Genomic DNA, 111,849 nt, shown 5'->3' with positions numbered 1-111,849 from the left:
TCCAGGCTCAGGTCCATGCCCTGAAGCCGCGCCCGGATCGGCAGATAGGCAAAGGGGATGCAAAAGGCCGAATGCGCGATGATCAGATAGGCCAACCCGGTATAGCCGGTGGCGACCTTGATCATCGCGAAAAAGATCAACAGCGCCACGGCGGTCACGATCTCGGGCACCATCAGCGGCTGGTTGATCAGGGCAAACACCGCGGTCTGCCCCCGGAACCGTCGCGTGCGGGTGGTGGCCAGCGCGGCCAGCACGGCAACCGTGGTCGAAATGCCCGAGGCCCAGAGCGCGACAACCAGCGAGCGCAGCGTCGCCTCCTGCACCTGCTCGTTCTCCCAGGCCGAGGCGTACCAGCGCCACGAGAACCCCTCCCAGATGGCGATCGAGGTGCCGGCGTTGAAGGAATAGACCACCAGCAGGATGATCGGCATGTAGAGCATGGCGAAACAGGCAAAGGCGATGGTGGTGAACCCGGTCTGCTTGCGGATGTCAAAGACGCGCTCAGCCATGGTGGGCCTCGTCATTGCCGGCGGCGCGCACATAGGCCAGCAGCGCCACCATCACGATCGCCAGCAGCGTGATCGATAGAGCAGCCCCCAGCGGCCAGTTGCGGCCTTGCCCGAATTGCAGCTCGATCAGGTTGCCGATCATCAACTGGTTGCCCCCGCCCATGACGCGCGGCGTCACATAGGCGCCCAGCGAAGGCACAAAGACGAGGATCGACCCCGCGATCACCCCCGGCTTGACCAGCGGCAGGATCACCCGGCGCAACACCTGGAGCCGGGTTGCGTATAGATCATAGCCCGCCTCGACCAGCCGGAAATCGAACCGCTCCATCGAGGCGTAAATGGGCAGGACCATCAGCGGCAGATAGACATAGACCATGCCCAGAAGGATCGAGAATTCGGTGAACAGCATCTGGATCGGCGCGTCGATGATGCCGAGCGCGATCAGAACGGTGTTCACCGTGCCTTCGTTGCGGATCAGCTCGAGGATGGCAAAGGTGCGGATCAGCAGGTTGGTCCAGAACGGAATGATGATCAGCAGCATCCACAGGTCGCGCTGCTTTTTCGGTCGCGTGGCGATGAAATAGGCGGTGGGAAAGCCGAAGGCGAGACAGGCCAGCGTGGTCAGCGCCGACAGTTTCACCGACCGCCAGAAGATGCTCAGATGCGCATCCGACCAGCCCAGCGTGTCATCGAAAATGTCGCGCTGCATGAAGACGTTGAACCAGGCATCGAACGAGAGCTGCCATTCGACGCCGCCATAATCCCCCGGACTGAGAAAGGAATAGACCAGCGTGATCAGCAAGGGTCCGCTGGCGGCAAGGAGCAGGATGGCCAAAGCCGGCATCAAAAGCAGCCATCGGTTGCGGGCCGCGCGGCGTGCCGTGATATCCGGTATCTCCGCCATCGCTCAGTCCCTCAGCACCTGGGCAACCTCGGCGGGAAAGCACACCCCCACCGTGTCGCCGGTCGCAAATCCCAGCGTGGTGTCTGGGCTGTTCTGCTGGCGCAGCACAAAGGTTGTGCCGTCTTCGAGGGTCACGTGGAAATGGGTGTCGGTGCCGAAATAGACCGCGTCGCAAAGCACCCCGGAAAGCAACCCCTCGGCGGGCGGCCCCAGCCGGGCGTGTTCGGGGCGCACCGCGATGGTGACACGCCCCGTGACCCCGCCAGCGGCACGGGCGGCGATGGTGCGCCCCGAGCCCAGCCGAAGCGTCGCCGCACCGTCCCTGTTCTCGACCACATCCGCCGAAAGGAAATTGGTATCACCGATGAAATCGGCGACAAACCGGTCGGCGGGATGGTCGTAGATCTCGCGCGGACTGCCGATCTGGCGGATGGCGCCATCGGACATCACCGCGATCCGGTCTGACATGGTCAGAGCCTCTTCCTGGTCATGGGTGACAAAGATGAAGGTGATGCCGGTCTCGGTCTGAAGCCGCTTGAGCTCCAGCTGCATGTTCTTGCGCAGCTTGAAATCCAGCGCGCTCAGCGGCTCGTCCAGAAGCAGCACGCGGGGTTTGGGCGCCAACGCCCGGGCCAGCGCCACGCGCTGCTGCTGACCGCCCGAGATCTGGCCGGTCTGCCGATCCGCAAGATGCGACATCTGCACCAGTTCCATCATCTCGCCCACGGTCTGTCTGATCTCGGCCTTTGGCCTGCCCAGCATTTCCAGTCCAAAACCGATATTCTCGGCCACCGTCATGTGCGGAAACAGCGCATAGCTCTGGAACACGGTGTTGATCTGGCGCTTGTAGGGCGGCAGGTCCAGTAGGCTCTGCCCGAACATCTCAAGCGTGCCCGAGGTCGGATGCTCGAAGCCCGCGATCAGCCTCAGGATGGTGGTCTTGCCGCAGCCCGAGGGGCCAAGCAGCGTAAAGAACTCGTTGTCGGCTATGTCGATCTCGACACCGCCCAGGGCCTCGACCGGAGGACTTCCCGGATACACCTTGCGCAAGGCACGTGCGCTGATCGCGTTGGTCAAATGCGCCCCCCATCTGGTCGCGGCATCCTGACGGATACGTCTTTCACTTGATGATTGCCCCAAACAGACCCAGGGGATATACCCCTCTTGGGGTATTTTTCGGCTGATATTGCCCCCAATGTAGGTATTTTTACCGTGATGAACCTGACCGAACGGGATATTCTGCGCTTGCGCCGGGCGATGGCCACCGTGGGCACGCCCGCCTTCTTTCCTGCCTATCGCCGATTGTTCCGGGCGCGGATGCCTTTTGCGACCTTCCTTATGTTCCGCTTCGATCCCGGCAAGGCGCCGTTGATGCTGGACGCCTGGCTGATGGCCAAGAAACTGCCCAGTTCTGCGCTGACCGAATATGTCGACAACACCTATGCCTTTGACCCGTTCTTTCAGTTTCGCGACCTGCCCCGCGGCGGCGGATTCTACCGGCTGGCGGAGATCGCGCCGGACCGCTTTTTCTCCAGCGAGTATTATCTGGAGTATTACCGCAAGACCGGGCTGTGCGACGAGGTGGGCCTGCTTGCTCCGCTGCCGTCGGGGACCCGGCTGCACCTGTCGATCAGCCGGTTCGACAAGATGGGCCCCTATCGCCGGCGCGAGATTCAATGTCTGAAGCATCACGCGCCGGTCCTGCTGGAACTGCTGACCCAACATGTCACCCTGCTCGACCCACGCCGCTCTGAAAACACGCCGGTGGAAACACCGTCGCTGGCCGAACTGATACGCTCGCATGCACGGGAAAAGCTGGCGATCGGCCTTACGAAACGCGAGGCGCAGATCGCCGCCCTGGTCATGCAGGGCCATTCCAACGGCTCGGCGGCGCTGACCCTGGAGATCGCCCGCGAGACCAGCAAGGTCCATCGTCGCAACCTCTATCGCAAACTGGCGATTTCCTCGCAAAGCGAGCTTTTCGGCCTGCTCAGGCATCTGTTGTGACGACATTGATGCCCAGCCGGACAGGCCGAAACCGGACGGGCCACGGGGCCCGACCGGCTTTGCAAGCGCATTCACCGTCATTACGATGACCAACGGTTTAGCCACCAGGGTGTTTTCATCTTGCGCCCGGCACCTCGCCTCGTGCTGCGGGGACTTGGAATCGCACCAGTGTCGCAAGACTTCGGAGCGGGGATGTCACGTTGGAAACAGCAAAACCCGCATTTCCCGCCACGAACGGCAAGATCGCCGCTTCTCAACGACGCGGTATGTCGAAGCCGGGCAGCGCCAGTTCGAACCCCTCGAACCGGAAACCGGGTGAGACGGTGCAACTGACCAGCGTGTATTCGCCAGTGCTGCGCGCCGCCTGCCACCAGCCGGGCGGCACGATCAGTTGCGGGGCACCTGCTCTCAGGTCGGGCGTCAACAGGTGATCGGTGGCGGGGCCGGTATCGGTCGCACTCATCGACAGGACCAGCGGCGCGCCCGCGTGCCAGAGCCAGATCTCGGTCGCGTCGACCCGATGCCAATGGCTGCGCTCACCCGATTTCAACAGGAAATAGATGCAGGTGCCGCTGGCGCGGCCGGGAGTGTCGGCGATCCAGGTCTGCCGGTACCAGCCGCCCTCGGGGTGGGGTTCCAGTTCGAGGCGACGGATGATCTCTTCGGCGCTCATATGATCGGGCATCGGCTACCTCGCTTGGGGCTGGTCTTTCGCTCGCTCCAGCATATCTTGGGCGCATGACAATCACGATCCCCTTCGACAACAGTTATGCCCGCCTCCCGGCCGGGTTCTTTTCCGCGCAGGTGCCCGACCCGGTGCGCGCACCACGCCTGGTCGCCTTCAACGCCGATCTGGCCCGCCTTCTCGGCATTGCCCCCGGCGAGGTCGAGGAGATGGCGCAGGTCTTTGCCGGCAACGCCGTTCCGCAAGGCGCCGAGCCGCTGGCCCAGCTGTATTCCGGGCACCAGTTCGGCAATTACAACCCGCAACTGGGCGACGGGCGCGCGATCCTGTTGGGCGAGGTACTGGGCAGCGACGGCATCCGCCGCGACATCCAGCTTAAAGGTGCGGGGCGCACGCCTTATTCGCGTGGCGGTGACGGGCGGGCCTGGCTGGGCCCGGTGCTGCGCGAATATGTGGTGAGCGAGGCGATGGCGGCCCTCGGCATCCCGACCACCCGCGCATTGGCGGCGGTCGAAACCGGCGAGACAGTGCGCCGCGAGCAGCCCTTGCCCGGTGCGGTGCTGACCCGCGTGGCGCAAAGCCACTTGCGGGTGGGCACGTTCCAGGTTTTTGCCGCACGCGGCGAGATCGGACATCTGAAACGGCTGACCGATTATGCCATCGCCCGCCATTATCCGGATGCCGATGGGCCAATGGGCCTGCTGACCGCCGTCCGCGATGCCCAGGCGCGACTGATCGCGCGCTGGATGGGGGTGGGGTTCATCCATGGGGTGATGAATACCGACAACAGTTCGATCGCGGGCGAGACCATCGACTATGGCCCCTGCGCGTTCATGGACACATACCATCCTGATACCGTCTATTCCTCGATCGACCGCTATGGGCGCTATGCCTATTCCAACCAGCCCGATATCGCGGTCTGGAACCTGGCACAGCTGGCCACCGCGCTGATCCAGCAGGTCGAGGACAAGGAGGCCGCCGTCGAAGAGGCCACCGGGATCGTGCATGCAATGCCCGCCCTGCTGGAACGCGAATGGCTTGGCGTATTTGCCGCCAAGATAGGCATCGATCAGCCCGACGAGGCCGACAAGACGCTGGTGACGGACCTGCTCACCCGCATGACCCGCGAACGAGCCGATTTCACCAACACGTTCCGCGCCCTGGGCGGCCCAAGGGCGCGTGATCAGTTCACCGACCCGACCGCCTATGACAGCTGGGCCACGGGATGGCAGCAGCGCGTTAGGCAAGAGGCGGCGTCCCTGTCTGTGATGCGGGCCGCCAATCCCGCCTTCATCCCGCGCAATCACCGGGTCGAGCAAATGATCGCGGCGGCGGCAAACGGCGACTATGCCCCGTTCAACAGGCTCCATACCGTGCTTTCCCGTCCTTACGAGGATCAACCGGATCACATCGACCTGACCCGCCCACCAGCGGAAAACGAGGTCGTACAGGCCACGTTCTGCGGCACCTGACCCTTCATTTCGCCCAAAATACTCCGGGGGGCCTGCAAAATTCGACGAATTTTGTAGGTGGGGGCAGCGCCCCCGCTCCGGCGCCCCATTCAGCGCCGGTTGATCAAGACAATCCCGGCCGCGACCAGAGCAAGCGCAAGCCAGACCAGGGCGCCCACCCGCTCGTCCAACAGCAGCAAGCCAAAGATCACCGCCAGCACCGGTGACAGGAAGCTGAACGAGGCCACGCCATTGGCCTGGTAAACGGCCAGCAGCCGGAACCAGATCACGAATCCGAGCCCCACCACGCCAACCGCCTGAAACAGCAGCCCGGCCCAATGCAGAAGCTCGGGCGCGCGCAGGCTCTCCCCAGTCAGCGGCGCAAGCAACAGCAGCAGCGGCGCCGAGATCACCAGTTGGCTTATCAGCTGCATTTCCGCCGGGACGCGGGCCATCGGTGTCAGCCGCACTCCCAGCGCGATCCCGGCCCAGCACATGGCAGCAAATACAGCAAGCGCATCGCCCAAGAGGCTCACATGCGCGGCATCGCGCTCGAGCAGCGCCAGCACCACCCCGCCCATGGCCAGCACCAATCCCAGAACCCGCGCTCCGGACAGCCGTTCGCCCGGCAAAAGAAAGTGACCGCCCAGCGCCAGCCAGACCGGCATCGAATAGAACAGGATCGACACCCGCGAGACCGACGTTAGATCGAGCGCGGCAAACAGCGCCATGAACTCGATGGTAAAAAGCAAGCCTGTGATCAGTGCGCCCATCAAGGCCGCGCGCGGGAAAGCCATCGGTTTGCGTCGGGCAAGCATCCATACCAGCACAAAGACCAATGCGACAGCCGAGCGCAGCCCGGCCTGGAGAACCGGCCCAAACCCGCCACCGGTCACCTTGATCACCACCTGGTTGAAGGCCAACAGCGCGGCAATTCCGACAAGGGCCACGGCTCCGGCCGCGTCGACGGGGCGTTTCTGTTCCATGCAGGCACAGAACGGCGGGGTCCTGCACATGTCAAGCAAATCCCGCGATCCGGCCCTTGCACCGCGCCGCGCGCTGCCGCATGACGGAGGACAGGAGCCATGACGCAACCGATGACGATAGCCCCGACGCTGCGCCTTGCCAGCTACAACATTCAGAAATGCGTGGGCCTGGACCTGCGCCGCCAGCCGCGCCGTATCCTTCAGGTACTGGGGGCGCTCGGCGCCGATATCGCCGTGCTGCAAGAGGCCGACAAACGCCTGCCGCCGCGTCCCGCCGCCCTGCCGCATTTCGTGCTGGAGGAGGCCGGCTGGAACGTGGTGGACCTAGGCGGCGCCGGATCGCTGGGCTGGCACGGCAATGCGGTGATCTGGAAGGGCGCCGGCATCACCCAGCTTGCGAGCGCCCATCACGACCTGCCGGGATTCGAGCCGCGCGGCGCAGTTCGGGTCGAGTTCGACACCCCAATCGGATCTCTGCGGGTGCTGGGCCTGCATCTTGGCCTGCTCGCGGCCTCGCGCCGGGACCAGATCGTGCATCTGGCCCACGATCTGGAGCGGTTGCCGCCGATGCCCACGGTCTGGGCCGGCGATTTCAACGAATGGTCGCGCCAGCCGGTGCTGGATCATCTGGCGCCGATGCTGCGCTTCGTTCCGGCCCGGCCCAGCTTTCCTGCGCCGCGCCCAGTGGGCGCTTTGGATCGGATCGCACACAGCCCGGAGCTGAGCGCCGTTGCGCATGGCGTCTTTGCCGAGCGTCCCGCCCCCATCGCCTCGGATCATCTGCCGGTCTGGGCCGATTTCACGCGTCCGGACTGACAGCTCTCAAACGGCACATAGGCTTCTTTCGGGTCGGAAATACTCCTAGGGGCGAAAAAATTCGACGAATTTTTTCAACGGGTCAGCGTCCCCGTCATGCATCGTCGGGCAGGCTGACCATGCCGCCGCCCACCAGCGCACTCACGCCGGTGGTGCCGGGGCACGATGTTGACAGGCCCCGCGCCACCCGTACAGCCAGATAGGCGAAGGCCTGCGCCTCCAGCATGTCACCATCAAGCCCGACACTCTCGACCGGCTCAACGGCGCAATCCAGCGAGACCCGCAGCATCTCCATCAGCACCGGGTTGTGCCGCCCGCCGCCGGTGACCAGCACTCGCGCGGGAGGGCGCGGGCAATGCTCCATCCCCTGCGCCACCGCCGCCGCACACATGGCAGTAAGCGTCGCCACCGCGTCGCTGTCGCTGAGTTCCGACACCAACCCGATCATCTCGGCAAAATCGTTCCGGTCCAGAGACTTTGGCGGCATTCTTGCGAAATAGGGCTCGGCCAGGAACAGCTCCAGCGCGCCGGTCTCCACCGTGCCTACCCGCGCCACCGCGCCGCCCTCGTCCATCGGCAGCCCCAGCCGCACCTGCATCAGATCGTTGACCGGGGCATTGGCCGGCCCGGTGTCAAAGGCCAACAGAGCGCCGGGCACCTCGGGCCGCTCAAATGACGGGTCCACATAGGTCAGGTTGCCCACCCCGCCGAGATTGAGAAAACACAAGGGCTCGCTGGCGCCGATCCACTTGGCACAGGCAAAGTGAAAGAACGGCGCCAATGGCGCGCCTTCGCCGCCCAGTTGCACATCGTCGCTGCGGAAATCCCAGACCACCGGCCGCCCCAGGGCGGCGGCCAAAACCGCGCCATCGCCGACCTGCAAGGTGCCGCGCCCGCGCGGCTCATGCGCCAGGGTCTGTCCGTGAAACCCCACCAGATCGACGCCCTCGAACCCGGCCAGCGCCTCGGCATGGGCCCGCGTCACCAGATCGCCCGCCGCCTCCACCTCGGGCCCGGCCCAACGCCCCAGCCCGGCGCGCAGCACGCTGCGTTCCTCGGGCGAATAGGCGCGGTAGCCCACCGGCCCGAACCCAAAAATCGCCAGACCGTCGGTCTCGACCACCGCCGCATCGACCCCGTCCAGCGACGTGCCAGACATTGCCCCCAGCGCCGTCACCGGCCCCTCTCGCCCGATGGCCCTCTTCATGGCCTTTTCCTTTGTTCAACTGCCGCCTATAAGTGCCCCGCAATCCAACCCCGAGGCAAGACATGACCTACCATCCCAAATCGGATTTCATCGCAGTGATGATGGAGCGCGGCTTTCTCGCCGACTGTACCGATTACCAGGGCCTTGACGAGGCGCTGATCAAGGGATGCCAGCCCGGCTATATCGGCTTTGACGCCACCGCCAAATCGCTGCACGTGGGCAGCCTCATCCAGATCATGATGCTGCGCTGGCTGCAAAAGACCGGGCACAAGCCGATCACCCTGATGGGCGGCGGCACCACCAAGGTGGGCGATCCCTCGTTCCGCGCCGACGAACGCCCGCTGCTGACGCCCGCCCAGATCGACGAGAACATCGCCGGGATCCGCAAGGTCTTTGCCGCCTATATCGACTATGACAGCGGTGCCGAGAACGCGGCGCTGATGCTCAACAACGACGAATGGCTGGCCGATCTGAACTATCTCGATTTCCTGCGCGACATCGGGCGGCATTTCTCGGTCAACCGGATGCTGTCGTTTGAGTCCGTGAAATCCCGCCTCGACCGCGAACAGTCGCTCAGCTTCCTCGAATTCAACTACATGATCCTGCAAGCCTATGATTTCATGGAACTGAACCGCCGCTATGGCTGCATCCTGCAAATGGGCGGCTCGGACCAATGGGGCAACATCGTCAACGGCATCGACCTGACCCGCCGGGTGATCGACCACGAGGTCTATGGCCTCACCTCGCCGCTCCTGACCACGTCTGACGGCAAGAAGATGGGCAAGAGCCAGGACGGCGCCGTCTGGCTGAACCCCGACATGCGGTCGCCTTACGAATTCTGGCAGTTCTGGCGCAACACCACCGATGCCGATGTAGGCCGCTTCCTGAAACTCTACACCGAGCTTCCGATAGGCGAATGCGACCGTCTGGGCGCGCTGTCGGGCTCCGAGATCAACGCCGCCAAGGTGATCCTCGCCAACGAGGTCACCGCCCTTTGTCACGGGGCCGAGGCGGCCGCCGCGGCCGAGGCCACCGCGCGCGAGGTGTTCGAAAAGGGCGGTATAGGCGACGACCTGCCCACCCTCACCCTTGGCGCCGCCGACCTGCCCGCATCCATCGTGCAACTGATCGTGAAATCGGGCCTCGCCAAATCCGGCAAGGAGGCCAAGCGCCTCATCGCCGAGGACGGCGCGCGCCTGAACGACGCCCCGCTGACCGATGCCGGGATGATGATCGAGGCGGGTGATCTCGCCCAACCGATCAAGCTCAGCGCGGGCAAGAAGCGCCACGCGCTTGTACAACTGGCGTAGATCAACCGCCCCTTCATTTCGCCTTAAATACTCCGGGGGTGAGGCCCGCCAGGGCCGAGGGGGCAGCGCCCCCTTGCCCCCAAAGGGCTCAGAACAGGGCCATACCCCCCAACAGCAGCACGCCAGACAGGATGGCCGCCAGCAGGGCGGCGGCGGCCCGTGTCGGTCTCGGGGCGGCGATCCCCTGGCCAAATACCCGTTTCATAATCGCATTAACCCGGTCTTAGGTTTCGAACCGGTTAATGACGCCATGTTCGATACCATCGCCCTCGCTTCGCCCCCCCTGCAACAAAGCGCCGAATTCGCCGCCACGCTGACACTTTGCGGACAGCGGGCGGCGCGACTGGACGACGGAACACTGGTGCTGACACGGCGCATTGGCGGGATACCCATCGCCCTGCTCAGCCGCGCCCACCTCGCACCACAGGCTCTACCCGGTCTGATCGCCCGCGCTGGGCTGCGCCGCAGTCTGATCCTGATGAACCCGGACGCATCCTGCCCGGGCCTCGAACGGCTGGGGGCGGTGCCATTGATCACCCCGGCCCATGTGGCCGAACTGGATCTCACCGGTAACCTGATGGCGGGGCTGCACCAGAAATGGCGCAACCGCCTGCGTCACGCGCGCAGCCAGGACCTGCACGTGACCCAGGGTCCACTGCCGCTGGACCCCGCCCATTGGCTGCTCACCGCCGAGGCCGCGCAACAGCGCGCGCGCGGCTATCGCAACTGGCCCACCGCCCTGACGCTGGCCTATGCCCGCATCAATCCCGGCGCGACGCAGCTGTTCACCGCCCGCCAGCGCGGCACCCCCGTCGCGGGCCTGCTGATCCTGCGTCACGGCACGGCGGCCAGCTATCACATCGGCCACAGCACACCGGCCGGTCGCGCCGCCAGCGCCCAGACGCTGCTGATGTGGCAAGCGATGACTTGGCTCGCGGCCCAAGGCGCGACCCGATTTGACCTCGGCCCGGTGGAGACCGAACAGATCCCCGGCCTGACCCGGTTCAAGCTGGGCACCGGCGCCCGCACCCGCCCCCTCGGCGGTACCTGGGCCTGGTGGCCGCCTATGGGCAAAACGTTGCGTCCGCTGGCCTGGCTCGACCGCAGGCGCATGCAACAAAGCTGGACAGACGCACCCGCACCGGATTATTGAACATATGTTCATATCAGGGAGAGGCCCATGCAACTCGACACAACCGCAGCCGTGATCACTGGCGGCGCCTCCGGTCTGGGCGAGGCAACCGCCCGCTATTTCGCCGAGAACGGCGCGCAGGTGACTATCCTCGACCGCGATGCTGAACGCGGTGAAAAGGTCGCCGCCGAGATCGGCGGGCATTTTGCCCAGACCGACGTGACCAGCGAAGACTCGGTCGCCGCCGCCATCGCCCACGCCATGGAGAAGATGGGCAAGATCACCGCAGCGGTGAACTGCGCCGGTATCGCCTATGGCATCAAGACGGTGGGCAAGGAAGGCGCGCATCCCCTGGACGCCTTCCAGCGCACCATCGACATCAACCTGGTCGGCAGCTTCAACGTCGCGCGCCTGGCCGCCGTTGAGATGGCAAAGAACGAACCAGAACCGGATGGCGCGCGCGGCGTGATCATCAACACCGCCTCGGTCGCGGCCTTTGACGGGCAAAAGGGCCAGGTGGCCTATTCCGCCTCAAAGGGTGGCGTTGTGGGCATGACCCTGCCGATGGCGCGCGATCTGGCCTCGACCGGGATCCGGGTGATGACCATCGCACCCGGCATCTTCCTGACGCCGATGCTGATGGGCCTGCCTGAAGAGGTGCGCGCCGGTCTGGCCGCCGATGTGCCCAACCCCGCCCGCCTGGGAGACCCGCGCGAATACGGCCGTCTGGCCGGGTTCATCGTCGAGATGGGCTATCTCAATGGCGAGGTGATCCGCCTCGACGGCGCGCTGCGGATGCGCTGAGCCTTTGGCCCGTGGCTGGGGTTACCCGGCCTCGGCCTTTTCTTCCAGCGCCAGCCATTCCTCTTCGGCGGCAGAGAGTTTCTCTTGCCGCTGCACCAGCGCTTCGGTCGCTTTCTGGAACTTGACCGGTTCACGGGTATAAAGCTCGGGATCGGCCATCAGCTCTTGCAATTTGGCGATCTCGGCCTCAAGCCGGGCGATCTCGGCCGGCAGCGCCTCAAGCCGGTGCTTTTCCGAGAATGTCAGGCCCGATTTCGGCTTCACCTCTTGCTTTGTCTTTGGCGCAGAAGGTCTTGATTTTACGTCTTCCTTCGGCGCATCCTCACCCCGCTGGGCGCGATAGTCCGACCAGCCTCCGGCATAGACCACGGCGCGGCCATCCCCCTCCATCGCAACGGTGGTGGTGGCGACGCGGTCGAGGAAATCGCGGTCGTGGCTGACCAGCAGCACGGTGCCGTCGTAATCGTCCAGAATCTCCTGCAGCAGGTCGAGCGTTTCCACATCCAGATCGTTGGTCGGTTCGTCCAGCACCAGCACGTTCGACGGCCTCGCCATCAAACGCGCCAGCAACAGCCGCGCCTTCTCGCCACCCGAGAGCGATTTCACCGCCGCCCGCGCCTGGCGTTCGTCAAACAGGAAATCCTTGAGATAGGCGACCACATGTTTGGGTTGGCCGCGCACCATGACCTGATCGGCCTTGCCCGAAACGCGCATCTCGGGGTCGCTGGTCAGGCTGTCCCAGAGGCTCATCTCGGGGTCGAGCTGGGCGCGGGTCTGGTCAAATACCGCGATCTCCAGATTGGTGCCCAGCCGAACGGTGCCGCTGTCCGGTTCGACCTGGCCCAGCAGCATCTTGAGCACGGTGGTCTTGCCCACCCCATTGGGACCGACAAAGGCGACCCGGTCGCCGCGCAGCACGGTCAGGTCCAGCCCGCGCAGGATGGGCTTGCCATCGAACGCCTTGGTCAACCCCTGCGCCTCGATCACCTTGCGGCCCGATTTCGGACCCGCATCCAGCGACATCGCTGCCGTGCCCTGACGCTTGATCTGCGAGGCGCGTTCAGCGCGCAGCGCCTGCAGCGCACGCACCCGGCCCTGATTGCGCTTGCGCCGGGCACTGATGCCTTCGACCGCCCAGCGGCTTTCGGACTTGATCAGCCGGTTCAGCTTGTGCCGGGCGGTGTCTTCGTCCTCCCAGACCTTGTCGCGCCAAGCCTCGAAATCCTCGAACCCACGTTCTTGACGGCGCACCATTCCCCTGTCGATCCAAAGGGTTGCGCGCGTCAATGCACGCAAAAAGGCGCGGTCGTGCGAGATCAGCACAAAGGCGGCGCGGGTGGCGGACAGCTCGCGTTCGAGCCAGCCGATTGCCTCGATATCCAGATGGTTGGTCGGCTCGTCCAGCAGCATCAGTTCGGGCGCCTCGGCCATCAGTTTGGCAAGCGCGGCGCGGCGCCGCTCGCCGCCCGAAGCGGTCTCGACCGCGCGGGCGGGGTCGAACTTCAGCCCCTCACCGGCACGCTCGACCTTGTAGAGCTCGCCCGGCTCCAGCCCGCTCGAGGCGTAGTCGCCCAACGTGGCAAACCCGGTCATGGTCGGGTCCTGCTCCATGTAACCGACCGACTTGCCAGGCGGGATCACGATCTCGCCCGCGTCGGGTTCGACCAGCCCGGCCATCACCTTCATCAGGGTGGATTTGCCCGATCCGTTGCGCCCAACCAGCGCCACGCGGTCACCCGGCTGAACCACCAGGTCGAGATCGGAAAATACCGGCTCGCCGCCGAAGGTCAGCGAGATGCCGGTCATCTGCAACAGAGGAATACGTGTCATGCGCGCCAGCTAAACCGCGCCCCGCATGGCGTCAACGCCCCTTGTGCGCACCCTAGCCCGCCACCGCCCGCAACAGCCGCTTGCGCGCGGGCGGGATGGCGCCGATCTCGAGCCCGGTAAACACGTGCAGCGTGTTCATCTGCCGGTCCACCACCGCGTGGTCGCTGACCCAGCCCCCCATCAGCAGATAGGTCCTGAGCAGCGGCGGCATCCGCAGCATCGCCTTTTTGGCGTCGGGCTTGCGCCGCAGGCGGGCGGCGAATCGGAACACATCGGGCGCCTTGACCCGGGGCAGCCAGCGCTTGGGCGCCAGATGGCGGTGTTTCAGCATTGCAAAGGCGTCGAGATAGTCGGCCGTCTCGGTGCCCGCAAAAGAGGAACAGCCAAACAGCATCTGCACCCCGGTCCGGTCGACAAATGTGGTCATCGCCCCCCAGGCCACCCGCAGGATATCGGCGTCGTGATGGTCGGGATGGATGCAGAAACGGCCCATCTCGACCATGCGCCCCTCGAAACTCTGCAACCCCGTCAGTTCGTAGAATTGCGCCGAATAGCTGCGCCCGATCTCGGCGCCGCCCTCCATCGTCAACATGCGAAAACAGCACACCAGGGCGCCACCCTGTCGCATGTCCTCGACCAGAATGTGGTCGCAGACGCTGTCGAAACGGTCCCGGTCGGGTGTCGCGGTGCGAAAGGCGCGTGTCCGCAGCGCCTGAGCCGCGGCGATATCCGCAGGCCCCAGCGCCAGACGCGCGCGATAGCGGCCCTTGCTCAACAGTACGGCATCCGGCATCACGCGGCCCTCCACTGAACAGGTCAAACCTAGTGGGCCGATCCCTAGCACACAAGATGTGACGCCGGGGTGACAGATACTGCCGATCAGTTGATCACGTTGGCGGGGTTGAAATTGCCCAGGTTGCCCAGCAGCTGGCGGATAAAGGTCTTGTCCTCGACGCTGGAGCTGGTCACCCGCCGTTCCAGCGGGATCACCCGCCCGTCTTCCAGCCCGTAACGCTCGATATTTCGGACCACGCCGCGCTGGTCAAAGCTGATCGCCACCAGTTCGCGCGAGACGACCTGCGGCGCGCGGGCACCATAATGGCGCATGCGGGTCGCGACATAGTAATAGCCGCTTTCATTCAGCAGGCCCGAGGAGCTGGGGGTGCCGACGGCCTCCACCACGCTGTCGCGGGTATCGACTCCGACCTGGATCGCCGCCAGCTCCTCGGCGGTGGGGACATAGCCGTGATTGCGGTAGATGGCGGTACAGGCGGTCAGCGCACCGACGGTGAGGCCGATAGCCACGATGCGGAACACCGGTTTCAGCAACCCTGCGGTCTTTGACATTCCTGCCCCCTTGCCTTGGCCTCGCGCGCCTTTTATCCCGATTACAGAAACCTTTGCTCCGGTTCAACAGACGAAAGCGCACCAATGTCCGACGAAACCGTGTTGCGGGTCGCAGATCTGCCACAAAACAGCGTTACCGCCTTCGACCTGCGTCCCGGCCCTGCCCGACTGGCCGAGATTGCGCAGGAGCTGGGCCTGGACGGCCTGCGCAAGCTGCGATTCAACGGCACGATCAGGGCCGAGGGCAAGCGGGACTGGCGGCTTGAGGCCGAGCTGGGCGCTACCGTGATCCAGCCCTGCGTGGTCACGTTGGACCCGGTCACCACCCGGATAGATACGCGGCTGACCCGGCTGTTTCTTGCCGATTGGACCGAGCCGGACGAGGAAGAGGCCGAGATGGCCACCGAGGATGACGAGGCCGAACCGCTGCGCGCGACGATCGACCTGAACGCCGTTATGAGCGAAGCGCTGGCGCTGAACCTGCCCGCCTATCCCCGCAAGGAAGGCGTCGATCTGGGCCAGGCGGTGTTCACCGAGCCGGGCAAACAGGCCATGACGGACGAGGAAACGCGACCCTTTGCCGGGCTGGCGGCACTGCGCGAAACCCTCAAAAAAGACTCATGACAAGGGCGGTGAAACCTGCCATAGGGAGCGGTCAGAAAAACCCCTTGAACGTGGCGAGAATCGCAGTATTTTCGCGCGCTCAATCGGATTTAGGGTTGGACAATGCGGGGGCTGCGGCCTAAACGCTCGTCACGCCTTCTGGGAAACGAAGAATGAAACCGGCCTGCGGCGCTGTCTGCGGCCCTCAGTTAAGACAAAGGTTGAGACAATGGCTGTCCAACAGAACAAAGTATCCAAATCGCGTCGCAACATGCGCCGTGCGCATGACGCCCTGGTTGCTGCCAACCCGAACGAATGCGGCAATTGCGGCGAGCTGAAGCGCCCGCACCATGTCTGCGCCGCCTGTGGCCATTACGACGACCGCGAAGTCGTTGCTCAGGCCGACGAGATCGAGCTGGACGAAGACGCGGCCTAAGCCCGATCTGGAGCAGGCCACGGCATGACGGCTCAGCCCGATCAGACCGGCAATGCGTCCGGACAGATCATCATCTCGGTTGACGCCATGGGCGGGGACGCGGGTCCCTCGGTCGTGGTGGCAGGCATTGCGAAATCGGCAAAGAAGAACCCCGATGTGGGGTTCATTCTGCACGGCCCTGAAGACAGGCTGAAAAAGCTGGTCGCCAAGCGGCGCGTTCTGGACGGACGCGTCGTTTTTCGTGATTGCGTCGATGTGGTCACGATGGAGGACAAGCCCAGCCAAGTCGTGCGCAACGGCAAGAACACCTCGATGTGGTCGACGCTGGAATCGGTGCGCAACGGCGAGGCCGCCGGCGCCGTCAGCTGCGGCAATACCGGCGCGCTTATGGCGCTGAGCATGCTGCGGCTGCGGCGCCTGCCCGGCGTGACCCGCCCGGCCATCGCGATTCTGTTCCCCTCTGGCAATCCGCAGGGGTTCAACGTACTGCTCGATGCCGGCGCTGATATCCGCGCCGATGCCCGCGACCTGTTGCAATATGCGCTGATGGGCGCGTCCTATGCGCGAAACGGCATGAACCTGCCCCGCCCCCGTGTCGGGTTGCTCAATGTCGGTACCGAAGAGCACAAGGGCAAGGCCGAACTGAAAGAAGCGCAGGCGCTGATCGCGGACTACGCGGATCGCGCAAACTTCGAATTCGTAGGCTTTGTCGAAGGCAGCGACATTCCCGGCAAGCGCTGTGACGTGATCGTCACAGACGGATTCACCGGCAATGTGGCGATCAAGACCGGCGAAGGCACTGCGCGGATGATCGGCTCGCTGTTGCGCGAGGCCTTCAAATACTCGCCGCTGTCGCGGCTGGCCTCGCTGCTCGCGGTGACCTCGCTCCAGCGGCTCAGCAAGCGGATCGACCCGCGCCGCGTGAATGGCGGCGTTTTCCTGGGGCTGAACGGTACCGTGATCAAGTCTCATGGCAGCGCCGATGCCACCGGCATCTCGGCGGCAGTCAAGCTTGCGTTTACTCTCGCGCAATCAGGTTTTGCTGAGCGGCTGGCTGCCCGGGTTGCATCCGCCGCCGCCCTTACCCAAGATGAACCAGCCCCAGCCGGGGCCCAGGCAGAAGAACAAGAAAGCAGGTAAAATCGATGGCAGGCCGCGCAGTTGTCAGAGGTGTCGGGCACTATCTTCCCGAACAGATCGTTCCCAACGCGGCATTCGAGAAAACCCTGGATACGACCGACGAATGGATTCGGACCCGGTCGGGGATTGAACGGCGCCATTTCGCCGCCAAGGACGAGACGACCTCGGACCTTGCCACCCGTGCCGCAGAGGCCGCGCTGGCCGATGCAGGGATGACCGCCGACCAGCTGGACGCCATCGTCCTGGCAACCTCTACCGCCGACCTCACTTTTCCGTCGGCGGCCACGATGGTTCAGGCGCGGCTGGGCATGACCAATGGTTATGCCTTTGACGTACAAGCGGTTTGTGCGGGATTCGTCTATGCGCTGAGCAACGCCAACGCACTGATCGTGTCGGGTCAGGCCAAGCGGGTACTGGTGATCGGGGCCGAAACCTTCAGCCGGATCATGGATTGGACCGACCGTTCGACCTGCGTGCTGTTCGGCGATGGCGCCGGGGCGCTGGTGCTGGAATATGAAGAGGCCGCAGGCACGCCGCAGGACAGGGGGATCCTGTCGGTCGATCTGAATTCCGACGGTCGCTACAAGGACCTGCTTTATGTCGACGGCGGCGTGTCGACCCAGACCACCGGCCATCTGCGCATGCAGGGCAATCAGGTTTTTCGCCATGCTGTCGAGAAGCTGGCCCAGACCGCCGAGACCGCTCTGGGCAAGGCCGGACTGAGCAGTGCCGATGTGGACTGGATCGTGCCGCATCAGGCCAATATCCGTATCATCCAGGGCACCGCCAAGAAGATGGGCCTGCCGATGGACAAGGTGGTGGTGACCGTGCAGGACCATGGCAACACCTCGGCCGCCTCGATTCCGCTGGCGCTGTCGGTGGGCAAGGCGCGCGGTCAGATCAAGACAGGCGATCTGGTCGTGACCGAAGCAATCGGCGGCGGCCTGGCCTGGGGTGCGGTGGTTCTGCGCTGGTAGCGGCCTATCCTGCGCTTTGCAATTCATTGATATTGACAGGGAATTTCCTGACCCCCTATGCTTTGTCAGCAACAGGGGGTCGGCATGAGTGACAAAACTCTTACACGGATGGATTTGAGCGAGGCGGTTTTCCGCGAAGTGGGCCTGTCGCGCAATGAAAGCGCACAGCTGGTGGAAAGCATGCTGAACCACATGTCCGACGCGCTGGTGCGCGGCGAACAGGTGAAAATCTCGTCCTTCGGCACCTTCAGCGTGCGGGACAAATCAGCCCGCGTTGGACGCAATCCCAAAACCGGTGAAGAAGTTCCGATCCAGCCGCGCCGGGTCCTGACCTTTCGCCCTTCGCACCTGATGAAGGAGCGGGTTGCCGCCGGAAACCGTAAGTAAATCAAAGGGTCCGTTTTCATGAGCAAATCGCCCGACGCCTTTCGCACCATCTCGGAAGTCGCGGAATGGCTGGGGGTGCAGGCCCATGTGCTGCGGTTCTGGGAGAGCAAGTTCAGCCAGGTCAAACCGGTCAAGCGTGCCGGCGGGCGCCGTTATTACCGGCCCGCGGACATGCAGTTGCTGGGTGGCATCAAAAAGCTGCTGCATGACGATGGCATGACCATCAAGGGCGTGCAGAAACTGTTGCGTGAACAGGGCGTCGCCCATGTTTCGGGCCAGTCGCAGGATCTGGAGGATTCGGCCTCTCCCGGCCCGCAAAGTGGCGGCAACGTGGTCCGGTTCAATGCTCAGCCCTCTGACAGGGACAGCGCCATACAGTTCGACATGGACCTTGGTGAACCTGTCCCGACCGAGGTTCTGCAAAAGATCGTCGCCGATTCGTCCCCCGCCCCGTCTGAGGACGACGAAGAGGACAAGACCCCCGGAGATGTAGAGATTCTGTCTGCGCCTGAACCGGCTGTGGAACCTGTTCAGAACGAGCCCCCGGAGGATGCGGTCGACGACACCCCCCCACAAGAGGCCGACGCACCGCCCCGTCCGCTTGACATCGAGGTGGCCGATATCCCCGCCGACGATGACATCGAGGCAGAGCCGGGCCTGCTGACGGCACTGGCTGAAATCCACGACCTGCCCGCTTCCGCGCAGGCCGGCATCCTCCCTCTCGCTACCAAGTTGCAGACCTGGCTGGACCGGCAGGCGGGATAAGAAAAAAGGGTATGTTTTCCTCTTGCCCCTGCCGGGAAAACCGGTATGAACACCACATCGTCGGGCTATGGCGCAGCCTGGTAGCGCGTCCGTCTGGGGGACGGAAGGTCGCAGGTTCGAGTCCTGCTAGCCCGACCAAATCACACCGACGTAACGAAAAAATGGCAGACCAGGGCCTCTGGACCGCGGAGGGAACGGGATGACCGGCGTGTGCCCGAACCAGCAGATCGAGGCAATGATCGCAGGCGGAGAGATCCGTGCCGAACCTCCGATTCTGCCTGAACAGATCCAACCCGCCAGCCTGGATTTGCGCCTGGGCGCCGTGGCGTATCGCGTCCGGGCCTCGTTTCTGGCGGGGGCCGGACACAGCGTTGCCGACCGTCTGGCCGAGTTCGAGATGCACCGGATCGACCTGAGCCATGGCGCGGTTCTTGAAAAGGGCTGCGTCTATCTGGTGCCGCTGATGGAATCGCTGGCCCTGCCCACTGAAATCAACGCCGTCGCCAATGCCAAAAGCTCGACCGGGCGGCTGGACCTGTTGACCCGGACCATCACCGATGGTGGTACCGAGTTCGATCGCATTCCGTCAGGTTACATCGGCCCGCTTTATGCCGAGATCTGCCCGCGCTCGTTTTCCGTGTTGGTGCGGCCCGGCATGCGGCTGAACCAGATCCGGTTCCGGCGCGGACAGGCGGTGCTGGACGACACCGCCCTGCGTGCGCTGCATGCCGAAACCCCGCTGGTCGATGGCCCCGCGGTCATCCAGGACGGTTTGGGCTTCTCGGTCGATCTGCGCCTGCCGGGCAGCGACCTTGTAGGCTACCGCGCCAAACCGCATACCGGCGTCATCGACCTGGATCGGATCGGCGCCTATGACCCGGCGGAATACTGGGAGGAGGTGCGCAGCCGCGATGGACGTATCATCCTCGATCCCGGTGCGTTCTACATCCTCGTAAGCCGCGAGGCGGTGCATATCCCGCCGCTTTATGCCGCCGAAATGGCCCCCTATCTGGCGATGGTGGGAGAGTTCCGGGTGCATTACGCGGGCTTCTTCGACCCTGGCTTCGGCCATGCGCAGGCCGGCGGCGCCGGTTCGCGCGGGGTGCTCGAGGTGCGCTGCCACGAGGCGCCTTTCGTGCTGGAACACGGGCAGATCGTCGGACGGCTGGTCTATGAAAAGATGGCTGAACAGCCCACGCAGCTATACGGCGCGGGCATCGCGTCGAATTATCAGGGCCAGGGGCTGAAGCTGTCGAAACACTTCAAGACCCCTGCATAACCCCCGGTCACTACAGTTCTTGTTCGTTTCGTGCCGCGCGGCGCGCCTGGCGCATTTCGCGGATGCGTTCGCGCTCGGGATCGGGTTCCGGTCGGTGTTGCGGTGGCGGAGCCTTGCGCGATTTGCGCCCCAGATTCGACACCGCGTCAAAGCCCGCATTGACGCCGCCATTCACCGCCCGGCGCACCACCGTGCGGACGATCATGTCGATCAGCTGGTTCACGTTCATGAGATTTTCCTCTTTGCTGCCCGGGCAGAGACATAGCATCAAATTTGGGAAATTTCAGGGCCTCGGCATCAATCTTCTTCAAAAAGCTCGGATTGGCCTTCGTTCTCCTCGCCCTCTTCGCGGGCTTCGGCAATCGGCAAGGCGCCCGGCGGTGGCCTGTTTTCCAGCAGCCCGGCGGCGCGCAATTCCTTGAGGCCCGGCAGGTCACGCGCGCTTTCCAGCCCGAAATGGTCCAGGAAATGCGGCGTCACCACAAAGGTGACCGGGCGGCCCGGTGTCATCCGGCGGCGGCCCAGACGGATCCACTCCATTTCCAGCAACTGGTCGATGGTGCCCCGGCTGACCGAGACGCCCCGGATCTCTTCGATCTCCGCTCGGGTCACCGGTTGGTGATAGGCGATGATCGCCAGCGTCTCGATCGCCGCGCGCGACAGCTTGCGAGTCTCGACCGTTTCCTTCTGCATAAGGAAGCCCAGGTCGGGCGCGGTGCGAATGGCCCAGCCCTCACCCACCTGCACCACCCGCACGCCGCGCCCCTCGTAGCGTTTGCGCAGCATCTCAAGCGCCCGGGCCGGGTCGCTGCCATGGGGCATGCGCGCGCCCAGGTCGCCCACGCCCACCGGGTCGGGGCTGGCAAACAGCACCGCCTCGACCATGCGTTCCTGTTCCGCCAGCGGCGGCGCCTCGAACAGGCTTTCGGTGCTTTCCTCGGGCGCGTCGCTCATGTCTCGGTATCTTTCTTGCGCAGGTGGATCGGGGCGAACAGCTCGCTTTGCCGGATTTCCAGATGGCCCTCCTTGACCAGCTGCAACGAGGCGGCAAAAGTCGCCGCCGTGGCCGAGCGGCGGCGCACCGGATCCTTGCCCCAACCTTCGGGCAGATAGCTGGCCATATCGGTCCAGCTGCCGGCGAACCCGATCAGCCCGCGCATCCGTTCCAGCGCCTGCTCCATCGTATAGACCTTGTCACGATCCATCACGAAGGGGCGGAATTCGTCGCGGGTGCGGATGCGGGCATAGGCCTGCATCAGGTCCAGCAGCGAGGCGGAATAGGTCACGGTGCGGATGCGGGCGATATCCTCGCCCTTGCCACGGCGGAAAAAGTCGCGCCCCAACTGGTCGCGCCCCATCAGCCGCGCGGCGGCATCGCGCATCGCCTGCAAACGCTCAAGCTGAAAGGCCAGATGCGCGGCCAGTTCCTCGCCCGAGGGGCCATCCTCGTCCGGGTCGGGGGGCAACAGCAGGCGCGATTTCAGAAAGGCCAGCCAGGCCGCCATCACCAGGTAATCGGCGGCCAGTTCGATACGCAGCGCCTTGGCGCGTTCGACAAAGGCCAGATATTGCCGCGCCAGTTCCAGCACCGAGATCTTGCGCAGATCCACCTTTTGCGTGCGCGACAGGGTCAAGAGCAGGTCAAGCGGCCCCTCGAACCCATCCACATCGACGATCAGCGCCTCGGCGGCCAGCCGGTCGGCAACCGAGGTCGGTTCATCGCTGAAAAGGTTATCCGTCATACACCTGCCCGCCCATGAGGCGAGATAGTTCCGCCTCGGTGGCGGGGATGTCAAGTTCCCCCGGCGGCTGACGCAGAGCAAGCGCCCGTTCTGCTCGCGCCTGGGCCTCGACACTCATCCGGCCAGCGGCCCCTGCGGCGGCCGCGCGCTCGGCCAGGGTCTGGTTGCAGACCAGAGCCACGTCGCAGCCAGCGGCCAGCGCCTGAACAGTCTTGTCGGCGATCGTGCCTGCCAGCGCCTTCATCGAGATATCGTCGGTCATGATCAGGCCCTGAAACCCGATCCGTTCGCGGATCAACGCCATCATCACCGGCGAGATGGTGGCGGGGCGCGGGTCGATCCGGTCATAGACCAGATGCGCCGTCATCCCCATCGGCATATCGTTCAACGCGCGAAACGGGGCAAAGTCGGTGCTATCCAGCGCCTCGGCCCCAAGCGCCACATGCGGCAAGTCATGGTGGCTGTCCAGCGTGGCGCGGCCATGGCCGGGCATATGTTTGACCACCGGCAGCACGCCGCCGTCCAGATGCCCCTGCGCCACGGCGCGGCCCAGCCGGGCCACGGTTTCCGGGTCAGAGCCGTAACAGCGGTTGCGCAGGAACGGATGGGTGTCGTCGCGCGCCAGATCGAGCATCGGGGCGCAATTGCTGTCGATCCCCACCGCGCGCAGCTCATGCGCAATCAGCCGGGCGCGCAGATACATCGCGCGCTCGGCCCCTGCGCCAGCCCGCGCCACATGATCGAGCGGGTGGAGCCAGTTGCGTGCCAGCGGCGGGCGCAGGCGCTGCACCCGGCCGCCTTCCTGATCGACGGTGATCACGCAGTCTCGGCCCACCGCATCGCGCATGTCCGCGCAAAGAGCGCGGACCTGATCGGCGCTGTCGACATTGCGGGCAAACAGGATGAAGCCAAACGGATCGGCCTCGCGAAACAGGGCCTTTTCATCGGCAGTCAGCCGCAGCCCCTCGGCATCAAGAATGGTGGCGCCAAAGTTCACCGGGTGGTGACCGGGATGCAATCGGCGCGCTCGGCCACCAGAACCGAGCAGAAATGCCGGGCCTCGGCAAGATCGTCAAACCCGGCGGCGCGCAAGCGATAGAAAGTGCGCCCACCGCTGGAGGCCTCCTGGATCACCCGCTGCTTGCCGTCGAGATATTCACCAAAGCGGCCATTCAGCCGGTCCCATTCCGCCCGTGCGATCTCGGGGCTGTCATAGGCGCCCAGCTGGGCCAGGCGTGTGCCCACCGGCAGGCTGGCCGGGTCCAGATCCACCGCGGTGGCGGCGCCAACAGCGGCGGTCACTGCCGCGTTCATGGCCGCGCGCGCCTCGGTCTCGGCCGGAACCGAACGCTGCGGCCGGGTCTGGGGACGCAGCGACCGGGCCACGCCGGGTTCGTCCACCAGCGCAAGCTGCGGGTTCTCGGCCAGCAGGTCGGCGGGGTCGATGGCGGGCAAGGGTTCGGGCTGTTCGATCGAGGCGGTACGGCTGGTGCCCTCATCCAGCAGGGCGCTCTCGCGCGCTTCCAGTGGCGCGGTACCCTCGGTCAGCTCCGCCACCAGCCTGTCGATATCGCCATTGCGAAAGGCCTCGACCGCTTCGGGATCGGCGGCATCGACCTCAAGCGATGCCTGGGTCGGACGCAACTCGTCCATCGGCAGGTCCTCTTCGCTCAACGACACAGGGCGCGGCGCCAGAACCAGACGGTCGGCGGGCGGCGCGGCGCTGCCCGCTGCGGCCACGGTGTTAACGGCAAGGCCCTGATGATCGGCGGGAGTGCCGCCGGGCTTTTCTGGCTGGATGCGCATCGGGCCTTCGACCGCACGCACGACCGGGACACCGCTGACATCGCGCATCACCAGCTTGTAACCCCAGATACCGATGCCCACGACGAGCGCCAGCGAGCCAACCGCCCCGGCAACGCTGATCGCGCGGGCCAAACCGGGTCTTGCGGGGGCGAGGCCATAGTCCTCGCGCACGTCCTCGGCAAGGGCCTCTTCCTCGACGTCCAGCCCCATGCCGGGCATCTGATAGCTATACTGCACCTGGTTCGGGTTCACGTGACCCGCGTAATCGAAACTCGCCATATCCGCCTCACTGCCCTATCGCGCAATTCGTTGATCACGCGAAGGTATTTCTTGAAACTGCCTCGGCCGACGGTTTGGGCGGTGTTGTTTCGAGTTACCGCATCTCCTCCGCCGGAGTGACGCCAAGAATAGCAAGACCGGCTGAAATCACAACCGCCACCGAACGGGCCAGAGCGATTTTTGCCTGGCTTGTGCCTTCATCACCATCCTGAATAAATCTGAGCTCGACCAGATCGTTGCCGCGGTTCCAGAGCGCGTGAAAATCTCCTGCAAGTTCATAGAGATAGAAGGCGATCCGGTGCGGTTCGTTGGTGCGGGCCGCGATCTCGACCAGGCGTGGCCATTCTGCCAGCTTCCGCATGACGGCCAGTTCCGCCTCGTGACCCAAAAGGCCCAGATCGGCCGCTCGCAGTGCTGCATCCGAGGTGTCGATCCCCGCCTCGGCAGCCCGCCGCAACACCGACGAGACCCGCGCATGGGCGTATTGCACGTAGAACACCGGGTTTTCGCGGCTCTGCTCCAGCACCTTGTCGAAATCGAAATCCAGCGGCGCGTCGTTCTTGCGGGTCAGCATGACAAAGCGGGTCACATCCGGGCCCACCTGATCGACCACATCGCGCAAGGTGACGAAGTTGCCCGCCCGTTTCGACATCTTGAAGGGCTCGCCATTCTTCCACAGCTTGACCAGCTGGCACAGCTTGATGTCGAGCGGCACGCGCCCGTCCGACAGCGCCGAAACGGCGGCCTTCATCCGTTTGACATAGCCGCCATGATCGGCGCCAAACACATCAATAAGCGCGTCGAAGCCTCTGGAAACCTTATCATAATGATAGGCGATATCGGGGGCGAAATAGGTCCATGCACCGTCCGATTTCATGATCGGGCGGTCGACGTCATCCCCATGTTCGGTGGATTTGAACAGGGTCTGTTCGCGCGGCTCCCAATCCTCGGGCAGCTTGCCCTTGGGCGGCTCCAGCGTGCCGCGATAGATCAGCCCCTTGGCGCGCAGACTGTCGATCGCCGCCTCGATCCGGCCCGTGCCATAGAGTGACTTCTCTGAATAGAACACGTCCATCTTGACCCCGAGCTGGGCCAGATCGGCCCGGATCAGATCCATCATCGCATCGGTGGCAAAGTTGCGGATTTCCTCAAGCCAGACCTCTTCGGGTTGATCCACATAGGCGTCGCCCACCTTGTCCTTGAGCGCCTGGCCCACCTCGACCAGGTATTCGCCGGGATAGGTGCCATCGGCGAATTCCACCGCCTGGCCATGCGCCTCGAGATAACGCAGATAGACCGAGCGGGCGAGCACGTCGACCTGGGCGCCGCCATCGTTGATGTAATATTCGCGCGTCACCTGATAGCCAGCGTAATCCAGCAGGCTTGCCAGCGCATCGCCGAACACCGCGCCCCTTGTGTGGCCTACATGCAGCGGGCCGGTGGGGTTGGCACTGACATATTCCACGTTGACCTTCTTGCCCTGCCCCATGTCCGAGCGGCCATAGGCGGTGCCGTCCAACAGCACGGTACCCACGACCCGCTGCCAGACGGGCGCGGCCAGGGTCAGGTTGAGAAAGCCGGGGCCCGCCACCTCGGCCTTGGCCACGCGGTCATCGGCGACCAGCCGGGTGGCCAGCGCTTCGGCGATGTCGCGGGGTTTCTGGCCGGCGGGCTTGGCCAGCACCATGGCGGCATTGGTGGCCATGTCGCCATGGGCGGCATCGCGCGGCGGTTCGACCGCCACATTGGCGAAATCGAGGCCCTGGGGCAGCGCGCCCCCGGCCTGCATCTGTTCCAGCGCCTCCAGAACGAGGCCGCGCATCTCGGTAAAGAGGTTCATCTCGGCATCCTTTTGCTTGACTGGCGGTTTACCACGCAAACCGCCAAGGTCAATGCAGCCCCGCGTGCGCCCGTCAGTGCCGGATCGGGTCGCTTCCGGTCAGCCGCGCGTGGTCCTGCAAGGCAAAGCGGTCGGTCATGCCCGAGACATAGTCGGACACGATCCGCGCCAGCGCGGTCTCGTCCGGGGCGGCGTCGATCTCGCCATGCCAGTGTTTCGGCATCTGCCGGGGATCGCCCAGATAGATCGGAAAAAGCTCCTCGACCACTCGCGCCACCTGTTCGCGCACCACCATGACCGAGGGCGCGCGATACATGCGGGTGAACAAAAAGGCCCTGATCTGGCGCAGATCGGACCAGAGCGCATCCGAAAACCGGATCACCGGGCGGCCCAGATGGCGAATATCCCCAACGCTTTCGGCCCCCGATCCGGCCAGCGCCGCACGCGACGTGTCGATCACATCGGCCACCATCACGCCAAACACCCGTCTCAGCGCCTCGTGCCGCCGGCGATAGGCATCGGTATCGGGATAGGTGCGGTCGACCTCGGCGTAACAGTCGCCGACGATGGGAAGTTCGGCAATCTCGTCATCGCTGAACAGCCCGGCGCGCAACCCGTCATGCAGGTCGTGGTTGTTATAGGCGATATCGTCGGACAGGGCGGCGACCTGCGCCTCGGCGCTGGCATGGGTGGTCAGTTCCAGATCAAAGGTGGCATTGCATTCGGCCAGCGCCCAGGGCAGTTCGCCCGTGACCGGGCCGTTATGCTTGGCAATCGCCTCAAGCGTTTCCCAGGTCAGGTTCAGCCCGTCAAAGGCGGCGTAGTGCCGTTCCAGCCGGGTGACGATGCGAATGGCCTGTGCGTTGTGGTCGAAACCGCCATAGGGCGCCATCAGCGCATGCAGCGCATCCTCGCCGGTATGGCCAAAGGGCGTGTGGCCCAGATCATGGGCCAGCGCCACCGCCTCGGTCAGTTCCGGGTTCAACTCCAGCGCGCCCGCGATGGTGCGCGCCACCTGCGCCACCTCGATCGAATGGGTCAGCCGGGTGCGATAGCTGTCACCCTCATGCTCGACAAAGACCTGGGTCTTGTGCTTCAGCCTGCGAAAGGCGCTGGCATGGATGATCCGGTCGCGGTCACGCTGGAAACAGGAGCGAAAGCCGCTTTCCTCTTCGGCCACCAGCCGCCCGCGCGCGCGGCCCGGATCCGAGGCAAACCCCGCTCTTTTCAATGGTCTCGTCCTTGTCGCCTGTCCCTGCCCACTCTATATTGCAGGCTGCACCGGAAAGAAACCGTGGAGACCGCGATGCGCCTGCCCCCCAAAGTCACCGACCGCGCCTTTGCCCGGCTGGCCGAAATCGGCGCCGCGGATCAGGGCCAGGCGCTGCGCGTCGCGGTCGAAGGCGGCGGCTGTTCCGGCTTTCAATACGAGATCGCTTTGGACGAACCCAAGGATGACGATCTGGTGCTCGAGGGCCAGGGTCAGCGGGTGGTGGTCGACGCGGTATCGCTGCCGTTTCTGGAAAACGCCGTCATAGACTTTTCCGAAGAGCTGATCGGCGCCCGTTTCGTGATCGACAATCCCAATGCCACCGCCTCTTGCGGCTGCGGCACCTCGTTCTCGATCTGAGGCCTCAGGGATCGGTTCGCAGGCTCAGTTCGCGTTCACGCGTTGGGGCCATTTGATCCCACAGTAGGTAGAGACCCGAGACCATCACGATGGCAGCGCCCAGCCAGGTCATCGGCGCGGGCCATTCGCCGAAGGCCAGCGCGCCCAGCGCCACCATCCAGACGAATTGCAGGTTCAAAAGTGGCGTGACTACATAGGCCGCCAGAAGTCGCAGCGCGATCACCAGCAGCCAGCGCGCAAGAAACAGCAGCGCCGCATAGGCGCCGACCCAGGCGAGATCCAGCATCGGCATCGGCACCCAGACAAAAGGCAGCGCCGCCGTCATGCTAAGGCCCAGTGCCAGGTTCGGATAAAATACCTGCGCCAGTGCGTTGCTTTCATGGCGGCCGATATAGCGCGACAGGATCAGCGAGAAGGTGCCCGTCACCACCCCGCCCAGCGCCCAGAGATGCCCCGCCCCGATGGCACCGATGCCCCCCGGCATCAGGCAGAGCACGCCCACAAAGCCCGCCACCAGCGCCGCCCAGGCCGCCGGACGGGCATGTTCGTCCAGCATCAGCCCCGACATCAGCGCCGCCACGATCGGCATCAGGCCGATAAAGACAAAGACATCTGCAAAAGGCAGCAGCCGGAAGGTATGAAAGAAGCAGAGCGAGGCCACCACCGTTGCCAACGCCCGCAACATCATGGCGTGGGGGCAGACGGTTCTGAGCGCCCGCGTCCGGTTACCCCGCGCCGCCGCGAGGCTGATCGCCGCAACGATGAGCCCCGAGATCGCGTAAAGCTGTGGCGCCGCATACCCCTGGGCGATGAGCTTGGTGATGGCATCCGCCGACGAGATCACCGCCGTATAGGCCAGAACCAGCCCCCCACCTGTCAGCGCCGCCCTCATCCCGCCACCCGCATCAGGCTGCTGCGGGCAAAACCGGCAAAAAAGGCATCGAACCGCGGGCTGCTGGCCTCGGCCTCGGTCAGGATGTCATGGCCGGTCTCGCTCAACTGCGCCGCGATCTGCGGACGCATCCGGTCCCAGTCGCCACTGCGCGCCGGGCCCATCCGGTAGATACATTCGGAAATCTCGCGCAGCGGTCCGCCCCAATTGGCCGCCCGGTGAAACGAAACCGGGCCTTGCGCCACCGCCCGCGCGGGCGCACCGCGGCCCGCCGCCAGCCAGGCCCAGGCGCAGACCAGATATTCGTGATAATCGTCCTGCATCTCGGCCTGCGCTCCGCTGCGAAGGGTAAATCCCCCCAGTGCGCCCGCCAGCCAGTTTTCCCAGATCGGCGAGGGCTTTGCGCCAGCATAGCGCATCGCGACACAGATTTCTGCCAAAAGATCCGCGTTTTGTTCCAGATAGGCCAATAGACCCGCATATTCGAGGCTGACAAGCGCCTCGGCCGGCAGGTTCGGGGCACGCCGCCCGTATTCGGACAGGTAGAACACGATATGGGTCAGCTCATAGGCGGCCTTCTTGTTGGGCAGTGCAAAAGTCTCGGAACGCGCGATGAAATCATGCAGCCGCGCGGTCAGACCCGCATCGCGCGACGACATCGCGACGCCGCGCCGGGCCAGCAGGCGGCGCGCCTCGGCCCGCTGCAAATCGGACAGTTCCGCCTCGGGCAGGCCCTGCCGCGCCACCCAGTCCGCCAGTTCAGCCCCGGTATCGCCCGGCATCCCCAGATCCTCGAGATCGAGGCAGATCGACAGCAGGAACCGGTAATATTGCGGAAAGAAGCGCAGCCGCTCTGGCAGGTCGGTGTAAAAGGCCAGATGCGGCTCAAGCGCCACCTGGCCCGGTGCCTGGCCGGTGCATTCCAGAATGTTCAGCAGCTCGGCATTTTCCTTGAGCCAGAATACATCGTCTCCAAACCGGCGATGGCTGGCAAAGCCTTCGATCAGCGCCGCGAGCCCCCGAAGGGGCCCGAAGCTTGGGCGCCGGGCGTTCAGCTGGATGACGTTCGACATGAGAGTTCTCCCGTGTTTCGCGGCGTCCAACAAACGCCCGGCCCTTCCCTGTTGCGTACTCAGCTGCCCGACGAGAACATCTGGGTGCCTTCGCCCAGCTTGACCGCAACCGCGCCCACCTTCTCGCAGCTGGTCGAGAACATCTGGGTGCCTTCGCCCGCGCTGGTGTTGGTGCCCGAGGCCTGGCAGCTGGTCGAGAACATCTGAACGCCCTCGCCCGTGGCGGTGTCGGCGCCCGTGGCCTGACAGCTGGTCGAGAACATCTGAACGCCCTCGCCTGTGGCGGTGTCGGCGCCCGTGGCCTGGCAGCTGGTCGAGAACATCTGAACGCCCTCGCCCATCATGGCGCGGGCCGAGGTTGTCGGCGCGGAGCCGGACGAGAACATTTCCGTTACGTCGCCATCCATCATGCTGGCACCGTCTTTGATTTCGCCTTGGATTTGGTTGATCTTGAGCATGGCAGTCATTGGTCTGTCCCCCAGAGTTGGTGTTGATGACCCCCTCACGGTTGCAGGACCGACGGCTCTCGAAAAGATATTTTTCAATCATGCGTTGCAAAATAATGAGTTATCCACATTAAGGAAATTAGGCAAAAATAAGTCATTCAATAAAATTGTAGGCCACGGAAATCATTGAAAAAAATTTATCCACAACCCGAAAATTCAGCGAATTGGGGCAAAAGTTCGGCAACTTCAAAGCGAATCGGCGGGACGAATTCGCCCGAACTTGCCGATCTGCGGGTTCTTGCATCGCTTGCCCCCGCCGCCGGGATCGGGGATAGATCGGGGCAAAGCCAGCACGGGGGACCCGGACATGAAGATCGCCACGTTCAACATCAACGGGATCAAGGCCCGCGCCCAGGCGCTCCCAAACTGGCTGGATAACGCCCAACCCGATGTCGTGCTGCTGCAAGAGATCAAGTCGGTGGACGAGGCTTTCCCCCGCGATCTGTTCGAAGAGCGCGGATATAACGTGGAAACGCATGGCCAGAAAGGCTTCAACGGGGTGGCGATCCTGTCGAAACTTCCGCTCGAGGATGTCTCGCGCGGGCTACCGGGCGACGAGAGCGACGAACAGGCGCGCTGGATCGAGGCCACGGTGGTGGGCAAACAGGCGCTGCGGATCTGCGGGCTCTACCTGCCCAATGGCAACCCGGTCGAACTGACCGAGGATGGCAACGCAGTGCCGGGCGGAAAGTACGACTACAAGCTGCGCTGGATGGAGCGGCTGCGGACCCGCGCAGCAGAGCTGTTGGCGGCAGAGGAACCGGCGCTTATGGCGGGGGATTACAACATCATCCCGCAGGCCGAGGACGCCAAGCGCCCCGAGGCCTGGCGCGAGGACGCGCTGTTTCGGCCCGAAAGTCGCGCCGCCTTTCGCCGGATCCTGAACCTGGGCTTTACCGAGGCGTTCCGAGCACGGGTGCAGGGGCCGGGGCATTATTCGTTCTGGGACTATCAGGCCGGCGCCTGGAACCGCAATGACGGTATTCGCATCGACCATTTCCTGCTGACCCCGCAGGCCGCCGACCTGATGCGCGATTGCGGTATCGACAAGGAGGTACGCGGCGGCGACAAGCCGTCCGATCACGTGCCTGTCTGGGTCGAGCTGGATATCTGAGCCGCCGGGGGGTCCGGGGGCGCTGCCCCCGCCGCGCAAGCGCGACTCCCCCGAGGTATTTTCGAACAGAAGAAAGAGAGGGCCGTTTACGCGCCCTTTGTCACGTCATGGCGGTAGAGCCAGTCGAACTGGCGCACCATGCGGGCGGGCGCCAGCCTGCCGCCCAGCGACAGGGCCAGATGCGCGGGACCGCGCAGCGGGCTGCGCAGGTGGTATTTCCAGGCATTGCCGTTAGCCGCCGCGATCACCCGGCGGGCGCGGGCCTGACGGCGGGCCTGATAGGCGGCCAAACCCAGTTCGATCCCCGGCGCCTTCCCCAGTTCATCGGCCAGCACCCAGGCGTCTTCGAGCGCCATGTTGGCGCCCTGTGCCATGAAAGGCAGCGTCGGGTGGGCCGCGTCGCCGACCAGAGTGACCCGGCCCCGATGCCAGGTTTCCGCCACCGGGTGACGGAACAGCCCCCAGAGGCCCGGCGCGCTCACCTGCGCCAGAAGGGCGGCGGGCAGGCCGGTGAAATCTGCAAACGCGGCGCGCAGGTTGGCGGGGTCGTCGGACTGGCTCCAGCTTTCGGCGGTCCAGTCGTTGCGCTCCTGCACCGCGACCAGATTGACCAGGCTTCCACCCCGCAGCGGGTAGCAGACCAGATGTCGCCCCGGCCCCATATAGACCCGCGCCTCGTCCGGCAGGCCGACCATGTTGGGTACGGTCGCGCGCCACGCAACCTGACCGGTGAAGAAAGGTTTGCCCGCCCCGTTCAGCGCGGCGCGGGCGCGCGAGTGCAGCCCGTCTGCCCCCACCACCAGATCGGCCGTCAGATGGGCCCCATTGCACATATGCAGGACCGGTGGTGACCCGGGATCGACACGGTCCACTTTCTGCAACAGCCTGACATGCACGCCTGCCCGGCGCACCGCCTCGGCCAGAAGGTCGACGAGGTCCGCACGATGTACGAAGGCATAACGCTGGTCGCCCGCATGGCGCACCAGGTCGAGCCGCACCACCTCGCCCGGGCGGCGGTAGTCCGACAACACCACCGCGCGACCCCGGACCGAAATCTCCTCGAAGGCCGGGCCCAGCCCCAGCGCGCCCAAGACCGCGGCGCCATTGGGGCTGACCTGGATCCCGGCGCCCACTTCGGCGATGGCATCGGCCTGTTCCAGCACGGTGACATCGGCGCCGCGCGCCTTGAGCGCCAGCGCGGCGGTCAGCCCGCCGATACCGGCGCCCACCACGATGATCCTGGTTCCGAACATTCCCATGCGCCCCGTTTAACGCAAAAACGCCGGGGCGAAAGGCCCCGGCGTTTCCGCTGATTGTCGCAGGTCGCGACATCAATCGTCGCGATGGACTTTTTCCCGGCGCTCGTGGCGTTCCTGCGCTTCGAGCGTCATGGTCGCGATCGGGCGCGCATCCAGACGCTTGAGCGAGATCGGGTCACCGGTCACCTGGCAATAGCCATATTCACCGTCATCGATGCGACGCAGCGCGGCGTCGATCTTGGCGACCAGCTTGCGCTGACGATCGCGGGTTCTGAGTTCCAGCGCCCTGTCCGTCTCTTCGCTGGCGCGGTCGGCCACGTCGGGAATGTTGCGCGTGCTGTCTTGCAACCCTTCGATCGTGTCGCGGCTGCCCGCCATCAATTCGTGTTTCCAGTTGATCAGCTTGCGGCGGAAATACTCAAGCTGACGATCATTCATGAATGGCTCGTCTTCGGCCGGGCGATAGTCTTCCGGCAGAAAGGATTCCGGCTTCATCTGTGCTCCCTCGGTCTGGCCTACAACGTCCGTTTCGGTAATATGTTCAGACATTCGGCTCCCCCTTCTGCCGCAGCGTTTATCCGACGAGCCAGGGAATGTCACTACACAAAGACAAGTGACGGCGGCCAAAAATCCGCCCTGACCGGCAATTCATCGCACCCGCTGAAAACTAGGCGCAAACCCTTGTTTTTTTATGAATTCGGGCCGGCACCACAGAGCCCGGGTGGAAACTGACGTTACGACATATGCAGAGGAAAGGCTCAATTTGTAAGCCTTGCGGAGGGAAACAGCCTGTTTCCGGTCTCGGGCGCGACGCGGCGGCGCGCCTTGCCAAAGCGAAACGCGCGCTTTACCTGAAGGCCAAGCACGACAGGATGAGGGCCGCCATGACCGCACGTTTCCAGGGAACCGCCGAATATGTGGCGACCGACGATCTGACGATTGCCGTAAACGCCGCCGTGACGCTGGAGCGCCCGCTGCTGGTCAAGGGCGAGCCCGGCACCGGCAAGACCGAGTTGGCCAAACAGGTCGCGGGCGCGCTGGGGTTGCGGATGATCGAGTGGAACGTAAAGTCCACCACTCGTGCACAGCAGGGCCTCTATGAATATGACGCGGTCAGCCGTCTGCGCGACAGCCAACTGGGCGAGGAGCGCGTGCATGATGTGAGCAACTACATCAAGAAGGGCAAGCTGTGGCAGGCCTTTGACGCGGACGAGAAAGTGGTTCTGTTGATCGACGAGATCGACAAGGCCGATATCGAGTTCCCCAACGACCTGTTGCAGGAGCTCGACAAGATGGAGTTCCATGTCTACGAGACTGGCCAGACCATCCGCGCCCGGCAGCGCCCCATCGTCATCATCACCTCGAACAACGAAAAGGAACTGCCCGACGCGTTTCTGCGGCGCTGTTTCTTTCACTATATCCGCTTCCCGGACGAGGCCACCATGCGCCGCATCGTCGAGGTACATCATCCCGGCATCAAGGAAACGCTGCTGACCGCCGCACTGACCCAGTTCTACGAGATTCGCGAGACACAGGGGTTGAAGAAGAAACCCTCGACGTCCGAGGTGATCGACTGGCTGAAACTGCTGCTGGCCGAGGATCTGACCGCCGAGGATCTGCGCCGCGACGGGGCCAATGCGCTGCCGAAACTGCATGGTGCGCTGCTCAAGAACGAACAGGACGTGCACCTGTTCGAACGGCTGGCCTTCATGGCGCGGGGCAAACGCTGATTCACGCGAAATTGGTGACAGATCGAGGGCGGTTCGTTTCGAGCCGCCCTTTTTGTTTCCAAAAAAGTGGTAAACGGGGCCTTAATCGCCCTTCGCGCGCTTGCCCCCAAAGGGTTGCGGATGCCACCATGTCCTTGTCAGAGCGGTAACCTTACGCCCCGACAAAGATTGACAGGTTTGGTAACGTTGAGCAGCAGTAACACGATGACAGTCAAAAGCGCCTTTTCCCGTGCCGTCTCCCGCCCGCTGTTCCGGGCGCTTGCCGTGGTTTCGGGCCTCGGCCTTGCCGCCTGTGATACTGTCCCGCTCGAGGATACGCCGACCCGCGCGCAGACGCCAGGCCTGACGCTGGAGCCGATGAAAAGCTTTGGCACCACACGGGTACAGCCGCCGCAACGGTCGAACGGCAATATCGCGGCCGATTTCCTCGCCCTGCATTTCCAGCTGGAAAGCGGGCGCGACCTACCGGTGTTTACCCGGTTCGAGACCCCGATCACCGTGCGCGTGACCGGTTCGCCGCCCGTCAGCCTGCAATCGGATCTGACCCGGCTGCTGGGGCGCCTGCGCGGCGAGGCCGGGATCGACATCCGTCAGGTCAGCGACGCCAGCGCCAATATCACCATCGAAGCTGTCAGCCGCGAGGAGATTGGCCGCGCCCTGCCCCATGCAGCCTGTTTCGTGGTTCCCAACGTATCTAGCCTGGCCGAGTTCCGCCGCGACCGCCGCAAGGACAAGACCAATTGGGCCAACCTGCGCAAGCGCGAGCGGCTGGGCATCTTCGTACCCTATGACAGCAGCCCGCAAGAGCTGCGCGACTGCCTGCACGAGGAATTGGCACAGGCGATCGGGCCGCTCAACGATCTCTACCGCCTGCCGGATTCGGTGTTCAACGACGACAATATCCACACCATCCTGACCGGGTTCGACATGCTTGTGCTGCGCGCCACCTATGCGCCGGAACTGCGCAGCGGGATGAGCCAGGCCCAGGTCGCCGCGGTGCTGCCCGACCTGCTGGGCCGGCTCAACCCGCGCGGCGTCACCGTGGCGGCGCAGCCGGTGGTCACCACCCCGCGCGCCTGGATCGACCAGGTGCAGGCCGCGCTTGGCCCGGGCGTGGCCTTTCAGACCCGTCTGGATGCGGCCAACCGCGCCGCACAGATGGCTCAGTCCTGGGGCTGGACCGACCACCGCCGCGCCTTTGGCCATTACATGCTGGGGCGGATGCTGCAAACCGCTGATCCTGACCTCGCGCAGCGGCATTTCACGACCGCCATGCAGGTGCTGCAATCGACACCGGGCACCCGGCTGCACCAGGCCTATGTGACGACCCAGACCGCCGCCTTTGCCATCTCGCGCGGCGATGGTGCCGGGGCGCTGGCCCAGTTGCGCCCGATGCGCGACGTGGCCGCCCAGGCCGAGAATGCAGCGCTGCTGGCCACCCTGATGATGCTCGAGGCCGAGGCGCTGACCCTGTTGGGCAAAACCGACGCGGCCCGCGACCTGCGGCTGGACAGCGTCGGCTGGGCGCGGTACGGGTTCGGCTCTGACTGGGCGGTTCGGGCCAAGATGCAGGAGATCGCGGCGCTGAACCCCCGCAACGCACTGGGCGGGTAAGAAACGCATGATTGTCATCGCAGCGGCGCTGTTTGGCGCCCTGCTTGGCGGGCTGACCGCCAAGCGACGTAACGGCACAACCGCGGATATCGCGCAATATGCTGCGGGCTACGCGATTGCCTTCGCGCTCCTTGGGATGATAGCAACATTGGTGATCCACCGTCTGATGGTCTGAGCCGATGTTCCTGCCCTTTTTCGAGAATTTGCGCAAAGCCGGGGTGCCGGTGTCGCTGCGCGAATACCTGACCTTTCTCGAAGGCATGAAAAAGGGGCTGGCCACTTACGATGTCGAGGCCTTCTATTACCTGGCCCGCGTCTCGATGGTGAAGGACGAGCGCAATATCGACAAGTTCGACCGCGCCTTTGCCGCCAGTTTCAAGGGGCTCGAAGAGATCACCTTTGAGCAGGTGATGGAGGCCGTGGACATCCCCGCCGACTGGCTGGAGAAGATGGCCGAGAAACACCTGTCGCCCGAAGAAAAGGCCGAGATCGAGGCGCTGGGCGGGTTCGACAAGCTGATGGAGACGCTGCGCGAGCGGCTCAAGGAACAACAGGGCCGCCACCAGGGCGGCAACAAGTGGATCGGCACCGCCGGCACCTCGCCCTTTGGCGCCTATGGCTACAACCCCGAAGGGGTGCGCATCGGCCAGAAGGAAAGCCGCCACCAGCGCGCGGTCAAGGTCTGGGACAAGCGCGAGTTCAAGAATCTCGACGACACGGTCGAACTGGGCACCCGCAACATCAAGGTGGCGCTGAAACGGCTGCGCCGCTGGGCGCGCGAGGGCGCGGCGATGGAACTGGACCTGGACGGCACCATCCGCGCCACCGCCGAACACGGCTATCTGGACGTCAAGGAACGGCCCGAACGGCATAACGCGGTCAAGGTGGTGCTGTTCCTTGACGTGGGCGGCTCGATGGACCCTCATGTGAAAGTGGTCGAAGAGCTGTTTTCAGCGGCGCGCGCCGAGTTCAAGCATCTTGAGTATTACTACTTCCACAATTGCCTCTACGAAGGTGTCTGGCGCGACAACCGCCGCCGCTGGGATGCGCAGATTCCCACCCATGAGGTGCTGCGCACCTATGGTCCCGATTACAAATGCATCTTCGTGGGCGATGCTTCGATGAGCCCTTACGAGATCGCCTATCCCGGCGGCGCCAACGAGCATTGGAACCAAGAGGCTGGTCAGGTCTGGCTGGCGCGCGCGCGCGAGCAATGGGCCAGCAACCTCTGGATCAACCCGGTGCCCGAGAAATACTGGGACTATACCCATTCGATCGGCATGATCCGCGAGATATTCGAGGACCGAATGGTGCCGATGACCCTGTCGGGGCTGGAACAGGGCATGCGGGTGCTGACCCGCTGACCGTCAGCTGCGCGGCGGCCAGCAGCGTCATGCATTCAGTACACGACCCCAGCGTTAACCCTGTCCACATCACCGGATAAAAGGGCAGAACTCTGCCCAGGATGGCGCCCTGCCCACCGTGCCGCCCCGTCATCGGCGGCTTGCCGCTTGCCCCGGACCCCGGAACGCCCCATATCTGAACCATGTTGCGCGTCACCCCGATCCTGCTGGCGGTTCTCTACGCCTTTGCCATGTACCATTTCTCGGCCTGGCGGACCCGGCGCGAGCTGGATGCCCGCTCGACCGAGCTGGCCGACCCGGCGCTGAAACGGCTGACCGACCGGCTGGCGGCGGCGCTGGGCGTGGCGCGGGTGCCGGTGCATATCTACGAGATCGACCCGGTCAACGGGCTGGCCGCGCCAGACGGGCGCATCTTCATCACCCGCGGCTTCTATCGAAAATATCAAAGCGGCGAGGTCACCGGCGAAGAGTTGACCTCGGTCATTGCGCATGAGCTGGGGCATGTGGCGCTGGGCCATTCGCGGCGCCGGATGATCGACTTTTCCGGCCAGAACGCCATGCGCACCGCGCTGGCCATGCTGCTGGGCCGTTTCATCCCCTTTTTCGGGGTCTGGATCGCCAATATGCTGACCACCCTGCTTGCCGCGCGACTAAGTCGCGCCGACGAATATGAGGCCGACGCCTATGCCGCCGCCCTGCTGACCAAGGCCGGCATCGGTGTGGCGCCGCAAAAGGCGCTGTTTCACAAGCTTGACGCGCTCACTGCGCAGCGCGCCGGGGTGGCGCCGGCATGGCTGCTCAGCCACCCAAAAACCGCCGAGCGCATCGCCGCACTTGACCGGCTCGAAGCGCGCTGGCAGGCGCATTGATCCTCAGGACCGACCCGCATGCTCTATTCCCTGCTCGACCTTGCCCCGGTGCCCGAGGGCAGCGATATTCCCCAGGCGCTGGCCAACAGCGGCGATCTGGCCGCACATGCCGAGGCGCTGGGATATCATCGCTACTGGCTGGCCGAGCATCACAACATGCCCGGCATCGCCAGCGCCGCGACCGCGGTGCTGATCGGCCATATCGCAAGCCGGACCAAGACAATGCGGATCGGCGCGGGCGGCATCATGCTGCCCAATCATGCGCCCTATATGGTGGCCGAGGCCTTTGGCACGCTGGCGTCGCTCTATGGCGACCGCATCGACCTGGGCCTGGGTCGGGCGCCCGGCACCGATATGGCTACCGCCCGCGCGCTGCGCCGGGGTCTGTCACAACAGGACAGTTTCCCACAGGATGTGATCGACCTGATCGGCTTTCTTGGCCCCGAGGATCCAGAGGCACGGGTGCGCGCCTTTCCCGGCCAGAACACCCATGTGCCGGTCTGGATCCTGGGCTCCAGCCTCTATGGCGCGCAGCTGGCCGCGCAGTTGGGCTTGCCTTACGCCTTTGCCTCGCATTTCGCGCCTCAGGCGCTGGAAGAGGCGCTGGAGGTCTATCGCCGCAGCTTCCGCCCTTCGGTTTATCTGGATCGGCCTCATGCGATGATGGCGATCAATGTCTTTGCCGCCGAAACCGATGCCGAGGGGGTGCGCCTGCGCACCACCATGCAACAGGCCTTTGCCCGGCTCAGGCTGGGGCGGCCCGGCAAACTGCCGACGCCGGTTGACGATATCGCCGCGCATCTGGATCGCGCCACGCTGGCCGGGGTGAATGCCGCGCTCAGCGTCTCGGCGGTGGGCAGCCCCGAGACGGTGCGCGCCGATCTGACCCGCATCATCAACAGATATCAGCCCGACGAGGTGATCCTGACCGGGCAAATCCACGATCACACCGCGCGCAAACGCTCGTTCGAGATCGCAGCCGGGATCCTGCGCTCACTCTGAGCGGTGGTGTTCCAGCGCCTTGCCCAGCCGGGGCAGCCGCGCCTTCTTCATCAGGCTGCGCAGGGTCCATGTCTCGCCCGACAGACGGTTGGCCTCATCCAGCACTTTTGCCGCCATGCGCGCGAAACCCTCTGGATCGTCATTGAAAAATTGCAAAAGGAACGCATCCGGGTCGATCCGCTCCAGCCCTTCCTCGGCCAGGATATTGCGCGGAAAATCGGCGCGGTTGAGGGTCACGATCACATCCGCCGACCCGGCAACGGCGGTGGCCAGCACATGGATATCCGCCGGATCGGGCAGCCACAGGCGTGCCTCGACACCCGGCGCGGGCGGCACTTCGGCTTTCGGCCAGGCGGCGCGGGTCAGGGCGATCTCGGCCCGCGCCTGAGCCTCTCCCGCCGGTCCCAGCTTGACCGCCGCGCGCGCCCATTCCTCAAGCATGCGGGCCGACCAGAGCGGGGTGAAATGCCCCAGCCGCGCCGCGCCCAGCAGCATCTCGCGCATGACCGTGGGATAGATCACGCAAGTGTCGAGCACCGCTTTCACAGCCGAAAGAACACCGCCTTGAGATAGCCACTCTCGGCCAGTTGCGGCAGTTGCGGATGGTCCGGCCCGGCAAAGCCGGTATGGATCAGCTGCGCGCTGCGCCCGGCGCGGCCGATGCCGCGCACGCTGGCCTCGCGGAACCGCGACAGATCGGCAGCATGCGAGCAGGAGCAGAGACCCAGATAGCCGCCCGGCCGCACCAGCGCCGCAGCCAGCCGTGCAACCCGTTCATACGCACGCAGCCCCGCGTCCAGCGCCTGTTTCGAGGGCGCAAAGGCGGGCGGATCACAGATCACCACGTCGAATGTCTCGCCTTCCTCGCCCAGCGCGGTCAGCACGTCAAAGGCGTCGCCCTGCCGCGTCTCGAACCGCCCGGCCAGACCCGAGGCCAGCGCCCCCTGTTCGGCCAGCGCCAGCGCCGGGGCCGAGCCATCGACCGCCAATGCGCTGCCCGCGCCGCCGGCCAGCATCGCCAGCGCAAAGCCGCCCACATGAGAGAACACGTCGAGCACCCGCGCGCCCTGCCCCGCCAGCCGCGCGGCAAAGGCATGGTTGGGGCGCTGGTCGTAGAACAGGCCGGTTTTCTGGCCACCGGTCAGGTCGGCCATATAAGTGGCGCCATTCATCAGCACCGGCACCGGTGCAGTGGGGGCAGCCCCGGCCAGCACCGCGTTTTGATCGTCGAGCCCTTCGAGCGCGCGCGTACGCCCCGAGGCATTTTTCAGAACCGTGCTGACACCAGTCACCTTGATCAGCGCAGCACTCAGCAGTTCCAGATGCGCCTCGGCCCAGGCGGCATTGGGCTGAGTCACGCAGGCGTCACCGAACCGGTCGATGATGACACCGGGGAACCCGTCGGCTTCGGCGTGGACAAGACGGTAAAAGGGGGCGTCAAACAGGCGTGCGCGCAGCGCCAGCGCCCGGGTCAGCCGCGCCTCGAACCATGCGGCGTTCAACTCCGCCTCGGGGTCGCGGTCCAGCATCCGGGCCAGGATGCGCGAGCCGGGATTGACCGCCACCAGCCCCAGCGGCGCGCGGTTGTCATCCTCGAGCACCGCAACCGTGCCCGGCGCGATCTTGCGCGTGCGGCGGTCGGTGACCACCTCGTTGTCGAATACCCAAGGCGCCCCGTGACGGATGGCACGGGCGTTTGCCTTGGGCTTCAGGCGGATGCGGGGACGGTCAAAAACGTCAGAGGGCGCTGTCATGAGCGCCCTCTTAATCCCATTCCGGTTGGCTGGGAAGTGTCAGAGACGATTCATCACCTGGATGATGCCCAACGAGGCGTTCTCGTACCCTTTGGGGTTGGTCAGCTCTTGCTGGATCACCCAGGTCAGATGGTCGGTGATCCGGACCTTTTGGGTCTGACCGCGCGCCTCGGCATTGATCGCCTGCTGGCCGCCAAAGGCCTCGAGATCGGCGCGGACTTCGCGCGGCGGCATCAGCTGCTCGCCGGTGGTCGGGTCCTTGAGGACGATGTCGAAGGTGATCGCATGTACACCGCCGGTGGTATAGCGCGCCTTTTCGGTCAGCGCGTGAAAGCGTTTTACCACGATTTCAAGGTCGGCATTGACCGGGCCATTCAGAGGGCTGACACCGCGCACCATCGCGTCCTGCACGATCTTCTGCACCTGGGCGTGACGGTCACCGATCGGATCCTCGCGCCACACGATGTCGCCGCGCGGCAGATAGCTGTTGCGCTCGGACACCTTGAGCGAGCGCGGCACCAGCACGGTGACCGAGTTGATCGATACCGGCGCCTGCCCTGCTACCAGCCCGGCAACACCCGGCTCCTGCGTGGCAGCGCGAGCGACGCTGTCGGTGTGCGGGATCACCACCTGACCCACCGCCGCGGTAGGTTGGACCCGATACTGGGGCTGCAGCAAGTCATAACCGGCCGGGGTCGTGATCGACGTGTTCGGCAATTGCTCGTAAGGGGCGTTCCGGGTCGGAACGTCGACTGCCGTGCAGGCTGCAACTGACAGGCCCAAACCGGCGAGCAGGATCATCCGCATGGTCTTCATGTCTCTTCTCCTTATTCGGGTCTCGACTCCCACAGCCATGCCCGTTTGAGGAGAATTTGCCCCGCAATTAGGGCAACTTTGCGACAAATTCCGTACGATTCAGAGATTGTTTCCGATCTGGGATCACTCAGTTTCTGGGTCTGCTGCGCCAGCCACCGCGCCGACGGGGCGCCTGTTCGGCGTTCAACCCGTCCTGCATGACGGCGGTCATCGGGTGGTCGGGTGCCTCGGCCCCATAGCGACCATGCAGATCCGCAAGCGCATCGCGCTGGTCGGTTCCCACCGGCAGGCTGAGTGCCCAGTCGAGGAAGATGGTGCGGCACTCGGGGCCCGTGATCCCCTCGATCCTGTAGGCCTCGTAGATCAACCCCTTGGGGTCATGCGGGTCACCCGTCTTCGGCATCCTTTGTTCCTCCCACCGCCGCGCCGATCAGCGCCGCCGCTTCGGCATATGTCGTCTCCAGCGCCGCTTCCAGCGACGCCATATCCTGAAACCCGGTGCTGCGGCAGAGGAAGGCCGCGCCGCCCTCGCCGATCCGCTCCGCGTCGATCATCTCGCCCGACAGCAGCCGCGCCGCCGTCTGTACCGACCAGCATAGGTCATAGGCACGGGTCAGCGACTGCGCATCCGCGACATCCAGCCATCCGGCGGCGACCGCCCCCTGCAATCCCTGCGCCACATCGCGCGCGGCGCTGCCTGACAACAGCGCGCCGGTCTGGGCTACCAGTTCGATATCCAGCATCCGGCCCGGCCCGGTCTTGGCGTCCCACACCCCGGCGGGCTGTTTCGCCGCCGCCAGCCGCGCCCGCATCTCGGCCACTTCGCGCAGCACCTTGTCGCGGTCGGCGGGGCGGCTCAGCAACTCTTGCCGGAACCGCTCGATATCCGCACCCAGTGCCTCCGACCCCGCAACCGGACGGGCACGGGTCAGCGCCAGATGTTCCCACACCCAGGCCTCGTTCAGCTGATATTCGGTAAAGCTGGTCCAGCTGGTCGCCACCGGCCCCTGTGTCCCCGAGGGACGCAGGCGCATATCGACCTCGTAGAGCTTGCCCTGCGACATCGGCGCGGTCAGCGCGGTAATCAGCGCCTGCGTGAGCCGCGCGTAATAGGGCCGGGTCGCCAGCGGGCGCGGCCCGTCCGAGCCTTCGGCGTCTTCGGGGTCATAGATCACGATCAGGTCGAGATCGGATTGCGCGTTGATCCGCCCTGCCCCCAGCGAACCCATGCCCAGCACCGTGGCGCCGCGCCCGGGCGGGGTGCCGTGTTTGCGGGCGAATTGCGCCTCGACCACCGGGAACAGCGCCGAGATCACCGCCTCGGCCAGTTCGGCATATTGCGCGCCGGCACGGGCGCCGTCGATGAGCCCTCGCAGATGATGCACGCCGATGCGGAAATGCCATTCCTTGGTCCAGCGCCGCGCCATGTCGAGCCGGGCCTCGTAATCGTCCTCGGCGGCCAGACGCTCGGCCAAATCGGCCCGCAGCGCCGCCCCGCCCGGCCAGTCGTCGAAGAACGAACCGCCAATCACCGCATCGAAGACCGATGCATTGCGCGACAGAAACGCCGCCAGCGCATGGCTGGTGCCGACGATATCGACCAACAGGTCGATCAGCTGCGGATTGGCCTCGAACAGGGAAAACAGCTGCACCCCTGCGGGCAGCCCGGCCAGAAAGCCATCGAGCGCCAGCAGCGCCTCGTCCGGTTTGGCGGTGCGCGCCAGCCGCGCCAGCAGTTCGGGCTTCAGCCGTTCGAAAATGCGCCGCCCCCGTTGCGAGCGCAGCGCCGGATAGGTAGGCCAGCGCGACAGCACATTGTCGTCGAACACCACCTCTGCCGGCAGGGCGGGCGCCGGGGCGGCGGCGCTATCGGGGGCAAAGAAATCCTCGGTCAGCCGGTGCACCTCGGTCAGGCGCCGGGTCAGGTCGGCGCGCAGTTCCGCGGCATCGATCCCCATCAGGCAGGCCACTCGGGCAATGCCCTCTTCGGTTTGCGGAATGCGGTGGGTCTGGGCATCGTGTACCATCTGGATACGATGTTCGACCTCGCGATGGGCGCGGTAGTGGCGGGTGAGCGCCTCGGCCACCTCGGGCGGCACCCAACCCTTGGCCGCCAATGCCGCCAGCCCCTCGACCGTGCCGCGTAGGCGCAGGTCACGGTCGCGCCCGCCTGCGATCAACTGCCGGGTCTGGGTAAAGAACTCGATCTCGCGGATACCGCCCCGGCCCAGCTTCATGTCATGGCCCGGAATGGTCAGGGCGCCGCCGGTGCCCTTGTTTTCGCGAATGCGCAGGCGCATGTCATGGGCGTCCTGGATGGCAGCGAAATCCAGATGACGCCGCCAGACAAAGGGGCGCAGGGTTTCCAGGAAGCGCGCCCCCGCCGCCAGATCGCCCGCGCAGGGCCGCGCCTTGATATAGGCGGCACGTTCCCAGGTGCGGCCAAGGCTTTCGTAATAATGCTCTGCCGCCTCCATCGCCAGACAGACCGGGGTGACCGCCGGATCGGGGCGCAACCGCAGATCGGTGCGGAACACATAGCCATCGGCGGTCTTGTCGCTGAGCGTGGCGCAGAAATTGCGGGTGGCGCGCACCATGCCCTGACGTGCCTCAAAGAAATCGTCGGGCTCGTAGCGGGTTTCGTCAAACAGCACGATCAGGTCGATGTCCGAGCTGTAGTTCAGTTCATGCGCCCCCATCTTGCCCATGGCCAGAATCACCATCCCGGCAGCGGTCTCCACATCCGCCTCGGTCTGGCCCGGCAGCTTGCCGCGCCGGATCAGGGCGGCGATCTCGGCCTTGGCGGCCAGATCGGCGGCCAGCGCGCCGAAATCGGTGAGCAGCGCGGTCACCTTCTCCAGCGGCCAGGCGCCCGCCAGATCAGCCAGCGCGGTCAGCAGCGCCAGTCGCCGCTTGGCCTGTCGCAAACCGGGTTTGAGCTGATCGGGCGGCAATGCGCGGGCCGCGGTCAGTTCGGCGGCCACCGCCGCATCGGCATCCTCGAGCGCGGGCGCCAGCCAGGCTGCCTCGGCCCGCATCAGCCCCATCAGATAGGGGCTGGTGCCCCCCGCGCCGGCCACCAGTTCGGCCAGATCGCCCCCCAGATCGGGCAGCAGGGCACGCGCCTCTGCTCCCAGGTCGGGGTCATAGGCACGGGGGAGTCGGGTGATGGCAAGGCGTGTGGTCATGCGCCAAATAGCGCAGCCGCCCCTCCCGCCGTCAATGCGTCAAAACTTGACCTTTGCCAGCGGAGCGGGCAGTCCTGCGGCATGAGCAAGAGCCTGAAACGGGTCCGCGCCGCACTTGAGGCCGCGCAGGTGACCACCGAGATCCGCGAGACGGGAAACGCCCGCACCGCCGAGGATGCCGCCGCCGCTGTCGGTTGCGCGCTGAACCAGATCGTCAAGTCGATCATCTTTCAGCAAACGGGCGGCAATGCTCTGGCGCTGTTTCTGACCGCAGGCGGCAACCACGTCGATCCGAACCGTGCCGCTGCCCTGTTCGGCGCTCCCCTGTCACGCGCCGATGCCGATACTGTCCGGAACAAGACGGGTTTCGCCATCGGCGGTGTCGCACCCGTCGGGCATCTGTCGCCGGTGGCCAGTTTCATGGATCCCGCGCTGATGGCCTTTCCGGTGGTCTGGGCCGCCGCAGGCACGCCGCGCCATGTCTTTTCGATTGCCCCGGCAGAGCTTCAGCGCCTGACCGGCGCCGAGGCCTCCATTTTCGTCAGGATGGGTTGATCAGCGCAAGAACCTGGCCGAGCAGCACGGTCCAGCCAAACAGCCCCAGCGCGATACTGGGCAACAGCCACCAGCCCGCCGGCATCCGATTGTCCCGGCACCGTACGTCCTGACCTGTGTTATGTGCCGTCTTTTCCGGCATGGTCGCCCCTGTTTCCCTAACGACAAGAGTATAGGTTCTGAAAATTATAAAAACCTAAATTTTCCGATGACGCAACTCCTGATTGCATATTGCACGAACACTCGCCTAAATCGTGATGTAAATCTTTTTCACATACCCTCTTGCATTGTCTCGCCCACCGCCCCACATCGGCAATGTGAAAGGCATTCACATCAACTGATCTGGAGACAAAGATGACCATGATGACCGACCCCGTCGCCGCCCCGTCAAATCCGGGTTGGCTGCACCGAAGCGAAGCCTGGCTGGACAGCAAGGGCAAAGGCGCCTGGATCGCTGCCATGGTCCTTGGCTTTGTCTTCTTCTGGCCCATCGGCCTCGCCCTTCTCGCCTACATGATCTGGAGCAAACGCATGTTCAGCAAATCCTGCACCCGCCGCAAAGCCTGGAGCCATCACGGCATGCGGGCGATGTCGACCACCGGCAACAGCGCCTTTGACGCCTACAAGGCCGATACGCTGGCCCGCCTGGAACGCGAGCAGGCCGATTTCGAAGCCTTCCTGCACCGCCTGCGCGAGGCCAAGGACAAGGCCGAGTTCGACGAGTTCATGGACGAGCGTGCCCGCACGGCCCGCGACGACAAGAGCGACGACGACGCCTGAGCCCGATCGGCCGCCCCTATGCGGGGCGGCCATACATCGCAAACGGATCCAGCCCCGATGACCCACCTTCCCCACCCCGACCATCAGCCGGAATTCTATCAAAGCATTCCCGCCAAACGCTTCTTTGCCTGGGTGTTCGACACCTGCGTGATCCTGATGCTCAGCCTCATTGTGGTACTGTTGACCGCCTTTGTCGGCGCCTTTGTCTGGCCGCTGCTTTATCTGGTGGTGGGCTTTGTCTATCGTGTCGCCACCATCGCCGGCGGCTCGGCCACCTGGGGCATGCGCTTTGTCGGGATCGAACTGCGCGACGCCTATGGCGCTCAGTTGAACGGCGGCCAGGCGCTGGCCCATACCACAGGCTATACCGTCAGCATGGCACTGCCGATCCTTCAGGTGATCTCGATCCTGATGATGCTGACCGGATCGCGCGCCCAGGGCTTGACCGATGCGGTGCTGGGCACCGTGGCGCTGAACCGGCGGGCCTACGCTTAACTCTTGTGACTTTGGTCACTTGGCGGGTCCCGGATCGGTTGTTATCATCCGCCGAGGAACAGACGGGACCCCTATGCGCCACACCCTGCCCATTGCGCCACAATTCTACGTGACCGCTCCGCAACCCTGCCCCTATTTGCCGGACAGGATGGAGCGGAAACTGTTCACCGCGCTCCAGGGTGAAGGCGCCGAACGGCTGAACAATGCGCTGTCACAACAGGGGTTCCGCCGCTCGCAGAATGTGCTCTACCGCCCTTCCTGCGCCGATTGCGCCGCCTGTCTCTCGGCCCGGATCGACGTCGCAGCCTTTCAGCCCAGCCGCAGCCAGAAACGCGCCCTGCGCCGCAACGCGCATCTGACCCGGCGCGCCACCTCGCCCTGGGCCACCGACGAACAATACGAACTGTTCCGCCGCTATCTCGACAGCCGCCATGCCGATGGCGGCATGGCCGACATGGATGTGTTCGAATTCGCCGCGATGATCGAAGAGACGCCGATCCGAAGCCGGGTGATCGAATATGCCCATCGCGACACCCGTGCGCTGACCGCGGTCAGCCTGACCGATGTGCTCGATGACGGGCTCAGCATGGTCTATTCCTTCTACGACCCAGACCTGCACCGGGATTCGCTTGGCACCCATATGATCCTCGATCACATCGACATCGCACGCGAGGCGGGTCTACCCTATGTCTATCTTGGCTATTGGGTGCCCGGCAGCCCCAAGATGGGTTACAAGTCCCGCTTCTCAGGGCTCGAAATCTATCTGGGCGGTCGCTGGCAGGCGATGAAAAACCCGCAGGCGCATGACGCCATCCAGCATCCGCTGTCGACCGATCCCATCGCCGAACAGGTCGCGAATATCCAGCTCCCTGACCGCTGGCCCACCCGCGACTGAGATTGTTTCTTCCAAGGGAGTGAAGGCGTAGCCACCCGCAGACGCGATCCACGTCTCAACCGCCGGTGCCCCCCCGGTCCTGCATCTTCCTCTTGCCTGAAATATCTCGGGGATGAATTGCCCCAGAGGGGCAAGAAGGGGCAGCGCCCCTTGACCGGAACTCAAAAAGCAAAGGGGGCCCAAAGGCCCCCTTTTCCGTTTGGTAACACCCAGATCAGTTCGGGATCAGCGCCGGAACGATGGTCACGATCGAGGGGAAGCTCCACAGGATCGCGATCCCGACCACCTGGATGATCACGAAAGGCACGATGCCGCGATAGATATGGCCCGTGGTCACCTCCTTCGGCGCCACCCCGCGCAGATAGAACAGGGCAAAGCCGAAGGGTGGCGTCAGGAACGAGGTCTGCAGGTTCACCGCCACCATGATGGTCACCCATTTCGGGTCGAAGGACCCGCCATAGATCACCGGTCCGACGATCGGAATCACGATATAGATGATCTCGAGGAAATCGAGCACGAAGCCCAGCACGAAGAGCACCAGCATCACGATCAGGAAGACCTTGAACTCGTTGTCGAAGCTCTTCAGGAACTGCTGGATGTAATGCTCGCCGCCAAAGCTGATCACCACCAGATTGAGCAGCTGCGACCCGATCAGGATGGTGAACACCATCGAGGTCACCTTGGCCGTCTCACGCACGATCGGTGACAGCACACCGCCGGCAAACAGCACCCAGCAGCCGAACAGCAGTCCGCCCAGCGCATAGATATAGGTCGCATAGGCAAAGACGAAAGCGATCCAGGTTTCGACACTGACACCGTCCTGATTGATGCGCAGGTCGAAATTCACCCCGATCAGCAGGCAGATGATGATGGCGAAGGTGGACCATATGATCACCTTTCCCGACCGGCCCTCATCCCGCAGCTTGCGATAGGCCGCCAGCATGATGGCCCCGCCCGCGCCCAGCGCCGCCGCCGGAGTGGGGTTGGTGATACCACCCAGGATCGACCCCAGCACAGCGATGATCAGAACCAGCGGCGGGAACACCACCCGGATCAGATCATTGCCGGTGCAGCGGATCGCCGCCTCCTTGCAGCCATACAGCCCCAGCGCCAATGGCAGCAGCAGGATCAGCACCGTGACACCGGGCGAGGTCAGCGGCCCGATGAGCAGCATGTCGGCCAGCAACATCAAGACCAGCCCCAGCCCGCCCACGAGCAGCGGTTTCGGGTCGCGGGAAGGCGCGATGCCCCGGCCCACAACCAGCGTCAGCCCCAGCAGTACCGCGATCACCGCGACACCGGTACCGATCGGCGCGGCATCGGCGATCTTGGTGGCACGCGCCTCGGCGATCTCCTCTTCAGTCAGGCGGTGCGATTCCTGCACCCCGCCTGCGGCGTCGATGGCTTCCTGTTCGGCGACGGCCGCGTCCCAGGCTTCCTGCCCGTGCAGCTCAATCATCGAGGCCTTGCAGTCCGGCCCCACATTGGTACGCAGGCTGGCGCTCTTGGATGTGTCCGAGAAGGTCGAGACGGTCACGTCCTGACTGCCTACGACACCAAGACTGCCCAGCAGCAGCACCCCGGCGATCAACGCCACCGGCGCTCCCAGCAGCCAGGTAAAGCCCTCGCCGCGGGTGATCGGCTCGCCCGAGCCACCGCCCAATTCAACCGCCGGCGCCTTGTCCGGGTTAAGGAGCGCATAGCCAAAGGCATAGAGCGCATAGAGCAGCGCCAGCAGGATACCCGGCAGCAGCGCCGCCTGGAACAGGGTACCCACCGACACGACCGCAGGTTCACCCAGATAGGTCAGCGCGTCGGTACAGCCCGCCTCAATGGCGCGGCTTTCCTGCGCGGTCGAATAGAGGTCGCCCGCCAGGGTGCCCAGCAGAACGATCACGATCGAGGGTGGAATGATCTGCCCCAATGTGCCGCTCGCCGCGATGACCCCGGTCGCCAGTTCTGGCGAGTAGTTGTTGCGCAGCATGGTGGGCAGGGCCAAGAGGCCCATGGTAACCACAGTCGCACCGACGATCCCGGTCGAGGCGGCCAGAAACGCACCCACGACCACAATGGACACCGCCAGACCGCCGGGCAGCGGGCCAAAGACACGCGCCATGGTGGTCAGCAGATCGTTGGCGATCTTCGAGCGTTCCAGCGTGATCCCCATCAGCACGAACATCAGCACCGCCAGCAGCGTCTCGATGGACTGGCCGGCCAGCACCCGCTCGTTCATCCGGTTGACGATGAAGGACACGTTGCGGTCCATCGCCGTCTCCCAGCCGCCCTTGAACACATGTTCGGCGATGCGGGGCAGTTCAGGGTATCTGAAGATCGAGATCGCATCGGGTTTGACCCCGGCTCCGATCAGCTCTGCATAGGCCTGCGACGAAGTGTCGATGGCCTGGTGGATCAGCAGACCCGCGCTGTCCAGCGCGGCGATGATGCCGAATGAGATGACGCCGGCACCGCCGATGGCAAAGGCCACCGGAAATCCCGACAGGATGCCCCCGAAGAGGCAGAGAAAGACAATAATGAGGCCGACTTCGACGCCATCAAGACCGAATAGCATGTTCCCGGTTCCTATTCTTAATGCGTGCCTTCATAGGCCTCTTCGCCCTCGCCAAGAGTATCCTTGTCGAGATATTTACCCGCACTGCTCTCGCCTTCGACGAATTCGAGCCATGAGCGATAGAAAAAGGCGACTGCGTGGATGAACACCATGGCCGCAAAGGTGATCAGCAGGATCTTGAACAGGAAATACCCGTTGAACCCGTTGGGACTGAACCCGATGGTCTCCACGTTCCAGCGCAGCGCCCGAGATTTCATCAGCAGGCGGTCAAGCTGGTCGCTGGCCGAAGGGTTCGGCACGATCAGGTGCCGCCACAGGAAGTACCAACCGTAAAGCCAGGTCACCACCGCCATCGGCATCATGAACAGAAGCGAGCCCGCCATGTCGACCACCCGCTTGCCGCGGTGGCTGAGGCCGGAATAAATCAGGTCGACGCGGACATGACCGCCCTGCACGAATGTGTAGGTGGCGCAAAGGCAGACAACCATCGCGTTGTAAAGCTTCAGTTCCTCGGACCACCAGCTGACGTCCAGCGTCACCGGGATGCCAAAGCCAAAGGACAGATCGGGCCGCGCAAAGACGCGCTGCATGAACACGATGATGATCTGTTGCAGCACCATCAGCAGGCCCGCCCAGGCAAAGAAACGCCCGACCGTGTTGGCGAAACCTTCGAGCCCGCGCACCATCAGCCACATGAAGGGACGGAAATACATGCCGATCGCCGTCAGGATCAGCACGAAGGTGAAGACCACGAAGAAGAACTCGACCGAGCCGCCGTAATAGACAAAGCGCATGATCGAGGCCTTGTCGGACCAGTCCAGCCAGAGCTGCGGATGGGTCACCGCATAGCCGAAATTATAGAATGCCTCGGCGATGTTCTGAAACAGCCAGATCAGGCCGTTCCACAGGGCGCCGAAAAAGGAGATACCGTTATCGTCCTGCATGATGTCCCCGATTCAGGAGTGCCGGATCGTCCTGCGGAACAGCGCCGCAAGGTCCTAGCAAAGCGTAGGCCCCCCGCCCTGGGGCGGGGGTCCGGTATTGGCCGCTTGGCGGGATCAGCCCAGAACGCGGTCGCGCTGTGCGGTGTAGACGCCCGACGAGATGTTCAGCCAAGCCGACGACGATTTCATCGACGCCATGGCGCTGTCGTGGATCTTCTTGAACAGCTCGTCGCCCATGTTCTCGGCCATGACTTCCTGGCTGGCCTTGCCGAAGGCATCCCAGACGCTGTCGGGGAACTCCAGGACCTTGACGCCACCGGCTTGCAGGCGCTGCAGTGCCGAGCCGTTGTTGGACAGGAACTGGGCCAGGTTCCACTGGTGGCACTCAGCCGAAGCAAGCTCAATCATCTTCTGCTGTGCGGGGCTCAGGCTCTCGAACACGTCGCGGTTGGTGGCAACCGACAGACCCGCGCCCGGCTCGTGGAAACCAGCGGTGTAATAGGTCTTGGTGATTTCCTGGAAGCCGGCCTTTTCGTCCGCCCAGGGTCCGATCCACTCGGTGCCGTCGATGGCACCCGAGGACAGCGCCTGGTACACTTCCGAACCCGGAATGTTCTGAACGCTTGCGCCCAGCTTGCCCAGCGCCTTGCCGCCCAGGCCCGGCATCCGGAACTTCAGACCGTTGAAATCCTCGGGGCCATTGATCTCTTTCGAGAACCAGCCACCGGCCTGCGCGCCGGTGTTACCGCCCAGGAAGGATTTCAGGCCAAAGATCTGACCCAGCTCGTCGTGCAACTCGTGGCCGCCGTCGTGATAGTACCAGTTCACCAGTTCCTGCGCGGTCATGCCAAAGGGCACGGCGGTGAAGAACGCATAGCCCGGATGCTGACCGACAAAGTAGTAGTCGGCGCCGTGATACATATCTGCCTGGCCCGAGGAGACGGCGTCGAACACTTCGAACGCGCCCACCAGTTCGCCGGCGGCCTTCAGGTCCACGGTCAGGTTGCCATCCGACATTGCGGTGATGTTGTCGGCGACGCGCTGTGCCGAGTCATGCACACCGGCCAGACCGCGGCCCCAGGTGGTGACCATGGTCAGGGTCCGCTTGCCCTGCGCATAGGCCGGAGCGGCCAGAGCGGTGGTGGCGGCCGCGGCAGCGCCGCCCATGGCCGAGGTTTTCAGAAAAGAACGACGATCCATAAGAGTATTTCCTCCCCTTGCAAGTCATGGACGCCCGCCGAGTCATCCCGGTGGGCGGATCGTTTCCAGTGGCGCAAGGGTAACGAGCGATGATCCGCTCTGTGAATACCTAGTACTACGTAGCGGCGCGGAAAAATGTGGCCACTGGCCTTGAAATCCACTGTTTTTCGGGCGCTGCGCGACCACACAAGTGCGTGGCGGCCGGTCACGACTTGATCGCATGCTTTGATTTTGCCGCCGGTTTTGCGTATCGATTCGCCATGCACCGGCTGCGCAACCTGATCCGCCCCAACTATGCCCAGAAGATCTCGCTTCTGGCGACCCTGCCGTTGGTAGTGGCAGTGGCCGCCATCGCGGCGCTGGTGGCCTATCAGGCGCGCACCTTGGCCGAACGCGAGATACAGGCGCTGGAGCGGCAGCTGTTGCAGGCAAAGAAGGCCGAGCTGCGCAACTACGTCACCCAGGCGCGCAACGGCTTTGCCCATATCTATGGCCCCGCCGCGCCTGACGATGAAGAGGCCAAGACGCAAGTTGCGCAGATGCTGGCGGCGATGATCTACGGGCAGGACGGGTTCTTTTTCGTCTACGACTACGAGGGCAAGAACCTGGTCAGCCCGCGCCAGACCGAGTTCATCAACCGCAACTGGGAGGGGTTGACCGACAGCAAGGGCGTACCGGTTGTGGACGAGTTCATCCGCCTCGCCCGGCAGGGCGCGGGTTGGCATTCCTTCATGTGGGAGAAACCCTCGACAGGGGAAGAGGCGCAGATGGTGGCCTATGTGGTGGGCCTTCAGGACTGGCGCTGGGCCGTAGGCACCGGCGTGTTCATCGACGATGTGCTGGCCTCGGTCGCCGCGGCCCGGGCCGAGACCCAGGCCCGCGTCCGCCGCACCTTTGTCTATATAGGCGCCATCGCGCTGGCCGCGCTTCTGGTCGTGTTCGGCTCGGGCATGGTTCTGAACATCCGCGAACGCCGGCTGGCCGATGCCAAGCTCAAGGAACTGACGCAGCGGGTATTCGACGCGCAAGAGGAAGAGCGCGGGCGAGTGGCGCGCGAATTGCACGACGGCATCAGTCAGATCCTGGTTGGGGTGCGCTATGCGCTGGACAATGCCCGTCGCCGGCTGGCACGCGGCGATCATGACGGCGCCGAACCGCCGCTGGACAAGGGGATCGAGAACCTCGGCATCGCGATCACCGAGGTGCGCCGCATCAGCCGCGACCTGCGCCCCGGCGTGCTCGACGATCTGGGCCTTGGCCCGGCATTGAAATCGCTGACCGACGATTTCCGCGAGCGCACCGGCATCGCGACCGATTTCACCACGGTGGTGTTCCGCAACCGGCTGGACCACAACAGCAAGATCGCGCTCTACCGTATTGCCCAGGAGGCGCTGACCAATATCGAGCGTCATTCGGGTGCCACCCGGGTCTCGATCGACCTGCGCGGCCACAAGAAGGGCGCCACAATGCGGATATCTGACAATGGCCGCGGTATCCGCGCCACGCAGGGCAAACCCGGCCCCGGCCTTGGCCTGCGCAACATGCAGGAACGAATCGAACAGCTTGACGGCAGCTTGCGCATCCTGTCATCCCGCGGCACGCAGACCGGCACCGTGATCGAGGTCAGCCTGCCGCTGAGCCACCTGTTGCCGCCTCAGGAGGAGCCGGCGTCGAAGAGAAAGGCCCTGCCATGACCGACACCCCCGTCCGCGTTCTGATCGTCGACGATCACCCGATGGTGGCCGAAGGCATTCAGGCCATTCTCGAAAGCTATGACGACATTCAGGTGATCGGCACCGTGGGCGACGGGCGCGAGGCGGTGGGCCGCGCGCTGGCGCTGCTGCCCGATGTGATCCTGATGGATCTGAACATGCCCGGTCTCGGCGGGCTGGGCGCCACCGAAATCCTGTTGGAACAAATGCCCGACACCCGCGTTCTGATCCTTTCGATGCATGACAGCCCCGAGTACATCTCGACCGCGCTCAGCCATGGCGCCATGGGCTATGTGCTCAAGGACGTGCCGACCGAAGAGATCAAGCAGGCCATCGACGCGGTGATGCGGGGCGAGCGTTACTTGTGTACCGGCGCCAAGGGGTCGCTGGAACCCAAGGCCGGCGAAGAGGCGCGCGAGGCGCTGACGGGGCGCGAACAGACCATCCTGTTGCAACTGGCGCAGGGCAAGTCGAACAAGGAAGTGGCCATCGCGCTCGATATCTCGGTGCGCACAGTGGAAACCCACCGCAAGAATATCAAGCGCAAGCTCGGCATTTCCTCGACCGCCGGGCTGACCCGCTATGCGCTGGAACACGGCGTGCTGCAAGGCACCGGCGTCGGTCTCTGACCCGGCAGCGGCACCGGCTCGGGTCAGTCCCGCAACGCGTCTGCGCGCAATCCCGCGCGCTGGTGATGCCGGGGCAACACCCTGCCATAAAGCTGCCGCGTCCGTTCGACTCCACCGCACATGCCCTCGGTCTCGACGAACGAGAAGATCCCCACATAACGCCGTCGCGGCCCCTCGACCGGGGCGACCCGATGCAGCGCGTATCGGCCCTTGAAGATCTGCAAATCACCCGGTTGCAGGTCCAACACCCGGACCCGCTCACGGACACCCGCCAGCACCTCGGCCACGCCATCGAAATTCTCGTCGCTCGCCGTTCGCAGGTCGGGCACATATTCAAACGCGCCGCCCGCACTGCCATTCTGGATCGCCAGCGTGACCGTGAAATTGTTGGTGTCGAAATGCCAGGGGAACCCCTGCCCCGTTTCGACCGCGTTTACGATCACATCCGCCAGCGGGTCGTCATAGCGAAAGAACCTGTCTTCCGGTTCACCCAGCACGTCACGGATGAAGGGCATGAAAGGCGCGGCCTCATAGATCCTGCGCAGCGGTCTGTCGGGTGGGAAGTTATCGGCCGGCACGAAGGCGTTCGAGCGGTCGAAGAATTGCCGAACCGGGTGGGTTGCAGGCAGGCTCGGATCGTCCTGCGAGAAATAGACATTGGTGCGGCTGAAGGAGCGATGCCCCAGATGCGCCACCGCATCGGCCTCGGCCACCAGACGCGCCACGCCGGCAGGATGGGCAAAGCCTGGCAGCACCGCGCAGCCGTCCTCGGCGATTTCGCGTCTGAGATCGGCCAGCATGACCGCATAGGCCGGCGCATCGGGCCGGTCGATCGGATAGCGTCCCAGATCGATCAAATCATGCAATTCCATCGCGTCCTCCTGCTTTGCCGCCCGTACAAGGTCGGCAAACGAGTCGCGGATTTCTGGCCTGTTTCCGGCATCACGCGCCGCCAATGGGTCAGATCCGTCGCGCGACGAAGGGTCAAATTCGCGGAAATGTCCCGCCCTGCGGCATTCTGCGCAATAAAATGTCGCCAAAACTGCCCGCAGCGACAGGTTTTCGACCCGATTGAGTGTTGACGCCCCCTGCCCTCGCCCATAATGTCCCCGCCAAGCATGAAGGAGCCGCTGGGAATGACCGCGCTAGTCGTAATCGTAGGAACCACGCGCATGGGCCGGTAACGGTAAGCCATAATTGAACCCATGCGCCTCCGAAAGTTCGGGGGCTTTTTTTATGCTGAAACGAGAAGACGCATGTCGCCAATGGAGCAAAGCAGATGACACGTGAGATGACCGGCGCAAAGATGGTGGTCCAGGCCCTCAAGGATCAGGGCGTGGACACGGTATTCGGCTATCCGGGCGGCGCCGTGCTGCCGATCTATGACGAGATCTTTCTGCAAAACGACATTCGCCACATTCTGGTGCGACACGAACAGGGCGCGGTGCACGCGGCCGAAGGCTATGCCCGCTCGACCGGTAAGCCCGGTGTTGTGCTGGTGACCTCGGGTCCTGGCGCCACCAATGCGGTGACCGGGCTGACCGACGCGCTGCTCGACTCGATCCCGATCGTGGTTCTCACCGGCCAGGTGCCGACCTTCATGATCGGCTCGGACGCGTTCCAGGAGGCCGACACCGTTGGCATCACCCGCCCCTGCACCAAGCATAACTGGCTGGTCAAGGACACCGACAAGCTGGCCAAGACCATCCACGAAGGATTCCACGTGGCGACCTCGGGCCGGCCTGGCCCGGTCCTGATCGACATTCCCAAGGACGTTCAGTTCGCCACCGGCAAATACCAAGGCCCCAAGGGGCTGGAGACCCACTACAACCCGCCGGTGAAAGGGGACATGGAAGAAATCACCGAACTGGTCGCGGCCATCGAAAAGGCCAAGCGCCCGGTGTTCTATACCGGCGGCGGCGTGATCAATTCCGGCCCCGCCGCCAGCCAGCTCTTGCGCGAGCTGGTGGATGCGACCGGCTTTCCCATCACCTCGACCCTGATGGGTCTGGGCGCCTATCCCGCCTCGGGCAAGAACTGGCTGGGCATGCTGGGCATGCATGGGCTTTACGAGGCCAACATGGCCATGCATGGCTGCGACCTGATGATCAATATCGGCGCCCGCTTCGACGACCGGATCACCGGCCGCATCGACGCGTTCAGCCCGAAATCGAAAAAAGCGCATATCGACATCGACCCCAGCTCGATCAACAAGGTGATCCGGGTCGATATCCCCATCGTCGGCGATGTGGGCCATGTGCTGGAAGACATCCTGAAGGTCTGGAAGGCGCGCGGACGCAAGACGAATGCCGAGGCGGTGCAGAAATGGCAGGCCCAGATCACCGAATGGCGCAAGGTGAACTGCCTGACCTACAAGCCTTCGGAAAAGACCATCAAGCCGCAATACGCTCTGGAGCGTCTGGAGGCGCTGACCAAGGGGCGTGACCGCTACGTCTGTACCGAAGTGGGCCAGCACCAGATGTGGGCGGCGCAATATCTGAGCTTTGAGGATCCGAACCGTTGGATGACCTCCGGCGGGCTGGGCACCATGGGCTATGGTACGCCGGCCTCGATCGGGGTGCAGATCGCGCATCCGGACGCGCTGGTGATCAACGTGGCGGGCGAGGCCTCCTGGCTGATGAACATGCAGGAGATGGGCACCGCCGTGCAGTACCGGCTGCCGGTCAAGCAATTCATCCTGAACAACGAACGCCTGGGCATGGTGCGCCAGTGGCAGGAATTGCTGCATGGCGAGCGCTATTCGCAATCCTGGTCCGAGGCACTGCCCGATTTCGTGAAACTGGCCGAAGCCTTTGGCGCGAAGGGCATCCTGTGCAAGGACCCCGCCGACCTGGACGATGCGATCATGGAGATGCTGAACTATGACGGGCCGGTGATCTTTGACTGTCTGGTGGAAAAGCACGAGAACTGCTTTCCGATGATCCCCTCGGGTAAGGCCCATAACGAGATGCTGCTGGGCGACGCCGAGACCCAAGGCGTGATCCAGGCCGGCGGCGCGGTTCTGGTCTGACAAAATCCTGCGAATTTTGTCGGTCGCGCCTGGTGCGACCGGTACTCTCCATTCTGAAAGGGACGCATATGTCTGCCCTACACATCAAGAAAGGCTCCAGCAGCCATTCCGCCTATAACCTGCGCCCGACCTTCTCGGACGTGGCCGAACGGCACACCATCGCCCTTCTGGTCGAGAACGAGCCGGGTGTGCTGGCCCGCGTCATCGGCCTGTTCTCGGGGCGCGGCTACAACATCGAAAGCCTCACCGTCGCCGAGGTGGATCATACCGGCCATCTGAGCCGCATAACCATCGTCACCACCGGCACGCCACAGGTGATCGAGCAGATCAAGGCGCAACTGGGCCGCATCGTCTCGGTTCGCGACGTGCATGACCTGACGGTCGAGGGGCGCTCGGTCGAGCGCGAACTGGCGATGCTCAAGGTGGTTGGCAGCGGCGACAAGCGGGTCGAGGCGCTGCGGCTGGCGGATATCTTCCGCGCCAACGTGGTCGACAGCACGCTCAACAGTTTCGTCTTTGAGATCACCGGTGCGCCGGACAAGATCGACGCCTTTGCCGATCTGATGCGGCCGTTGGGCCTGGCCGAGATCGCGCGCACGGGTGTCGCGGCGCTGTTGCGCGGCGACTGACAAAGCATGGGTTCAGGCGCGGCAGACTTCGCCTTCGGCCTGTCTGCCGGGCTTGCGCCGTGATCGGGCGGCAAGCGGAATCACCTTTGCCACGGCCCCATCCGCGACATCCCCGCCCATCGCGCCTGCATCGCGCAGCAGGTCCTGCAAGCCGCGATAACTGCCCTGATCGACCAGCCGCGGGTTCAAGGCCAGACGCTGCTTGCGTTCGGTCACCAGGTCGAACTGAACCCAGTCCCCCACGTCCAGGCAGACCGCTGCCTGCGCATCCGTTTTCCGATAGAATGCGAGGTCCCCGTGGTCCTCGCACCAGATGACCGCTTTCTGATCATCACTGTCGCTCCAGAGTACTACACCAAACATATCCCGTCCCAATGACTTGTTTTCTTTAGATTGAGCGAATTAACACGAGTCAAACATGGTAAAATGCGTGTCTGGCTATTGCTTTTTGTGTCTGGGCCAGTAGCCTCCTGACACACTTTCGCGTCTATTTTGACGCTATATAGTATCAACTTGTGTGTATCGACCGAAGGGAACAACCACTCACCCCTTCACGTTTCGGTCTAAATGAACAATTCTGTTTCGGGACCCTATGACAAAACCTACAAGGACACCGGCGGAACTCCGCAACATGTTCGGCGAAAACCTGCGCCGACTGTCCCGCCGTTACCCCTCGATCTCCGAACTTTCGCGCCAGCTCGGCATCAACCGCACCCAGTTCAACCGATATCTGTCGGGAGAGAGCTTTCCCCGCCCCGACGTGCTGGACCGGATCTGCAGCTTCTTCGATGTCGATGCGCGTATCCTGCTGGATCCGGTCGATGCCATACCGGTTTCGGATCAGATCCTGTCGGGGCCGGTGCTGTCCGAATTCTTCGGGCCGGACGTGACCCGCCTTGACGAGGACGACTTTCCCGGTGGTTTCTACCGGTTCACGCGGCGTAGCTTCGTCAACGAAAACAAATTCGTGCTGGGGCTGGTCTATGTCTTTCGCGAGAACAACGCGACCTATATCCGCGGCTATGAGGCGCTTGAGGCGATGCGCCAACAGGATCTGCCCGACGACCCCCGCACCCGCGAATTCCGCGGCTATGTCACACGCGAGGATGATGGGGTGACACTGTTGATCTCGCGCCGCAACGCGATGACCTTCTCTTTCAACTATCTGTCGCGCGTGGCGTCTTTCGAAAACAATTTCTGGGTCGGTTACGTGTCGCGCTCGGTGCGCGAACCGGTGAGCGGGCACCGAATTACCCGGCTGGTCTACGAACATCTGGGCCGTGACAAGTCGGCCATCTGGAAGACCGCGCGCCAGGCCGGTTTTGTGGACGCAGAACAGCTCTTGCCCTTTCACCGGCGCCTGCTGCGCCCGGACGAACCGTTCCGCTGAGGGCCGGCAGCCCCACAATACGACTGCGGGCGGATCAGCCGCCACACCGCCAAAGCGTCAGGCCGCGGTCTCGTCCCGCGTCACCTGACGGTAAAGGTGCCACGAGGCATGGCCCAGCCAGGGCAGCACCAGAAACAGACCCAAAAATCCCGGCACCATGGCGACAAAGGTCATCACGGCCAGGATCCCGGCCCAGACAAGCATCACCACGGGGTTGGATGTAACAAAGCCGAAACTGGCGATCATCGCCGTCACGAAATCCAGTTCCCGATCCAGCAGCATCGGGATCGACATCACCGTGATCATGTAGAGCAGCGTTGCAAATCCCGCACCCACCACAGTACCCACGGCCAGCATCATCAGCCCGTTGGGGCTGAGAAACACCTCCATCGAACTGGAGACATTGGTCATGGTCGTCAGGCCCAGGAAGAGGGCAAATATCATGTGACCGAGAAAGAACCAGAACAGAAAGACCAGCACCATGATGGCGCAGATCGAGGGCAACTGGCGGCGGCTCTGCAAGATCACGACGCCGAATATCTCTCCGAAATCCAGCGGCTCGCCCTGCTCCAATCGGTGCGATACCTCATAGAGGCCCACTGCGGCAAAGGGGCCGAGCAGCGGAAAACCGATCGCGGCCAACACCAGCCAGAAGGTGGTGCCGGTCCAGGCCGTCACCCAGGCCATCAAGAGGCCCGACATCACGTAGAAACCCGAAAACAGCAGCCCGAACAGCGGCGCCCGCAAGTAATCGCGCAGCCCGGCCGCCAGTGCATGGCGCAGCATGTCGAAGCTGGCCGGATGCATTGGCGGCACACCAAAAGGTTTCTCGATCATGCCTGCTCCTTCTCTGTTGTCTCGCGTCTACATGGCAGGGTGCCGTTGCGGCCAGGTCGTGGCCTGGTGATAGGCCTCGCCCAGCGCCAATAGTTTCGCATCGCCGCCGCGCGGGCCAAAGATCTGGAACCCCATGGGCACGCCCTGGGGGCCGAACCCGGCCGGAACCGCCAGCGAGGGCAGGCCGATCAGGCCAATCGGGATCGTAACCTCCATCCAGCGATGATAGGTATCCATGGCCCGGCCCGCGATTTCCTTCGGATAGGGCACGTTGACGTCAAAGGGCCAAACCTGCGCCGAGGGCAGAACCAGCGCATCGAATTCATCGAAAAGTTCGACCGCCCGCTTGTACCAGTTCGAGCGTTTGACGCTGGCCCGGTGGACATCCATCGCCGACAGGGCGAGCCCGCGTTCGATCTCCCAGATCGCGGTATCCTTCAGCGCCGACCGGTTCTGGCGCAGCAGCGGCTCCAACGAACCGGCCTTGCCCCAGGATCGCAGGTCGAGCCAGGATTCCCAAATTTCCGCCGCATCCATCGGGGCCGGAACCGGCTCGACAATCGCTCCGAGCGTCTCAAGCACACGCAGCCCGCTTTCACATAGCTCCAGAATTCCCGGCTCCATCGCATAGGCACCGCCCCAGTCGCCAAGCCAGCCGATGCGGACACCCTTCAGATCCGCAGGGGACACCGGCGCGGTCTTGGGGCTGTTCACCGACAGAGGCACGCGCCCATCCGCTCCGGCGATCACATCCAGCATGATCCCGATATCCGCCGGGCTGCGGGCCATCGGGCCCAGAGTGGCCAGTTGATGCAGGAACAGTTCGCGCTCAGGGTCGAGCGGCACGGTGCCCCAGGTCGGACGGAAGCCGTACACGTTGTTCCAGGCCGCCGGATTGCGCAGCGACCCCATCTCGTCGGATCCATCCGCCAAAGCCGTCATGCCGGTGGCCAGCGCCACCGCCGCCCCGCCGGATGACCCACCACAGGACAGGACCGGCGCATAGGGGTTGCCCGTCGCGCCGTAAACCGGGTTGAACGTATGCGATCCGATCCCGAACTCCGGCACGTTCGTCTTGCCGATCAGGATCGCGCCAGCCGCCCGCAGGCGCGACGGCAAGAGACTGTCCTTGTCCGGGACAAAATCCGCAAACAACAGCGAGCCCATGGTTGTCGGTACACCCGCAATGCTTTCCAGATCCTTGATCGCGATCGGCAGGCCGTGCAGCGCACCGCGCGCCTCGGGCGCCACCGCATCCGCCGCCCGTGCCTCGGCCATCAGTTCCTCTGCCGAACGCAGCGCAACGATGGCGTTCAGCTCGGGATTGACGGCGGTGATCCGCGCCAGCGTAGCCTCCATCACCACCTCGGATGACAGCTGCCCGCTACGCAGCGCCCCTAGAATTTCACTGGCAGAAGAACGGATCACATCCATGCGGCGGGGCCTCCCAAGGCTGGCTTCGACCTGAGCCTAGCGACGCCCGGGCGGCATTTAAACCCACTGTTTACATGTATCTTTTTTGCAAGCGCCCGCTTCCTGGCCTACCCCCTACCCTAGGATTGGCCCATGCGACTTGCCCATGTCTGCCGCATCGCGCGCGATGCCCCGCCCCGGACCGACAGGCCTGGCCTGCGCCATCATGCCTTTGCGACCGCCCTTGTCGAGGCCGCAGCCCGCGCGATCCTGGGTGCGGGCGGCAGTCGGTAGAGCAAGATCGCCAATCTCGACACCCCTGATCGCCCCTGCCCCGCTCTTTACATGCGCGAACCCTAGGGCAACCTGATCGCGTTGGAACAGGGCTGAACCCGCCCCTTCATTTCGCAAGAAATATTCCGGGGGAGCCCAAAAAAATTCGTCGAATTTTTTTGGGCGGGGGCAGCGCCCCCGCCCCGCCCGCCTCAGTCCTCGGACTGGGCGTCGGCACGGCTCTTTCCTGAGACCTTCATCGCCAGCGTTGCAGCCATGAAACCATCCAGGTCACCATCCAGCACGCCCTTGGTGTCGCTGGTCTCATGTCCGGTGCGCAGGTCCTTGACCATCTGATAGGGCTGCAACACGTAAGACCGGATCTGGTTGCCCCAGCCCGCATCGCCCTTGGCCTCATGCGCGGCGTTGATCTCGGCGTTGCGGCGGTCCAGCTCCTGCTGGTAGAGCCGCGACTTCAGCGCCTTCATGGCGATATCGCGGTTCTGGTGCTGCGATTTCTCGGAACTCGTCACCACGATACCCGTGGGAATGTGGGTGATCCGCACCGCCGAGTCGGTGGTATTCACGTGCTGCCCACCCGCGCCCGAAGACCGGTAGGTGTCGACGCGAATATCGCTCGGGTTCACCTCGATCTCGATATTGTCGTCCACCACCGGATAGACCCAGACCGAGCTGAACGAGGTGTGCCGCTTGGCAGCCGCGTCATAGGGCGAGATCCGAACCAGCCGGTGCACGCCGGATTCCGATTTCAGCCAACCATAGGCATTGTGGCCCGATATCTTGTAGGCCGCCGATTTGATACCCGCCTCGTCACCCGCGCTTTCCGATTGCAGCTCGACCTTGTAACCCTTCTTTTCGGCCCAGCGCACATACATGCGCGCCAGCATCGAGGCCCAGTCGCAACTCTCGGTGCCACCGGCACCCGCATTGATCTCCAGAAAGGTGTCATTGCCGTCGGCCTCGCCATCCAAGAGTGCCTCCAGCTCTTTCTCGGCGGCGCGCTCACGCAGCGCCTTGAGCGCCGCCTCGGCATCCTTGATCACGTCCTGGTCATCTTCCATCTCGCCCAGTTCGATCAGCTCGATGTTGTCAGACAGATCGGTCTCGATCCCCCTATAGGTGTCCAGCGCATCGACCAGCGTCTGACGCTCGCGCATCAGCTTCTGGGCGTTTTCCGGATTGTCCCACAGGTTCGGATCCTCTACCCGCGCGTTGAACTCCTCAAGCCGGTGCTTCGCAGTCTCGTGATCCATCCGCTGTGCCAGCAGGCGCAGGGATTTCTCGATGTCGGTCACGACGTTCTGGATTTCGGCGCGCATGGACTGTCCTGCTCTCGTTCTCTCGTGAAACAGCCTGATAAACCAGTGCCGGGGCGCGGGCAAGCGAGGCCCGATGTTTTTGCGGCCATCAGGGCCTTACCCCAGCGGCCCGCGCGCATCTGCCTCTTGATCGGTGGGCAGCCCCCCCCCTTTGCAGTGCTTTCCGAGGCACGGACCGCCCCCTCAGTAGAGCCCACCCGAACTGACAGTGCCGAAATTGGCTTTGGGTCCTACAGTGGTGACCTCTCCAGTCGAGGTCCTGACCTGCCGGCCGGCCTGCTGCACCTCTTCGAACAGCGGCAGGTTCGACCCCATGGCAAAACCGCCATCATAGGTCAGGCCAAAGATCGGCTCTGCGCCATCGCGGAAATACTCGGCCACCACATAGTCGCCCGACGCGTCGTCCGGCAGGCGGGCGCCGGAGAACCGGTCGATCTTGATGAAATGGCCGCCCGGTGGAACGTCAAAGGGGCCGCCGCCGTATTTCTTGACCGCCTCGGTCATAAAGCTCTGGAACACAGGGCCGCACATTCCGCCGCCCGAGGCGCCTCGGCCCAGGGGACTCGGCCGGTCATAACCGATGTAACACCCGGCCACGATGTTCGAGGTGAAGCCGATGAACCATACGTCCTTGGCGTCGTTGGTGGTGCCGGTCTTGCCCGCCGTGGGGACCGGCAGGTTCACTGCGCCGCTCGCAGTGCCGCGTTCGACCACGCCCCGCATCATCGAAGTCAGCTGATAGGCGGTGATTGCATCCATCACCCGCTCGCGGTTGGTCACGATGCGCGGCGCTTGATCCGGATCCAGTCGGTCCGACAGGCAATCTATACAGTCGCGCCGGTCATGGCGATAGATGGTCTTGCCGAAACGGTCCTGAATCCGGTCGACCAGGGTCGGTTCCACCCGCTCGCCGCCATTGGCGAACATGGCATAGGCCGCCACCATCTTGTACAGAGTGGTCTCTTCCGATCCCAGCGCATTGGCCAGGAACGGTCCCATATGATCATAGACCCCGAACCGTTCGGCATAACCCGCCACCACCGGCATCGACACCTCTTGCGCCAGACGGATGGTCATCAGGTTCCGCGACCGTTCGATACCGGTACGCAATGGCGTCGGCCCGTAGAACTTGTTGGACGCGTTCTTGGGCCGCCACAGGCCCTGCGGCGTATTCACCTCGATCGGCGCGTCGACCACAATGGTCGCCGGGCTATAGCCACTGTCCAGCGCGGCGGCATAGACAAAGGGTTTGAAGCTCGACCCGGGCTGGCGCTGCGCCTGGGTGGCGCGGTTGAACACCGAATCCTGATAGCTGAACCCGCCCTGCATCGCCAGCACGCGGCCGGTGTTGACGTCCATCGCCATAAAGCCGCCCTGCACCTCAGGCACCTGGCGCAGCGACCAGTCCTCGTCCGCCTTGCGCACCAGCACCACGTCGCCCAACGCGAAATTGTCCTTGAAGCTGCCCTTCATCCACTTGATGTCGACGCGCGGCACGCGCCCCTTGGCCGGGCCGTCCTCGACCCCGACGGTCAGCTCCTGGTCGCCAACGCCCAGCACCACCGCCGGATGCCAGCGCCCGCCCAGATCCACATCGCGCGGCACCTCTGTCGCGGCCAGTTCGGCCCGCCAGACCTCTTCATCGCCCAGCTTGGCCGGTTCGATACTCTTGCCGGTGCCGTGCCATTTGCCGCGCCCACGGTCGTATTTCTGCAAGGCCTCCCGCAGCGCCTTGGCCGCCTCCACCTGCATCTCCTCGTCGATCGAGGCACGCACGGTGAAGCCGCCGGTAAAGAACTCTCCCTCGCCGAAATCCTCGCTCAGCTGGCGCCGGATCTCGTCGGTGAAATAGTCACGCGGCGGCAGCGCGGTCCGGAAGCCTTCGAAATCGCCGTTCTGAACCGAGCGCAGCGGCATCGCGCGCTCGTTCTCATAGGTGGCCTTGTCGATATATCCATTCTCGCGCATCTCGCGCAGCACATAGTTGCGACGGTCCAGCAGCCGCTGATATTCGCGGACCGGGTGATAATCCGACGGCGCCTTGGGCATGGCGGCCAGCGTCGCGGCCTCATGCGGGGCCAGTTCGGCAAGTGTCTTGTTGAAATAGGTCTGCGCGGCGGCGGTCACACCATACGAGTTCTGGCCGAGGAAGATCTCGTTCATGTAAAGCTCGAGAATCTGTTCCTTGTTCAGCGTCTGCTCCAGCCTGGCGGCCAGGATGATCTCCTTGATCTTGCGCTCTGCCCGACGATCCCCAGACAAGAGGAAGTTCTTCATCACCTGCTGGGTGATCGTCGAGGCGCCGCGCACATTGCTGCCGCGCGAACGGATCGCCTCGACCCCGGCGGCAGCGATGCCGCGGATGTCATAGCCTTGATGAGTGTAGAAATTCTTGTCCTCGGCCGAGATGAAGGCTTGCTTGACCAGGTCGGGGATCTCGTCCGCCGGGGTGAACAGGCGCCGCTCCTTGGCAAACTCGTCGATCAGCTGCCCCTCGCCCGAATAGATCCGACTGATCGTAGGCGGCTTGTACTGGGCCAGCGATTCGTGGCTGGGCAGGTCGCGCCCATACATCCAGAAAACGCCCCCGATGGTCAGGGCGACCATGAAGACACCCAGGGTGACGAGGCTGAAGATTGCCCCGAAGAAGGAGAGGATGAACCGGATCACGTACGCTGCCTTTGTTTCGCGGTGGCTTCTATATAGGCGCCTTACGCGCCTTGGTCAAAACGCCCGGCGCCAATTTGCCGTCGCGTATCGCTTTCTTCTGTTCAAAAATACCTCGGGGTCCGGGGCAGCGCCCCGGTTCCGCCCGACAGGCCCACGCTATTGCCGGACCAGCCCGCGCCGTTCAAGATCCGCCTGATGCCAGTTCGCCAACCCGTTGCGGATACCCGCAGCGATGGACGCGCGCCATTCCGCGTCCTGAAGGTTCTTCAGGTCGCGTGGGCTGGACAGAAAGCCGATCTCGATCAGGACCGAGGGGATATCGGCGGCCTTCAGCACCGAAAACGACGCCCCGCGCAGGGGGCGGCGGTTCATCGGCCCGCCCTGCTGGGTCATGCCATCGACCAGTGCGCGTGCCAGCGCCTCGGTGCGGGGGCGGGTCTCCTGCCGCGCCAGGTCCAGCAGCACATCGGTCACCCGGTCGTCGGTGGCGCTCAGATCGGCTCCCGCCAGCAGGTCGTCGCGATCATGCCGCTCGGCCAGCTTGGCCGATGCGATGTCCGAGGCCTCCTCGGCCAGCACATGCACGGTGGCGCCATGTGCCAGCCCCTCGCTCAGCGAATCCGCATGCAGCGAGATGAACACATCCGCCCCCGCCTCGTGTGCCAGCGCGATGCGCCGTTCCAGCGACACGAAATGATCGCTGTCGCGGGTCAGCACCACCTCAAACCCGCCCGAGCGCAGCAACACCTCGCGCAACTCGCGGGCAAAGCGTAGCATCAGGTGCTTTTCCACCACGCCCTCGATCTCGGCCCCCGGGTCGATACCGCCATGGCCGGGATCGAGCACCACCCGAAGCGGCGCATCCGCGCCGCGCTCGGGCAGCGCCGGCAGGGCCTCAGGCGCTGGCAAGTCCCAGCGCGGGTCCTGCGGCGCGCCGGCACTGGCAGCAAAGCTTTCCTCGTCCGAGGCGCGCAAAGCAACCTCCAGCTGGGCGCCGCCGGTGGCCTCGTCCACCACCATCGACACCTGGTCAATGGCCAACGGCGCGGCCAGTTCCAGCACCATCCGCGACCAGCCGGGCAGATAGGTGCCGAATTGCACGGCCAGCACCTTGTCGCTCTGGTCAAGCGCCCCGGCGCTCAGGCCGGTCCAGTCCACCTCCTGAAAATCCAGTACCAGCCGGCGGGGCGCGTCCAGCGTGAACAGCCGGTAGGGCACCCCCTGGCTCAGCCCAAGCACCAGCCACAACCCGCCGCGCGGCACCGTTTCGATGCGGCTTTCATCGGGCCGGATCCGGGCCAGGCCACTGAAATCCTGCGCCAGCGCCGGAAGCGCCGCCCAGATCAGCGCGATGAAAAGGATGATCCTGCTCATGTCCCTGCTTTCTCTCGCCGGTATCCCACACGATACCGCGATGGGCCGATGCCGCAAACCATCATCCGCGCGCCTTCATGAAGGCTTCGAGCCGCGCCAGCCCTTCCTCGATATCCGCCGTGGCGCGCGCGTAGGAAAAGCGCAGCGTGCCCGCCCCGCGCTTGGGGTCGAAATCCAGCCCCGGCGTCACCGCCACGCCCGCCTGTTCCAGGATCTCGGCGGCAAAGGCCCGGCTGTCATCGGTCAGATCCGAAACATCGGCATAGACATAGAACGCCCCGTCCGGTGGTGCGATGCGGGTGAACCCCGCCTTGGGCAACCGCTCCAGCATCAGCTTGCGGTTTGCCTTGTAAACCTCGAGATTGGTTTGCAATTCCGCGTCGCAATCCAGCGCCGCCAGGGCCGCGACCTGGCTGGCATGGGGGGCGCAGATGAACATGTTCTGCGCGATCCGCTCGACCACACGCACCTGATCCTCGGGCACCACCATCCAGCCTACGCGCCAACCGGTCATCGAGAAATATTTCGAGAACGAGTTGATCACATAGCAATCGTCGGTCAACTCCAGCGCGGTTACCGCCTTGGCCTCGTATTCGATGCCATGGTAAATCTCGTCGCTGATGAAACTGGCGCCCTGCGCCTGCGCCGCCTCGATCAGGGCGCCCATGGCGGCATGGTCCAGCATGGTGCCGGTCGGGTTGGCGGGTGAGGCGACCATCAGCCCGGCCAGATCGAGCCCGGCGAAGTCCGCGGGCACCGGTTGCAATCGGTTTTCCGGCGCGGTGGGCAGATCGACCGGCACCAGCCCCAGCGCCCGTAGGATCTGGCGGTACGAGGGATATCCCGGAGCGCCGATCCCCACCCGGTCGCCGCTGTCGAAGAGCGCGGTAAAGGCCAGCAGGAATCCGCCGGAGGATCCGGGGGTGATCACCACCCTTTCGGGGTTCAGATCGACCCCATACCATTCGCCGTAAAGCCGCGCGATGCGCTGCCGCAGTGCCGGCAAGCCCAGTGCCACGGTATAGCCCAAAGCGTCTGTTTCCAAAGACTTCGCCAATGCCTCGACCGCACCCTTGGGGGCGCCGGTGCCCGGCTGACCCACCTCCATGTGGATGATGCGGCGCCCGGCCTCTTCGGCGCGGCGGGCGGCCTCCATCACATCCATCACGATAAAGGGATCGACGGCGGATCGACTTGAGTTTCTCACGGCATTCTCCCAATGTGCGGCCATGGCTTTTGACCGCGTATCCCGGCTGGCGTCAATCCCGGCCCTGTTGCTGATGGCACTGCTGTGGCTGGTCACGGCAGGCAGCGTATCGGCCATCACCCTGTTGCGCGACCCCGATATCGAAAACGGGCTCGAGGAGTTGGCCTTTCCCATCCTGCGCGCCGCCGGGCTGAACCCGCGCCGGGTCAAGCTGTTGGTGGTGGATGACAGTTCACTGAACGCCTTTGTGCTGGATCACAATGCCATCTTCATCCATTCCGGCCTGATCCAGAAGGTCGCCCGCGCCGATATCCTGCAAGCGGTGATCGCACATGAGGCGGCCCATATCGCCAATGGCCATATCGCCCGGCGGATCGGCAATTTCGAAAACGCACAGACCCTGTCGAAACTGGGCCTGGCCCTGTCGCTGATCGCGGCGGCGGCGGGCGGCGGCGAGGCCGCCGCCGGGATCGCCGCGGGATCGCAAAGCTCGGCCCTGCGCGGGTTCCTGAAACATACAAGGGCCGAAGAGTCGGCGGCCGACAATTCCGCCGCCAGCTATCTGCGCTGGTCCGATATCTCGCTGCGCGGGTTGGTCGATCTGCACCGCACCTTTGCCGGGCAGGAATTGCTGAGCGTCGGGCGGCAGGACCCCTATATGCAGTCCCACCCGCTGACCCGCGACCGCATCCGCAATGCCGAGGCCTTCTTGCTCTCATATGGGGACAAAGCCCCCGAGAACCCCAATGCCGAATATTGGTTCGCGCGCGTGCGCGGCAAGCTGTCGGCCTTTTCCCGCAGTTCGAAATGGACATTGGGGCGCGCGCCCGAGGAAGCGCATAGCGACATCCGCCTGATGCGCGAGGCAATCGCCTGGCATCGCGACCGCAACCTGCCCCGCGCCCGCGCCGCCATTGACGGAGCTATCGCGCTGCGCCCCGAGGACCCGTACTATGTGGAACTCAAGGGCCAGATCTTGATGGAACACCGGCAGACCCAATCCGCCGTCACCACCTATGAACAGGCAGTCGATCTGGCGCCCAACAATGCGCTGATCCTGGCGGGGTATGGCCGCGCGCTGCTGAGCGCCGGACAGGACCGCGCCGCGCTTGAGGTGCTGGAACGTGCCCGCGCCCGCGAATACCGCGACCTGCGCATGTTGCGCGATCTGGCGGTGGCCTATGCCAAGCTTGGCAATGACGGTATGGCCTCGATGGTGACTGCGGAGCGCTATGCGCTTCAGGGTCGTCCCGAAGACGCTCTTATTCACGCCAAACGCGCTGTTGGCGCCCTGCCCACCGGATCTCCCGGTTGGCAACGGGCGCAGGATGTGCTGTTGGCATCGGAACGCTCAGTAAAAAGGAAATGATGATGCTCCGCCATTTTGCCCCGGCCGTGACGGCCCTGTCGCTTCTCTCGGTCCCGGCCCAGGCGCTGGATCTGTCCGACATGACCCCGGATCAGCGCGCCGCCTTTGGAGAGCAGGTCCGCGCCTATCTGCTGGAAAACCCCGAGGTGATCATCGAGGCGGTCAACCTGCTGGAACAGCGCAAAGCGCAGGAAGAGGCGCAGCAGGATCTGCACCTGGTGCAGGTCAATGCCGAAGAGCTGTTCAATGACGGCTATTCCTGGGTCGGCGGCAACCCCGAGGGTGACATCACCCTGGTCGAGTTCATGGATTACCGTTGCGGCTATTGCCGCCGCGCTGTGCCCGAGGTGGACGAGCTTCTGAAGACCGACGGCAATATCCGCCTGATCATCAAGGAATTCCCGATCCTGGGCGAGGCTTCGTTGGCCTCGTCGCGCTTTGCCGTCGCCACCCTGATCGTGGCCGGACCGGATGCCTATAAACAGGTGCATGACGCGCTGCTCGACTTTACCGGCGAGGCCGACGAGGTCGCGTTGCGTCGGATCGGCGAGGGGCTGGGGCTCGACACCGACGCCATTCTGGCCGAGATGGAAAGCGAAGAGGTCACCCGACGTCTGGCCGAGACCCGAGCGCTGGCGCAGCGGCTGAATATCTCGGGCACGCCCTCCTTTGTGATGGAAACCGAGATGCTGCGCGGCTTTATGCCCGCCGACCAGATGCAGCAGATCGTGGACGAGCTGCGCGCCGAACGCAGCTGATTTCGCGCCGGACACAATGGCCGGCGCAATGCCCCGAAAATGTCCAGATCTTCGTGATGGGCGTCACCGGGTTCTTAACCTTTTTGCGGTTAGGTTGGGGGCATGGACATGACGACCCTTGCCCCCCTTGCGGGCCTGCTGCCCGCCGCCGGCTTCTTTGCGCTGTGGTATCTTACCGCGCGCAGACTGCGCCTGTCGCAGTTCCATATCCGGCAACAGACGGACCGCATTCAGGACCTGCGCCGCGCGCTCGAAGGTCTGGACCTGGAACTGTCGATGAAGGAAGCCCGGATCGCGCGGCTGTCGCGCGATCTGACCCAATCAAGGAACCGGCCCGGCGCCCCGATGGCGCGCGCTGGATAAGCGAAACCTACTCCGCCGCTTCGGCGGCGGAGGCAGCCTCGAGCTCGGCGGCCTTTTTCTCAACCTCTTCGACGATATGGTCGATCATCCGTTCGTTGGACATCTTGTGGCTGGCCTTGCCTGCCAGATAGACCATCCCCGACCCGGCGCCGCCGCCCGTGAAACCCACATCTGTCATCAACGCCTCGCCCGGGCCGTTCACCACGCAGCCGATGATCGACAGGCTCATCGGTGTCTTGATGTGCTCCAACCGCTTTTCCAGCGCCTCGACCGTCTTGATAACGTCAAACCCCTGCCGCGCACAGCTGGGGCACGAGATGATGTTGACGCCACGATGGCGCAGACCCAGCGACTTGAGGATCTCGTAGCCGACCTTGACCTCTTCGACCGGATCGGCGCTCAGGCTGACGCGGATCGTGTCGCCGATCCCCATCCAAAGCAGGTTCCCCAACCCAATAGCCGATTTGATGGTGCCGCTGACCAGGCCGCCCGCCTCGGTGATGCCGAGGTGAATCGGCGCGTCGGTGGCCTCGGCGATGCCCTGATAGGCGGCGGCCGACAGGAACACGTCGCTGGCCTTCACGCTGATCTTGTACTCGTGGAAATCGTTGTCCTGCAGGATGCGGATATGTTCCAGCCCGCTTTCGACCATCGCCTCAGGACATGGCTCGCCGTATTTCTCCAGAAGATGCTTTTCCAGGCTGCCGGCATTCACCCCGATGCGGATTGAGCAGCCATGGTCGCGGGCGGCCTTGATCACCTCACGTACCCGGTCCGGGCTGCCGATATTGCCGGGGTTGATGCGCAGGCAGGCCGCGCCCGCCTCTGCCGCCTCGATCCCCCGGCGATAGTGGAAATGGATATCGGCCACGATCGGCACCGGGCTTTCGCGCACGATTTCGCGCAGGGCGCGGGCGCTGGCCTCGTCCGGGACCGAGACCCGCACGATATCCGCCCCCGCCTCGGCCGCCGCCTGCACCTGTGCCACGGTGGCGGCCACATCGGTGGTCAGCGTGTTGGTCATGGTCTGGACCGAGATCGGGGCATCGCCACCCACAGGCACGTTGCCCACCATGATCTGGCGCGATTTGCGACGATAGACATTGCGCCAAGGGCGCACGGGATTGTGGGACATGGGGGCCGGCCCTCTGCATCGGAACGCGTTGGGCCCTAGATAGGCCGCCGCGTCGGTGGCGGCAATGGCGGATCAGTCGTTAGCGACCTGTTGCGGTTGGGTGCTCTGGGCCTCGGCCACCAGCAGCTGGCGCAGCGCATTGTTCTGATCCGCTTCCAGATCGGCCACCTGGAACCGCTCGCCCACCGCATCCATCGACAGGATCACGTTGCGGGTGACGGTTCCACGCGCGCCGATCGGACCGTAATGCGCGCCATTCATGCTGAAATAGACACCACCGGATTCGCCCACCAGAAGTTTCGGCGGCTCTTCGGTCAGCGGCACCTCATAGACATTGCCCTGTTCGACCGTGCCCAGCGTGCCCTCGAAGATCACGCTGCCATCGGCGGCGGTCACACGCATCCAGGCGGGACTGACGGCAACCAGCTTCAGCGTCGGCTCAAGATCTTCGACGACCTGAGGCAACAGCGCCTCGACCGCGCGCTGGGTCTCGCTCAGCTGCACATCGGGCAGTTCAGGGGTCTGGAAATTGCCCACGGTGCGCGGGTCCAGCGTAGCGATGGGGGCATCGCGCGCCACCAGCACCGGAACGTCCAGCGCCTGCGGACGATAGAGACGGTCCAGCGCCTCGACCGAGGGCGACGCCATCGCGGTTTCCAGCGTGTCGCCGGCGCCGTTCAGCGGATCGAGGTCCGACAGCACCAGCGGCGCCTGTTCGACCGGCGCCACCTGCACCTGCTGCACCTCTTTCAGAACCGACCAGCCACCATAGCCGATGCCGCCGATCAGGGCCACCAGAACAAGGACCGAACCGACGGCCCGTGGCTCGATCTGCGACAGGAGCGAATCGCGGCCTGGCGCAAAAGGCGTGTTGGGCGCGATGAACGGATCGCTGGCCGCCGTGCGGCGCTGCGGGGGAGTACCGGGCTTTTTGACGCTCGACGCCTGCGCGGACATGCCATGCGCCACCTCGAATCCGCTTTCGGCGCAGAACTTGGTGAAACAGTCATCGGGGTGCATGCCCAGATAACGAGCATAGGAGCGCACGTAACCGGCGATGAAGCCCGGGGTATCAAAGGCGGATGGATCACAATTCTCGATGGCGGCGATATAGTTGGCCTTGATCCGCAACTCGCGCTGCACATCCAGCAACGACTTGCCCATGGTGGCGCGTTCGCCCCGCATGACATCGCCCAGACGCAATTCAAAGTCGTCGAAGCCGCGCGGCTTCTCCTCTTCTACATCTGCCGACTTGCGCTGAGACCTGCGCCCGATCATCCTGCCGCCCCAAGTTAGCTGTCAGATACGTCTGACAGCGCCGGGAATCGTCCCCATAACGATTCGTCCGTGCCTGTTGTTACCTCAACCCTATCATAGGGCAAAGGACTTGCACACGGGCGGGTTGCGTCAACCGGCCAATTCGGCGCGATTCAGCGCACAATGGGACCAGAGCGCGTCCATCGCCTTGACCAGCTTGTCCATCTCGTTGGGCCCGTGCACCGGCGACGGGGTAAAGCGCAGGCGTTCGGTTCCGCGCGGCACGGTGGGGAAGTTGATCGGCTGCACATAGATACCGAAATCTTCCAGCAGCATATCGCTCAGCTTCTTGGTGTGGACCGGGTCGCCCACGATCACCGGCACGATATGGCTGCCGTGGTCGATCAGCGGCAGGCCCAGCCCCTTGAGCCGCAGTTTCAGGATGCGGGCCTGGGTCTGGTGTTGGTCGCGCAATTCCTGCGCGCCTTTCAGATAGGCGACCGAGGCCGCAGCGCCTGCTGCAATCGCCGGCGGCAGCGAGGTGGTAAAGATGAAGCCCGGCGCATAAGAGCGGATGGCGTCGCACATTTTCGCACTGGCGGCGATATAGCCGCCCATCACGCCATAGGCCTTGGCCAGGGTGCCGTTGATGATGTCGATGCGATGGGCCAGGTTGTCACGCTCGGTCACGCCGCCACCGCGCGGACCGTACATGCCGACCGCGTGCACCTCATCGATATAGGTCAGGGCACCGAATTCGTCGGCCAGGTCGCAGATCTCTTCGATGGGGCCGAAATCGCCGTCCATCGAGTAGACCGATTCAAAAGCGATCAGCTTGGGCGCCGCCGGGTCGTCGGCGGCCAGCAGCTCGCGCAGATGTGCCACGTCGTTGTGGCGGAAGATACGCTTGGCACCGCCGTTGCGGCGCACGCCCTCGATCATCGAGGCATGGTTGAGCGCATCGGAATAGATGATCAGGCCGGGGAAAAGCTTGGGCAGGGTGCTTAGCGTCGCGTCATTTGCGATATAGGCCGAGGTGAACAGCAGCGCCGCCTCTTTGCCGTGCAGGTCGGCCAGCTCGGCCTCGAGCCGCTTGTGATAGACGGTGGTGCCGGAAATGTTGCGGGTGCCGCCCGAGCCGGCGCCAGCGGCGGTCAGCGCCTCTTGCATCGCCTCCAGCACAACCGGTTGCTGGCCCATGCCCAGATAATCGTTGCCGCACCAGACGGTGATCTCTTTCTCGCTGCCGTCCGGACAGGTCCAGACAGCATGTGGGAAATGGCCCTTGCGCCGTTCGATGTCGATGAAGGTGCGATAGCGGCCTTCGTCGTGAAGCTTCTGAATGGCGGCGTCGAGTTTAACCGAATAGTCCACCGGATCCTCCTTCGTATCGTGCGGCCGGGTTGCGGCAGGTCAGGCTCTACGCCACATTCGCGTTCGTGAATGGATATCTGCGGCGCATCATTTTTTCAACTGTTACATCCGGCCCCGATGTCGCAGCCTTGACTTGCGTCAATTAAACCGGCGGTTTCGCGGGGACAAGGCGCCCTGCGCCGCGATGGGCGTCAAAAACGGCAGCGGGCGACGCAAATCCCGGTTGCGGTTTCCCATGATGAACAGCGGCCACTGGACAGGGCGGGCGGTGCTGCTAGGCTCCGCGCCGAATATCCCGTTAGACAAGGAACCGCCCGATGTCCCTCGACGACGTCCTCTCGCGTATCGACACCGACCTGCCCGCCGCCATCGACCGACTGATGGAGCTGCTGCGCATCCCCTCGATCTCGACCGATCCTGCCTATGCCGAGGCCTGTGACCAGGCCGCCGACTGGCTGGTGGCCGATCTGGCCGGGATCGGCATTGCCGCCGAAAAGCGGGTCACGCCGGGCCGCCCGATGGTGGTGGGCCATGTGGCCGCTGATCATGACGACGCCCCGCATGTGCTGTTTTACGGCCATTACGATGTGCAGCCGGTCGACCCGCTGAACCTGTGGACCAGCCCGCCGTTCGAGCCGCAGATCGAGGACACCCCGAACGGGCGCGTGATCCGGGGCCGCGGGTCGTCGGACGACAAGGGCCAGTTGATGACCTTTGTCGAGGCCTGCCGCGCCTGGAAGGCGGTGCATGGCTCCCTGCCCTGCCGCATCACCTTCTTCTTCGAGGGCGAGGAGGAGAGCGGCTCTCCCTCGCTGGTGCCCTTCCTTCAGGCCAATGCCGAAGAGTTGAAGGCCGATATCGCGCTGGTCTGCGACACCTCGATGGTGTCGCGCGGGGTGCCCTCGATCGCCGCCCAGCTGCGCGGCATGCTCAAGGATGAATTCACCATCACCGGGCCGCGCATCGACCTGCATTCGGGCCATTACGGTGGCCCCGGCCTGAACCCGCTGCGCGAGCTGTCACGCATCGTGACCTCGTTCTATGACGAAGAGACGGGCCGCGTCGCGGTCGAAGGTTTCTACGAAGGCGTGCACGAAGTGCCCGCCGAGCAGCTGCAGCAATGGGAAAATTGCGGCTTTGACGAGGCCGAGTACCTCAACTCGGTCGGCTATAGCCAGGCGCATGGCGAACAGGGCTATTCGACGCTGGAACAGCAATGGGCGCGCCCGACGCTTGAGGTCAACGGGCTGTGGGGCGGCTATAACGGCGCTGGGTCCAAGACCGTGATCCCGGCCCAGGCCCATTGCAAGATCACCTGCCGGCTGGTCGGCGATCAGGACCCCGACAAGCTGCGCATCGCGATCCGCAAACATGTCGAGGCACAGCTCAGCCCCGATGCGGGGGTGATCTGGGACAACGATCTGGAGGGTTCGAAAGCCTCGGTAATGAATATCGCCCGCCCCGAGATGGAGGCCGCCCGCGGCGCGCTGTCTGACGAATGGGGCCGCGAGGCGGTGTTCACCGGCATGGGCGGCTCGATCCCGGTCGTGGGTTTTTTCAAATCGATCCTGGGGCTTGATTCGATGCTGGTGGGCTATGCCAATGACGATGACGCCATCCATTCGCCCAACGAGAAATACGATGTGGAAAGCTTTCACAAGGGTATCCGCTCTTGGGCGCGGATCCTGGATGCGTTGACCCGCTGATCAGCGCCACGTCCGGTGGGGCCGGCTTTGGTAAAGTCGGCCTCGACGATCCGGATCGATGGCTGGGCGCGTCGGGGTCGGACCCGCGAGAGCCCGCCCCGCCGCCAGAGACCGCAGCATGTCGGAACTCGGTTCTGATCAAACGGAATCGATGCAGCACATCACGGATTGATCGCTGTTTTTTTGGCAATGACTGAGATAGGGGAGAAGTGGCGCGGTTGACGGGGCTCGAACCCGCGACCCCCGGCGTGACAGGCCGGTACTCTAACCAACTGAGCTACAACCGCGCATTTTCTTGCCCTCCGGGCCGGTCCCGGAGCCTCCGGGAGGGGATCATCAGTGGCGCGGTTGACGGGGCTCGAACCCGCGACCCCCGGCGTGACAGGCCGGTACTCTAACCAACTGAGCTACAACCGCACACTGTGATCTTGCGTTCCCTGCGGAACGTTGGGGTGTATTATGGCGCGGCTCGGGCATCGTCAAGCGGGTTTCTCACTTTTTTGGGCGCGCGTCCGCAAAATGTCCGCGCCCGCACCGGAAGTCGCGCCAGCCCCCGTTTTGTTTCAAATATTTAGCCCTGAACTCGCATCTGCCCGGCCCCTGTCAGCGCGTCGGCAAGGGCGTGAATTCGCTCTCATCGCCCGGCGGCAGGCTGAACCGGCCATGGCGCCAATCGCCGGCGCGCCAAGCCTCTTTCGCAGCATCGATCCGCTCTTTCGAACTGGCCACGAAATTCCACCAGATATGGCGCGGCCCGCCCAGCGTGGCACCGCCCAGCAGCATCAGCCGTGCGCCCTGCGGACCCGCCTTCAGGCTCAGACGGTCACCGGGGCGGAACACCATCATCCGGCCCGCCTCGAATCCCTGTCCGGCGACCTCGACCGATCCTTGGGTGACATAGACGCCGCGATCCTCGTGATTGTCGGGCAGCGGCAGAGCCGCGCCGGGTTCAAGCTGCGCGTCGGCATAGAACATCTCGGACGTGGTTTCGACCGGCGCCGCGGCGCCCCAGGCATCGCCCAGAACCAGCCGCACCTGTTTCCCCTCTGCCTCGAGCAGCGGCAACGCGCTGGCGGGGGCATGTTCGAAGCTGGCGCCGGTCTCTTCCAGATGTTCGGGCAGCGCCACCCAGGTCTGGATGCCGAACATGCTGAGCGGCGCCTGACGCGCCGGACCATCGGTGCGTTCGGAATGGGTGACGCCATTGCCCGCTATCATCCAATTGACAGCACCCGGCTCGATCCACTGGTCGGTACCCAGGCTGTCGCGGTGATGCAGCCGCCCTTTGTAAAGATAGGTGACGGTGGCCAAGCCGATATGGGGATGCGGGCGCACGTCGATGCCCTGCCCGGTCAGGAACTCGGCCGGCCCCATCTGGTCGAAGAAGATGAACGGCCCGACCATCTGGCGGCGCGGCGCCGGCAGGGCGCGGCGCACCTCGAACCCGCCCAGATCGCGGGCACGCGGCACGATCACCGTTTCTATGGCGTCCACATCGTTGCCCAGGGGGATATCGGCATCCAGCAAGGGGTTCCAGCTCATCTCAGACCTCCGTTCGGTTGGGATGAGGCTAAGGTAGCATCTGAAACTAAATGCACAATTCTGAGAAATCTACGTCTTTATGTGCAAATTTGCACAATTTCAGGTGGGACTGCGGAACAGGCGGGTGGACGAGAACATCGCCTCCAGCTCCTCGATCCGTTCCTTGCTTTCTTCCCAGCGCGCGCCCTGCACTTCGGCAATCAGCGCCTCAACGATCAGTTGCAGCGCGATGGTGCTGTCCCAGCTCGACGGCGCCTCGACCAGCCCGTTGAAGGTCAGGTTTGCCACCCGCCCGATGGGCGAGCCCCATTGGTCGGTGAACAGGATGACCGTCACCCCCCGCTCGCTGGCGATCTGGGCCAGCTTTTCCAGATGCGCCTCGTAACGGCGGATGTCGAAGATCACCAGGACCGAGCTCTGATCCATGTCCAGCAGGTACTGCGGCCAGACATTGGCCGAATTGCCCAGCATGGTGACATTGGGCCGGATGATCTGCATGTGGTTATACAGATAATCCGCGTTCGAGCGGGTGATGCGCCCGCCCACTACGTAAAGCGGGCGTGCCGTATCGGCCAGAATCGCGGCGGCGCGGTCGAAGAGCGCGGTGTCGGTCCGCTCCAGCGTGTGGCGCATATTGGCCCAGACCACCTGTGCAAAGCGCATCAGCGGGTGTTCGGCGCCTTCGTCCACCACCCAGCCGTCGCGTTTCGAGATCGGCTTCTTGATCTGCGCCGCCACTTCCTCGCGCAGCGCGTCCTGAAGCGCGGGAAACCCGTCGAACCCCAGCTTGCGCGCCATGCGGATCACGGTAGGTGTCGAGACACCCGCGGCGCTGGCCAGCTTGGTGATCGATTGCAGCCCCCCCATCGGATAGTCCTGCAAAAGGATCGAGGCCAACTGACGTTCGGACCGGGTCAGGTGCTCGGTCTCGTCCTGAATGCGTTGTTTGACCAGTTTCGATGTGCCGGGCACGGGTCGCCCTTTGTTCTAGCGTTTGTTACAGGTTATCTGTTTCTGTAATCATGTCTACAGAAATTTTATTGACAGAGAGCTGAGGATTGTAACCAATGCTACACATGTCAAGCGATGCCGAATCTCCCATGCTGTCCGCAGTCGAAGGTCCGCCCGCGCGGGTGCTGAACGCCCGTGGCACAGGGTGCGCTGTGCTGGTGTGCGAACATGCCAGCCGGTTCATCCCTGCGGCGCTGTCGGGTCTGGGCCTGTCGCCCGAGGCGGCGCGCTCGCACGCGGCCTGGGATATCGGTGCCATGGATCTGGCGGTGGAACTGTCGGGCGCGCTGGATGGGCCGCTGGTCTATTCCCGTGTCAGCCGGTTGGTCTATGACTGCAATCGCCCACCCGAACGCGCCGATGCCATGCCCGCGCAAAGCGAGATTTACACCATCCCGGGCAATGCGAATCTGACTCCTGCCCAGCGCGCCCAACGCGCAGAGGCGGTCTATCATCCGTTCCGGCACTTGCTTGTCGAGACACTCGACGCGCGCTCCGCCCCACCGGTATTGATCACCCTGCACAGTTTCACCCCCGTTTATCAGGGACGCACGCGCAGTGTCGAACTGGGCATCCTGCATGACAGCGACGACCGCGCCGCCCGGCTGCTGCTGAAGGCCGCGCAGGGGTCGGGCCTCAAGGCCGCGCTGAACGAGCCCTATTCCGCCACCGACGGCGTAACCCATACCCTGCGCGAACATGCCATCGCGCGCGGATTGCCCAACGTGATGATCGAGGTCCGAAACGACCTGATCGACACGCCTTCGGGCGTCAACCGCATCACCGGGCTGTTGGCCCCGATGCTGGCCGGGATGATCGAAACGCTTGCACCCGCAGGGGCAGAGGCATGACCGGAGGCATCCCGAAATGACCGCGCTGCGCGCCTATATCCGCATCGTCGACCGGATGAACCGCTGGGTCGGGCGGCTGGTCATGTATGGTATCTTCGTGATGATGGCGATCCTGCTGTGGTCCAGCTTCTCCAAGGTCGGCAGCGATCTTGGCTTTGATATCAACCCCTCGCTCTGGACGCTGGAAATGGCGCAATTTGCCATGGTCGCCTATTACATCCTGGGCGGCCCCTATTCGATCCAGATGGGATCGAACGTGCGGATGGACCTGCTCTATGGTGAATGGTCGGACCGACGGAAGGCCTGGACCGACGCGATCACCGTTCTGTTCCTGATCTTCTATCTCGGCGTGCTGCTCTATGGCGGCTATGACAGCCTCAGCTATTCCTTCCAGTATGGCGAGCGCAGCCCGACCGCCTGGCGCCCGGTGCTGTGGCCGATCAAGACAATCATGTGCGCGGGCCTGTTTCTGATGCTGCTGCAAGCCCTGTCCGAACTGGCCAAGGACATTCTGCGGATCCGTGGCGAACATATCCCGCGCGAGGTGATCTGAGATGTCCTATGAACTGATCGCCATCCTGATGTTTTCCACCATGATGGTGATGCTGATGACCGGCCAGCGCGTGTTCGGCGCCATCGGCTTTGTCGCGGTGCTGGCCTCGCTGCTTCTGTGGGGCGACCGGGGCGGGTATGACATCGGCTTTTCGGCGGCGATGAAGCTGATGAAATGGTATCCGCTGCTGACCCTGCCGATGTTCATCTTCATGGGTTACGTGCTGTCGGAATCCAAGATCGCCGACGACCTCTACAAGATGTTCCATGTCTGGATGGGCGGGCTTAACGGCGGGCTGGCCATCGGCACCATCGGGCTGATGGTGCTGATCTCGGCAATGAACGGTCTGTCGGTGGCGGGCATGGCCATCGGTGCCACCATCGCCCTGCCCGAGCTTCTCAAACGCGGCTATGACAAGAAGATGGTCACGGGGGTGATCCAGGCCGGGTCCAGTCTGGGGATCCTGGTGCCCCCCTCGGTGGTGCTGGTGCTTTACGCGATGATCGCGCGCCAGCCGGTGGGCCAGCTTTGGCTGGCGGGCGTGGTGCCGGGCCTGATGATGGCGGCCATGTTCATCCTCTATATCGCGATCCGCTGCAAACTGAACCCGGCCCTTGGCCCGGCGCTGTCGGCCGAGGAACGTGACGTGCCGATGGGCGAGAAACTGCGCCTGTTGCGCGCGGGCCTGCTGCCGCTGGGTATTTTTGCCGCGATGATGGTGCCCTTTGTCAACGGCTGGACCTCGCTGGTGGAAAGCTCGGCCATCGGGGCGCTGACCGCCTTTCTGGCCGCCGTGCTCAAGGGCCGGATGAACCGTCAGGTGTTCGAGACCTCGGTCCGCTCCACCTTGGGTATCTCGTGCATGTTCATGTGGATCATCCTGGCCGCACTTGCGTTTGGCGCGGTGTTCGATGGCTTGGGCGCGGTGAAAGCGATCGAGGATCTGTTCACCGAGCGGTTGGGGCTGAACCCCTGGGTCATCCTGATCCTGATGCAGCTCAGCTTCATCATCATGGGTACCTTTCTGGACGATACCGCGATGCTGGTGATCGTGGCGCCGCTTTACGTGCCGCTGGTGGGTGCGCTGGGGTTTGACCTGATCTGGTACGGGGTGCTTTATACGATCACCACGCAAATCGCCTATATGACGCCGCCCTTTGGCTATAACCTGTTCCTGATGCGGGCAATGGCGCCGCCCGAGATCACCCTGCGCGACATCTATGGCTCGATCCTGCCTTTCGTGCTGGTGATGACCTTGGCGCTGGCGATCATCATGATCTTTCCGCAGATCGCGCTGTGGCTGCCCGAGACTGTCTACAACAAGTGATCCCGGAATGAACCGGGGCATCCAATCCACCCTTTTGCAATTGGGAGAGAACCGATGACCACAAGACGCAAGTTTATCACCACCGCCGCCGTCGGCGCGGCGGCCGCGCCGCTGGCCACCCCGGCGCTGGCGCAATCTACGATCAAATGGCGCATGCAGACCTATGCCGGCCCGGCACTGGCCGCCCATGTGATCGACCCGGCGATTGCCATGTTCAACAAGATCGCCGGCGATCGCATGCAGATCGAGCTGTTCTATGCCGATCAGCTGGTCCCCACCGGAGAGCTGTTCCGCGCCATGCAGCGCGGCACCATCGACGCGGTGCAATCGGATGACGACTCGATGGCCTCGCCCACCGAGGTCACCGTTTTCGGCGGCTATTTCCCCTTCGCCTCGCGCTACTCGCTGGACGTGCCGGTGCTGTTCAACCAGTACGGCCTGAACGAGATCTGGGACGCGGAATATTCCAAGGTCGGCGTCAAGCACATCAGCGCGGGCGCCTGGGACCCCTGCCATTTCGCCACCAAGGACCCGATCAACAGCCTGGCCGACCTGAACGGCAAGCGTGTCTTTACCTTCCCGACCGCGGGCCGCTTCCTGAGCCAGTTCGGTGTGGTGCCGGTCACCCTGCCGTGGGAGGATATCGAGGTCGCGGTACAGACCGGCGAGCTTGATGGCATCGCCTGGTCGGGCATCACCGAGGATTACACCGTCGGCTGGGCCGACGTGACCAACTATTTCCTGACCAACAACATCTCGGGCGCCTGGGCAGGTTCGTTCTTTGCCAATATGGACCGCTGGAACGAACTGCCCGAGGATCTGCAAACCCTGTTCCGGGTCTGCTGTGACCAGTCGCATTACTATCGCCAGTGGTGGTATTGGGGCGGCGAGGCAAGCCTGCGCGTCAATGGCACCAAGATGCAGCTCACCTCGATCCCGGATGCCGAATGGGCGCAGGTCGAAGAGGCGGCGGTCAAGTTCTGGGACGAGATCGCGGCGGAATCCGAGACCAAGGCCAAGGTTGTCGAGATCTTCAAGAAGTATAACGCCGACATGGCCAAGGCCGGACGGCCTTATCGCTACGGCTAAATCACAGACCCGGCCCGCCGCCCCTTGCGGCGGGCCGGTCCCCGCGACAGAATTTTCGACGAAAATTCTTGACCCCACCAAATCCAAAGGTCGTGACATGCTCACATTCGAAACGCTGAAAGCCCAGGTTGCCGCAGGCACCGTCGACACGGTTCTGGTCTGCCTGGTCGACATGCAGGGCCGCCTGATGGGCAAGCGGTTCCATGCGCAGAACTTCCTCGACAGCGCCTATGAGGAAACCCATTGCTGCAACTACCTGCTGGCCACCGATCTTGAGATGGCCACGCCGGACGGCTATCGCGCCACCTCGTGGCAGGCCGGTTATGGCGATTACGTGATGAAGCCCGACCTGAGCACACTGCGCCCCCTGCCCTGGCTCGAAGGCACGGTGATGGTGCTGTGCGACGTGCTGGATCACCACAGCCATGAACCGGTGCCGCATTCGCCGCGCCAGGTCCTGAAGGCGCAAATCGCCCGCGCCGAGGCGCTGGGGCTGACGCCGATGATGGCGACCGAGCTGGAATTCTTTCTGTTCGAGGGCACGTTCGACGAGATCCGCAAAACCGGCTATCGCAACCTGACCCCGATCTCGGGCTATAACGAGGATTACCATATCCTGCAGACCAGCAAGGAAGAGCATGTGATGCGCCCGCTGCGCAACCATCTCTTCGCCGCAGGCATCCCGGTCGAGAACACCAAGGGCGAGGCCGAGGCGGGTCAGGAAGAACTGAACATCCGCTATGCCGACGCGCTGGCCTGTGCCGATCACCACACGATCGCCAAACATGCCACCAAGGAGATCGCCCATCAGCACGGCCATGCGGCCAGCTTTCTCCCGAAATGGCACCATGACCGGGTTGGCAGCGCCAGCCATGTGCACCTGTCGCTGTGGCGCGGGTCGGAACCCGCCTTCTACGACAAGGATGCAGCCCACGGGCTGAGCGAGCTGGGCCGCCAGTTCTGCGCCGGGATGATCCGCTATGCGCCCGATTACACGTTCTTCCTGGCGCCCTATGTGAACAGCTACAAACGCTTCATGAAGGGCACGTTTGCGCCCACCAAGACCGTCTGGTCGGTGGACAACCGCACCGCCGGGTTCCGCATGTGCGCCGAAGGCACCAAGGGTGTACGGATGGAATGCCGCATCGGCGGCTCGGACCTGAACCCCTATCTGGCGCAGGCGGCCCTGCTGGCGGCGGGTCTGCAGGGGATTGAGGAGAAGCTGGAACTGGCGCCGCCCACCAGCGGCGATGTCTATGACAATGCCGAAGCCGGAGAGATCCCGCGCAGCCTGCGCGACGCGATCGGGACCTTGGGCGGGTCGGCCATGCTGCGGGCGGCGATGGGAGATTGGGTGATCGATCACTACACCCGCTGCGCCCAGTGGGAGCAGGAAGAATTCGACCGTGTGGTGACCGATTGGGAAATCGCGCGCGGTTTCGAGAAAGCCTGAAGCGGTGGGCAAATGGGGGGCCAGCCCCCCAAGCCCCCCGGAGTATTTTGAACCAGAAAGAAGACAGGGGTGGCTTATGCCCCCCGAAACTGGAGTTCGGTCATGACAAGAACCGTGCAATGCATCTCGCCGATCGACGGATCGGTCTATCTGGAGCGGCCCGCGGCCACGCGCGAGGCGGCCATGGACGCCGCCGAGCGCGCCCGCGCCGCGCAAGCCGCTTGGGCCGCGCGCCCCTTGGCCGAGCGCGTGGCGCTGGTGCTGGCGGCCGTGGCCGAGGTGGGCAAGACCACCGACCGCATGGCGGTGGAACTGGCCCATCAGATGGGCCGCCCCGTCCGCTATGGCGGCGAGTTCGGCGGTTTCAACGAGCGCGCCACCTATATGGCCGGGATCGCCGAGAGCGCGCTTGCGCCGCTGGTGATCGAGGACAGCGACGCCTTTCTGCGCAAGATCGAGCGCGAGCCCTTTGGTGTGGTGCTGGTGGTGGCGCCCTGGAATTATCCCTACATGACCGCGATCAACACAGTCGCGCCCGCGCTGATGGCGGGCAATACGGTGATCCTGAAACATGCCGCCCAAACCCTGCAGGTGGGCGAGCGGATGGCCGAGGCGTTTCATGCCGCGGGCATCCCCGAGGACGTGTTCCAGAACATCGTGCTGGACCACGACACCACCGCCGAGCTGATTTCCCGCCGCAAGGTGAATTTCGTCAATTTCACCGGATCGGTCCGGGGCGGTCAGGCGATGGAACGCGCCGCCGCCGGCACCTTCATCCCCGTCTCGACCGAGCTGGGTGGCAAGGATCCGGGCTATGTCCGGGCCGATGCCGATCTGGACGCCGCCGTCGAGACGCTGATCGACGGGGCCATGTTCAACTCGGGCCAGTGCTGTTGCGGGATCGAGCGGATCTATGTGCATGCGAGCCTGTTCAACGCCTTTGTCGACAAGGCGGTGGCGCTGGTAAAGGGTTACAAACTGGGCAATCCGCTGGACCCCGAGACCACGATCGGGCCGATGGCCAATGTGCGCTTTGCCCAGGTGGCGCGCGACCAGATCGAGGATGCCATCGCCAAGGGCGCGACCGCCCATATCGAACGGTTCGCGCAAGATGACGGCGGCGCCTATCTGACGCCGCAGATCCTGACCAATGTCACCCATGACATGGAGATCATGCGCGAAGAGACCTTCGGGCCCGTCGTGGGCATCATGCCGGTCGCCGATGACGAAGAGGCGATTGCGCTGATGAACGATTGCCAGTTCGGGCTGACCGCCTCGATCTGGACCCGCGACACCGCCCGCGCCGACGAGATCGGCAGGCGGCTGGAAACCGGCACCGTGTTCATGAACCGCTGCGATTACCTTGATCCCGCGCTTTGCTGGACCGGCTGCAAGGATACCGGCCGGGGCGCGGGCCTGTCCGTGCTGGGCTTTCACGCCCTGACCCGTCCCAAATCCTACCACCTGAAAAAGGCTTGAGGCCCATGAAACTTGTTGGAAACTGGTCCTATCCCACCACCATCCGCTTTGGTGCGGGGCGGATCGCCGAAATCGCCGAGGCCTGCAAGGCCGCCGGTATATCCAAGCCGCTGCTGGTCACCGACAAGGGGCTGGCCGCGATGGAGATCACCACCCGCACGCTGGACCTGATGGAGGCCGCGGGCCTGGGCCGGGCGATGTTTTCCGAGGTTGATCCCAACCCGACCGAGCGCAATGTCGAGGCCGGACTGAAAGTCTATCGCGAGGGCGGCTATGACGGGGTGATCGCCTTTGGCGGCGGCTCGGGGCTTGATCTGGGCAAGACGCTGGCCTTCATGGCAGGCCAGACCCGTCCGCTCTGGGATTTCGAGGATATCGGCGACTGGTGGACCCGCGCCGACCCGGCGGGCATTCACCCGATCGTCGCCGTGCCCACCACCGCCGGGACAGGATCGGAAGTGGGCCGCGCGGGCGTGATCACCAATTCGGAAACCCACGAGAAAAAGATCATCTTTCACCCGCTGATGCTGCCCAAGGTGGTGATCTGCGACCCGGAACTGACCGTGGGCATGCCGAAATTCATCACCGCAGGTACCGGGCTTGATGCCTTTGCCCATTGTGTCGAGGCCTATTGCTCGCCGCATTACCACCCGATGAGCCAGGGCATCGCGCTGGAAGGCATGCGGCTGGTCAAGGAATACCTGCCCCGCGCCTATGCCGACGGGTCGGACCTTGAGGCGCGCGCGCATATGATGTCAGCCGCCGCCATGGGCGCCACCGCCTTCCAGAAAGGGCTGGGCGCCATCCATGCGCTGTCGCACCCCATTGGCGCGCATCACCACACCCATCACGGCACCACCAACGCGGTCTGCATGCCGGCCGTGCTGCAATTCAACCGCCCCGCGGCCCAGGGCGTGCTGGCCGAGGCCGCCGCCTATCTGGGCATTGCGGGCGGGTTTGACGGGTTCGCGGCCTATGTCGACGAGTTGAACACCTCGCTCGGTATCCCCAAGACGCTGACCGATCTGGGCGTCACCAATCCCGATATCGACGTGCTGGTGCGTGACGCACTGAACGACCCCTCGACCGGCGGCAACCCCGTAGTGATGACTGCAGAGAATACACGTCCGCTTCTGGAATCGTTGTTCTGATAGTCTCGCCGGGCGGGGGTGCGAGGCCCCTGCCCGGCGGCACCGGCAGCGGCGCCAACTGGATTCCGCTCGCAGAATCAAAGACCTTTACCTGATTCGGCGCGATGTATATGATCGCAACAGAGAGCGCGCAAAGCGCCCGCGCATCCCAGCGCATCAGGCTAAGGAGCAGCAGCATGAAACTCCGCGTGGCAGCGGCGGTATTGGCGCTCGGCGTAAGCCCCGCCAGCCTTTCGGCACAGAGTATTGGTCTTGTCGGCGCCAATGTCGACATCAACCACTATCAGTTCACCAACAAATCCAAGGGCGCGCGTCAGGCGCTGCAAGGCTCTTTCGAGCTTGGTCTTGGCAGCTCTGTCGCAACCCAACTTGACGTTGGGTATTACAAGTTCGATCAGGTTGGCGGCAGCGGCCGCAGCGCCACGCTGCATGGTATCTACAAGTTCGGCTATGGCGGCGCGGTCGGCGGGTTCTGGGGCACCGAGGATGGTGGCGGCATCGACCGCAACTTCTACGGTCTCGAAGCCGCCTACGATTTCTCGGCCATTCGGCTGGAGGGTTATTTCTCGCGTGGCCGCGTGCAGGGGACCAACGCAACCCTGCTCGGCGGCAAGATAAGCAGCGACGTGGGCAGCGGTCCGCTCAGCCTGAACGCCAGCGTCGATTTCATGGACAACAAGACCGGTGCCAACATGACCCGCATGGCGATCGGCGCCGATTACGGGTTGGGAAGCGGCGTGAACCTGTATGGTGAGGTTGGTACCGGCAACGCCCGAGTGGCCAATTTCAGCAACAACGATGCCTTTGTCGGCATCGGCCTGCGCTTTGACCTGGGCGACCGGCCGGGCACCACCTTTGGTCGTCGCGCCCTGCTCGACCGCCTGCCGGGGCTGTGACCCCGGCAACATAAGCTTGTTAGCGTAACTATCCCTACCAAAACAAAAAACCGCCGGACCACTGCCCGGCGGCTTTGAAATCTGGTGGGTGATAAGAGATTTGAACTCCTGACATCTTCGATGTGAACGAAGCGCTCTACCACTGAGCTAATCACCCGTGAGGCAGGCTTTTAGCGTTACTCGGCAGCCTCTGCAAGAGGGTCCGCATCAAGTTTTTCCACTTCTTCCTCTGCATGGGTGCTGCGGCGCAATTTGCAGATGATCACCTGCCCGTTGCCCTTGTCGGTCGAGCGGTTCACCTTGAGCTTGCCAAGCGGCTGGAGGTTCAGATCGCGTTCTTCCGAAATCGCCTCGCCCATGATCGCCAGCATCGCCTCGACGGCGGGTTTGACATATTTCTTCTTCACGTCGGACCGGGCGACAACCAGATCGATCAGCTCGCGCTTGCGCAACTCGTTTCCGTTATCCTGATCCTCGGCTTCGTCGGCGCGCACCACGCGGGGCAGCGGCGTATCAAGCGCTTCGGCGGCCTCGACAGATTCGATCTCGGGGTCTACCGGCTCCGTTTCGGCAGCGGCGGTCTTTTCCTTTGCGGTGGCGGTGCCGGAGGTGGAACGTGTGCTGCGGCGCGTGGTGGTCTTGCGTGCTGTGGTCGTCGTCCGTGTACTGCGTTTTACCATATTGGTGCCCCGTTGTTTTGTTTTCGGAAGCTTAGCTATTTGTTTCCGATCTGGCTACATTCACTCACAAAATAGTTGAAATCAGGTGTCCGGATACAACAAGGGCGGGCCAAAAGGCCCGCCCTTGTCAGCAAGTGCAAACTCGTTCAGTGCGCCGTGGCCGAGGCGCCTTCGCCACCCGGAAGCGCCGATTTGGCGGCGGCGGCCTCTTCCTCGGCGGCCTCGTCCCATTCAATCGCTTCGGGCTGGCGAACAAGCGCGTGTTTCAGCACCTCGGACACATGCGCGACAGGGATGATCGTCAGCCCCTCCTTCACGTTGTCGGGGATCTCGCGCAGGTCTTTTTCGTTCTCGGCCGGGATCAGCACGGTCTTGACGCCGCCGCGCAGGGCGGCGAGCAGCTTCTCCTTCAGCCCGCCGATGGCCAGCACATTGCCGCGCAGTGTGACCTCACCCGTCATGGCGATGTCCTTGCGCACGGGCGTCTGGGTCAGCACAGACACGATCGAGGTGACCATGGCGATACCGGCGCTGGGGCCGTCCTTGGGCGTGGCGCCTTCGGGAACGTGCACGTGGATATCCCAGCGATCCAGCCGGGGCGGCTTTACACCGATGGCCGGGGCGATCGAGCGCACGTAGGACGCCGCCGCGTCGATCGACTCCTTCATCACCTCGCCCAGCTTGCCGGTGGTCTTCATCCGGCCCTTGCCCGGCAGGCGCAGCGCCTCGATCGACAACAGGTCGCCGCCTACGCTGGTCCAGGCCAGACCGGTGACGACACCCACCTGATCGTCCTTCTCGGCCAGACCGAACCTGAACCGGCGCACACCCAGGAAATCCTCCAAATTCTCGGGCGTTACCGAGACCTTTTCTGCGTCTTTCTTGAGGATCTTCGTCAGCGCCTTGCGGCAGATCTTGGCCACTTCGCGTTCCAGGTTCCGCACCCCCGCCTCGCGGGTGTAATAGCGGATGATGTCGGTCAGCGCCGCGTCGGACAGATCGAACTCCTTGGCACGCAGACCGTGGTTCTTGGTCTGCTTCGGCAGCAGGTGGCGCTTGGCAATCTCGCGCTTTTCATCCTCGGTATAGCCCGCCAGCGGAATGATCTCCATCCGGTCCAGCAGCGGTCCGGGCATGTTGTAGCTGTTCGACGTGGTCAGGAACATCACGTTCGAGAGGTCATATTCTACCTCGAGATAATGATCCATGAAGGTGTTGTTCTGTTCCGGGTCCAGTACCTCGAGCATCGCGCTTGCCGGGTCGCCCCGGAAATCCTGCCCCATCTTGTCGATCTCGTCGAGCAGGATGAGCGGATTGGTGGTTTTCGCCTTTTTCAGCGCCTGGATGATCTTGCCCGGCATCGAACCGATATAGGTCCGGCGGTGGCCGCGGATCTCGCTCTCGTCACGTACGCCACCCAGCGAGATGCGGATGAACTCGCGCCCCGTTGCCCGGGCGACCGATTTGCCCAGCGAGGTCTTGCCCACACCCGGAGGGCCGACAAGGCACAGGATCGGCCCCTTCAACTTGGCCGAGCGCTGTTGCACCGCCAGATACTCGACGATGCGCTCCTTGACCTTTTCCAGCCCATAGTGATCGGCATCCAGCACGCCCTCGGCGCGGCCCAGATCCTTTTTCACGCGGGATTTGACGCCCCACGGGATCGACAGCAGCCAGTCGAGATAGTTACGCACGACCGTGGCCTCGGCCGACATGGGCGACATGTTCTTGAGCTTCTTCAGCTCGGCCTCGGCTTTTTCACGCGCCTCTTTCGACAGCTTGGTGGCGGCGATCTTCTCTTCCAGCTCGGCAATCTCGCCGGCACCTTCTTCGCCATCGCCCAGCTCACGCTGGATCGCCTTCATCTGTTCGTTGAGGTAGTATTCGCGCTGGGTCTTCTCCATCTGGGATTTGACCCGGGTCTTGATCTTCTTCTCGACCTGCAGAACGCTCATCTCGCCCTGCATCAGGCCATAGACCTTTTCCAGCCGCTCGCTGACGCTGAGCGTTTCCAACAGGTCCTGTTTCTGTCCAACCTCGATGCCCAGGTGGCCCGCGACCAGATCGGCCAGCTTGGCGGGCTCGGTGGTCTCGCCAACAGCGGCCAGCGCCTCTTCGGGAATGTTCTTGCGCACCTTGGCATAGCGCTCGAATTCATCGCCCACGGTGCGGATCAGCGCCTGAGTGGTGGTGACATCGCCAGGGATCTCGGTCAGATATTCGGCACGCGCCTCGAAAAAGACGTCGTTTTCCAAGAAGGCGGTGATCTTGACCCGTGCCTGCCCCTCGACCAGCACCTTGACGGTGCCATCGGGCAGTTTCAGCAGTTGCAGCACATTGGCCAGCACGCCGGTGCGGTAAATACCGTCACTGTCCGGGTCGTCGATACCGGGATCGATCTGGCTCGACAGCAGGATCTGCTTGTCTTCCTGCATCACCTCTTCCAGCGCCCGCACCGATTTCTCGCGGCCGACAAAAAGCGGCACGATCATATGCGGGAACACCACGATGTCGCGCAGCGGCAGGACGGGGTAAGAGGCGTTCAGAGGCTCTTGCATAATCTATCCTTATCATTGGCAAGATGGCACCGGTCCCTGTCTCAGGCGACCCCCGGCCATCTCCTGTCTCGGGCTGATAAGGTGGGGTGAGTCCCCGTCCATTTCAACCAGACCCGTAAATTGGTGCCGCGCACAATGACGCGACTGCCAGCGGACCGCAAGTCTGCAAAACCACCGCCGCAGCGGATTCCTGCGGGACGGCGGGCGGGGCGATCTGCGCCGGGGCGCAGGAGCGCCGGACCGTCGCCCCGCCCGGCCCCTCAGTTGCGCAGGAAGCTGACCAAGCGGCGCGCATGGGTCTCGGTCCCGTCCTTGCCGCGCCCCTGTACGGTCAGCACACCGCCCATCCGGTCCTCGTCCAGTACCGCCAAGTGCACATGCAGCCACAGATGGGTGCCCTCCTCGTCAATCCGTTCCTGGTCGAATTCCAGCCGCAGCATCCCAACGCTGCCGCAATCGGGGACCAGCCCCAGCCTGTCGAAATCGAGATATTGCTGCGCGCCATCAACCGGGACCGGTGCAATGCCGGTTTCGGGATCGGCCAGCCGTATCTCGGCCTCGCCGAACTGCGCCATGTCGGCATAGACGGTGCCGTCGCGGTACAACATCGCCATGATCTGGTGACCCGCGCGCGGCATCGGCAGCTTCATCTCGTTGGCACCCATCTTCATCATCATCAGACCGGGTCCGTTATGCGCCTGCCAGGCGCCGTCCAGCAGCGGCGCCACCAGATCGGCATAATGTTCCGCGCTCAGCGCGCAACCATCCAGTTCGGCGGCGCCAACCATTCCGCCCCAAATACACATCACCGCAGATACCAGTCGCTTCACGGCAATCTCCTTTGTTTTCAAATAAATGCAGAGCGCAGAAAGCGATGTATCCAGAACCGTTTCAAGTCCGGCAAACCTGACCTTTTGCCCCTGGCCGCCCGATGGGCGGCCAAAGGGAGCGGCCTGTTTCAGGCCGTCTGCAACACCGGATAGTCGGTATAGCCTTCGTCGCCGCCGCCGTAATAGGTGGCGGTATCGCCTGCATTCAGCGGCGCGTCGGCAGTCAAGCGCTCGACCAGGTCGGGATTGGCAATGTACGGCCGGCCAAAGGCCACCAGATCCACCGCGTCGATCCGGGTCCGTTCCAGTGCGCTGGCGCGGTCATAGCCATTGTTGCCCATGTAGGTGCCGCTCCAGAGCTGGCGCAGATCGTCGAACGCCCCTTCGCGGACACCGCCGGTCTGACCTTCGACCATGTGCAGATAGGCCAGCCCATAGGTATCCAGTCGTTCGATCACCGGCGTATAGGTGGCGATCGGGTTGCTGTCAGAGATGCCGTTCACATCCGAGAAGGGCGACAGGCGGATGCCGACATGGCCCGCATCCCAGGCGCCCACAACGGCATCGACGACTTCGAACAGGAACCGGGCGCGGTTCTCGACCGACCCGCCATAGGCGTCCTGCCGCCGGTTGCTGCCATCCTTGAGGAACTGCTCGACCAGATAGCCGTTGGCCGCATGGATCTCGACCCCGTCGAACCCGGCCTCGCGCGCGCAACGGGTGGCATGGGCGTAATCGGCCACAACACGGGCGATCTCATCCGTCTCCAACGCGCGCGGCTCCGATGTGTTTTCGAACCCGGCATGGGTAAAGGTCTTTGCCTTGGCCGCAATCGCCGAGGCCGAAACCGGCGCCTGCCCGTCCGGCAAAAGCGATGTGTGCGAGATCCGCCCAACATGCCAGAGCTGGATCACGATCTTGCCACCCCTTGCATGGACCGCATCGGTCACCTTGCGCCAGGCGGCCACCTGTTCGGGCGTATGGATGCCCGGCGTCTGGATATAGCCCTTGCCCTCGGCGCTGATCTGCGCGCCCTCGGTGATCAGCAGCCCGGCGCTGGCGCGCTGGGCGTAGTATTCCGCGTGCCGGTCGAACACGACACCAGTTGTGTCATCGGCCCGGTTCCGCGTCAGCGGTGCCATCACGACCCGGTTCTTCAACGCGATATTGCCGGCCTTGTGGGGGGAAAAGAGTGTCTCGGTCATCGTGGGTTCTCCTGTGTTCGTCCGGTAGCGGCGATGGTCAGCGCAGCCGGTGCAGCCCCAACTATGCCCTCGGCGCCGATCCGCAAGGGCAGACAGTTCGGGCAGGTCCGGACGAAAGAGAAGAACATCTGCCGATTGCGGCCAGCGCCGGGCCTTTGTTCCAAGCCCGAACGGGCAGGAACATCTTCCCGCCCGAGCAGCAAAATACGGGATAACGTTTTCTTCACAACTCTGACATGTCGCAAACGCAAAGCTACAAAGCTGGGTGTCGCGAGTCAGAGCGGTTCGATATCACCTTGCGCCCGGCCCGCGTGAAAATCGGCCTCCCAAGCGGCAAAAGTGCCCGCCGCAATCGCCTCTCGCATGCCCGCCATGATTTCCTGGTAATAATGCAGGTTGTGCCAAGTCAGTAGCATCGAGCTGATGATCTCCTGACTGCGGAACACGTGATGCAGATAGGCGCGGCTATAGTTGCGGCAGGCCGGACAGGTGCAGGCCTCGTCCAGCGGGCGCGGGTCGTCCATGTGGCGCGCATTCTTGATGTTCAGAACCCCGTGCCGGGTGAACACCTGTCCCGTGCGACCAGAGCGCGACGGTAGCACACAATCCATCATGTCGATGCCGCGCTTGACGGCGCCGACGATATCGTCGGGCTTGCCCACCCCCATCAGGTATCGCGGCTTGTCTTCGGGCAGGAAGCCGGGCGCATAATCGAGACAGCCAAACATCGCCGACTGACCCTCGCCCACAGCGAGACCGCCCACCGCATAGCCCTCGAACCCGATCGCCTTCAACGCCTCGGCGCTCTCCTCGCGCAGATCCTGCTCCAACCCGCCCTGCATGATACCAAAGAGCGCATGCCCCGGCCGGTCGCCAAACGCCGCGCGCGAGCGTTCCGCCCAGCGCATTGAAAGCCGCATGCTTTCGGCGATCCGGTCGCGGTCGGCGGGCAGCGCCGGGCATTCATCGAAACACATCACGATGTCACTGCCCAACAGCCGCTGGATCTCCATCGAGCGCTCCGGGGTCAGCTCGTGCTTGGACCCGTCGATATGGGATTTGAAGGTCACGCCCTTTTCGGTCAGCTTGCGCAAACCTGCCAGCGACATGACCTGAAACCCGCCGCTGTCGGTCAGGATCGGCCGCTCCCAGTTCATGAACTTGTGCAGGCCGCCCAACCGGTCGATCCGCTCGGCCGTGGGCCGCAGCATCAGGTGATAGGTGTTGCCCAACAGGATATCGGCCCCGGTCGCGCGCACGCTCTCGGGCATCATCGCCTTGACCGTCGCCGCCGTGCCCACCGGCATGAAGGCCGGTGTGCGCACCTCACCGCGCGGCGTCTGGATAACGCCGGTACGCGCCTTGCCATCCTTGGCATGCAGGTCAAAAGAGAAACGCTCGCTCATCTCATCCTCGCGGCTCGGGTCAACCGGGCAGGCTTTGCCCCAAGCGCGCCGGCAATGCAAGCCGCGCGCCCGCTTTCCCCTTTGCACGGCGGGCGATACAGACCATACCTATGTTGAATGGCGGCATCATCCGCCCCATATGTATACCATAGTACACAAATATCAGGGATACAGCATGACCGAAGAGCAGATCATCGGCCTTTTCAGCCAGAACATCGTCTTTCTTGCTGCCGCGATCTTTATCATCGTGGTCATTCTCAAGGGCATCCGCATCGTCCCGCAATCCGAGAAATTCGTGGTCGAACGCTTTGGGCGGCTGCATGCGGTGCTGGGGCCGGGCATCAACTTCATCGTGCCTTTCCTCGATGTGGTCCGCCACAAGATCTCGATCCTCGAACGCCAGCTCCCTACCGCCAGCCAGGACGCGATCACCAAGGACAACGTGCTGGTTCAGGTCGACACATCGGTGTTCTACCGCATCACCGAGCCGGAAAAGACTGTCTATCGCATCCGCGACGTGGACGGTGCCATCTCGACCACCGTGGCCGGGATCGTGCGGGCCGAGATCGGCAAGATGGACCTGGACGAGGTGCAATCGAACCGGGCGCAGCTGATTTCCACCATAAAGGCCTCGGTCGAGGACGCGGTGGACGATTGGGGGATCGAGGTCACACGGGCCGAGATCCTGGATGTGAACCTGGATCAGGCCACCCGCGACGCCATGCTGCAGCAGCTCAACGCCGAACGCGAACGCCGCGCCCAGGTGACCAAGGCCGAAGGCGCCAAGCGCGCGGTCGAGCTCAACGCCGATGCCGAGCTCTATGCCGCCGAACAGACCGCCAAGGCCCGCCGCATCCAGGCCGAGGCCGAGGCCTATGCGACCGAGGTCGTGGCCCGCGCCATCGCCGCGCACGGGCTGGAGGCCGCGCAATACCAGGTGGCGCTGAAACAGGTCGAGGCACTGAACGCTTTGGGCAATGGCGCCGGGAAACAAACCATCATCCTGCCCGCCAACGCGCTCGAAGCCTTTGGTGACGCCTTCAAGCTGCTGAAAGGGGGCAAATGATGATTGACGCGCTCTGGTCGGTCTGGTGGCTCTGGCTTGCCGGTGCGCTGGTGCTGGGCGTGGTCGAGATGCTGCTGCCCGGCTTCATCTTTCTGGGCTTCGCCATCGGCGCGGCGCTGACCGGGCTGATGCTGCTGGCAGTGACGCCGTCGCTGCCGCTGCTGCTGTTGATCTTCGCCGCGCTGTCGCTGGCCGCATGGCTGCTGCTCAGGCACAGGTTTTCCCTGCCCTCAGGCCAGGTGAAAACCTTTAAGGACGATATCAACGGCTGAGGCGGATCTGTTTTCCGGCAAGGAAAACAGGTCGGAAAAATTCAATTTTTCCGGCCCCCGCCCAGCAACAAGGGGTGCCCTGCCTCTGGACGCCCCCGGCCCCATTCCCTATATAATCGCTCAGGTAACAAGCCGAGGACCAGATGACCCACGCGACAGAACCCATGGAAGGCGCGCCACTGATTGCGCCCTCTTCCGTCGACCACGACCTGTACGAGCCGGTGGTCGAGGCCTGCCGCACGGTCTATGACCCCGAAATCCCGGTCAACATCTTCGAGCTTGGTCTGATTTATACCGTCGAGATCTCAGGCGAGAACGAGGTGCGGGTTATCATGACCCTGACCGCGCCCGGCTGCCCGGTGGCGGGCGAAATGCCCGGCTGGGTCGCGGCAGCGGTCGAAAGCGTGCCTGGTGTCAAATCGGTCGAGGTCGAAATGACCTGGGATCCGCCTTGGGGCATGGAGATGATGTCGGACGAGGCGCGGCTGGAACTGGGCTTCATGTGATCGGCGCGGGGCGGTTTTCCACAGACAACCGGCCCTTGTCGCAAAACCTTTACTCAATCTTCACGCTGCCTTGATCACCCTGTTACAGGCCGCACCCAGCCTTTCCGCTGACCGGGGTCCGGGTCCCATCCCCTCCCGGACGAGTCGTCACGGCCGGCCTCGGGTCCTGCCCTCCCCCCAGCGTGGGATCCACAATAGAGTGGGCCGCTCTTGCCCGAGGGCGGCCCACATTCTTTCAGCCACACTTGAGCCAAGCCCCCAAGCGCCCTAGATTAAGGGCAACGCGCGACAATGGAGACTTTCATGTTCGGCATTCCCGGCAAGCAGGCGGTGACCATGACCCCCCGAGCGGCGACCCAGATCGCCCGCCTGATGGACAAGGGCGGCCATACCGGACTGCGCATCGGCGTCAAGAAAGGCGGCTGCGCCGGCATGGAATACACCATGGATTATGTGGATCAGGCCGATCCGCATGACGAGGTGGTCGAACAGGACGGCGCCCGCATCCTGATCGCGCCCATGGCACAGATGTTCCTGTTCGGCACCGAGATCGACTACGAGGTCTCGCTGCTGGAATCCGGGTTCAAGTTCAAGAACCCCAACGTGGTCGATGCCTGCGGTTGCGGGGAGTCGATCAAGTTCGACGAAAGCCTTTCCAACCGCTGATCCGCGGCCCTCTCGCCCACCACCCGCGATTGTCACGCCCCTTCCCCGATGCTATCGGAACCCGATGACATTCTGGACGGCTATTTCGGGAGAGAGCGATGCGGCGCAAACTGGCGGCAGGAAACTGGAAGATGAACGGCACCGGCGAAGCGCTGACAGCGCTGGAGGCGATTGCCGGAGCGCATCCCGCCGCCACTGTCGATCTGCTGATCTGCCCGCCGGCCACGTTGCTCTACCGTGCCGCTCAGGCCGTCAGTGGCAGCCGGGTGCGGATCGGGGGACAGGATTGCCACACCGCCAATGCAGGCGCCCATACCGGTGACATCGGCGCGTCGATGCTGGCCGATGCCGGTGCCAGCGCCGTCATCCTCGGCCATTCCGAACGCCGCGCCGATCATGGCGAGACCGACGCTCAGGTCTGCGACAAGGCGCGCGCGGCGCTTGATGCCGGGCTGATCGCCATCATCTGCATCGGCGAGACGCTGGCCCAGCGCGAAGCGGGCCAGACGCTCGACGTGGTCTGCGCGCAACTGGCCGGGTCAGTGCCCGACGGGATCGACGGGACGCAGGTGGTGATCGCCTATGAACCGGTCTGGGCCATCGGTACAGGGCTGGTGCCGACGCTGGAGCAGATCGCCGAGGTGCACGACACGCTGCGCCAGCAGCTGATCGGGCGGTTCGGCTCGGAAACCGCCGAGGCGATCCGCCTGCTCTATGGCGGTTCGGTCAAGCCGGGCAACGCGGCCGAGATCTTTGCCGTTTCGAACGTGGATGGCGCGCTGGTCGGTGGCGCCAGCCTGACTGCCGCCGATTTCTCGCCCATCGTCAGCGCGCTGGAACAGGCGGCGGGCTGATATACAGCTTGCCCCCGGCGGGCTGCTTCGGGATCATGGCCGCATGACCTCACCAACGCTCGCGGTGCGGCAGGCATCGCCCGACGACCTGCCGCAATTGTTCGACCTCTACCGGCATCTCAACCCCGAGGATGCGCCGCCGCCCGCGCCGGATGCGGCGCGGGACATCCTGACGCGACTGAGCTGCTACGATCGCAGCGCCATCTTCGTGGGCGAGGTCGCGGATACTCTGGTCGCCTCCTGCACCCTGATCGTCATTCCCAACCTGACGCGGGGCGGCAGCCCCTATGGGCTGATCGAGAATGTGGTGACCCACGGCGATTTCAGAAAGCGTGGATTCGGCAAGGCACTGCTGGATCATGCGACGGCGGCGGCGTGGGAGGCGGGCTGCTACAAGCTCATGCTGATGACCGGTTCACGCCAGGCCGAGGTGCTGCGCTTCTATCTTGACGCGGGTTTCGAACAGTCCAAGACCGGGTTCCAGAAGCGGCGCGTAGCGCCACGCCCCGAGGGCTGAGGCGACGAACCGCACAGGCAGAGGTCCGAAAACAAAAATGCCGGGCAAGTTTCCCTGCCCGGCATGGTTTCTCGATTGGAACCGCATCCGTTACTTGATGATGATCTCTGGCCCCATCAGCGCGTTGGGCAGCACCGTCGACAGCCAGGGCACATACGTGACCAGGATCAGGAAGACGAAGAGCACAGCCAGGAAGGGAAGCGCCGCGCGCACAACGCTCATCATCGGCATCCCCGCCACACCCGAGGTCACGAAGAGGTTCAGACCCACCGGCGGCGTGATCATCCCGATTTCCATGTTCACCACCATGATGATGCCCAGATGGATCGGATCGATCCCCAGTTCGATGGCGATCGGGAACACCAGCGGCGCCACGATGACCAGCAGGCCCGAGGGCTCCATGAACTGGCCGCCGATCAGCAGGATCACGTTGACCACGATCAGGAAGGTGATCGGGCCCAGACCCGCCGACAGCATCGCGTTGGCCACATGCTGGGGCACTTGCTCGTCGGTCAGAACATGTTTCAGGATCAGCGCGTTGGCGATCACGAACATCAGCGTCACGGTCAGCTTGCCCGCCTCGAACAGGGTGTTGCGGGTGTCCTTGTGAAAGAACGCCCCCACCAGTGCCAGCGGCCGGGTCAGCAGGCTCTTGCGCACGCCGCCGTTATGCTCAGCCGCCAGCGGCCCCATGTCGCGATAGACGAAGGAGGCCACCAGGAAGGCATAGACCGAGGCCACCGCCGCCGCCTCTGTCGGCGTGAAGATGGCGCTGGTGATGCCGGGGATGCCGTAGATACCGACCATGATCACCACGATCAGCATCAGCCCCCACAAAGCGTCGCGGAAACTGTCGCCGATCTCGCCCCAGCCCGCCCAATCGCCCTTGGGCATGCCCTTGATCGTGGCCATGACATAGATCGCCACCATCAGCATGACACCGGCCAGAATGCCCGGAATGACACCGGCCAGGAACATCCGGCCCACCGAGACCTCGACCGAGGCGGCATAGACCACCATCACGATCGAGGGCGGGATCAGGATGCCCAACGTGCCCGCGTTACAGATCACGCCAGCGGCGAATTCCTTGGTATAGCCCGCCTGTTTCATCGCTGCGATGACGATGGAACCGATCGCCACCACTGTCGCCGGGGACGAACCGGAGAGGGCCGCGAACATCATGCAGGCAAACACGCCCGAGATGGCCAGACCGCCGCGCAGATGGCCGACACAGGCGATGGCGAACCGGATGATCCGCTGCGCCACCCCGCCCGTGGTCATGAAGGACGAGGCGAGGATGAAGAAGGGGATCGCCAGCAGGGTGAAATGGCCCTCGAAGGCCTGGAACAGCGTCTGCGCCACCGAGGCCAGCGAGCTGTCGGAGAAGATCAGCAGGAACAGGACCGAACTGAAGCCGAGCGCAACCGCGATGGGCACCCCGATCAGCAGGAACCCCACCACCATCACAAAGAGAAGCACCACGTCCATCAGTCATCCTTCCCCAGTTGCTCGCGAACTTCTTCCAGTTCGTCCTCGGCCTCGTGGCTGGCGATCATGCGGTCCTGGCCGCCGGTCCAGATGCTGCGGGCCACTTGCAGGAACCGCCACAGCAGCAGGCCCATGCTGAGCGGCAGCACCAGATAGGGCACCAGCCGCGGCAGTTTTTCGTATTCGTCGCCCTCGTTGAACACGGTCTCCATCCAGCCCAGGATCGCCGGGTGCGGGATGTCGTTGGTCTCGTACCAGCCCTTGGGGCGGAACTTGTCCTCGAAGCCGGTCGGAAACACGCGCCCGGTGGTCTGCGGCAGATTGGCAAAGTTCGACCAGTAGTCCCACGCGCCCTTGAGCAGCAGCAACGTGAACAGGATGCAGATGGTGACCGATATCATCGCCAACACATGGCGCCCCTTGGGCGACAGCATGTTGATGACCGCGTCGACCCCCAGATGGGCGTTCTTCTTGACGGCATAGCTTGCCCCCAGCAGCACCAGCCAGCCGAACATGAACACCGTCAGTTCGAGCGCCCAGAGAATATTGTGATTGAACACGTAGCGTGCGACCACATTGGCAAAGGTGATCACTGTCATGAAGCCCAGCAGCACGGCAATGATCGTCTCTTCAATGCGATCCACCCAGCTTTCGCTCTTGTGCGGATGCATGTCCCTCGTCCCTTGTTTTTATGAAAAAGGGCGCGGACAGCCCTGCCCGCGCCCCGTCAGGCTGTGCCTGGATTACATCGAGGCGTTGATGGATTGGGCCGCGTCGATCGCATCCTGGCCCACGTCGTCCACGAACTTGTCCCAGACGGGCTTCATGGTATCGACCCATTCCTGGCGCTGTTCGGCGCTCAACTCGCGTACCACGCCACCGGCGGCGAGGATCGCGTTGCGGGCCTCGTTGTTGACCTTGGTCGATTCCGCGTTGCGGGCATCGGTCACTTCCTTGATGATGGTCAGGAACTGGTCGCGCACGCCGGCGTCCAGGCTGTCCAGCCAATCGACCGAGGTCACCACCAGATAGTCGATGATGCCGTGGTTGGTTTCGGTGGTGCCGTCCTGCACCTCAAAGAACTTCTGGCCGTAGATGTTCGACCAGGTGTTCTCCTGCCCGTCGACAACGCCCTGCTGCAAGGCACCATAGACTTCGGAGAAGGCCATTTTCTGCGGGCTTGCGCCCATCGCTTCCATCTGTGCGACCAGCACGTCCGAGGACTGAACGCGGAACTTCAGCCCGTTGGCATCCGACGGCACCAGAAGCGGCTTGCTCGCCGACATCTGCTTCATGCCGTTATGCCAATAGGCAAGGCCCTGAAGGCCACGCTTCTGCATGCTGTCGAGCAGGGCCTGACCGGCATCCGAGGTCTGGAACGCGTCCACCGCATCCACGTTCTTGAACATGAAGGGCAGATCGAAGAGACGGAATTTCTTTGTGAACTTCTCGAATTTCGACAGCGAGGGCGCAGCCAGTTGCACATCGCCCTGCAACATCGCCTCGAGCACCTTGTCATCATTGTAGAGGGTCGAGTTCGGATAGACCTCCATGCACATGGTGCCGTTCATCTCGGCATTGACGCGCTCGGCCAGAAGCGAGGCGGCGATCCCCTTGGGGTGCTTGTCGGTATTGGTCACGTGGGCGAATTTGACCACGATTTCACCGTCGTCGCAGGCGGCCATGGCGGCGCCGGCGGTCACGGTCAGGGCCAGCGCGGTTGCGGCGGTTGTCAGGAATTTCATGTCTTTTGTCCTCCCAAAAGTCTGTCACATGTTCCTCGGACGCCAGAGGCGCCACATGCAGGCAGTGAAGCGAATCGCCTGACGCCACTCAACGGTTCTGAAGACGTTCGGATTTGATTGTATTTTTGTTTTTAATTTCAGAACTTTAAAGTGTAGATCGATTCGCTAGTCGCCGGCAGGCCGCCTCTGCTGTGCGAGTTTCCGCACAGCCGATTTCGCCCATGTGCGGATTCCCGCACAACTCTGCGAATCGCGCGTTGCCGCTCGCCTGAAGCGCAGGCCAAGAAAATTCGTCGAATTTTCTTGGCGCCCGCCGCATCCGTAACGCTAGCGACGATAGGCCTCGGGCTTGATGCTGTAGCGGGCCAGCTTGTCGTAAAATGTCTTGCGCGGCAGTTTCAGCGCCTGCGCCGCCTCGGCGGCTCGGCCGTTGTGACGCCCCAGCGCGGCGATCAAGAGGGTGCGCTCCACCCTTGCCATCTGTTCGGCCAGCCCCAGTTCCGTGGCCTCGCTCACCTCTTCGGGCATGCCCAGCACAAATCGCATCGCTGCCGACATCAGCGAGCGCGCATTGCCCGGCCAATCCTGCGCCATAAGGGCAGCGAGGTGGTCCGGCGAGACAGCGGGTGGCGCGATACCCGCCTGCTCTGCCGCCTGCATCACGTAATGGCGAAAGATCACCGGGATATCCTCGGGCCGCTCGGCCAGCGCCGGAATGCGCACCTGCATCCCCTCCAGTCGGTAGAAAAGTTCGGCGCTGAAGCTGCCCTTTTCCACTAGAGCGGCCAGGTCGGCGGTGCTGCCCGCCAGCAAACGGGCACCCCCGGCCTGTTCCATCTCTTCCAGCAGCGCATATTGCGCCGCCTGCGACAGGGCCGAGATCTCGTCCAGGAACAGCGAGCCTTGCCCGGTCTCGGTACAGAGCCGGGACAGCTCGGCCGCGTCCAGCCCGGCCGCGGCCCGTTTGACAAAACCGCCCTGCGCGCGCGGCGACATCAGGTGAATCACCTCGGCCACCTTGGAAATGCCGCTGCCCGCCGGACCGGTCACCAGCACCTCGGCACCGGTTGGGGCGACGCTGCGCACCCGCTCGCGCAGCGCCTCGGCCCGGGCCGAGCTGCCGAACAGCATCCGTGCCGCCGGATCGCCCCGATCGAGCTGCCGTTTCAGCGCCCGTGTCTCGAGCACCTGCACGCGCGCCGCCATGGCGCGCGCGATCACTGCCAGCAGGTCGGCAGCGGCACAGGGTTTTTCCAAGAAATCAAAGGCACCATCCCCCATGGCGCGGACCGCCATGGGAATGTCGCCCTCTCCGGTCAGCAGGATCACCGGCAAGTCCGGGTCGATATCCTGAGCATAGGACAACAGGTGGAACCCGTCGCGCCCCGGCATACGGATATCGGACACGATCACGCCCTGGAAGCCGGCAGTGATGTGATCCTTGGCCGCTACGAAGGATCCTGCCGTCTGCACCGCGTAATCGGCCAGTTCCAGCGTCTGCCCCAGCGCCTCGCGCACCGCCGCGTCGTCATCGACCAGCAGGACCTTGTCGATCATGCCGCCGCCTCCTCTTGCCAGGGGTCGAGTTCGACCGTGAATTCGGCGCCGCTGCGGGTGTTGCTGCCCCGGATATTGCCGCCAAAGCTTTGCACCAGCCCGTAAGAGATCGACAGGCCCAGCCCCATCCCCTCGGAACTGCCGACCGCCTTGGTGGAATAGAAGGGTTCGAACACCTTTTCAGGTTCCTTCAGACCCGGACCGCAATCCTGCACCCGAACCAGCAGGCGGGGGCCGTTCTCGATCGCGATGCGGATATGACGCGTCTCCTGATCCATCATCGCGTCGACCGCATTGTTGATCAGGTTGACAAAGACCTGGGTCAGCCGCACCTCGCCGCCGCGCGCCAGCACCGGGCCGACCGTGCCCGGGTTCCAGTCGAGTGTCACGGCGTGTTCGCGCAGCCGCGCCTCGGTCAGTTCCACCGCAGCCTCGATCACCTGCACCAGATCCACACGGCTCACCGGCTCGCTCTCGTTACGGGCAAAGGCGCGCAGGTTCTTGATGATCCGCGCCATCCGCGCCGCCATGTCCGAGATACGACCAAGATTCTCGGTCGCCTTGCCGGTATTGCCCCGCGCCAGAAAGGCGGTGCCGTTATCGGCGAATTGCCGGATCGCCATCAGCGGCTGGTTCAATTCGTGGCTGATGCCCGCCGACATCTGGCCAAGGGCGCTCAACTTGCCCGCCTGCACCAGTTCGGCCTGGGCACGCTTCAGCGCTGCCTCGGCCTCTTGCCGTTCGGCCACCTCGCGGCGCAGCGCGCTGTTGGCGGCGGTCAGGGCCCGTGTGCGCTGGGCCACCCGGCTTTCCAACACCTTGTTGGCGTCAGCCAGGGTACGACGGCGTTCTGTCGCCAGATAGAGCATGGCACCGAAAGCAAGGCAGATCGCCGCCACCGCCGCAGCCTGCAACCCGGCGATACGACGGGCGGGCGCCACGTCGACCAGCACCTCGCCGGTCATGCCGATCACCGGCAGCGGCCGCGTCATGTGAAGCGCCCGCGCGGGCAGGTACGGCCCCCAGTCGAGCTGCCAGATCTCGTATCCCCCCACCCGATGCGCCGAAAAAGGCAAGGACGGCCCCTTTGCCGGTACCAGGCCGGGCTGACCGGCAGGCCGCCTCCACCACAGCAACTCGCTGCGGTTCGAGATGAAGACCTGGCCCGAGACATCGGTGAAGAAGACCGCCGGAGTGTTGCCGCGCCAATCCCATTCCAGATGCGCGATATCCACGGCAACGACCAGGGCGCCGCGCACCTTTCCATCAGTGCCGAACGCTGGAGCGGCATAATATATCGCGCGCAGATCCAGCGGGTGCTGAACGCCATGCGCGCTACCAAGCGCGCCATGCAGCGCGCGCCGGAAATACCCGGTCTCGGATATGTCGCTGAACAGCGTTCCGCGCGCAGATGCCAGTACGCGACCTCGGGTATCGGCATAGAGGATTTCCAGCGCCGAGGTCTTGTCTGCCACATCAAGAAACAGCGACTGTGCCTGCTGGCGCCCCGTCTCGGCGCCCAGATTGCCCAGAGCCGGATGATCCGCCAGCAGAACGGCGGTTTCCTGGTAACGCTGCAATTGCGCGGTCAACCGGTCGCTCGCCAGTTCAAGATCTGCCTCGGCCCGCTGCGCAAGCTGCCCCAATGCCTGACGATAGCCATAGCTCCAGACGCCGGTGGCCAGAACAGCCACCGCCGCCAGAAAGCCCGAGATGACCCACCAACGCCGCATATCCTAGGGTCTTGCACCCAAGCGCGGCCAAGGCAAGAGGGCAACGCGCCCTGTCACAGCGGCAGGACGGTGGTCGATTTGATCTCTTCCATAGACAAGAGCGCGGTCACATTATGCACCCGCACCTCGGAGATCAGCGCCTGATAGAAGGCATCATAGGCGCGGGCATTCTTGACCCGCACCTTGAGGATATAGTCGATATCGCCCGCCAGCCGGTGCGCCTCCTGCACCTCGGGGCGGTCCTGAAGCGCCTTGAGGAACTGTTTCTGCCAGTCCGCCTCGTGTTCAGAGGTGCGGATGAGGACAAAGAAGCAGGCCTCGAACCCCAGCGCCTCGGGGTCGAGGATCACCGTCTGCTGACCGATCACCCCCGCCCCCTTGAGCTTGCGTATCCGATTCCAGACCGGGGTCTTGGAACTGCCGACCCGGCTGGCGATCTCGTCCAGCGACTGGCTGGCATCGCGTTGCAGCTCGACCAGAATTTTCCGGTCCGTTTCGTCAATGCGCACTGACATTCTGGTTTTTCCTCAAAATCCGAACCCGCGTCCCTTACCGCCACCAAGATGGAACGAATGTCCTTATTTGGCGCGGCATATGGAGCTTGATAGGGAATATTTCCTATATTGAGAGGCAAGTCAAACAGGAGACAAGCCGCATGACAGCCCCGCGCATATACCCGGGACCCGGACATGTCGATTTTGTCGGCGCAGGTCCCGGCGATCCCGATCTGCTGACGGTTGCCGCACTCAAGGCGTTTGCGGCGGCGGATGTGGTGCTGCATGACCGGCTGATCAGCGATGCGGTGCTGGCACTGGCGGGTGAAACCGCTGAGCTGGTCGATGTGGGCAAAGCCGGGTTCGGCCCCTCGTGGAAACAGGGCGATATCGACGCGCTGCTGGTGGATCATGCCAGCCGCGGCGCCCGGGTGGTGCGGCTGAAGTCGGGCGATCCGACCGTGTTCGGACGCCTGGATGAAGAGATCGACGCGGTCTCGGCCGCCGGGATCAGCTGGCGCATCGTGCCGGGCATCACCGCCGCCTCGGCGGCGGTGGCGGGCATTGGGCAAAGCCTGACCCGGCGCGGGCGCAACAGCGCGGTGCGCTTTCTGACCGGCCATGACATGCAAGGCTTTGCCGATCACGACTGGACGGCGCTGGCCCGCCCCGGCGCGGTGGCCGCGATCTACATGGGCAAGAAATCGGCCCGCTTTGTACAGGGCCGGCTGATCATGCACGGCGCCGACCGCGCGACACCGGTGACGCTGGTGGAAAACGCCTCGCGCCCGGACCAGCGGGTACTGGCCACCACGCTCGACCGCCTGCCCGCCGATCTGGCCGCCGCCGAGATGGACGGCCCCGCCCTTACCTTTCTGGGCCTGGCCCCGCGCGACGCGGCGGCCGCCCTCAGCACGATCAACAAGGAGCTTGCCTGATGGCCCGCGCATTCACCCCCAAGGTTGTCACCGCCAATGACCTGCTCGACGGCGACGTGATCTATCAGACCGCCGACGACCGCTGGTCGCGCCTGCTGTCCGAGGCCGAGTTGATCACCGACGAGGCGCATGCGCAGCTGCGGCTGCTGGACGCGTCACGCCAGGCCGCCCGCGTCGTGGGCGCCTATCTGGCCGATGCCCGTCCTGGCCCGAACGGCCCCGAGCCCGTACATTTTCGAGAGGATTTCCGCAGGACCGGCCCGTCCAACTATGCCCATGGCAAGCAGGAAACCTCTCCGCAGCCCCGGGCCTGAGCCACAGGCCCTTCCCCCCTCAAAAGGCCCCGGCTCCGGGGCTGCACCCAAGGACAGCCAGACATGTATCGCTATTCCGAATTCGACACCGCCTTTCTTGCCGAGCGCAACGCCCAGTTCCGCGCCCAGGTGGAACGCCGCATCGACGGCTCGCTGACCGAAGACGAGTTCAAGCCGCTGCGCCTGATGAACGGGCTCTACCTGCAACTGCACGCCTATATGCTGCGGGTGGCGATCCCCTATGGCACGCTGAACGCGGCCCAGATGCGGCAGCTGGCCCTGTTGGCCGAGAAATGGGACAAGGGGTACGGCCATTTCACCACCCGCCAGAACATCCAGTACAACTGGCCCAAGCTGCGCGACGTGCCCGACATGCTGGACGCGCTGGCCGAGGTCGGGCTGCATGCGATCCAGACCAGCGGCAACACCATTCGCAATGTGACGGCCGACCATTTCGCCGGCGCCGCCGCCGATGAGGTCGCCGACCCCCGCCCCTATGCGGAACTGCTGCGGCAATGGTCGACCGACCACCCCGAATTCCAGTTCATGCCGCGCAAATTCAAGATCGCCATCACCGGATCCGAGAATGACCGGGCGGTGATCAAGGCGCATGACATCGGCCTGCAATTGGTTGAGCGCGACGGCGTGCTGGGCGCCCGCGTGATCGTCGGCGGCGGCCTGGGCCGCACGCCGATGATCGGGCAGGAGTTGAGCCCCTTTGTCGCCTTTGACGACCTGCTCGCCTATCTCGAAGCTACGGTCTCGGTCTGGAACCAGATCGGGCGGCGCGACAACAAGTACAAGGCGCGCATCAAGATCACCGTCTTCGAACACGGGATCGAGGCGATCCGGGCCAAGGTGAACGAAAGGTTCATCCAGGTGCGCGGCCAGTTCAAGGGCGCCGACATGGCGCTGCTGGACGAGATCAAGGGGCATTTCGCGCCGCCATCCTGGCGGACGTCCTCGCTGGCGCCGTTTGACGCGGCCTATGCCAAGGATCCGGTGTTCCGGTCCTGGGTCGATACCAACATCGCCGCGCACAAGCGGGACGATCATGCCATTGTCACCATCTCGCTCAAGGCGCATGGCGCCACGCCGGGCGATGCCAGCGCCGAACAGATGCGGGTAATGGCCGATCTGGCCGAGCGCTTTGGCTATGACGAGCTGCGCATCAGCCACGAGCAGAACGTGATCCTGCCGCATGTGCACAAATCCGACCTGCCCGCGATCCATGCCAAGCTGGCCGCAAGCGGGCTGGGCACCGCCAATATCGGCCTGATCAGCGATATCATCGCCTGCCCCGGCATGGATTACTGCGCGCTGGCCACCGCCCGCTCGATCCCCGTGGCCCAGGAAATCGCCACCCGCTTCGAAGAGCTGAAGCTGGAGCATGAGATCGGCGCGCTCAAGATCAAGATCTCGGGCTGCATCAACGCCTGCGGCCATCACCATGTGGGCCATATCGGCATCCTCGGTCTCGACCGGGCGGGCGTCGAGAACTACCAGATCACCCTTGGCGGCGACGCCACCGAAACCGCCGCCATCGGCGAGCGGACCGGCCCCGGCTTTGCCTATGACCAGATCGTTCCCGCCATCGAGCGGATCGTGGAAACCTATCTGGATCAAAGGCTTGACCGCGAGGAGAGCTTTATCGACACCTATCGCCGGGTTGGCATGGCGCCGTTCAAGGCGGCGCTGTATCCCGAGGCCCGCGCCGATGCCGCTTGACGAGATCCAGACGGAACTGGGCCGCGACCGGAGCGTACTGACGCAGAAGGTCGCGGCGCTCAATGCCCGTTACAAGCATCACAGCGCCACCGATGTCATGCATGGGGCGCTGCGCGAGGCGGGCAATATCGCGCTGGTGTCGAGCTTTGGCGCGGAATCGGTGGTGTTGTTGCACATGGCGGCGGTGATCGACCGCCAGGTGCCGGTGCTGTTCATCGACACCCAGATGTTGTTCGCGGAAACCCTTGTTTATCAACAGGAAGTCAGCGAACGACTGGGGCTGCGCAACGTCCAGGTGATCCGTGCCGCCGAGGATGACGTTGCCCGCGACGACCCTTATGGCGCGCTGCGCCTGCGCGACACCGATGCCTGCTGCACCCTGCGCAAGACGATCCCGCTGCAACGGGCATTGTCGGGCTATGACGGCTGGATCACAGGGCGCAAGCGGTTCCAGGCCGGCACCCGCGCCGCGCTCGACTTCTTCGAGGTCGAGGACGGCACCGGCCGGATCAAGGTCAACCCGCTGGCCCATTGGGCCCCCGAGGACGTGCGCGCCTATATGGAGGAAAACCGCCTGCCCCGGCATCCGCTGGTGGCACAGGGATACCCCTCGATCGGCTGCGCGCCCTGCACCTCGCCGGTGGCGCCCGGAGAGGACCCGCGCGCCGGACGCTGGCGCAACCAGAACAAGGAAGAATGCGGCATCCATTTCGTCGATGGCAAGATGGTGCGCAACGGAGACAAGACATGACTGTGATCGTGACCGACCAGGGCTTTCAGCCCGAAGACTGGACCGACGGTTTCGTCGCCCTAGGCGATGTGGCCAATGACGTGGTGGCGCTGGACGTGCCCGCCGATGCCGACCCCGACACATTGGCCACGCGGCTGGACCGGGTGCGGATGGTGCGGGTGGATTTCCCCTCTTTCGCCGATGGGCGCGGCTTTACCATCGCACGCACCCTGCGCCTGCATGGCTATACCGGGCGGCTGCGGGCCAAGGGCCATGTGCTGGCCGATCAATATGCCATGGCGCGCCGCGCCGGGTTCGACGAGGTCGAGATCGACGCAGCCCTTGCCGACCGCCAACCCGAGGCCCAATGGCTGGCCCGGGCCGACTGGCAGGCGCATGACTATCAGGCCCGTCTGCGCGGCTGACCTGACGTCCAAATTCATTAGTACACTAATGAAAAGGGGAGACATTCCCCTTTTCATGATGTATGTCAAAGACTAGAGAGAGGCGCCGGCTTACCGCACCGGTGACATGAACCATGACCGAGATGAGACCCGTGACCGAAGCCGCCGCCATCAAGGCCCCCACCCTGCCCGACGCTCAGACTGTGACGCAAGTGAAACACTGGACCGACCGGCTGTTCTCGTTCCGCGTGACCCGGCCCGCCAGCCTGCGGTTCCGCTCGGGCGAGTTCGTGATGATCGGCCTCTTGGGCGACAACGGCAAACCGCTTCTGCGCGCCTATTCCATCGCCTCGCCCGCCTGGGACGAAGAGTTGGAGTTCTACTCGATCAAAGTGCAGGACGGCCCGCTGACCTCGAAGCTTCAGCATATCCAGCCCGGCGACGAGATCATTCTGCGGCCCAAGCCGGTGGGCACGCTGGTGCATGACGCGCTGTTGCCCGGCAAGCGCATCTGGTTCTTTGCCACCGGCACCGGCTTTGCCCCCTTTGCCTCGCTTCTGCGCGAGCCGCAAACCTATGAGGATTACGACGAGGTCATCATCACCCATACCTGCCGCGAGGTGGCCGAGCTGGAATATGGCCGCCAGCTGATCGAGGAGGTCCGTCATGACGAGATCTTGGCCGAATTGATGGGCGAGGGCTTTGCCGACAAGATCCGCTATTACCCCACCACCACCCGCGAAGAGAGCCCGCGCATGGGCCGCATCACCGAGTTGCTGAAAGACGGCACCGTGTTCGCCGACCTGGGCATTGAAGGTGGGATCAAGCCGGAAACCGACCGCGCCATGGTCTGCGGCAGCCTGGCCTTCAACCATGACATCAAGGCCATTCTCGAAGAGTTCGGCCTGACCGAGGGCGCCAATTCCGACCCGCGCGAATTCGTGATCGAAAAGGCCTTTGTCGGCTGAACCGCCGCCCCGGGTGCAATATGTGAACCCGAACGGCACATATGCCCTTTTTTACCGGTCCGCCCGCCAATGCCGCTTGAAACGCGGGGCGGGCCGGTTTACTTTCCGGCACCGAATTTCTGGCAACAACAAAGGAATATTCCCATAGCCCGCAGACCTCACAACGCGCCGCCGCAACGCGACACCGGCCCGCGCGTCAATGACAAGATCCGTGCACCCGAAATCCGCCTGATCGGCGCAGATGGTGAAAATGTCGGTGTCGTGCATCCCGCCAAGGCCATGGCCATGGCAGAGGAAGCCGGGCTGGATCTGGTCGAGATTTCTCCCAATGCCACGCCCCCGGTCTGCAAGATCATGGACTATGGCAAATACAAGTACGAACAGCAGAAACGCGAAAGCGAAGCGCGCAAGAAGCAGAAGATCATCGAGGTCAAAGAGGTCAAGTTCCGTCCCAACACGGACACCCATGACTATGACGTAAAGATGCGCAACGTGTTCAAGTTTCTGGAGAACGGCGACAAGGTAAAGGTCACGCTGCGGTTCCGCGGGCGCGAGATGGCGCACCAGAACCTGGGTCGCGAATTGCTGGAACGGGTGGCCGAGGACGTCAAGGAAGTGGGCAAGATCGAAAACATGCCCAAGATGGAAGGCCGTCAGATGATCATGATGATCGGCCCGCTGCCCCAGAAATAGGCCTGTGAACGGGTGAAGAAACCTCTGCCCCGCCGCATCCCGGCGGGGTTTTTCGTTGTCGCTCGAGCTGAGACTGGAGCCCCCAAAATCTCTGATGAGATTTTGTTAACAGAGTTTGCTTTGGCAAACTCTGAGATGTTGCTCTGTGAGCAGAGGTCCGCGCGCGGCCAGGCGCGCGCGGGTGTTG

111 protein-coding genes and 4 tRNA genes (1 of these 115 only partly in view) are annotated in these 111,849 nt (G+C 63.9%); 57 read left to right on the top strand and 58 right to left on the bottom strand.

The window, feature by feature from the left end; genetic code table 11:
* The 3 genes in view from AC2FNA_RS14495 to AC2FNA_RS14485 are tightly spaced (at most 3 nt apart) and all read right to left on the bottom strand, a layout consistent with a single transcriptional unit that may run on beyond the window.
* Nucleotides 1-509, bottom strand: the 5' portion of a protein-coding gene (locus tag AC2FNA_RS14495; protein WP_496827673.1) for an ABC transporter permease. It extends 295 nt beyond the left edge of the window; the window shows 509 of its 804 coding nt (coding positions 1-509); it begins with the start codon at nt 507-509; the stop codon falls past the left edge of the window.
* Nucleotides 502-1,413, bottom strand: a complete 912-nt coding sequence (locus AC2FNA_RS14490) for an ABC transporter permease (protein ID WP_496827671.1) — start codon at nt 1,411-1,413, stop codon at nt 502-504. The genes AC2FNA_RS14495 and AC2FNA_RS14490 overlap by 8 nt, the downstream gene beginning before the upstream one ends.
* A 3-nt stretch (nt 1,414-1,416) precedes the next feature.
* Entirely contained in the window at nt 1,417-2,490 is a 1,074-nt protein-coding gene (locus tag AC2FNA_RS14485; RefSeq protein WP_496827669.1) for an ABC transporter ATP-binding protein, read from the bottom strand.
* A gap of 138 nt (nt 2,491-2,628) precedes the next feature.
* Here AC2FNA_RS14485 and AC2FNA_RS14480 point away from each other — a divergent pair, with 138 nt between their 5' ends.
* Nucleotides 2,629-3,420 carry a LuxR C-terminal-related transcriptional regulator gene (locus AC2FNA_RS14480; RefSeq protein WP_496827667.1) on the top strand — a complete coding sequence of 264 codons (792 nt, stop codon included), beginning with the start codon at nt 2,629-2,631 and terminating at the stop codon, nt 3,418-3,420.
* 253 nt (nt 3,421-3,673) lie between these two features.
* Here the strand turns inward: AC2FNA_RS14480 and AC2FNA_RS14475 are convergent, their stop codons facing one another.
* Entirely contained in the window at nt 3,674-4,105 is a 432-nt protein-coding gene (locus AC2FNA_RS14475) for a cupin domain-containing protein (RefSeq protein WP_496827665.1), read from the bottom strand.
* 53 nt (nt 4,106-4,158) lie between these two features.
* Here AC2FNA_RS14475 and AC2FNA_RS14470 point away from each other — a divergent pair, with 53 nt between their 5' ends.
* Entirely contained in the window at nt 4,159-5,577 is a 1,419-nt protein-coding gene (locus AC2FNA_RS14470; RefSeq protein WP_496827663.1) for a protein adenylyltransferase SelO, read from the top strand.
* A gap of 89 nt (nt 5,578-5,666) precedes the next feature.
* On the opposite strand, the gene AC2FNA_RS14465 is transcribed toward AC2FNA_RS14470, so the two are convergent.
* Nucleotides 5,667-6,542, bottom strand: a complete 876-nt coding sequence (locus tag AC2FNA_RS14465; protein ID WP_496827661.1) for a DMT family transporter — start codon at nt 6,540-6,542, stop codon at nt 5,667-5,669.
* Nucleotides 6,543-6,641: 99 nt separating this feature from the next.
* On the opposite strand from AC2FNA_RS14465, the gene AC2FNA_RS14460 reads away from it, so the two are divergent.
* Nucleotides 6,642-7,358, top strand: coding sequence for an endonuclease/exonuclease/phosphatase family protein (locus AC2FNA_RS14460; RefSeq protein WP_496827659.1), 717 nt, complete (start codon nt 6,642-6,644; stop codon nt 7,356-7,358).
* A 94-nt stretch (nt 7,359-7,452) separates the two neighbouring features.
* Here the strand turns inward: AC2FNA_RS14460 and AC2FNA_RS14455 are convergent, their stop codons facing one another.
* Nucleotides 7,453-8,565, bottom strand: coding sequence for an anhydro-N-acetylmuramic acid kinase (locus AC2FNA_RS14455; protein ID WP_496827657.1), 1,113 nt, complete (start codon nt 8,563-8,565; stop codon nt 7,453-7,455).
* A gap of 62 nt (nt 8,566-8,627) precedes the next feature.
* Between AC2FNA_RS14455 and tyrS the strand changes: the two genes are divergently transcribed.
* From tyrS to AC2FNA_RS14440, 3 genes are all read left to right on the top strand, one after another.
* The gene (gene tyrS / locus AC2FNA_RS14450; RefSeq protein WP_496827655.1) at nt 8,628-9,875 is read left to right on the top strand and encodes a tyrosine--tRNA ligase; all 1,248 of its coding nucleotides are present in this window, start codon (nt 8,628-8,630) and stop codon (nt 9,873-9,875) included.
* 250 nt (nt 9,876-10,125) lie between these two features.
* Nucleotides 10,126-11,028, top strand: a complete 903-nt coding sequence (locus AC2FNA_RS14445; protein WP_496827653.1) for a GNAT family N-acetyltransferase — start codon at nt 10,126-10,128, stop codon at nt 11,026-11,028.
* Between the two features lie 27 nt (nt 11,029-11,055).
* Nucleotides 11,056-11,811, top strand: a complete 756-nt coding sequence (locus AC2FNA_RS14440; RefSeq protein WP_234145464.1) for a 3-hydroxyacyl-CoA dehydrogenase — start codon at nt 11,056-11,058, stop codon at nt 11,809-11,811.
* Between the two features lie 21 nt (nt 11,812-11,832).
* On the opposite strand, the gene AC2FNA_RS14435 is transcribed toward AC2FNA_RS14440, so the two are convergent.
* From AC2FNA_RS14435 to AC2FNA_RS14425, 3 genes are all read right to left on the bottom strand, one after another.
* Nucleotides 11,833-13,641 (bottom strand): ABC-F family ATP-binding cassette domain-containing protein, encoded by a 1,809-nt coding sequence (locus AC2FNA_RS14435; RefSeq protein WP_496827651.1) that lies wholly within the window; start codon nt 13,639-13,641, stop codon nt 11,833-11,835.
* 52 nt (nt 13,642-13,693) lie between these two features.
* A complete protein-coding gene (locus AC2FNA_RS14430) occupies nt 13,694-14,434 on the bottom strand; it encodes a GNAT family N-acetyltransferase (RefSeq protein ID WP_496827649.1) in 741 nt (246 codons plus the stop codon).
* A gap of 86 nt (nt 14,435-14,520) precedes the next feature.
* Nucleotides 14,521-14,988, bottom strand: a complete 468-nt coding sequence (locus tag AC2FNA_RS14425; RefSeq protein WP_234145461.1) for an outer membrane protein assembly factor BamE domain-containing protein — start codon at nt 14,986-14,988, stop codon at nt 14,521-14,523.
* 84 nt (nt 14,989-15,072) lie between these two features.
* Between AC2FNA_RS14425 and AC2FNA_RS14420 the strand changes: the two genes are divergently transcribed.
* The 8 genes from AC2FNA_RS14420 to AC2FNA_RS14385 all read left to right on the top strand — a co-directional run bounded on the left by AC2FNA_RS14420 (nt 15,073) and on the right by AC2FNA_RS14385 (nt 20,575).
* Nucleotides 15,073-15,612 (top strand): YceD family protein, encoded by a 540-nt coding sequence (locus tag AC2FNA_RS14420; protein ID WP_496827647.1) that lies wholly within the window; start codon nt 15,073-15,075, stop codon nt 15,610-15,612.
* Nucleotides 15,613-15,820: 208 nt separating this feature from the next.
* Nucleotides 15,821-16,027 (top strand): 50S ribosomal protein L32, encoded by a 207-nt coding sequence (gene rpmF / locus AC2FNA_RS14415; RefSeq protein ID WP_011048200.1) that lies wholly within the window; start codon nt 15,821-15,823, stop codon nt 16,025-16,027.
* Nucleotides 16,028-16,051: 24 nt separating this feature from the next.
* A complete protein-coding gene (gene plsX, locus AC2FNA_RS14410) occupies nt 16,052-17,167 on the top strand; it encodes a phosphate acyltransferase PlsX (protein WP_496827645.1) in 1,116 nt (371 codons plus the stop codon).
* A gap of 5 nt (nt 17,168-17,172) precedes the next feature.
* Nucleotides 17,173-18,144, top strand: a complete 972-nt coding sequence (locus tag AC2FNA_RS14405; RefSeq protein ID WP_234136308.1) for a beta-ketoacyl-ACP synthase III — start codon at nt 17,173-17,175, stop codon at nt 18,142-18,144.
* 84 nt (nt 18,145-18,228) lie between these two features.
* Nucleotides 18,229-18,531 carry an integration host factor subunit alpha gene (gene ihfA, locus AC2FNA_RS14400; RefSeq protein ID WP_011048203.1) on the top strand — a complete coding sequence of 101 codons (303 nt, stop codon included), beginning with the start codon at nt 18,229-18,231 and terminating at the stop codon, nt 18,529-18,531.
* A gap of 18 nt (nt 18,532-18,549) precedes the next feature.
* Nucleotides 18,550-19,296: a MerR family transcriptional regulator gene (locus AC2FNA_RS14395; protein ID WP_496827642.1), complete on the top strand. Its 747-nt coding sequence runs from the start codon at nt 18,550-18,552 to the stop codon at nt 19,294-19,296.
* A 61-nt stretch (nt 19,297-19,357) separates the two neighbouring features.
* A tRNA-Pro gene (locus AC2FNA_RS14390) sits at nt 19,358-19,434 on the top strand.
* A 61-nt stretch (nt 19,435-19,495) separates the two neighbouring features.
* Nucleotides 19,496-20,575, top strand: coding sequence for a 2'-deoxycytidine 5'-triphosphate deaminase (locus tag AC2FNA_RS14385; RefSeq protein ID WP_496827640.1), 1,080 nt, complete (start codon nt 19,496-19,498; stop codon nt 20,573-20,575).
* Nucleotides 20,576-20,585: 10 nt separating this feature from the next.
* Here AC2FNA_RS14385 and AC2FNA_RS14380 read toward each other — a convergent pair whose 3' ends face one another.
* The 7 genes from AC2FNA_RS14380 to AC2FNA_RS14350 all read right to left on the bottom strand — a co-directional run bounded on the left by AC2FNA_RS14380 (nt 20,586) and on the right by AC2FNA_RS14350 (nt 27,473).
* Nucleotides 20,586-20,804, bottom strand: a complete 219-nt coding sequence (locus AC2FNA_RS14380) for a hypothetical protein (protein WP_496827638.1) — start codon at nt 20,802-20,804, stop codon at nt 20,586-20,588.
* Between the two features lie 68 nt (nt 20,805-20,872).
* A complete protein-coding gene (gene scpB, locus AC2FNA_RS14375) occupies nt 20,873-21,529 on the bottom strand; it encodes an SMC-Scp complex subunit ScpB (protein WP_496827636.1) in 657 nt (218 codons plus the stop codon).
* Nucleotides 21,526-22,317 (bottom strand): segregation and condensation protein A, encoded by a 792-nt coding sequence (locus tag AC2FNA_RS14370; RefSeq protein WP_496827634.1) that lies wholly within the window; start codon nt 22,315-22,317, stop codon nt 21,526-21,528. The genes scpB and AC2FNA_RS14370 overlap by 4 nt, the downstream gene beginning before the upstream one ends.
* Nucleotides 22,307-23,314 carry a beta-N-acetylhexosaminidase gene (gene nagZ / locus AC2FNA_RS14365; protein WP_496827633.1) on the bottom strand — a complete coding sequence of 336 codons (1,008 nt, stop codon included), beginning with the start codon at nt 23,312-23,314 and terminating at the stop codon, nt 22,307-22,309. Before nagZ ends, AC2FNA_RS14370 begins: the two co-directional genes overlap by 11 nt.
* A complete protein-coding gene (locus AC2FNA_RS14360; RefSeq protein WP_496827631.1) occupies nt 23,311-24,402 on the bottom strand; it encodes an SPOR domain-containing protein in 1,092 nt (363 codons plus the stop codon). Before AC2FNA_RS14360 ends, nagZ begins: the two co-directional genes overlap by 4 nt.
* 94 nt (nt 24,403-24,496) lie before the next feature.
* On the bottom strand, nt 24,497-26,242 hold the full coding sequence (gene argS, locus AC2FNA_RS14355; protein WP_496827629.1) for an arginine--tRNA ligase: 1,746 nt from the start codon (nt 26,240-26,242) through the stop codon (nt 24,497-24,499).
* Nucleotides 26,243-26,315: 73 nt separating this feature from the next.
* On the bottom strand, nt 26,316-27,473 hold the full coding sequence (locus tag AC2FNA_RS14350) for a deoxyguanosinetriphosphate triphosphohydrolase (RefSeq protein ID WP_496827627.1): 1,158 nt from the start codon (nt 27,471-27,473) through the stop codon (nt 26,316-26,318).
* A gap of 75 nt (nt 27,474-27,548) precedes the next feature.
* Between AC2FNA_RS14350 and AC2FNA_RS14345 the strand changes: the two genes are divergently transcribed.
* A complete protein-coding gene (locus AC2FNA_RS14345) occupies nt 27,549-27,872 on the top strand; it encodes a HesB/IscA family protein (protein ID WP_496827625.1) in 324 nt (107 codons plus the stop codon).
* A gap of 4 nt (nt 27,873-27,876) precedes the next feature.
* Here AC2FNA_RS14345 and AC2FNA_RS14340 read toward each other — a convergent pair whose 3' ends face one another.
* The 3 genes from AC2FNA_RS14340 to AC2FNA_RS14330 are packed head-to-tail and all read right to left on the bottom strand — an operon-like array spanning nt 27,877 to nt 30,304.
* Nucleotides 27,877-28,764 (bottom strand): DMT family transporter, encoded by an 888-nt coding sequence (locus tag AC2FNA_RS14340; RefSeq protein WP_496827623.1) that lies wholly within the window; start codon nt 28,762-28,764, stop codon nt 27,877-27,879.
* Complete coding sequence (locus tag AC2FNA_RS14335) at nt 28,761-29,837, bottom strand: DUF6902 family protein (protein ID WP_496827621.1); 1,077 nt, start codon at nt 29,835-29,837, stop codon at nt 28,761-28,763. The genes AC2FNA_RS14340 and AC2FNA_RS14335 overlap by 4 nt, the downstream gene beginning before the upstream one ends.
* Before the next feature lie 59 nt (nt 29,838-29,896).
* A complete protein-coding gene (locus AC2FNA_RS14330; RefSeq protein ID WP_496827619.1) occupies nt 29,897-30,304 on the bottom strand; it encodes a hypothetical protein in 408 nt (135 codons plus the stop codon).
* A 346-nt stretch (nt 30,305-30,650) separates the two neighbouring features.
* On the opposite strand from AC2FNA_RS14330, the gene xth reads away from it, so the two are divergent.
* Nucleotides 30,651-31,457: an exodeoxyribonuclease III gene (xth, locus tag AC2FNA_RS14325; RefSeq protein ID WP_496827617.1), complete on the top strand. Its 807-nt coding sequence runs from the start codon at nt 30,651-30,653 to the stop codon at nt 31,455-31,457.
* 86 nt (nt 31,458-31,543) lie between these two features.
* Here the strand turns inward: xth and AC2FNA_RS14320 are convergent, their stop codons facing one another.
* A complete protein-coding gene (locus tag AC2FNA_RS14320; protein WP_496827615.1) occupies nt 31,544-32,716 on the bottom strand; it encodes an FAD-dependent monooxygenase in 1,173 nt (390 codons plus the stop codon).
* 72 nt (nt 32,717-32,788) lie between these two features.
* Nucleotides 32,789-33,265, bottom strand: coding sequence for an RNA polymerase-binding protein DksA (gene dksA, locus AC2FNA_RS14315; protein ID WP_496827613.1), 477 nt, complete (start codon nt 33,263-33,265; stop codon nt 32,789-32,791).
* Between the two features lie 335 nt (nt 33,266-33,600).
* Between dksA and AC2FNA_RS14310 the strand changes: the two genes are divergently transcribed.
* The 6 genes from AC2FNA_RS14310 to AC2FNA_RS14285 all read left to right on the top strand — a co-directional run bounded on the left by AC2FNA_RS14310 (nt 33,601) and on the right by AC2FNA_RS14285 (nt 39,295).
* Nucleotides 33,601-34,446, top strand: coding sequence for an AAA family ATPase (locus AC2FNA_RS14310; protein WP_234145444.1), 846 nt, complete (start codon nt 33,601-33,603; stop codon nt 34,444-34,446).
* A 204-nt stretch (nt 34,447-34,650) separates the two neighbouring features.
* The gene (locus tag AC2FNA_RS14305; RefSeq protein WP_496827610.1) at nt 34,651-36,060 is read left to right on the top strand and encodes a DUF2927 domain-containing protein; all 1,410 of its coding nucleotides are present in this window, start codon (nt 34,651-34,653) and stop codon (nt 36,058-36,060) included.
* Between the two features lie 7 nt (nt 36,061-36,067).
* Nucleotides 36,068-36,235, top strand: a complete 168-nt coding sequence (locus AC2FNA_RS14300) for a hypothetical protein (protein WP_011048221.1) — start codon at nt 36,068-36,070, stop codon at nt 36,233-36,235.
* A 4-nt stretch (nt 36,236-36,239) separates the two neighbouring features.
* Nucleotides 36,240-37,424, top strand: coding sequence for a vWA domain-containing protein (locus AC2FNA_RS14295; protein ID WP_234162376.1), 1,185 nt, complete (start codon nt 36,240-36,242; stop codon nt 37,422-37,424).
* 182 nt (nt 37,425-37,606) lie between these two features.
* Complete coding sequence (locus tag AC2FNA_RS14290) at nt 37,607-38,293, top strand: M48 family metalloprotease (protein WP_234145440.1); 687 nt, start codon at nt 37,607-37,609, stop codon at nt 38,291-38,293.
* 18 nt (nt 38,294-38,311) lie between these two features.
* The gene (locus tag AC2FNA_RS14285; protein WP_496827607.1) at nt 38,312-39,295 is read left to right on the top strand and encodes an LLM class flavin-dependent oxidoreductase; all 984 of its coding nucleotides are present in this window, start codon (nt 38,312-38,314) and stop codon (nt 39,293-39,295) included.
* On the opposite strand, the gene AC2FNA_RS14280 is transcribed toward AC2FNA_RS14285, so the two are convergent.
* The 5 genes from AC2FNA_RS14280 to AC2FNA_RS14260 all read right to left on the bottom strand — a co-directional run bounded on the left by AC2FNA_RS14280 (nt 39,287) and on the right by AC2FNA_RS14260 (nt 45,053).
* Complete coding sequence (locus tag AC2FNA_RS14280; RefSeq protein ID WP_496827605.1) at nt 39,287-39,841, bottom strand: RSP_2648 family PIN domain-containing protein; 555 nt, start codon at nt 39,839-39,841, stop codon at nt 39,287-39,289. The genes AC2FNA_RS14285 and AC2FNA_RS14280 overlap by 9 nt on opposite strands.
* Entirely contained in the window at nt 39,838-41,049 is a 1,212-nt protein-coding gene (locus AC2FNA_RS14275) for an RSP_2647 family RNA methyltransferase (RefSeq protein WP_496827604.1), read from the bottom strand. The genes AC2FNA_RS14280 and AC2FNA_RS14275 overlap by 4 nt, the downstream gene beginning before the upstream one ends.
* 39 nt (nt 41,050-41,088) lie before the next feature.
* Nucleotides 41,089-41,865, bottom strand: a complete 777-nt coding sequence (locus AC2FNA_RS14270) for a DUF6778 family protein (RefSeq protein WP_496827602.1) — start codon at nt 41,863-41,865, stop codon at nt 41,089-41,091.
* Between the two features lie 127 nt (nt 41,866-41,992).
* A complete protein-coding gene (locus AC2FNA_RS14265) occupies nt 41,993-42,268 on the bottom strand; it encodes a hypothetical protein (RefSeq protein ID WP_496827600.1) in 276 nt (91 codons plus the stop codon).
* Entirely contained in the window at nt 42,252-45,053 is a 2,802-nt protein-coding gene (locus AC2FNA_RS14260; protein ID WP_496827598.1) for a [protein-PII] uridylyltransferase family protein, read from the bottom strand. The genes AC2FNA_RS14265 and AC2FNA_RS14260 overlap by 17 nt, the downstream gene beginning before the upstream one ends.
* Before the next feature lie 81 nt (nt 45,054-45,134).
* Here AC2FNA_RS14260 and AC2FNA_RS14255 point away from each other — a divergent pair, with 81 nt between their 5' ends.
* Nucleotides 45,135-45,608 (top strand): YbaK/EbsC family protein, encoded by a 474-nt coding sequence (locus AC2FNA_RS14255; protein ID WP_496827596.1) that lies wholly within the window; start codon nt 45,135-45,137, stop codon nt 45,606-45,608.
* On the opposite strand, the gene AC2FNA_RS14250 is transcribed toward AC2FNA_RS14255, so the two are convergent.
* Complete coding sequence (locus tag AC2FNA_RS14250; RefSeq protein WP_496827594.1) at nt 45,595-45,750, bottom strand: hypothetical protein; 156 nt, start codon at nt 45,748-45,750, stop codon at nt 45,595-45,597. The genes AC2FNA_RS14255 and AC2FNA_RS14250 overlap by 14 nt on opposite strands.
* 212 nt (nt 45,751-45,962) lie before the next feature.
* Between AC2FNA_RS14250 and AC2FNA_RS14245 the strand changes: the two genes are divergently transcribed.
* The 3 genes from AC2FNA_RS14245 to AC2FNA_RS14235 all read left to right on the top strand — a co-directional run bounded on the left by AC2FNA_RS14245 (nt 45,963) and on the right by AC2FNA_RS14235 (nt 47,778).
* Nucleotides 45,963-46,388 carry a DUF2852 domain-containing protein gene (locus tag AC2FNA_RS14245; RefSeq protein ID WP_496827592.1) on the top strand — a complete coding sequence of 142 codons (426 nt, stop codon included), beginning with the start codon at nt 45,963-45,965 and terminating at the stop codon, nt 46,386-46,388.
* Nucleotides 46,389-46,445: 57 nt separating this feature from the next.
* Nucleotides 46,446-46,883, top strand: coding sequence for an RDD family protein (locus tag AC2FNA_RS14240; RefSeq protein WP_496827590.1), 438 nt, complete (start codon nt 46,446-46,448; stop codon nt 46,881-46,883).
* 73 nt (nt 46,884-46,956) lie between these two features.
* Nucleotides 46,957-47,778, top strand: a complete 822-nt coding sequence (locus tag AC2FNA_RS14235) for an arginyltransferase (protein ID WP_234145431.1) — start codon at nt 46,957-46,959, stop codon at nt 47,776-47,778.
* Between the two features lie 214 nt (nt 47,779-47,992).
* Here the strand turns inward: AC2FNA_RS14235 and AC2FNA_RS14230 are convergent, their stop codons facing one another.
* From AC2FNA_RS14230 to AC2FNA_RS14220, 3 genes are all read right to left on the bottom strand, one after another.
* The gene (locus tag AC2FNA_RS14230; RefSeq protein WP_496827588.1) at nt 47,993-50,347 is read right to left on the bottom strand and encodes a TRAP transporter large permease; all 2,355 of its coding nucleotides are present in this window, start codon (nt 50,345-50,347) and stop codon (nt 47,993-47,995) included.
* Between the two features lie 17 nt (nt 50,348-50,364).
* A complete protein-coding gene (locus tag AC2FNA_RS14225) occupies nt 50,365-51,291 on the bottom strand; it encodes a TRAP transporter small permease subunit (RefSeq protein WP_496827586.1) in 927 nt (308 codons plus the stop codon).
* A gap of 114 nt (nt 51,292-51,405) precedes the next feature.
* Nucleotides 51,406-52,491: a TRAP transporter substrate-binding protein gene (locus AC2FNA_RS14220; RefSeq protein WP_496827584.1), complete on the bottom strand. Its 1,086-nt coding sequence runs from the start codon at nt 52,489-52,491 to the stop codon at nt 51,406-51,408.
* 260 nt (nt 52,492-52,751) lie between these two features.
* On the opposite strand from AC2FNA_RS14220, the gene AC2FNA_RS14215 reads away from it, so the two are divergent.
* Together AC2FNA_RS14215 and AC2FNA_RS14210 are read left to right on the top strand one after the other, a co-directional pair.
* Complete coding sequence (locus AC2FNA_RS14215) at nt 52,752-54,185, top strand: cache domain-containing protein (RefSeq protein WP_496827582.1); 1,434 nt, start codon at nt 52,752-52,754, stop codon at nt 54,183-54,185.
* Complete coding sequence (locus AC2FNA_RS14210) at nt 54,182-54,832, top strand: response regulator transcription factor (RefSeq protein WP_496827580.1); 651 nt, start codon at nt 54,182-54,184, stop codon at nt 54,830-54,832. Before AC2FNA_RS14215 ends, AC2FNA_RS14210 begins: the two co-directional genes overlap by 4 nt.
* A gap of 23 nt (nt 54,833-54,855) precedes the next feature.
* Here the strand turns inward: AC2FNA_RS14210 and AC2FNA_RS14205 are convergent, their stop codons facing one another.
* Nucleotides 54,856-55,704, bottom strand: a complete 849-nt coding sequence (locus AC2FNA_RS14205) for a HalD/BesD family halogenase (RefSeq protein ID WP_496827578.1) — start codon at nt 55,702-55,704, stop codon at nt 54,856-54,858.
* A gap of 407 nt (nt 55,705-56,111) precedes the next feature.
* Between AC2FNA_RS14205 and AC2FNA_RS14200 the strand changes: the two genes are divergently transcribed.
* The gene (locus AC2FNA_RS14200; RefSeq protein ID WP_496827576.1) at nt 56,112-57,863 is read left to right on the top strand and encodes an acetolactate synthase 3 large subunit; all 1,752 of its coding nucleotides are present in this window, start codon (nt 56,112-56,114) and stop codon (nt 57,861-57,863) included.
* 68 nt (nt 57,864-57,931) lie between these two features.
* Nucleotides 57,932-58,492 carry an acetolactate synthase small subunit gene (gene ilvN / locus AC2FNA_RS14195; RefSeq protein ID WP_234145425.1) on the top strand — a complete coding sequence of 187 codons (561 nt, stop codon included), beginning with the start codon at nt 57,932-57,934 and terminating at the stop codon, nt 58,490-58,492.
* 12 nt (nt 58,493-58,504) lie between these two features.
* Here the strand turns inward: ilvN and AC2FNA_RS14190 are convergent, their stop codons facing one another.
* Nucleotides 58,505-58,855 (bottom strand): hypothetical protein, encoded by a 351-nt coding sequence (locus AC2FNA_RS14190; protein ID WP_496827574.1) that lies wholly within the window; start codon nt 58,853-58,855, stop codon nt 58,505-58,507.
* Nucleotides 58,856-59,084: 229 nt separating this feature from the next.
* Between AC2FNA_RS14190 and AC2FNA_RS14185 the strand changes: the two genes are divergently transcribed.
* Nucleotides 59,085-59,882, top strand: a complete 798-nt coding sequence (locus AC2FNA_RS14185; RefSeq protein ID WP_496827572.1) for a helix-turn-helix domain-containing protein — start codon at nt 59,085-59,087, stop codon at nt 59,880-59,882.
* Nucleotides 59,883-59,939: 57 nt separating this feature from the next.
* On the opposite strand, the gene AC2FNA_RS14180 is transcribed toward AC2FNA_RS14185, so the two are convergent.
* Both AC2FNA_RS14180 and AC2FNA_RS14175 read right to left on the bottom strand, forming a co-directional pair.
* Nucleotides 59,940-60,719 (bottom strand): DUF2189 domain-containing protein, encoded by a 780-nt coding sequence (locus AC2FNA_RS14180; RefSeq protein WP_496827570.1) that lies wholly within the window; start codon nt 60,717-60,719, stop codon nt 59,940-59,942.
* A gap of 27 nt (nt 60,720-60,746) precedes the next feature.
* Nucleotides 60,747-62,153 (bottom strand): amidase, encoded by a 1,407-nt coding sequence (locus AC2FNA_RS14175; RefSeq protein WP_496827568.1) that lies wholly within the window; start codon nt 62,151-62,153, stop codon nt 60,747-60,749.
* 132 nt (nt 62,154-62,285) lie between these two features.
* Between AC2FNA_RS14175 and AC2FNA_RS14170 the strand changes: the two genes are divergently transcribed.
* Complete coding sequence (locus tag AC2FNA_RS14170) at nt 62,286-62,426, top strand: hypothetical protein (RefSeq protein ID WP_496827566.1); 141 nt, start codon at nt 62,286-62,288, stop codon at nt 62,424-62,426.
* Between the two features lie 191 nt (nt 62,427-62,617).
* Here the strand turns inward: AC2FNA_RS14170 and prfB are convergent, their stop codons facing one another.
* The 4 genes from prfB to AC2FNA_RS14150 all read right to left on the bottom strand — a co-directional run bounded on the left by prfB (nt 62,618) and on the right by AC2FNA_RS14150 (nt 68,996).
* Nucleotides 62,618-63,745 carry a peptide chain release factor 2 gene (prfB, locus tag AC2FNA_RS14165; RefSeq protein WP_496827564.1) on the bottom strand — a complete coding sequence of 376 codons (1,128 nt, stop codon included), beginning with the start codon at nt 63,743-63,745 and terminating at the stop codon, nt 62,618-62,620.
* 183 nt (nt 63,746-63,928) lie between these two features.
* Complete coding sequence (locus AC2FNA_RS14160; protein WP_496827562.1) at nt 63,929-66,415, bottom strand: penicillin-binding protein 1A; 2,487 nt, start codon at nt 66,413-66,415, stop codon at nt 63,929-63,931.
* Between the two features lie 156 nt (nt 66,416-66,571).
* Entirely contained in the window at nt 66,572-67,789 is a 1,218-nt protein-coding gene (locus AC2FNA_RS14155) for an N-acetylmuramoyl-L-alanine amidase (protein WP_496827560.1), read from the bottom strand.
* Nucleotides 67,790-67,850: 61 nt separating this feature from the next.
* Nucleotides 67,851-68,996: a pyridoxal phosphate-dependent aminotransferase gene (locus tag AC2FNA_RS14150; RefSeq protein ID WP_496827558.1), complete on the bottom strand. Its 1,146-nt coding sequence runs from the start codon at nt 68,994-68,996 to the stop codon at nt 67,851-67,853.
* A 22-nt stretch (nt 68,997-69,018) separates the two neighbouring features.
* On the opposite strand from AC2FNA_RS14150, the gene AC2FNA_RS14145 reads away from it, so the two are divergent.
* From AC2FNA_RS14145 to AC2FNA_RS14135, 3 genes are all read left to right on the top strand, one after another.
* Entirely contained in the window at nt 69,019-70,365 is a 1,347-nt protein-coding gene (locus AC2FNA_RS14145) for a M48 family metalloprotease (RefSeq protein ID WP_496827556.1), read from the top strand.
* Nucleotides 70,365-71,123: a DsbA family protein gene (locus AC2FNA_RS14140; protein WP_496827554.1), complete on the top strand. Its 759-nt coding sequence runs from the start codon at nt 70,365-70,367 to the stop codon at nt 71,121-71,123. Before AC2FNA_RS14145 ends, AC2FNA_RS14140 begins: the two co-directional genes overlap by 1 nt.
* A gap of 108 nt (nt 71,124-71,231) precedes the next feature.
* Nucleotides 71,232-71,486 (top strand): hypothetical protein, encoded by a 255-nt coding sequence (locus AC2FNA_RS14135; protein ID WP_496827552.1) that lies wholly within the window; start codon nt 71,232-71,234, stop codon nt 71,484-71,486.
* 7 nt (nt 71,487-71,493) lie between these two features.
* Here the strand turns inward: AC2FNA_RS14135 and ispG are convergent, their stop codons facing one another.
* From ispG to hemA, 3 genes are all read right to left on the bottom strand, one after another.
* Nucleotides 71,494-72,621 carry a flavodoxin-dependent (E)-4-hydroxy-3-methylbut-2-enyl-diphosphate synthase gene (ispG, locus tag AC2FNA_RS14130; RefSeq protein ID WP_496827550.1) on the bottom strand — a complete coding sequence of 376 codons (1,128 nt, stop codon included), beginning with the start codon at nt 72,619-72,621 and terminating at the stop codon, nt 71,494-71,496.
* A 72-nt stretch (nt 72,622-72,693) separates the two neighbouring features.
* Complete coding sequence (locus AC2FNA_RS14125) at nt 72,694-73,899, bottom strand: helix-turn-helix domain-containing protein (protein WP_496827549.1); 1,206 nt, start codon at nt 73,897-73,899, stop codon at nt 72,694-72,696.
* 129 nt (nt 73,900-74,028) lie between these two features.
* Nucleotides 74,029-75,252, bottom strand: coding sequence for a 5-aminolevulinate synthase (gene hemA / locus AC2FNA_RS14120; RefSeq protein ID WP_496827547.1), 1,224 nt, complete (start codon nt 75,250-75,252; stop codon nt 74,029-74,031).
* A gap of 317 nt (nt 75,253-75,569) precedes the next feature.
* Here hemA and AC2FNA_RS14115 point away from each other — a divergent pair, with 317 nt between their 5' ends.
* Nucleotides 75,570-76,958, top strand: a complete 1,389-nt coding sequence (locus AC2FNA_RS14115; protein WP_496827545.1) for a M20/M25/M40 family metallo-hydrolase — start codon at nt 75,570-75,572, stop codon at nt 76,956-76,958.
* Nucleotides 76,959-77,168: 210 nt separating this feature from the next.
* Here the strand turns inward: AC2FNA_RS14115 and AC2FNA_RS14110 are convergent.
* The 4 genes from AC2FNA_RS14110 to AC2FNA_RS14095 all read right to left on the bottom strand — a co-directional run bounded on the left by AC2FNA_RS14110 (nt 77,169) and on the right by AC2FNA_RS14095 (nt 79,472).
* A tRNA-Asp gene (locus tag AC2FNA_RS14110) sits at nt 77,169-77,245 on the bottom strand.
* Nucleotides 77,246-77,298: 53 nt separating this feature from the next.
* Nucleotides 77,299-77,375, bottom strand: a tRNA-Asp gene (locus AC2FNA_RS14105).
* A 186-nt stretch (nt 77,376-77,561) separates the two neighbouring features.
* Nucleotides 77,562-78,500 (bottom strand): pirin family protein, encoded by a 939-nt coding sequence (locus AC2FNA_RS14100; protein WP_496827543.1) that lies wholly within the window; start codon nt 78,498-78,500, stop codon nt 77,562-77,564.
* Between the two features lie 99 nt (nt 78,501-78,599).
* Nucleotides 78,600-79,472 (bottom strand): MurR/RpiR family transcriptional regulator, encoded by an 873-nt coding sequence (locus tag AC2FNA_RS14095; protein WP_496827541.1) that lies wholly within the window; start codon nt 79,470-79,472, stop codon nt 78,600-78,602.
* Between the two features lie 95 nt (nt 79,473-79,567).
* Between AC2FNA_RS14095 and AC2FNA_RS14090 the strand changes: the two genes are divergently transcribed.
* From AC2FNA_RS14090 to AC2FNA_RS14055, 8 genes are all read left to right on the top strand, one after another.
* On the top strand, nt 79,568-80,362 hold the full coding sequence (locus AC2FNA_RS14090; protein ID WP_496827539.1) for an N-formylglutamate amidohydrolase: 795 nt from the start codon (nt 79,568-79,570) through the stop codon (nt 80,360-80,362).
* A 16-nt stretch (nt 80,363-80,378) separates the two neighbouring features.
* The gene (locus tag AC2FNA_RS14085) at nt 80,379-80,915 is read left to right on the top strand and encodes a TRAP transporter small permease subunit (RefSeq protein WP_496827538.1); all 537 of its coding nucleotides are present in this window, start codon (nt 80,379-80,381) and stop codon (nt 80,913-80,915) included.
* A 1-nt stretch (nt 80,916) separates the two neighbouring features.
* The gene (locus AC2FNA_RS14080) at nt 80,917-82,242 is read left to right on the top strand and encodes a TRAP transporter large permease (RefSeq protein WP_496827536.1); all 1,326 of its coding nucleotides are present in this window, start codon (nt 80,917-80,919) and stop codon (nt 82,240-82,242) included.
* Nucleotides 82,243-82,296: 54 nt separating this feature from the next.
* A complete protein-coding gene (locus AC2FNA_RS14075; protein WP_234136248.1) occupies nt 82,297-83,331 on the top strand; it encodes a TRAP transporter substrate-binding protein in 1,035 nt (344 codons plus the stop codon).
* A gap of 97 nt (nt 83,332-83,428) precedes the next feature.
* The gene (locus AC2FNA_RS14070; RefSeq protein ID WP_496827534.1) at nt 83,429-84,784 is read left to right on the top strand and encodes a glutamine synthetase family protein; all 1,356 of its coding nucleotides are present in this window, start codon (nt 83,429-83,431) and stop codon (nt 84,782-84,784) included.
* A 102-nt stretch (nt 84,785-84,886) separates the two neighbouring features.
* Nucleotides 84,887-86,263, top strand: coding sequence for an aldehyde dehydrogenase family protein (locus tag AC2FNA_RS14065; RefSeq protein WP_496827532.1), 1,377 nt, complete (start codon nt 84,887-84,889; stop codon nt 86,261-86,263).
* Between the two features lie 5 nt (nt 86,264-86,268).
* Nucleotides 86,269-87,414: an iron-containing alcohol dehydrogenase gene (locus AC2FNA_RS14060; protein ID WP_496827530.1), complete on the top strand. Its 1,146-nt coding sequence runs from the start codon at nt 86,269-86,271 to the stop codon at nt 87,412-87,414.
* A gap of 176 nt (nt 87,415-87,590) precedes the next feature.
* Nucleotides 87,591-88,310 (top strand): porin, encoded by a 720-nt coding sequence (locus AC2FNA_RS14055; RefSeq protein ID WP_496827528.1) that lies wholly within the window; start codon nt 87,591-87,593, stop codon nt 88,308-88,310.
* Nucleotides 88,311-88,392: 82 nt separating this feature from the next.
* On the opposite strand, the gene AC2FNA_RS14050 is transcribed toward AC2FNA_RS14055, so the two are convergent.
* From AC2FNA_RS14050 to tgt, 6 genes are all read right to left on the bottom strand, one after another.
* A tRNA-Val gene (locus AC2FNA_RS14050) sits at nt 88,393-88,467 on the bottom strand.
* Nucleotides 88,468-88,486: 19 nt separating this feature from the next.
* Nucleotides 88,487-88,990 carry an HU family DNA-binding protein gene (locus tag AC2FNA_RS14045; protein WP_496827526.1) on the bottom strand — a complete coding sequence of 168 codons (504 nt, stop codon included), beginning with the start codon at nt 88,988-88,990 and terminating at the stop codon, nt 88,487-88,489.
* Nucleotides 88,991-89,136: 146 nt separating this feature from the next.
* On the bottom strand, nt 89,137-91,548 hold the full coding sequence (lon, locus tag AC2FNA_RS14040) for an endopeptidase La (protein ID WP_496827524.1): 2,412 nt from the start codon (nt 91,546-91,548) through the stop codon (nt 89,137-89,139).
* A gap of 260 nt (nt 91,549-91,808) precedes the next feature.
* Nucleotides 91,809-92,378: a hypothetical protein gene (locus tag AC2FNA_RS14035; RefSeq protein WP_496827522.1), complete on the bottom strand. Its 570-nt coding sequence runs from the start codon at nt 92,376-92,378 to the stop codon at nt 91,809-91,811.
* A gap of 128 nt (nt 92,379-92,506) precedes the next feature.
* A complete protein-coding gene (locus tag AC2FNA_RS14030) occupies nt 92,507-93,583 on the bottom strand; it encodes an alkene reductase (RefSeq protein ID WP_496827520.1) in 1,077 nt (358 codons plus the stop codon).
* 275 nt (nt 93,584-93,858) lie between these two features.
* Nucleotides 93,859-94,989, bottom strand: a complete 1,131-nt coding sequence (gene tgt, locus AC2FNA_RS14025) for a tRNA guanosine(34) transglycosylase Tgt (RefSeq protein ID WP_496827518.1) — start codon at nt 94,987-94,989, stop codon at nt 93,859-93,861.
* 175 nt (nt 94,990-95,164) lie between these two features.
* Between tgt and AC2FNA_RS14020 the strand changes: the two genes are divergently transcribed.
* From AC2FNA_RS14020 to AC2FNA_RS13995, 6 genes are all read left to right on the top strand, one after another.
* Nucleotides 95,165-96,055: an SPFH domain-containing protein gene (locus AC2FNA_RS14020; RefSeq protein ID WP_496827516.1), complete on the top strand. Its 891-nt coding sequence runs from the start codon at nt 95,165-95,167 to the stop codon at nt 96,053-96,055.
* Nucleotides 96,055-96,327: an NfeD family protein gene (locus AC2FNA_RS14015; RefSeq protein ID WP_496827514.1), complete on the top strand. Its 273-nt coding sequence runs from the start codon at nt 96,055-96,057 to the stop codon at nt 96,325-96,327. Before AC2FNA_RS14020 ends, AC2FNA_RS14015 begins: the two co-directional genes overlap by 1 nt.
* Before the next feature lie 143 nt (nt 96,328-96,470).
* Complete coding sequence (locus AC2FNA_RS14010; protein ID WP_234136237.1) at nt 96,471-96,833, top strand: SUF system Fe-S cluster assembly protein; 363 nt, start codon at nt 96,471-96,473, stop codon at nt 96,831-96,833.
* Between the two features lie 303 nt (nt 96,834-97,136).
* Nucleotides 97,137-97,499, top strand: coding sequence for a HesB/IscA family protein (locus AC2FNA_RS14005; RefSeq protein WP_234136236.1), 363 nt, complete (start codon nt 97,137-97,139; stop codon nt 97,497-97,499).
* 98 nt (nt 97,500-97,597) lie between these two features.
* The gene (tpiA, locus tag AC2FNA_RS14000; RefSeq protein ID WP_496827511.1) at nt 97,598-98,353 is read left to right on the top strand and encodes a triose-phosphate isomerase; all 756 of its coding nucleotides are present in this window, start codon (nt 97,598-97,600) and stop codon (nt 98,351-98,353) included.
* Nucleotides 98,354-98,396: 43 nt separating this feature from the next.
* Nucleotides 98,397-98,870, top strand: coding sequence for a GNAT family N-acetyltransferase (locus tag AC2FNA_RS13995; protein WP_496827510.1), 474 nt, complete (start codon nt 98,397-98,399; stop codon nt 98,868-98,870).
* A 90-nt stretch (nt 98,871-98,960) separates the two neighbouring features.
* On the opposite strand, the gene AC2FNA_RS13990 is transcribed toward AC2FNA_RS13995, so the two are convergent.
* From AC2FNA_RS13990 to AC2FNA_RS13965, 6 genes are all read right to left on the bottom strand, one after another.
* The gene (locus tag AC2FNA_RS13990) at nt 98,961-100,358 is read right to left on the bottom strand and encodes a TRAP transporter large permease (protein ID WP_234218386.1); all 1,398 of its coding nucleotides are present in this window, start codon (nt 100,356-100,358) and stop codon (nt 98,961-98,963) included.
* Complete coding sequence (locus tag AC2FNA_RS13985) at nt 100,358-101,029, bottom strand: TRAP transporter small permease (RefSeq protein ID WP_234145395.1); 672 nt, start codon at nt 101,027-101,029, stop codon at nt 100,358-100,360. The genes AC2FNA_RS13990 and AC2FNA_RS13985 overlap by 1 nt, the downstream gene beginning before the upstream one ends.
* A 72-nt stretch (nt 101,030-101,101) precedes the next feature.
* Nucleotides 101,102-102,103 carry a DctP family TRAP transporter solute-binding subunit gene (locus tag AC2FNA_RS13980; protein ID WP_496827507.1) on the bottom strand — a complete coding sequence of 334 codons (1,002 nt, stop codon included), beginning with the start codon at nt 102,101-102,103 and terminating at the stop codon, nt 101,102-101,104.
* Nucleotides 102,104-102,430: 327 nt separating this feature from the next.
* On the bottom strand, nt 102,431-103,660 hold the full coding sequence (locus AC2FNA_RS13975; protein WP_496827505.1) for a sigma-54-dependent transcriptional regulator: 1,230 nt from the start codon (nt 103,658-103,660) through the stop codon (nt 102,431-102,433).
* Entirely contained in the window at nt 103,657-105,393 is a 1,737-nt protein-coding gene (locus AC2FNA_RS13970; protein ID WP_496827503.1) for a sensor histidine kinase, read from the bottom strand. The genes AC2FNA_RS13975 and AC2FNA_RS13970 overlap by 4 nt, the downstream gene beginning before the upstream one ends.
* Nucleotides 105,394-105,446: 53 nt before the next feature.
* On the bottom strand, nt 105,447-105,908 hold the full coding sequence (locus AC2FNA_RS13965) for an Lrp/AsnC family transcriptional regulator (RefSeq protein WP_234136228.1): 462 nt from the start codon (nt 105,906-105,908) through the stop codon (nt 105,447-105,449).
* A gap of 140 nt (nt 105,909-106,048) precedes the next feature.
* Between AC2FNA_RS13965 and cobA the strand changes: the two genes are divergently transcribed.
* The 7 genes from cobA (at nt 106,049) to infC (ending at nt 111,662) form a co-directional block, all read left to right on the top strand.
* Nucleotides 106,049-106,825 carry a uroporphyrinogen-III C-methyltransferase gene (gene cobA / locus AC2FNA_RS13960; protein WP_496827501.1) on the top strand — a complete coding sequence of 259 codons (777 nt, stop codon included), beginning with the start codon at nt 106,049-106,051 and terminating at the stop codon, nt 106,823-106,825.
* A complete protein-coding gene (locus tag AC2FNA_RS13955; protein ID WP_496827499.1) occupies nt 106,825-107,139 on the top strand; it encodes a DUF2849 domain-containing protein in 315 nt (104 codons plus the stop codon). Before cobA ends, AC2FNA_RS13955 begins: the two co-directional genes overlap by 1 nt.
* A 63-nt stretch (nt 107,140-107,202) precedes the next feature.
* Nucleotides 107,203-108,867, top strand: coding sequence for a nitrite/sulfite reductase (locus AC2FNA_RS13950; RefSeq protein ID WP_496827497.1), 1,665 nt, complete (start codon nt 107,203-107,205; stop codon nt 108,865-108,867).
* Nucleotides 108,857-109,618: a phosphoadenylyl-sulfate reductase gene (locus AC2FNA_RS13945; protein ID WP_496827495.1), complete on the top strand. Its 762-nt coding sequence runs from the start codon at nt 108,857-108,859 to the stop codon at nt 109,616-109,618. The genes AC2FNA_RS13950 and AC2FNA_RS13945 overlap by 11 nt, the downstream gene beginning before the upstream one ends.
* Entirely contained in the window at nt 109,615-110,022 is a 408-nt protein-coding gene (locus AC2FNA_RS13940; protein WP_011048338.1) for a DUF934 domain-containing protein, read from the top strand. Before AC2FNA_RS13945 ends, AC2FNA_RS13940 begins: the two co-directional genes overlap by 4 nt.
* Nucleotides 110,023-110,135: 113 nt before the next feature.
* Entirely contained in the window at nt 110,136-110,969 is an 834-nt protein-coding gene (locus AC2FNA_RS13935) for a ferredoxin--NADP reductase (protein ID WP_496827493.1), read from the top strand.
* Nucleotides 110,970-111,038: 69 nt separating this feature from the next.
* Entirely contained in the window at nt 111,039-111,662 is a 624-nt protein-coding gene (infC, locus tag AC2FNA_RS13930) for a translation initiation factor IF-3 (protein ID WP_234145387.1), read from the top strand.
* Here infC and AC2FNA_RS13925 read toward each other — a convergent pair.
* Nucleotides 111,623-111,849, bottom strand: a 227-nt coding sequence (locus AC2FNA_RS13925) for a hypothetical protein (RefSeq protein WP_496827491.1), incomplete at its 5' end; no start/stop codon positions are given. The genes infC and AC2FNA_RS13925 overlap by 40 nt on opposite strands.

The sequence above is a fragment of the Ruegeria sp. YKSD163 genome, assembly GCF_059612905.1.
The sequence above is the reverse complement of the archived record's forward strand: the minus strand, read 5'-3'. Positions and strand labels throughout refer to the sequence as shown.

Coding starts and splice junctions, on each gene's coding strand:
- AC2FNA_RS14490 (WP_496827671.1), bottom strand. CDS start 1,413: ATGGCGGAGATACCGGATATCACGGCACGCCGCGCGGCCCGCAACCGA.
- AC2FNA_RS14480 (WP_496827667.1), top strand. CDS start 2,629: ATGAACCTGACCGAACGGGATATTCTGCGCTTGCGCCGGGCGATGGCC.
- AC2FNA_RS14475 (WP_496827665.1), bottom strand. CDS start 4,105: ATGCCCGATCATATGAGCGCCGAAGAGATCATCCGTCGCCTCGAACTG.
- AC2FNA_RS14470 (WP_496827663.1), top strand. CDS start 4,159: ATGACAATCACGATCCCCTTCGACAACAGTTATGCCCGCCTCCCGGCC.
- AC2FNA_RS14465 (WP_496827661.1), bottom strand. CDS start 6,542: ATGGAACAGAAACGCCCCGTCGACGCGGCCGGAGCCGTGGCCCTTGTC.
- AC2FNA_RS14460 (WP_496827659.1), top strand. CDS start 6,642: ATGACGCAACCGATGACGATAGCCCCGACGCTGCGCCTTGCCAGCTAC.
- AC2FNA_RS14455 (WP_496827657.1), bottom strand. CDS start 8,565: ATGAAGAGGGCCATCGGGCGAGAGGGGCCGGTGACGGCGCTGGGGGCA.
- tyrS (WP_496827655.1), top strand. CDS start 8,628: ATGACCTACCATCCCAAATCGGATTTCATCGCAGTGATGATGGAGCGC.
- AC2FNA_RS14445 (WP_496827653.1), top strand. CDS start 10,126: ATGTTCGATACCATCGCCCTCGCTTCGCCCCCCCTGCAACAAAGCGCC.
- AC2FNA_RS14440 (WP_234145464.1), top strand. CDS start 11,056: ATGCAACTCGACACAACCGCAGCCGTGATCACTGGCGGCGCCTCCGGT.
- AC2FNA_RS14435 (WP_496827651.1), bottom strand. CDS start 13,641: ATGACACGTATTCCTCTGTTGCAGATGACCGGCATCTCGCTGACCTTC.
- AC2FNA_RS14430 (WP_496827649.1), bottom strand. CDS start 14,434: ATGCCGGATGCCGTACTGTTGAGCAAGGGCCGCTATCGCGCGCGTCTG.
- AC2FNA_RS14425 (WP_234145461.1), bottom strand. CDS start 14,988: ATGTCAAAGACCGCAGGGTTGCTGAAACCGGTGTTCCGCATCGTGGCT.
- AC2FNA_RS14420 (WP_496827647.1), top strand. CDS start 15,073: ATGTCCGACGAAACCGTGTTGCGGGTCGCAGATCTGCCACAAAACAGC.
- rpmF (WP_011048200.1), top strand. CDS start 15,821: ATGGCTGTCCAACAGAACAAAGTATCCAAATCGCGTCGCAACATGCGC.
- plsX (WP_496827645.1), top strand. CDS start 16,052: ATGACGGCTCAGCCCGATCAGACCGGCAATGCGTCCGGACAGATCATC.
- AC2FNA_RS14405 (WP_234136308.1), top strand. CDS start 17,173: ATGGCAGGCCGCGCAGTTGTCAGAGGTGTCGGGCACTATCTTCCCGAA.
- ihfA (WP_011048203.1), top strand. CDS start 18,229: ATGAGTGACAAAACTCTTACACGGATGGATTTGAGCGAGGCGGTTTTC.
- AC2FNA_RS14395 (WP_496827642.1), top strand. CDS start 18,550: ATGAGCAAATCGCCCGACGCCTTTCGCACCATCTCGGAAGTCGCGGAA.
- AC2FNA_RS14385 (WP_496827640.1), top strand. CDS start 19,496: ATGACCGGCGTGTGCCCGAACCAGCAGATCGAGGCAATGATCGCAGGC.
- AC2FNA_RS14380 (WP_496827638.1), bottom strand. CDS start 20,804: ATGAACGTGAACCAGCTGATCGACATGATCGTCCGCACGGTGGTGCGC.
- scpB (WP_496827636.1), bottom strand. CDS start 21,529: ATGAGCGACGCGCCCGAGGAAAGCACCGAAAGCCTGTTCGAGGCGCCG.
- AC2FNA_RS14370 (WP_496827634.1), bottom strand. CDS start 22,317: ATGACGGATAACCTTTTCAGCGATGAACCGACCTCGGTTGCCGACCGG.
- AC2FNA_RS14360 (WP_496827631.1), bottom strand. CDS start 24,402: ATGGCGAGTTTCGATTACGCGGGTCACGTGAACCCGAACCAGGTGCAG.
- argS (WP_496827629.1), bottom strand. CDS start 26,242: ATGAACCTCTTTACCGAGATGCGCGGCCTCGTTCTGGAGGCGCTGGAA.
- AC2FNA_RS14345 (WP_496827625.1), top strand. CDS start 27,549: ATGCGCCTGCCCCCCAAAGTCACCGACCGCGCCTTTGCCCGGCTGGCC.
- AC2FNA_RS14340 (WP_496827623.1), bottom strand. CDS start 28,764: ATGAGGGCGGCGCTGACAGGTGGGGGGCTGGTTCTGGCCTATACGGCG.
- AC2FNA_RS14335 (WP_496827621.1), bottom strand. CDS start 29,837: ATGTCGAACGTCATCCAGCTGAACGCCCGGCGCCCAAGCTTCGGGCCC.
- AC2FNA_RS14330 (WP_496827619.1), bottom strand. CDS start 30,304: ATGACTGCCATGCTCAAGATCAACCAAATCCAAGGCGAAATCAAAGAC.
- xth (WP_496827617.1), top strand. CDS start 30,651: ATGAAGATCGCCACGTTCAACATCAACGGGATCAAGGCCCGCGCCCAG.
- AC2FNA_RS14320 (WP_496827615.1), bottom strand. CDS start 32,716: ATGGGAATGTTCGGAACCAGGATCATCGTGGTGGGCGCCGGTATCGGC.
- dksA (WP_496827613.1), bottom strand. CDS start 33,265: ATGTCTGAACATATTACCGAAACGGACGTTGTAGGCCAGACCGAGGGA.
- AC2FNA_RS14310 (WP_234145444.1), top strand. CDS start 33,601: ATGACCGCACGTTTCCAGGGAACCGCCGAATATGTGGCGACCGACGAT.
- AC2FNA_RS14305 (WP_496827610.1), top strand. CDS start 34,651: ATGACAGTCAAAAGCGCCTTTTCCCGTGCCGTCTCCCGCCCGCTGTTC.
- AC2FNA_RS14300 (WP_011048221.1), top strand. CDS start 36,068: ATGATTGTCATCGCAGCGGCGCTGTTTGGCGCCCTGCTTGGCGGGCTG.
- AC2FNA_RS14295 (WP_234162376.1), top strand. CDS start 36,240: ATGTTCCTGCCCTTTTTCGAGAATTTGCGCAAAGCCGGGGTGCCGGTG.
- AC2FNA_RS14290 (WP_234145440.1), top strand. CDS start 37,607: ATGTTGCGCGTCACCCCGATCCTGCTGGCGGTTCTCTACGCCTTTGCC.
- AC2FNA_RS14285 (WP_496827607.1), top strand. CDS start 38,312: ATGCTCTATTCCCTGCTCGACCTTGCCCCGGTGCCCGAGGGCAGCGAT.
- AC2FNA_RS14275 (WP_496827604.1), bottom strand. CDS start 41,049: ATGACAGCGCCCTCTGACGTTTTTGACCGTCCCCGCATCCGCCTGAAG.
- AC2FNA_RS14270 (WP_496827602.1), bottom strand. CDS start 41,865: ATGAAGACCATGCGGATGATCCTGCTCGCCGGTTTGGGCCTGTCAGTT.
- AC2FNA_RS14265 (WP_496827600.1), bottom strand. CDS start 42,268: ATGCCGAAGACGGGTGACCCGCATGACCCCAAGGGGTTGATCTACGAG.
- AC2FNA_RS14260 (WP_496827598.1), bottom strand. CDS start 45,053: ATGACCACACGCCTTGCCATCACCCGACTCCCCCGTGCCTATGACCCC.
- AC2FNA_RS14255 (WP_496827596.1), top strand. CDS start 45,135: ATGAGCAAGAGCCTGAAACGGGTCCGCGCCGCACTTGAGGCCGCGCAG.
- AC2FNA_RS14250 (WP_496827594.1), bottom strand. CDS start 45,750: ATGCCGGAAAAGACGGCACATAACACAGGTCAGGACGTACGGTGCCGG.
- AC2FNA_RS14245 (WP_496827592.1), top strand. CDS start 45,963: ATGACCATGATGACCGACCCCGTCGCCGCCCCGTCAAATCCGGGTTGG.
- AC2FNA_RS14240 (WP_496827590.1), top strand. CDS start 46,446: ATGACCCACCTTCCCCACCCCGACCATCAGCCGGAATTCTATCAAAGC.
- AC2FNA_RS14235 (WP_234145431.1), top strand. CDS start 46,957: ATGCGCCACACCCTGCCCATTGCGCCACAATTCTACGTGACCGCTCCG.
- AC2FNA_RS14230 (WP_496827588.1), bottom strand. CDS start 50,347: ATGCTATTCGGTCTTGATGGCGTCGAAGTCGGCCTCATTATTGTCTTT.
- AC2FNA_RS14225 (WP_496827586.1), bottom strand. CDS start 51,291: ATGCAGGACGATAACGGTATCTCCTTTTTCGGCGCCCTGTGGAACGGC.
- AC2FNA_RS14220 (WP_496827584.1), bottom strand. CDS start 52,491: ATGGATCGTCGTTCTTTTCTGAAAACCTCGGCCATGGGCGGCGCTGCC.
- AC2FNA_RS14215 (WP_496827582.1), top strand. CDS start 52,752: ATGCACCGGCTGCGCAACCTGATCCGCCCCAACTATGCCCAGAAGATC.
- AC2FNA_RS14210 (WP_496827580.1), top strand. CDS start 54,182: ATGACCGACACCCCCGTCCGCGTTCTGATCGTCGACGATCACCCGATG.
- AC2FNA_RS14205 (WP_496827578.1), bottom strand. CDS start 55,704: ATGGAATTGCATGATTTGATCGATCTGGGACGCTATCCGATCGACCGG.
- AC2FNA_RS14200 (WP_496827576.1), top strand. CDS start 56,112: ATGACACGTGAGATGACCGGCGCAAAGATGGTGGTCCAGGCCCTCAAG.
- ilvN (WP_234145425.1), top strand. CDS start 57,932: ATGTCTGCCCTACACATCAAGAAAGGCTCCAGCAGCCATTCCGCCTAT.
- AC2FNA_RS14190 (WP_496827574.1), bottom strand. CDS start 58,855: ATGTTTGGTGTAGTACTCTGGAGCGACAGTGATGATCAGAAAGCGGTC.
- AC2FNA_RS14185 (WP_496827572.1), top strand. CDS start 59,085: ATGACAAAACCTACAAGGACACCGGCGGAACTCCGCAACATGTTCGGC.
- AC2FNA_RS14180 (WP_496827570.1), bottom strand. CDS start 60,719: ATGATCGAGAAACCTTTTGGTGTGCCGCCAATGCATCCGGCCAGCTTC.
- AC2FNA_RS14175 (WP_496827568.1), bottom strand. CDS start 62,153: ATGGATGTGATCCGTTCTTCTGCCAGTGAAATTCTAGGGGCGCTGCGT.
- AC2FNA_RS14170 (WP_496827566.1), top strand. CDS start 62,286: ATGCGACTTGCCCATGTCTGCCGCATCGCGCGCGATGCCCCGCCCCGG.
- prfB (WP_496827564.1), bottom strand. CDS start 63,745: ATGCGCGCCGAAATCCAGAACGTCGTGACCGACATCGAGAAATCCCTG.
- AC2FNA_RS14155 (WP_496827560.1), bottom strand. CDS start 67,789: ATGAGCAGGATCATCCTTTTCATCGCGCTGATCTGGGCGGCGCTTCCG.
- AC2FNA_RS14145 (WP_496827556.1), top strand. CDS start 69,019: ATGGCTTTTGACCGCGTATCCCGGCTGGCGTCAATCCCGGCCCTGTTG.
- AC2FNA_RS14140 (WP_496827554.1), top strand. CDS start 70,365: ATGATGCTCCGCCATTTTGCCCCGGCCGTGACGGCCCTGTCGCTTCTC.
- AC2FNA_RS14135 (WP_496827552.1), top strand. CDS start 71,232: ATGACGACCCTTGCCCCCCTTGCGGGCCTGCTGCCCGCCGCCGGCTTC.
- ispG (WP_496827550.1), bottom strand. CDS start 72,621: ATGTCCCACAATCCCGTGCGCCCTTGGCGCAATGTCTATCGTCGCAAA.
- AC2FNA_RS14125 (WP_496827549.1), bottom strand. CDS start 73,899: ATGATCGGGCGCAGGTCTCAGCGCAAGTCGGCAGATGTAGAAGAGGAG.
- AC2FNA_RS14115 (WP_496827545.1), top strand. CDS start 75,570: ATGTCCCTCGACGACGTCCTCTCGCGTATCGACACCGACCTGCCCGCC.
- AC2FNA_RS14100 (WP_496827543.1), bottom strand. CDS start 78,500: ATGAGCTGGAACCCCTTGCTGGATGCCGATATCCCCCTGGGCAACGAT.
- AC2FNA_RS14090 (WP_496827539.1), top strand. CDS start 79,568: ATGCTACACATGTCAAGCGATGCCGAATCTCCCATGCTGTCCGCAGTC.
- AC2FNA_RS14085 (WP_496827538.1), top strand. CDS start 80,379: ATGACCGCGCTGCGCGCCTATATCCGCATCGTCGACCGGATGAACCGC.
- AC2FNA_RS14080 (WP_496827536.1), top strand. CDS start 80,917: ATGTCCTATGAACTGATCGCCATCCTGATGTTTTCCACCATGATGGTG.
- AC2FNA_RS14075 (WP_234136248.1), top strand. CDS start 82,297: ATGACCACAAGACGCAAGTTTATCACCACCGCCGCCGTCGGCGCGGCG.
- AC2FNA_RS14070 (WP_496827534.1), top strand. CDS start 83,429: ATGCTCACATTCGAAACGCTGAAAGCCCAGGTTGCCGCAGGCACCGTC.
- AC2FNA_RS14065 (WP_496827532.1), top strand. CDS start 84,887: ATGACAAGAACCGTGCAATGCATCTCGCCGATCGACGGATCGGTCTAT.
- AC2FNA_RS14060 (WP_496827530.1), top strand. CDS start 86,269: ATGAAACTTGTTGGAAACTGGTCCTATCCCACCACCATCCGCTTTGGT.
- AC2FNA_RS14055 (WP_496827528.1), top strand. CDS start 87,591: ATGAAACTCCGCGTGGCAGCGGCGGTATTGGCGCTCGGCGTAAGCCCC.
- AC2FNA_RS14045 (WP_496827526.1), bottom strand. CDS start 88,990: ATGGTAAAACGCAGTACACGGACGACGACCACAGCACGCAAGACCACC.
- lon (WP_496827524.1), bottom strand. CDS start 91,548: ATGCAAGAGCCTCTGAACGCCTCTTACCCCGTCCTGCCGCTGCGCGAC.
- AC2FNA_RS14030 (WP_496827520.1), bottom strand. CDS start 93,583: ATGACCGAGACACTCTTTTCCCCCCACAAGGCCGGCAATATCGCGTTG.
- tgt (WP_496827518.1), bottom strand. CDS start 94,989: ATGAGCGAGCGTTTCTCTTTTGACCTGCATGCCAAGGATGGCAAGGCG.
- AC2FNA_RS14020 (WP_496827516.1), top strand. CDS start 95,165: ATGACCGAAGAGCAGATCATCGGCCTTTTCAGCCAGAACATCGTCTTT.
- AC2FNA_RS14015 (WP_496827514.1), top strand. CDS start 96,055: ATGATTGACGCGCTCTGGTCGGTCTGGTGGCTCTGGCTTGCCGGTGCG.
- AC2FNA_RS14010 (WP_234136237.1), top strand. CDS start 96,471: ATGACCCACGCGACAGAACCCATGGAAGGCGCGCCACTGATTGCGCCC.
- AC2FNA_RS14005 (WP_234136236.1), top strand. CDS start 97,137: ATGTTCGGCATTCCCGGCAAGCAGGCGGTGACCATGACCCCCCGAGCG.
- tpiA (WP_496827511.1), top strand. CDS start 97,598: ATGCGGCGCAAACTGGCGGCAGGAAACTGGAAGATGAACGGCACCGGC.
- AC2FNA_RS13995 (WP_496827510.1), top strand. CDS start 98,397: ATGACCTCACCAACGCTCGCGGTGCGGCAGGCATCGCCCGACGACCTG.
- AC2FNA_RS13990 (WP_234218386.1), bottom strand. CDS start 100,358: ATGGACGTGGTGCTTCTCTTTGTGATGGTGGTGGGGTTCCTGCTGATC.
- AC2FNA_RS13985 (WP_234145395.1), bottom strand. CDS start 101,029: ATGCATCCGCACAAGAGCGAAAGCTGGGTGGATCGCATTGAAGAGACG.
- AC2FNA_RS13980 (WP_496827507.1), bottom strand. CDS start 102,103: ATGAAATTCCTGACAACCGCCGCAACCGCGCTGGCCCTGACCGTGACC.
- AC2FNA_RS13975 (WP_496827505.1), bottom strand. CDS start 103,660: ATGATCGACAAGGTCCTGCTGGTCGATGACGACGCGGCGGTGCGCGAG.
- AC2FNA_RS13970 (WP_496827503.1), bottom strand. CDS start 105,393: ATGCGGCGTTGGTGGGTCATCTCGGGCTTTCTGGCGGCGGTGGCTGTT.
- AC2FNA_RS13965 (WP_234136228.1), bottom strand. CDS start 105,908: ATGTCAGTGCGCATTGACGAAACGGACCGGAAAATTCTGGTCGAGCTG.
- cobA (WP_496827501.1), top strand. CDS start 106,049: ATGACAGCCCCGCGCATATACCCGGGACCCGGACATGTCGATTTTGTC.
- AC2FNA_RS13955 (WP_496827499.1), top strand. CDS start 106,825: ATGGCCCGCGCATTCACCCCCAAGGTTGTCACCGCCAATGACCTGCTC.
- AC2FNA_RS13950 (WP_496827497.1), top strand. CDS start 107,203: ATGTATCGCTATTCCGAATTCGACACCGCCTTTCTTGCCGAGCGCAAC.
- AC2FNA_RS13945 (WP_496827495.1), top strand. CDS start 108,857: ATGCCGCTTGACGAGATCCAGACGGAACTGGGCCGCGACCGGAGCGTA.
- AC2FNA_RS13940 (WP_011048338.1), top strand. CDS start 109,615: ATGACTGTGATCGTGACCGACCAGGGCTTTCAGCCCGAAGACTGGACC.
- AC2FNA_RS13935 (WP_496827493.1), top strand. CDS start 110,136: ATGACCGAGATGAGACCCGTGACCGAAGCCGCCGCCATCAAGGCCCCC.
- infC (WP_234145387.1), top strand. CDS start 111,039: ATGCCGCTTGAAACGCGGGGCGGGCCGGTTTACTTTCCGGCACCGAAT.